The sequence below is a fragment of the Clostridium budayi genome (genome assembly GCF_055396605.1).
Genome location: NZ_AP042456.1, coordinates 1,681,443 through 1,796,785 on the forward strand (window position 1 = coordinate 1,681,443; position 115,343 = coordinate 1,796,785).

At 27.5% G+C, this 115,343-nt stretch carries 117 protein-coding genes, 1 pseudogene, 2 riboswitches and 1 other annotated feature (2 of these 121 cut by a window edge); of the genes and pseudogenes, 12 read left to right on the plus strand and 106 right to left on the minus strand.

Annotated features, from left to right (window positions below):
* The 39 genes from phoU to ACZ5TJ_RS08165 all read right to left on the minus strand — a co-directional run.
* Positions 1–89: the 5' portion of a phosphate signaling complex protein PhoU gene (phoU, locus tag ACZ5TJ_RS07975; protein ID WP_045726371.1), read on the minus strand. It extends 568 nt beyond the left edge of the window; the window shows 89 of its 657 coding nt (coding positions 1–89); its start codon is at positions 87–89; its stop codon lies beyond the left edge, outside the window.
* A gap of 20 nt (positions 90–109) precedes the next feature.
* Positions 110–859 (minus strand): phosphate ABC transporter ATP-binding protein PstB, encoded by a 750-nt coding sequence (gene pstB / locus ACZ5TJ_RS07980; protein ID WP_464198583.1) that lies wholly within the window; start codon positions 857–859, stop codon positions 110–112.
* A gap of 13 nt (positions 860–872) precedes the next feature.
* Positions 873–1,757, minus strand: coding sequence for a phosphate ABC transporter permease PstA (pstA, locus tag ACZ5TJ_RS07985; protein WP_464198585.1), 885 nt, complete (start codon positions 1,755–1,757; stop codon positions 873–875).
* Between the two features lies 1 nt (position 1,758).
* Positions 1,759–2,646, minus strand: a complete 888-nt coding sequence (gene pstC / locus ACZ5TJ_RS07990) for a phosphate ABC transporter permease subunit PstC (RefSeq protein ID WP_464198587.1) — start codon at positions 2,644–2,646, stop codon at positions 1,759–1,761.
* Positions 2,647–2,671: 25 nt separating this feature from the next.
* A complete protein-coding gene (locus ACZ5TJ_RS07995) occupies positions 2,672–3,553 on the minus strand; it encodes a phosphate ABC transporter substrate-binding protein (protein WP_464198589.1) in 882 nt (293 codons plus the stop codon).
* Positions 3,554–3,754: 201 nt separating this feature from the next.
* On the minus strand, positions 3,755–5,431 hold the full coding sequence (locus ACZ5TJ_RS08000; RefSeq protein WP_464198591.1) for an ATP-binding protein: 1,677 nt from the start codon (positions 5,429–5,431) through the stop codon (positions 3,755–3,757).
* A 5-nt stretch (positions 5,432–5,436) separates the two neighbouring features.
* A complete protein-coding gene (locus tag ACZ5TJ_RS08005) occupies positions 5,437–6,135 on the minus strand; it encodes a response regulator (RefSeq protein WP_464198593.1) in 699 nt (232 codons plus the stop codon).
* Positions 6,136–6,148: 13 nt separating this feature from the next.
* Positions 6,149–6,883, minus strand: a complete 735-nt coding sequence (gene pgeF, locus ACZ5TJ_RS08010; protein ID WP_464198595.1) for a peptidoglycan editing factor PgeF — start codon at positions 6,881–6,883, stop codon at positions 6,149–6,151.
* A gap of 150 nt (positions 6,884–7,033) precedes the next feature.
* Complete coding sequence (gene nrdR / locus ACZ5TJ_RS08015; RefSeq protein WP_045726377.1) at positions 7,034–7,483, minus strand: transcriptional regulator NrdR; 450 nt, start codon at positions 7,481–7,483, stop codon at positions 7,034–7,036.
* Between the two features lie 79 nt (positions 7,484–7,562).
* Positions 7,563–7,841 (minus strand): YlmC/YmxH family sporulation protein, encoded by a 279-nt coding sequence (locus ACZ5TJ_RS08020; RefSeq protein ID WP_464198598.1) that lies wholly within the window; start codon positions 7,839–7,841, stop codon positions 7,563–7,565.
* Between the two features lie 66 nt (positions 7,842–7,907).
* Positions 7,908–8,681 (minus strand): RNA polymerase sporulation sigma factor SigG, encoded by a 774-nt coding sequence (gene sigG / locus ACZ5TJ_RS08025; RefSeq protein WP_464198600.1) that lies wholly within the window; start codon positions 8,679–8,681, stop codon positions 7,908–7,910.
* An 80-nt stretch (positions 8,682–8,761) separates the two neighbouring features.
* The gene (sigE, locus tag ACZ5TJ_RS08030; protein ID WP_464198602.1) at positions 8,762–9,469 is read right to left on the minus strand and encodes an RNA polymerase sporulation sigma factor SigE; all 708 of its coding nucleotides are present in this window, start codon (positions 9,467–9,469) and stop codon (positions 8,762–8,764) included.
* A 10-nt stretch (positions 9,470–9,479) separates the two neighbouring features.
* A complete protein-coding gene (locus tag ACZ5TJ_RS08035; protein WP_464198604.1) occupies positions 9,480–10,292 on the minus strand; it encodes a sigma-E processing peptidase SpoIIGA in 813 nt (270 codons plus the stop codon).
* A gap of 226 nt (positions 10,293–10,518) precedes the next feature.
* A complete protein-coding gene (locus tag ACZ5TJ_RS08040; protein ID WP_464198606.1) occupies positions 10,519–13,095 on the minus strand; it encodes an SH3 domain-containing protein in 2,577 nt (858 codons plus the stop codon).
* A 203-nt stretch (positions 13,096–13,298) separates the two neighbouring features.
* The gene (gene ftsZ, locus ACZ5TJ_RS08045) at positions 13,299–14,453 is read right to left on the minus strand and encodes a cell division protein FtsZ (RefSeq protein ID WP_464198608.1); all 1,155 of its coding nucleotides are present in this window, start codon (positions 14,451–14,453) and stop codon (positions 13,299–13,301) included.
* 13 nt (positions 14,454–14,466) lie between these two features.
* A complete protein-coding gene (locus ACZ5TJ_RS08050; RefSeq protein ID WP_464198610.1) occupies positions 14,467–15,750 on the minus strand; it encodes a cell division FtsA domain-containing protein in 1,284 nt (427 codons plus the stop codon).
* Positions 15,751–15,938: 188 nt separating this feature from the next.
* On the minus strand, positions 15,939–16,994 hold the full coding sequence (locus tag ACZ5TJ_RS08055) for a type IV pilus twitching motility protein PilT (protein ID WP_464198612.1): 1,056 nt from the start codon (positions 16,992–16,994) through the stop codon (positions 15,939–15,941).
* 97 nt (positions 16,995–17,091) lie between these two features.
* Complete coding sequence (gene sigK, locus ACZ5TJ_RS08060) at positions 17,092–17,751, minus strand: RNA polymerase sporulation sigma factor SigK (protein WP_464202299.1); 660 nt, start codon at positions 17,749–17,751, stop codon at positions 17,092–17,094.
* 195 nt (positions 17,752–17,946) lie between these two features.
* Positions 17,947–19,536: a penicillin-binding transpeptidase domain-containing protein gene (locus ACZ5TJ_RS08065; RefSeq protein WP_464198614.1), complete on the minus strand. Its 1,590-nt coding sequence runs from the start codon at positions 19,534–19,536 to the stop codon at positions 17,947–17,949.
* A 173-nt stretch (positions 19,537–19,709) separates the two neighbouring features.
* Positions 19,710–20,327 (minus strand): uridine kinase, encoded by a 618-nt coding sequence (gene udk / locus ACZ5TJ_RS08070; RefSeq protein ID WP_039315676.1) that lies wholly within the window; start codon positions 20,325–20,327, stop codon positions 19,710–19,712.
* Positions 20,327–21,553, minus strand: a complete 1,227-nt coding sequence (locus ACZ5TJ_RS08075; RefSeq protein ID WP_464198618.1) for a peptidase U32 family protein — start codon at positions 21,551–21,553, stop codon at positions 20,327–20,329. The genes udk and ACZ5TJ_RS08075 overlap by 1 nt, the downstream gene beginning before the upstream one ends.
* 7 nt (positions 21,554–21,560) lie before the next feature.
* Positions 21,561–22,205: an O-methyltransferase gene (locus tag ACZ5TJ_RS08080; protein ID WP_464198620.1), complete on the minus strand. Its 645-nt coding sequence runs from the start codon at positions 22,203–22,205 to the stop codon at positions 21,561–21,563.
* Between the two features lie 16 nt (positions 22,206–22,221).
* The gene (gene mltG / locus ACZ5TJ_RS08085) at positions 22,222–23,235 is read right to left on the minus strand and encodes an endolytic transglycosylase MltG (protein WP_464198622.1); all 1,014 of its coding nucleotides are present in this window, start codon (positions 23,233–23,235) and stop codon (positions 22,222–22,224) included.
* A gap of 100 nt (positions 23,236–23,335) precedes the next feature.
* Complete coding sequence (gene typA / locus ACZ5TJ_RS08090; RefSeq protein ID WP_039315665.1) at positions 23,336–25,162, minus strand: translational GTPase TypA; 1,827 nt, start codon at positions 25,160–25,162, stop codon at positions 23,336–23,338.
* A 174-nt stretch (positions 25,163–25,336) separates the two neighbouring features.
* Positions 25,337–27,004, minus strand: coding sequence for a ribonuclease J (locus ACZ5TJ_RS08095; RefSeq protein WP_464198625.1), 1,668 nt, complete (start codon positions 27,002–27,004; stop codon positions 25,337–25,339).
* Between the two features lie 69 nt (positions 27,005–27,073).
* Positions 27,074–27,535: a Fur family transcriptional regulator gene (locus ACZ5TJ_RS08100; RefSeq protein WP_054199797.1), complete on the minus strand. Its 462-nt coding sequence runs from the start codon at positions 27,533–27,535 to the stop codon at positions 27,074–27,076.
* A gap of 22 nt (positions 27,536–27,557) precedes the next feature.
* Complete coding sequence (locus tag ACZ5TJ_RS08105) at positions 27,558–27,818, minus strand: DUF1292 domain-containing protein (protein WP_039315656.1); 261 nt, start codon at positions 27,816–27,818, stop codon at positions 27,558–27,560.
* A gap of 74 nt (positions 27,819–27,892) precedes the next feature.
* A complete protein-coding gene (gene ruvX, locus ACZ5TJ_RS08110; protein WP_039315653.1) occupies positions 27,893–28,312 on the minus strand; it encodes a Holliday junction resolvase RuvX in 420 nt (139 codons plus the stop codon).
* Positions 28,313–28,359: 47 nt separating this feature from the next.
* The gene (locus ACZ5TJ_RS08115; protein WP_039315650.1) at positions 28,360–28,617 is read right to left on the minus strand and encodes an IreB family regulatory phosphoprotein; all 258 of its coding nucleotides are present in this window, start codon (positions 28,615–28,617) and stop codon (positions 28,360–28,362) included.
* A 157-nt stretch (positions 28,618–28,774) separates the two neighbouring features.
* Positions 28,775–31,420: an alanine--tRNA ligase gene (gene alaS / locus ACZ5TJ_RS08120; protein WP_464198631.1), complete on the minus strand. Its 2,646-nt coding sequence runs from the start codon at positions 31,418–31,420 to the stop codon at positions 28,775–28,777.
* Positions 31,421–31,468: 48 nt separating this feature from the next.
* Positions 31,469–31,647, minus strand: a binding site (T-box leader).
* 51 nt (positions 31,648–31,698) lie between these two features.
* On the minus strand, positions 31,699–32,733 hold the full coding sequence (locus ACZ5TJ_RS08125) for an AI-2E family transporter (protein WP_464198633.1): 1,035 nt from the start codon (positions 32,731–32,733) through the stop codon (positions 31,699–31,701).
* Positions 32,730–33,212: a PRC-barrel domain-containing protein gene (locus ACZ5TJ_RS08130; RefSeq protein ID WP_464198635.1), complete on the minus strand. Its 483-nt coding sequence runs from the start codon at positions 33,210–33,212 to the stop codon at positions 32,730–32,732. The genes ACZ5TJ_RS08125 and ACZ5TJ_RS08130 overlap by 4 nt, the downstream gene beginning before the upstream one ends.
* 134 nt (positions 33,213–33,346) lie before the next feature.
* Complete coding sequence (mnmA, locus tag ACZ5TJ_RS08135) at positions 33,347–34,426, minus strand: tRNA 2-thiouridine(34) synthase MnmA (RefSeq protein ID WP_464198637.1); 1,080 nt, start codon at positions 34,424–34,426, stop codon at positions 33,347–33,349.
* 9 nt (positions 34,427–34,435) lie between these two features.
* Positions 34,436–34,870 (minus strand): Fe-S cluster assembly scaffold protein NifU, encoded by a 435-nt coding sequence (gene nifU / locus ACZ5TJ_RS08140; RefSeq protein ID WP_464198638.1) that lies wholly within the window; start codon positions 34,868–34,870, stop codon positions 34,436–34,438.
* A 2-nt stretch (positions 34,871–34,872) separates the two neighbouring features.
* A complete protein-coding gene (gene nifS / locus ACZ5TJ_RS08145; RefSeq protein WP_464198640.1) occupies positions 34,873–36,054 on the minus strand; it encodes a cysteine desulfurase NifS in 1,182 nt (393 codons plus the stop codon).
* A gap of 2 nt (positions 36,055–36,056) precedes the next feature.
* Entirely contained in the window at positions 36,057–36,509 is a 453-nt protein-coding gene (locus tag ACZ5TJ_RS08150) for an RrF2 family transcriptional regulator (protein WP_464198642.1), read from the minus strand.
* Positions 36,510–36,619: 110 nt separating this feature from the next.
* Positions 36,620–37,888 (minus strand): replication-associated recombination protein A, encoded by a 1,269-nt coding sequence (locus ACZ5TJ_RS08155; RefSeq protein ID WP_464198644.1) that lies wholly within the window; start codon positions 37,886–37,888, stop codon positions 36,620–36,622.
* A gap of 95 nt (positions 37,889–37,983) precedes the next feature.
* The gene (locus tag ACZ5TJ_RS08160) at positions 37,984–38,583 is read right to left on the minus strand and encodes a sugar O-acetyltransferase (protein WP_464198646.1); all 600 of its coding nucleotides are present in this window, start codon (positions 38,581–38,583) and stop codon (positions 37,984–37,986) included.
* 132 nt (positions 38,584–38,715) lie between these two features.
* Positions 38,716–39,012 carry a hypothetical protein gene (locus ACZ5TJ_RS08165; protein WP_464198648.1) on the minus strand — a complete coding sequence of 99 codons (297 nt, stop codon included), beginning with the start codon at positions 39,010–39,012 and terminating at the stop codon, positions 38,716–38,718.
* Between the two features lie 126 nt (positions 39,013–39,138).
* On the opposite strand from ACZ5TJ_RS08165, the gene ACZ5TJ_RS08170 reads away from it, so the two are divergent.
* A complete protein-coding gene (locus tag ACZ5TJ_RS08170; protein WP_464198650.1) occupies positions 39,139–39,465 on the plus strand; it encodes a thioredoxin family protein in 327 nt (108 codons plus the stop codon).
* A gap of 236 nt (positions 39,466–39,701) precedes the next feature.
* Positions 39,702–40,259 carry a hypothetical protein gene (locus tag ACZ5TJ_RS08175; RefSeq protein ID WP_464198652.1) on the plus strand — a complete coding sequence of 186 codons (558 nt, stop codon included), beginning with the start codon at positions 39,702–39,704 and terminating at the stop codon, positions 40,257–40,259.
* A gap of 158 nt (positions 40,260–40,417) precedes the next feature.
* On the opposite strand, the gene ACZ5TJ_RS08180 is transcribed toward ACZ5TJ_RS08175, so the two are convergent.
* From ACZ5TJ_RS08180 to ACZ5TJ_RS08280, 21 genes are all read right to left on the minus strand, one after another.
* A complete protein-coding gene (locus tag ACZ5TJ_RS08180) occupies positions 40,418–40,828 on the minus strand; it encodes a hypothetical protein (RefSeq protein ID WP_464198654.1) in 411 nt (136 codons plus the stop codon).
* Positions 40,829–40,986: 158 nt separating this feature from the next.
* Positions 40,987–41,400, minus strand: coding sequence for a HutP family protein (locus ACZ5TJ_RS08185; RefSeq protein ID WP_039315610.1), 414 nt, complete (start codon positions 41,398–41,400; stop codon positions 40,987–40,989).
* Between the two features lie 27 nt (positions 41,401–41,427).
* Positions 41,428–42,387: a DUF4003 family protein gene (locus ACZ5TJ_RS08190; RefSeq protein WP_464198657.1), complete on the minus strand. Its 960-nt coding sequence runs from the start codon at positions 42,385–42,387 to the stop codon at positions 41,428–41,430.
* 129 nt (positions 42,388–42,516) lie between these two features.
* Positions 42,517–43,332, minus strand: coding sequence for an acetyl-CoA carboxylase carboxyltransferase subunit alpha (locus ACZ5TJ_RS08195; RefSeq protein ID WP_464198659.1), 816 nt, complete (start codon positions 43,330–43,332; stop codon positions 42,517–42,519).
* Between the two features lies 1 nt (position 43,333).
* On the minus strand, positions 43,334–44,188 hold the full coding sequence (gene accD, locus ACZ5TJ_RS08200; protein ID WP_464198661.1) for an acetyl-CoA carboxylase, carboxyltransferase subunit beta: 855 nt from the start codon (positions 44,186–44,188) through the stop codon (positions 43,334–43,336).
* Complete coding sequence (locus ACZ5TJ_RS08205) at positions 44,181–45,533, minus strand: acetyl-CoA carboxylase biotin carboxylase subunit (RefSeq protein ID WP_464198663.1); 1,353 nt, start codon at positions 45,531–45,533, stop codon at positions 44,181–44,183. The genes accD and ACZ5TJ_RS08205 overlap by 8 nt, the downstream gene beginning before the upstream one ends.
* Before the next feature lie 9 nt (positions 45,534–45,542).
* Positions 45,543–45,965, minus strand: coding sequence for a 3-hydroxyacyl-ACP dehydratase FabZ (fabZ, locus tag ACZ5TJ_RS08210; protein WP_464198665.1), 423 nt, complete (start codon positions 45,963–45,965; stop codon positions 45,543–45,545).
* A 1-nt stretch (position 45,966) separates the two neighbouring features.
* Positions 45,967–46,473, minus strand: a complete 507-nt coding sequence (accB, locus tag ACZ5TJ_RS08215) for an acetyl-CoA carboxylase biotin carboxyl carrier protein (protein WP_464198667.1) — start codon at positions 46,471–46,473, stop codon at positions 45,967–45,969.
* Between the two features lie 11 nt (positions 46,474–46,484).
* Positions 46,485–47,723: a beta-ketoacyl-ACP synthase II gene (gene fabF / locus ACZ5TJ_RS08220; RefSeq protein WP_464198669.1), complete on the minus strand. Its 1,239-nt coding sequence runs from the start codon at positions 47,721–47,723 to the stop codon at positions 46,485–46,487.
* A gap of 15 nt (positions 47,724–47,738) precedes the next feature.
* The gene (gene fabG / locus ACZ5TJ_RS08225; protein ID WP_464198671.1) at positions 47,739–48,479 is read right to left on the minus strand and encodes a 3-oxoacyl-[acyl-carrier-protein] reductase; all 741 of its coding nucleotides are present in this window, start codon (positions 48,477–48,479) and stop codon (positions 47,739–47,741) included.
* A gap of 17 nt (positions 48,480–48,496) precedes the next feature.
* Positions 48,497–49,432, minus strand: a complete 936-nt coding sequence (fabD, locus tag ACZ5TJ_RS08230; protein WP_464198673.1) for an ACP S-malonyltransferase — start codon at positions 49,430–49,432, stop codon at positions 48,497–48,499.
* Complete coding sequence (fabK, locus tag ACZ5TJ_RS08235; RefSeq protein ID WP_464198675.1) at positions 49,425–50,363, minus strand: enoyl-[acyl-carrier-protein] reductase FabK; 939 nt, start codon at positions 50,361–50,363, stop codon at positions 49,425–49,427. The genes fabD and fabK overlap by 8 nt, the downstream gene beginning before the upstream one ends.
* Positions 50,364–50,504: 141 nt before the next feature.
* Positions 50,505–50,726 (minus strand): acyl carrier protein, encoded by a 222-nt coding sequence (locus ACZ5TJ_RS08240; RefSeq protein ID WP_055206773.1) that lies wholly within the window; start codon positions 50,724–50,726, stop codon positions 50,505–50,507.
* A 42-nt stretch (positions 50,727–50,768) separates the two neighbouring features.
* Positions 50,769–51,752 (minus strand): beta-ketoacyl-ACP synthase III, encoded by a 984-nt coding sequence (locus ACZ5TJ_RS08245; RefSeq protein ID WP_464198678.1) that lies wholly within the window; start codon positions 51,750–51,752, stop codon positions 50,769–50,771.
* 10 nt (positions 51,753–51,762) lie between these two features.
* Positions 51,763–52,212, minus strand: coding sequence for a MarR family winged helix-turn-helix transcriptional regulator (locus ACZ5TJ_RS08250; RefSeq protein ID WP_055206775.1), 450 nt, complete (start codon positions 52,210–52,212; stop codon positions 51,763–51,765).
* Positions 52,213–52,413: 201 nt separating this feature from the next.
* Positions 52,414–53,247, minus strand: a complete 834-nt coding sequence (locus tag ACZ5TJ_RS08255; protein WP_464198681.1) for an MBL fold metallo-hydrolase — start codon at positions 53,245–53,247, stop codon at positions 52,414–52,416.
* A 121-nt stretch (positions 53,248–53,368) separates the two neighbouring features.
* A complete protein-coding gene (locus tag ACZ5TJ_RS08260) occupies positions 53,369–54,763 on the minus strand; it encodes an NCS2 family permease (RefSeq protein ID WP_464198683.1) in 1,395 nt (464 codons plus the stop codon).
* 77 nt (positions 54,764–54,840) lie between these two features.
* Positions 54,841–54,942, minus strand: a riboswitch (purine riboswitch).
* Between the two features lie 61 nt (positions 54,943–55,003).
* The gene (locus tag ACZ5TJ_RS08265; protein WP_464198685.1) at positions 55,004–55,420 is read right to left on the minus strand and encodes a DUF3592 domain-containing protein; all 417 of its coding nucleotides are present in this window, start codon (positions 55,418–55,420) and stop codon (positions 55,004–55,006) included.
* A 183-nt stretch (positions 55,421–55,603) separates the two neighbouring features.
* Entirely contained in the window at positions 55,604–56,104 is a 501-nt protein-coding gene (locus ACZ5TJ_RS08270) for a flavin reductase family protein (RefSeq protein WP_464198687.1), read from the minus strand.
* A 24-nt stretch (positions 56,105–56,128) separates the two neighbouring features.
* Positions 56,129–57,010: an NAD-dependent epimerase/dehydratase family protein gene (locus ACZ5TJ_RS08275; protein WP_464198689.1), complete on the minus strand. Its 882-nt coding sequence runs from the start codon at positions 57,008–57,010 to the stop codon at positions 56,129–56,131.
* Positions 57,011–57,147: 137 nt separating this feature from the next.
* Entirely contained in the window at positions 57,148–57,369 is a 222-nt protein-coding gene (locus ACZ5TJ_RS08280) for a hypothetical protein (protein WP_464198691.1), read from the minus strand.
* Positions 57,370–57,528: 159 nt separating this feature from the next.
* Between ACZ5TJ_RS08280 and ACZ5TJ_RS08285 the strand changes: the two genes are divergently transcribed.
* Entirely contained in the window at positions 57,529–57,660 is a 132-nt protein-coding gene (locus ACZ5TJ_RS08285) for a hypothetical protein (RefSeq protein WP_464198693.1), read from the plus strand.
* Positions 57,661–57,713: 53 nt separating this feature from the next.
* Here the strand turns inward: ACZ5TJ_RS08285 and ACZ5TJ_RS08290 are convergent, their stop codons facing one another.
* Positions 57,714–57,929 (minus strand): hypothetical protein, encoded by a 216-nt coding sequence (locus ACZ5TJ_RS08290; RefSeq protein ID WP_039315560.1) that lies wholly within the window; start codon positions 57,927–57,929, stop codon positions 57,714–57,716.
* A gap of 91 nt (positions 57,930–58,020) precedes the next feature.
* A complete protein-coding gene (gene yaaA, locus ACZ5TJ_RS08295) occupies positions 58,021–58,785 on the minus strand; it encodes a peroxide stress protein YaaA (RefSeq protein WP_464198695.1) in 765 nt (254 codons plus the stop codon).
* 100 nt (positions 58,786–58,885) lie between these two features.
* Here yaaA and ACZ5TJ_RS08300 point away from each other — a divergent pair, with 100 nt between their 5' ends.
* Positions 58,886–59,314, plus strand: a complete 429-nt coding sequence (locus tag ACZ5TJ_RS08300; protein WP_464198697.1) for a hypothetical protein — start codon at positions 58,886–58,888, stop codon at positions 59,312–59,314.
* A gap of 28 nt (positions 59,315–59,342) precedes the next feature.
* Here the strand turns inward: ACZ5TJ_RS08300 and ACZ5TJ_RS08305 are convergent, their stop codons facing one another.
* A complete protein-coding gene (locus ACZ5TJ_RS08305; RefSeq protein WP_464198699.1) occupies positions 59,343–60,116 on the minus strand; it encodes a nitroreductase family protein in 774 nt (257 codons plus the stop codon).
* Positions 60,117–60,439: 323 nt separating this feature from the next.
* On the opposite strand from ACZ5TJ_RS08305, the gene ACZ5TJ_RS08310 reads away from it, so the two are divergent.
* On the plus strand, positions 60,440–61,735 hold the full coding sequence (locus ACZ5TJ_RS08310; RefSeq protein ID WP_464198701.1) for an acetyl-CoA hydrolase/transferase family protein: 1,296 nt from the start codon (positions 60,440–60,442) through the stop codon (positions 61,733–61,735).
* Between the two features lie 15 nt (positions 61,736–61,750).
* Positions 61,751–61,939, plus strand: a complete 189-nt coding sequence (locus ACZ5TJ_RS08315) for a hypothetical protein (RefSeq protein WP_464198703.1) — start codon at positions 61,751–61,753, stop codon at positions 61,937–61,939.
* A gap of 117 nt (positions 61,940–62,056) precedes the next feature.
* Here the strand turns inward: ACZ5TJ_RS08315 and ACZ5TJ_RS08320 are convergent, their stop codons facing one another.
* From ACZ5TJ_RS08320 to ACZ5TJ_RS08445, 26 genes are all read right to left on the minus strand, one after another.
* On the minus strand, positions 62,057–63,370 hold the full coding sequence (locus ACZ5TJ_RS08320) for a voltage-gated chloride channel family protein (protein WP_464198705.1): 1,314 nt from the start codon (positions 63,368–63,370) through the stop codon (positions 62,057–62,059).
* Positions 63,371–63,437: 67 nt separating this feature from the next.
* Positions 63,438–63,501, minus strand: a riboswitch (Fluoride riboswitch).
* 53 nt (positions 63,502–63,554) lie between these two features.
* Positions 63,555–64,757, minus strand: a complete 1,203-nt coding sequence (gene trpB, locus ACZ5TJ_RS08325) for a tryptophan synthase subunit beta (RefSeq protein WP_464198707.1) — start codon at positions 64,755–64,757, stop codon at positions 63,555–63,557.
* A 512-nt stretch (positions 64,758–65,269) separates the two neighbouring features.
* Positions 65,270–66,673 carry an MFS transporter gene (locus tag ACZ5TJ_RS08330; protein WP_464198709.1) on the minus strand — a complete coding sequence of 468 codons (1,404 nt, stop codon included), beginning with the start codon at positions 66,671–66,673 and terminating at the stop codon, positions 65,270–65,272.
* A gap of 3 nt (positions 66,674–66,676) precedes the next feature.
* Complete coding sequence (gene uxaC, locus ACZ5TJ_RS08335) at positions 66,677–68,080, minus strand: glucuronate isomerase (RefSeq protein WP_464198711.1); 1,404 nt, start codon at positions 68,078–68,080, stop codon at positions 66,677–66,679.
* 20 nt (positions 68,081–68,100) lie between these two features.
* Entirely contained in the window at positions 68,101–69,150 is a 1,050-nt protein-coding gene (uxuA, locus tag ACZ5TJ_RS08340; RefSeq protein ID WP_464198713.1) for a mannonate dehydratase, read from the minus strand.
* Positions 69,151–69,164: 14 nt separating this feature from the next.
* Positions 69,165–69,773, minus strand: coding sequence for a bifunctional 4-hydroxy-2-oxoglutarate aldolase/2-dehydro-3-deoxy-phosphogluconate aldolase (locus tag ACZ5TJ_RS08345; protein WP_464198715.1), 609 nt, complete (start codon positions 69,771–69,773; stop codon positions 69,165–69,167).
* An 11-nt stretch (positions 69,774–69,784) separates the two neighbouring features.
* Positions 69,785–70,636 (minus strand): SDR family oxidoreductase, encoded by an 852-nt coding sequence (locus ACZ5TJ_RS08350; protein ID WP_464198717.1) that lies wholly within the window; start codon positions 70,634–70,636, stop codon positions 69,785–69,787.
* Positions 70,637–70,788: 152 nt separating this feature from the next.
* The gene (locus tag ACZ5TJ_RS08355; protein ID WP_464198719.1) at positions 70,789–71,484 is read right to left on the minus strand and encodes a GntR family transcriptional regulator; all 696 of its coding nucleotides are present in this window, start codon (positions 71,482–71,484) and stop codon (positions 70,789–70,791) included.
* A 129-nt stretch (positions 71,485–71,613) separates the two neighbouring features.
* Positions 71,614–73,416: a beta-glucuronidase gene (uidA, locus tag ACZ5TJ_RS08360; RefSeq protein WP_464198721.1), complete on the minus strand. Its 1,803-nt coding sequence runs from the start codon at positions 73,414–73,416 to the stop codon at positions 71,614–71,616.
* Between the two features lie 41 nt (positions 73,417–73,457).
* On the minus strand, positions 73,458–75,212 hold the full coding sequence (locus tag ACZ5TJ_RS08365) for a glycoside hydrolase family 3 protein (protein ID WP_464198723.1): 1,755 nt from the start codon (positions 75,210–75,212) through the stop codon (positions 73,458–73,460).
* A 60-nt stretch (positions 75,213–75,272) separates the two neighbouring features.
* Entirely contained in the window at positions 75,273–76,295 is a 1,023-nt protein-coding gene (locus ACZ5TJ_RS08370) for a PfkB family carbohydrate kinase (protein ID WP_464198725.1), read from the minus strand.
* A 37-nt stretch (positions 76,296–76,332) separates the two neighbouring features.
* Entirely contained in the window at positions 76,333–77,184 is an 852-nt protein-coding gene (locus ACZ5TJ_RS08375) for an HAD family hydrolase (RefSeq protein ID WP_464198727.1), read from the minus strand.
* A 369-nt stretch (positions 77,185–77,553) separates the two neighbouring features.
* Positions 77,554–77,844, minus strand: coding sequence for a hypothetical protein (locus ACZ5TJ_RS08380; RefSeq protein WP_464198729.1), 291 nt, complete (start codon positions 77,842–77,844; stop codon positions 77,554–77,556).
* Positions 77,845–78,032: 188 nt separating this feature from the next.
* Positions 78,033–79,124, minus strand: coding sequence for a type II toxin-antitoxin system HicA family toxin (locus ACZ5TJ_RS08385; protein ID WP_464198731.1), 1,092 nt, complete (start codon positions 79,122–79,124; stop codon positions 78,033–78,035).
* 60 nt (positions 79,125–79,184) lie between these two features.
* A complete protein-coding gene (locus tag ACZ5TJ_RS08390; protein WP_464198733.1) occupies positions 79,185–81,296 on the minus strand; it encodes a nuclease-related domain-containing DEAD/DEAH box helicase in 2,112 nt (703 codons plus the stop codon).
* 239 nt (positions 81,297–81,535) lie between these two features.
* Positions 81,536–82,264: a helix-turn-helix domain-containing protein gene (locus ACZ5TJ_RS08395; RefSeq protein ID WP_464198735.1), complete on the minus strand. Its 729-nt coding sequence runs from the start codon at positions 82,262–82,264 to the stop codon at positions 81,536–81,538.
* Positions 82,265–82,276: 12 nt separating this feature from the next.
* A complete protein-coding gene (locus ACZ5TJ_RS08400) occupies positions 82,277–83,095 on the minus strand; it encodes a hypothetical protein (RefSeq protein WP_464198737.1) in 819 nt (272 codons plus the stop codon).
* A 33-nt stretch (positions 83,096–83,128) separates the two neighbouring features.
* Positions 83,129–84,040, minus strand: coding sequence for a hypothetical protein (locus tag ACZ5TJ_RS08405; RefSeq protein ID WP_464198739.1), 912 nt, complete (start codon positions 84,038–84,040; stop codon positions 83,129–83,131).
* Between the two features lie 284 nt (positions 84,041–84,324).
* On the minus strand, positions 84,325–86,496 hold the full coding sequence (locus tag ACZ5TJ_RS08410; protein ID WP_464198741.1) for a DNA topoisomerase III: 2,172 nt from the start codon (positions 86,494–86,496) through the stop codon (positions 84,325–84,327).
* A 115-nt stretch (positions 86,497–86,611) separates the two neighbouring features.
* A complete protein-coding gene (locus tag ACZ5TJ_RS08415) occupies positions 86,612–88,276 on the minus strand; it encodes an NEAT domain-containing protein (RefSeq protein ID WP_464198743.1) in 1,665 nt (554 codons plus the stop codon).
* 13 nt (positions 88,277–88,289) lie between these two features.
* Entirely contained in the window at positions 88,290–88,595 is a 306-nt protein-coding gene (locus tag ACZ5TJ_RS08420) for a nitrous oxide-stimulated promoter family protein (protein WP_039315507.1), read from the minus strand.
* 3 nt (positions 88,596–88,598) lie between these two features.
* Positions 88,599–88,997 (minus strand): YbaN family protein, encoded by a 399-nt coding sequence (locus ACZ5TJ_RS08425; protein WP_464198746.1) that lies wholly within the window; start codon positions 88,995–88,997, stop codon positions 88,599–88,601.
* 18 nt (positions 88,998–89,015) lie between these two features.
* Positions 89,016–90,683 (minus strand): ABC transporter ATP-binding protein, encoded by a 1,668-nt coding sequence (locus ACZ5TJ_RS08430; protein WP_464198748.1) that lies wholly within the window; start codon positions 90,681–90,683, stop codon positions 89,016–89,018.
* Positions 90,684–92,453 (minus strand): ABC transporter ATP-binding protein/permease, encoded by a 1,770-nt coding sequence (locus ACZ5TJ_RS08435; RefSeq protein ID WP_464198750.1) that lies wholly within the window; start codon positions 92,451–92,453, stop codon positions 90,684–90,686.
* A 131-nt stretch (positions 92,454–92,584) separates the two neighbouring features.
* Positions 92,585–92,806 carry a DUF454 family protein gene (locus ACZ5TJ_RS08440; protein ID WP_464198752.1) on the minus strand — a complete coding sequence of 74 codons (222 nt, stop codon included), beginning with the start codon at positions 92,804–92,806 and terminating at the stop codon, positions 92,585–92,587.
* Positions 92,807–92,834: 28 nt separating this feature from the next.
* Positions 92,835–93,746 carry a tetratricopeptide repeat protein gene (locus tag ACZ5TJ_RS08445; RefSeq protein ID WP_464198754.1) on the minus strand — a complete coding sequence of 304 codons (912 nt, stop codon included), beginning with the start codon at positions 93,744–93,746 and terminating at the stop codon, positions 92,835–92,837.
* Positions 93,747–93,928: 182 nt separating this feature from the next.
* Here ACZ5TJ_RS08445 and ACZ5TJ_RS08450 point away from each other — a divergent pair, with 182 nt between their 5' ends.
* Positions 93,929–94,144, plus strand: coding sequence for a hypothetical protein (locus ACZ5TJ_RS08450; protein WP_464198756.1), 216 nt, complete (start codon positions 93,929–93,931; stop codon positions 94,142–94,144).
* A gap of 49 nt (positions 94,145–94,193) precedes the next feature.
* On the opposite strand, the gene ACZ5TJ_RS08455 is transcribed toward ACZ5TJ_RS08450, so the two are convergent.
* The 9 genes and pseudogenes from ACZ5TJ_RS08455 to ACZ5TJ_RS08495 all read right to left on the minus strand — a co-directional run bounded on the left by ACZ5TJ_RS08455 (position 94,194) and on the right by ACZ5TJ_RS08495 (position 104,015).
* Positions 94,194–94,349 carry a zinc-ribbon domain-containing protein gene (locus ACZ5TJ_RS08455; protein WP_039315495.1) on the minus strand — a complete coding sequence of 52 codons (156 nt, stop codon included), beginning with the start codon at positions 94,347–94,349 and terminating at the stop codon, positions 94,194–94,196.
* A gap of 194 nt (positions 94,350–94,543) precedes the next feature.
* Positions 94,544–95,437 (minus strand): hypothetical protein, encoded by an 894-nt coding sequence (locus ACZ5TJ_RS08460; RefSeq protein ID WP_464198759.1) that lies wholly within the window; start codon positions 95,435–95,437, stop codon positions 94,544–94,546.
* A gap of 24 nt (positions 95,438–95,461) precedes the next feature.
* Positions 95,462–95,743, minus strand: coding sequence for an ArsR/SmtB family transcription factor (locus ACZ5TJ_RS08465; protein WP_464198761.1), 282 nt, complete (start codon positions 95,741–95,743; stop codon positions 95,462–95,464).
* Between the two features lies 1 nt (position 95,744).
* Entirely contained in the window at positions 95,745–98,060 is a 2,316-nt protein-coding gene (gene gshAB / locus ACZ5TJ_RS08470) for a bifunctional glutamate--cysteine ligase GshA/glutathione synthetase GshB (protein ID WP_464198763.1), read from the minus strand.
* A 1-nt stretch (position 98,061) separates the two neighbouring features.
* Complete coding sequence (locus ACZ5TJ_RS08475; RefSeq protein ID WP_464198765.1) at positions 98,062–99,417, minus strand: MATE family efflux transporter; 1,356 nt, start codon at positions 99,415–99,417, stop codon at positions 98,062–98,064.
* Between the two features lie 82 nt (positions 99,418–99,499).
* Positions 99,500–99,679 (minus strand): hypothetical protein, encoded by a 180-nt coding sequence (locus ACZ5TJ_RS08480; protein WP_464198767.1) that lies wholly within the window; start codon positions 99,677–99,679, stop codon positions 99,500–99,502.
* A gap of 124 nt (positions 99,680–99,803) precedes the next feature.
* Positions 99,804–102,878, minus strand: coding sequence for a ligand-binding sensor domain-containing protein (locus ACZ5TJ_RS08485; RefSeq protein ID WP_464198769.1), 3,075 nt, complete (start codon positions 102,876–102,878; stop codon positions 99,804–99,806).
* Between the two features lie 12 nt (positions 102,879–102,890).
* Positions 102,891–103,073: pseudogene (locus ACZ5TJ_RS08490) on the minus strand (hypothetical protein); the annotation flags it as partial.
* Positions 103,074–103,325: 252 nt separating this feature from the next.
* Entirely contained in the window at positions 103,326–104,015 is a 690-nt protein-coding gene (locus tag ACZ5TJ_RS08495; protein ID WP_464198771.1) for a hypothetical protein, read from the minus strand.
* Positions 104,016–104,168: 153 nt separating this feature from the next.
* Between ACZ5TJ_RS08495 and ACZ5TJ_RS08500 the strand changes: the two genes are divergently transcribed.
* Entirely contained in the window at positions 104,169–104,681 is a 513-nt protein-coding gene (locus tag ACZ5TJ_RS08500; RefSeq protein ID WP_464198773.1) for a hypothetical protein, read from the plus strand.
* 83 nt (positions 104,682–104,764) lie between these two features.
* On the plus strand, positions 104,765–105,415 hold the full coding sequence (locus ACZ5TJ_RS08505) for a PspA/IM30 family protein (RefSeq protein WP_464198775.1): 651 nt from the start codon (positions 104,765–104,767) through the stop codon (positions 105,413–105,415).
* Between the two features lie 64 nt (positions 105,416–105,479).
* Here ACZ5TJ_RS08505 and ACZ5TJ_RS08510 read toward each other — a convergent pair whose 3' ends face one another.
* The 3 genes from ACZ5TJ_RS08510 to ACZ5TJ_RS08520 form a co-directional block, all read right to left on the minus strand.
* A complete protein-coding gene (locus tag ACZ5TJ_RS08510; protein ID WP_464198777.1) occupies positions 105,480–106,268 on the minus strand; it encodes an ABC transporter ATP-binding protein in 789 nt (262 codons plus the stop codon).
* The gene (locus ACZ5TJ_RS08515; RefSeq protein WP_464198779.1) at positions 106,269–107,561 is read right to left on the minus strand and encodes an FtsX-like permease family protein; all 1,293 of its coding nucleotides are present in this window, start codon (positions 107,559–107,561) and stop codon (positions 106,269–106,271) included.
* 132 nt (positions 107,562–107,693) lie between these two features.
* Positions 107,694–108,269 carry a DUF5105 domain-containing protein gene (locus ACZ5TJ_RS08520; RefSeq protein WP_464198781.1) on the minus strand — a complete coding sequence of 192 codons (576 nt, stop codon included), beginning with the start codon at positions 108,267–108,269 and terminating at the stop codon, positions 107,694–107,696.
* Positions 108,270–108,729: 460 nt separating this feature from the next.
* Here ACZ5TJ_RS08520 and ACZ5TJ_RS08525 point away from each other — a divergent pair, with 460 nt between their 5' ends.
* Positions 108,730–109,920 carry a class I SAM-dependent methyltransferase gene (locus ACZ5TJ_RS08525; protein ID WP_464198783.1) on the plus strand — a complete coding sequence of 397 codons (1,191 nt, stop codon included), beginning with the start codon at positions 108,730–108,732 and terminating at the stop codon, positions 109,918–109,920.
* A 35-nt stretch (positions 109,921–109,955) separates the two neighbouring features.
* Here the strand turns inward: ACZ5TJ_RS08525 and truA are convergent, their stop codons facing one another.
* Positions 109,956–110,702, minus strand: a complete 747-nt coding sequence (gene truA, locus ACZ5TJ_RS08530; protein WP_464198785.1) for a tRNA pseudouridine(38-40) synthase TruA — start codon at positions 110,700–110,702, stop codon at positions 109,956–109,958.
* A gap of 158 nt (positions 110,703–110,860) precedes the next feature.
* On the opposite strand from truA, the gene ACZ5TJ_RS08535 reads away from it, so the two are divergent.
* A complete protein-coding gene (locus ACZ5TJ_RS08535; RefSeq protein ID WP_055206813.1) occupies positions 110,861–111,106 on the plus strand; it encodes a hypothetical protein in 246 nt (81 codons plus the stop codon).
* A 57-nt stretch (positions 111,107–111,163) separates the two neighbouring features.
* Here ACZ5TJ_RS08535 and bioD read toward each other — a convergent pair whose 3' ends face one another.
* Together bioD and ACZ5TJ_RS08545 are read right to left on the minus strand one after the other, a co-directional pair.
* Complete coding sequence (bioD, locus tag ACZ5TJ_RS08540; protein WP_464198789.1) at positions 111,164–111,868, minus strand: dethiobiotin synthase; 705 nt, start codon at positions 111,866–111,868, stop codon at positions 111,164–111,166.
* Positions 111,869–112,065: 197 nt separating this feature from the next.
* Positions 112,066–112,572 carry a hypothetical protein gene (locus ACZ5TJ_RS08545; RefSeq protein ID WP_464198791.1) on the minus strand — a complete coding sequence of 169 codons (507 nt, stop codon included), beginning with the start codon at positions 112,570–112,572 and terminating at the stop codon, positions 112,066–112,068.
* A 191-nt stretch (positions 112,573–112,763) separates the two neighbouring features.
* Here ACZ5TJ_RS08545 and ACZ5TJ_RS08550 point away from each other — a divergent pair, with 191 nt between their 5' ends.
* Entirely contained in the window at positions 112,764–113,021 is a 258-nt protein-coding gene (locus ACZ5TJ_RS08550) for a hypothetical protein (RefSeq protein ID WP_464198793.1), read from the plus strand.
* 38 nt (positions 113,022–113,059) lie between these two features.
* Here ACZ5TJ_RS08550 and ACZ5TJ_RS08555 read toward each other — a convergent pair whose 3' ends face one another.
* Together ACZ5TJ_RS08555 and ACZ5TJ_RS08560 are read right to left on the minus strand one after the other, a co-directional pair.
* Positions 113,060–113,875, minus strand: a complete 816-nt coding sequence (locus ACZ5TJ_RS08555) for a hypothetical protein (RefSeq protein ID WP_464198795.1) — start codon at positions 113,873–113,875, stop codon at positions 113,060–113,062.
* A 100-nt stretch (positions 113,876–113,975) separates the two neighbouring features.
* Positions 113,976–115,343, minus strand: the 3' portion of a protein-coding gene (locus ACZ5TJ_RS08560) for a YgiQ family radical SAM protein (RefSeq protein WP_464202300.1). 648 nt of this gene lie beyond the right edge of the window; 1,368 of the gene's 2,016 nt are visible here — the last part of the coding sequence; its start codon lies off the right edge, out of view; its stop codon occupies positions 113,976–113,978.

Here is a 115,343-nt window from a genome sequence, read left to right on the forward strand (position 1 = left end):
TCTTTCAATTGTTCTTTAACAAGGTTTGCCATATTTATTAAGTTATGTTGTATAGCATCCGTCCTATATTTTTGCGATTCTCTTATCATATAATCACCCCTAAAATCTATTAACCAAATCTTCCTGTAATATAATCTTCTGTTCTTTTATCTTTTGGTCTATAGAATATATCTTCCGTTTTCCCATATTCTATAACTTCTCCATTTAAGAAAAATGCAGTTTTATCTGCTATTCTTCCTGCTTGTTGCATATTATGAGTTACTATTATAACTGTATAATCTTTTTTTAATTCATCTATTAATTCTTCAACTTTATTTGTTGAAATTGGATCAAGTGCTGATGTTGGTTCATCCATTAATATAACTTCTGGAGAAACTGCAAGAGTTCTTGCAATGCAAAGTCTTTGTTGTTGTCCCCCTGATAATCCCATAGCACTTTTTTTAAGTCTATCTTTTGTTTCTTCCCAAAGTGCTGCACCTTTTAAACTTTTTTCTACTATTTGATCTAATGTTTTCTTGTCTTTTATTCCATGTATTCTTGGCCCATAAGCTACATTATCATATATAGACATTGGAAATGGATTTGGTTTTTGAAATACCATTCCTATTCTTTTTCTAAGCATTATTTCATCATAATCATCAAATATGTCATTTCCTTCAAATAATACTTTTCCTTCTATTTTTACACTATCTATAAGATCATTCATCCTATTTATTGTTCTTAAAAATGTTGATTTTCCACATCCAGATGGTCCTATTAATGCTGTAACTTCATTTTTATTAAATTTCATATTTATATTTTTAAGTGCTTTATTAGTTCCGTAATAAAGATTTAAATTTTTAGTTTCTATAATACTCATATCTATCTTCCTCCTACTCACCACTATATGACTTTAACATTCTATTTCCAATTACTTTTGCAATCACATTAAAAAGTAATACCATTATTATAAGTACAGCTGCTGTTCCATTTGCTATTGCTGAAGCATCTGGCACAATACCTTCAGAATTTAACTTCCATATATGAACAGCTAAAGTTTCAGCTGGTCTAAATAAAGAAAATGCTGATGCCTTTCCTGTAATACTTATTTGATTGAAATTTAATGCACCTGAACTTAGTCCAGCTGTGTATAAGAATGCTGCTGCTTCTCCAAATATTCTTCCTGATGCTAATATTATTCCAGTTAATATGTCTCTCATAGCTGTAGGAAGAGTTACCTTTCTTATAGTTTGCCATTTACTAGCTCCAAGTCCTAATGATGCTTCTTTAACTCTTAAAGATGCAGATCTTATTGCATTTTCAGATATTCTAGTCATTGATGGTATATTTAATATACTTACAGATAATGCTCCTGCAATTATTGAATAACCAAACCCTGCCATATTTACAAATACTAATAGTCCAAACATACCTATTACTATTGAAGGAAGTGATGACGTTGTTTCTAATGAAAGTCTTATTATTCTAAGTACTAATCCTTCTTTTGCATATTCAGCTAAATATATACCAGCTCCTATACCAATAGGTACAGTTATTATAAGAGATACTATTAACATATATAATGAGTTAAATATTTGAGGCCCAATACCTCCACCTGCACTTGTCATACTTGGTTTTCCAAAGATAAATGAAGGAGTTATTATTCCTATTCCTTTATAAAAGATATATAAAATAAATGCTCCAAGTATACCTACAACTAAGAAGCTTATTATATATAAAATGACTGTAGCTATCTTATCAACTTTTTTTGCATCCATTTTAAATTCCTCCTTTTTCTATCTTTCTAACTATTAAAATAAATATAAATGATATAATTAATAATATTAATGCAAGTGTCCATAATGCATCATTCCATGCTGAACCTGTTACTGTATTTGCCATATCCATTGTTAATATACTAGTTAATGTCGCTGCTGATGAATTTAATCCATCTGGTATTTTAACTGCATTACCTATAACCATTTGCACGGCTAACGCTTCTCCAAAAGCTCTTGCAACTCCAAGTACAACTCCTGTAAGTATCCCTGATTTTGCTCCAGGTGTTATTACATTTTTAATTGTTTGCCATCTAGTAGCTCCAAGTCCATAAGATGCTTCTATATGCTCATTTGGAATGCCCTTAATCGCATCTATAGAAAGTGTTGCTATAGTTGGTAATATCATAAGTGCTAAAACTAACACTCCTGCTAAAAGCGAGAATCCTGCTCCACCAAAATGATCTTTTATAAATGGTACTAGTACTGAAACCCCAACCCATCCATATACTACAGATGGTATGCCAACTAATATTTCTAATGCAGGCTTTATTAATTTCTCTCCTAATCTCTTAGAAATAACATTAACAAATATACCAAGCGCAATAGCAACCGGAGCACTTAAAACTACTGCTCCAAGTGATACTAAGATTGAACCTAATATGAAGGCAAAAGCTCCAAATGATCCCGGGCTTCCAGATGGATTCCAGTTGTTAGTAAATAAAAATTCAACTAATCCATATTCTCCTTTAGTAAAAATTTGGATTCCTTTTGATCCTATAAAAAATATTATTGCTAATGTTATTATTATTATTAAAATTCCACAAAAACTAGAAAACCCTTTTCCTAAATATTCATTTAAAAACCTTTCTTTGAAACTTCTTTTCTTCATATTACTCATTCCTATCCATTACTATTTATGAATTTTCTTTTATTTCGCTCCCTTGAATTAATCCAAGATTTTCTATTGATTCCTTATTGTCTGAACTTCCTACAAAATCAATAAATTCTTTTGCTAATCCATTAGCTTCTCCTTTAGTGTACATATGTCCCCATGACCAGAAATCATATTTTCCATCTTTAATATTTTGAACTGTTGCTTCCTTTCCATCTATTGAAACTAAGCTTAATGTATTTTTAGCTTCTTCATTATTCATATATGAAAGTGCTACATAACTTATTGCTCCGCCATTTTTCTTCATAGCAGTTAAAACTGCCCCATTACTATCTTGAGTTGCTCCAATTGAATCATTTTCTAATTCTTTCTTTCCATCTAATACTTTTTCTACAAAAGTTGCTCTTGTTCCTGATGATGCTGGTCTATGAATAACTAGTATTTCCATATCCTTTCCACCAACTTCTTTCCAGTTTTTAACCTTACCTGAAAAAATATCTTTTATTTGTGCCTTAGTAAGGTTTGTTATTCCTGATTCTTTATTTACTACTATTCCAAATCCTTGTGCTATTACTTTATGGTCAACTAACTCTTTTGCTTGCTCTGCTGTTAACTTATCTTTTGCATATACATCCGAATTTCCTATATTTACAGTTCCATCTAACACTTGTGTTAATCCAGTTCCAGATCCTCCAGCTTGGGCATTTATTGTGTTTCCTGGTTTCATTTCATTAAATTTCTCTATTGATTGTTCCATTAAAGGAAGCATGGCTGATGATCCACTTATAGTTATTGTGCTTCCAGCTTCTGATCCTTGATTAGAGTTTCCACAACCTACAAATACTCCTCCTACCATAGTTACCATTAAAGCACTAATTAACATTTTAAAACTTTTCTTCTTCATAAATTTAATAACCTCCACATATTTATTAATTGACTATGATTCTATAATATCTTTTGAAGGTTAAGTGATTATTATACTAAAGTTAATCTATATTATTATATTGTTAAATAAATTTAACACTGATTGTACAGATTTATTATTGTGTATGTAACCTATATATTAATTAGGAATAAAAAAGAAGCACTAATTTGTGCTTCTTTTTTATAGATGTTTTATTTTAAAAACAAATTCACTACCTTTATTAAGTTCTGATTTAACTTCTATATCTCCACCAAAACTCTTAACTATATGTTTAACTATAGCAAGCCCAAGACCTGTTCCCCCTGATTTTCTTGCCTTATCAACTCTATAGAATCTTTCAAAAATTCTTGGAAGATCTTCTTCTGGAATTCCTATACCAGTATCTTTTACTTTTAATATATAATTTTCATCATCATTATAGCTAGTAACAATTACACTATCGCCTTCATTTGAATATTTTATTCCATTTTCAATTATATTAAGTGCTACTTGGAAGAACTTATCTCTTTGACCTAATATATAACTTTTGCTATTACTTTTAAACGTTAAATTAATTGATTTTTTTATAGCTTGGTTTTGTAATATATTTATTACTTCACAAACTATATCATCCGGCACAAATTCTTCAAGTTTTTCTATATTGTTACTTTCTAAATTTGATAATACTAATATATCATTAATAAGTCTTGTAAGACGTTCTGATTCCTTATCAATTATATCTAAAAAATTATTTTTAGTTTTTTCATCATCTACATATCTTAAAGTTTCAGCAAAACCTTTTATTGATGTAAGAGGTGTTTTTAACTCATGAGATACATTTGCAACAAATTGACTTCTTATATTTTCAAGCCTTTTCATTTCTGTTATGTCTTGAATTGCAATAACTTTGCCTATTTGTTTATACCCATTTATAGCAGTAGCTTTTTTTATTTTTAAAAATCTTCTCATAGGTTTTTTTATTTTTACTTCAACTTCATTTTCATCATCATTTTCAAAAATATCATAAACATTTTTATCTTCTATACAATTTTTGAGTTTTTCTCCTGTAACATCTCTTGTTATTCCAAAAATTCTTTTAGCATATGGATTTATAGTTATAATCTCTTCATTATTATCTACTGCTATAACTCCACTTTGCATACTTTTTAAAATAGCTTCTAATCTATTTTGTTTATCTACAACTTCATTTATTTTGCTTTGAAGCTGATCTGTCATATTATTAAAAGTCTTTCCGAGCTGACCTAGTTCATCATTTGAATTCATGTTTACCCTAGTTTGAAGATTTCCATTTGCAATTTTTGATGTTACATATTGAAGATGCTTTACTGGATCCACTATTATTCTTACAAGCTTAAGTGCTAATGCTATTGATAATAATAATACAATTATCATAGCACCTACATAAAACTTTACATTGTTTCCATAAAATATTTTTATGCTTGGTTCTGGCACTCCTGTTCTTATTATTGTACCATCTTTTAATTTAGTCGCACAATATATCATATCACTTTTTAGGGCATTACTTTTTCTATTTACATAACCAATATCATTTTCTCTAGCTAGTTTTATTTCATCTTTATTTGAATAATCTATACCTTTTTCATCTGCAGTATCATATATAACTTTATTATATTTATTTATAATAGTTACTCTAACTTCTGTATTATTAATTTTAAAATCTTTAAAATCATAGTCATTATTGATTATAAGTTTAGATATTATTTCATTATAATGTTTTAAGATTCCCTTAGTATTTTCTACTTCTTGAATACTAGAAAGTGCCATAAAAGATGTTGTTATTATAACTAAAGCAAAAATTACGGTAATAATTACGGATGTTACTATTTTCTTTTTCATATTTTTTACCCATTAAACCTATAGCCAACACCTCTTATAGTTTCTATAAGTTTTGGTGATTTATCATCTTCTTCAATCTTTTTTCTTAAATATCTTATATGGACATCTACAGTTCTAGTTTCGCCAATATATTCATATCCCCAAATTTTATCTAGAAGAACCTCTCTTTTTAGAATTTTACCTTTATTTTTTATAAGTATTTCTAAAAGCTCAAATTCTTTAAGCGTCATATCTATTCTTTCATTATTTATTAAAACTTCATGTCTTTCAAAGTCTACTTTAAGTCTATTATTATCATACTGTTCTTCCTCTTTTTCATGCTCATTTATAGAGCTTCGTCTAAGTACAGCTTTCACTCTAGCAAGGAGTTCTCTTACTGAGAAAGGCTTTGTTATATAATCATCAGCTCCAAGTTCTAGACCTAATATTTTATCAAGTTCTTCCCCTTTTGCTGTAAGCATTATTATTGATGTATTTTTTGTTTCTTTATCTCTTTTTATTTCTTTACATACATCATATCCATCCATTCCTGGAAGCATTAAATCTAAAAGCACAAGAGATGGTTTTTCAGACTTTACAAATTTTACAGCCTCAATACCATTATTTGCAGTTATAACATCATATCCCGCATTTTTTACGTTGAACTTTAAAAGTTCTAATATATGTTCTTCATCATCAACTATTAATATTTTTTCTTCGGCCAAAATTATTCCTCCCCTATTTAAGTATGGCAAATGAAAATAATCTTCCATATGATCCTTCTGATTTTCTATATGAATGTAATTTGATATTAGTGCTACAATATGTACATTCATTTAAAGTAAATATGTTTTCACCTAGAACCCCTGAATCTATAGCATTTTTTTCTATACATGCTTCTAAATTTAAATTCCTACCAGTAAATAAAATGTCTTCTTTTATATTCATCTTTTCTAAAAACTTAGTTTTAAGATCTTCTGATACTTCATAACAGCATTTTCTTATATGAGCTCCAATATATATTTTTGTATATTTATGATCTACTCCATATTCTTTTTTCATTTTATCTAAAGCAATTTTAGTGATTGTATTAAATGTTCCTTTCCAGCCACTATGTACGGCTCCAATCACCCCATTAACTTCATTAACTATAATAACCGGAACACAATCGGCAGTAAAAACTCCAATTGCTACATTTCTTTCATTCGTAATTATTCCATCTCCATCATTTTCTATGAAATTATCTTCATTTTTGTAAGCATATACTTTATCTGAATGAACTTGATTTAAATATAAGACTTTTTTCACATTAAAATCGTCTATTATACTATTTAATGCTTCCTTTCCATCATCAGTATTTCTATTAAAGCTTCTATTATCTAATGCAGTTGAAAAAATAACTTTTGATTTATCATTATCTAAAACTAAAAAATCTTTTTTTGAATTTAAGCTTTCCTTTATTATTACGTTCATTTAATTCCCTCCATCCTTATTTAATACTATTTTAACATTTAGAATACGTTTTATCTATTAAACTATAATTTTTTTACCTAAGTTTAACTTAAGTTTTATATATACAAAAAAAGTATTTTAAGGCTTTATTTTGCCTTAAAATACTTTATCTTATCTCATTAATCTATTTATTTCTTCCATGAAAGTGTTTATATCTTTAAATTGCCTATATACTGACGCAAATCTTACATAGGAAACTTCATCTATTTCTTTAAGCCTTTCCATGACCATTTCACCTATATAATTAGATTGAACTTCTGTCATCATTTTATTTGATATTGTTTTTTCTATATCTTCTGCAATTCCTTCAATCTGCTTTCTTGATATAGGTCTTTTTTGACATGCGATAATAAGGCCATTTATTATCTTTTCTTTATTAAAGTTCTCTCTAGTTGAATCTTTTTTTATAACTAAAATTGGAATATCTTCTACTTTTTCATAAGTAGTATACCTTTTATTGCAATTTAAGCATTCTCTTCTTCTTCTAATTGTAGTATTATCATCTGTTGATCTTGAGTCAACTACTTTGCTTTCCTCAAATGAGCAAAATGGGCATTTCATAGATATCTCCCACCTTTCTGTACATTATTCACTTGTCTTATAAGGTTATTATACATATTTTTCTCATTTCTGACTACTATTATCTATAAATATTCTTATCTTCACTACATATATTTATGTTTTCTGCTGAAACTAGTATAACATCTATACCAATTTTTTCAACATCTTCCCAAGGTATCTCTATATCTTCTGTTTTTCCAAACCATCCCTTACTTTCTCCTGGAACTATTAACGCTAGCACCTTGTCCTCTTCACAATCTAACTTAATATCACTTATATAACCAAGCTTCTTACCTGTCTTTATATCTACTACATCCATATTTCTCATGGAATTTATTGAGTGTAAGTTTTCTTCCATATTTCCTTCCCCCTTTTAATATTTATATATTTTAAGGAAAAGAACTCAAAATTGAGTTCCTTTCCTTTATACATACTTTCTCATATGTTTAAGTGCAGTTTTTTCAAGTCTTGAAACTTGAGCTTGAGATATTCCTATCTCATCTGCAACTTCCATTTGTGTTCTACCTCTGAAAAATCTAAGATTTAATATTAATTTCTCTCTATCACTTAATTTTTTCATAGCTTCATTAATACATATATTTTCAAGCCAATTTTCATCAGTATTTTTAGAATCGCTTATTTGATCCATTACATAAATTGCATCTCCACCATCGTGATAAATTGGTTCAAATAATGATACAGGATCTTGTATTGCATCTAATGCAAAAACAACATCTTCTCTTGGTATATTAAGTTCTTTTGCAATTTGTGATATATTTGGTTCTTTATTATTTTCTTTAACAAGTTTATCCCTCACAAGTAATGCTTTATACGCAATATCTCTTAATGATCTACTAACTCTTATTGAATTGTTATCTCTTAAATACCTTCTTATTTCACCTATAATCATAGGTACAGCATAAGTTGAGAATTTAACATTTTGTGATAAATCAAAGTTGTCTATAGCCTTCATAAGCCCTATACATCCAACTTGGAATAAGTCATCAACATTTTCTCCCCTATTATTAAATCTTTGTATTACACTTAAAACTAATCTTAAATTTCCTTTTATAAATGATTCTCTTGCGCTGTTGTCGCCATTTTGCATCTTAATTAGTAATTCTCTCTTTTCCTTTTCTTTAAGTATAGGAAGTTTCGCAGTATTTACTCCGCATATTTCAACCTTATTTATGATCAAAGTTCTCAGCTCCTTCGGAAGTAATATCATTTCTAATAAACAGTATTTCCTCAAGGCTACACTTTTATACTACAGACAACCTAAACCATTTTGCTTATTTCTTTTTTTAATCTATTTATTATTTTTTTCTCAAGTCTTGAAATATAAGATTGTGATATGCCAAGTATGTCAGCTACTTCTTTTTGAGTCTTTTCATTACATCCATTTAGTCCAAATCTTAACTCAACAATTTCTTTTTCCCTATCATTTAAATTTTTAAGTGCTATACATAAAAGTTGCTTATCAACTTCATCTTCGATTAAATTGTACACAGTATCATTTTCAGTTCCTAATATATCTGATAAAAGGAGTTCATTCCCATCCCAATCTATATTAAGTGGTTCATAAAATGATATTTCTGCTTTTATTTTATTATTTCTTCTTAAATACATTAAAATTTCATTTTCTATACATCTTGACGCATAAGTTGCAAGTTTTATTTGCTTTTCAGGATTAAATGTATTTACAGCTTTTATAAGACCTATTGTTCCAACAGATATTAAATCCTCTACATAAACTCCTGTATTTTCAAACTTTCTTGCTATATATACAACTAACCTTAAATTTCTTTCTATTAAAGTACTTCTTACTTTTTCATCACCATTTCTTAATTTATTTACTAAAGCTTCTTCTTCATCTTTTGCAAGTGGTGGTGGAAGTGTATCACTTCCTCCTACATAATGAAGTTTCTTTCTAAACAATCCTAGTTTTTCTAATATACTATTTAATAATACCTGTATTTTTAACATAATACCCTCCTTACATTACCCCTCTTGATAATAGTGCATTAAATTCATTATCCCGACTTAAAGTATCTTTGCATGGACAAATTATTGCATTAATCTCTTTAAAAATTTTACCTTCTTTTTTAAGTTTTATATTGTTTACTCTAATACCTTTTAAGCTACCGTTATATCCAATAGCACTATATGGTATAGAAAATGGATTTAATTTATAAATATTAATAGAACTTAAATAATTCTCTTCAATTAATATGCACGGTAAATTTGTAACTGGCTCTCTAAGTTCATTTCCAGAGTCTAAGAATCCTTTAACATTTATAATATTATTTTCAAAGTTTATCTCTATATCATAAAAGAAATTATTTATAATATTCTTTTCTCTTATATAAGTTGTGATTCTATCAACTGTAATAAAAATTATTATTATACATAGAATTAAATATTTAAGTTTAAAATTATCTATTAAAATACCTTTCTTTATTGAATACGGATTTGTTTCATATGCAATTTTAAAGCATATTCCACTTAATATACATGAACATAAAATGAAGGTAGCTGAAGTCTTTAATACATTGCTTATCTTTTTATTTTTAATAGGAATGTAAACTAGTATAATTGCAACTAATACTTGAAATATATTATTCGATAAAAACTCACTCCATTTAAATAGCATAGTCAAAACATATATTCCTCCTATAAGTGCTGATATAATTGCTTTTTTAAAAGAATACGATTCTCTTAAAATTTTAAAAGTTACTGTAAGTAAAAATAAATTTACAATACAATTTTCTAAAATTAAAACATCAACATATATTTCCACTTTACTCATACCTCCTAGATAAATTATATAACTTACCTTCTTAAAATTTTGTCATATTAAATATCAAAGTTTTAATTTTTTAACTTATTTTTTTTACATTAACTTACAGTATGCTTTATTTTAATTTTTAAACTGTCTTTTAATAAGATATATTAATAAATTTAATTTGTTTTCTTATAATTTTATGAAAAAAAGACTCATATAATCTCTTATATGAGTCTTTAAATATTTATAATTACATATCATCTATAGAAACGTGTGAATTATTTTGTGATACTTTTTCTTCTCCTCCTGGTATAGCTATAAAACTTCTTGGAATTACTTTTTTAACTGAATTAAATTTTGGTTTTTCATATGAGAATGAAGTCCCAGGTACATATAATTCTTTCATTTCTTCCATTTGCATTCCTATATTTTCAGCATACCATGGTGTCGTTGCATATTGGTGCCACATATTACTTTGAATTTGATTAAATCTCATCTTATATAAAGTATTCTGATTAAATTTAGAACTATTAACATAATTATCAGATACAAATTTTGCCGCTCCTGATATAGCTTTATCTACACTTGTCCATCCTTTATTATATGCGTAAGTTGTTCCAAGTATTAAAGCTCTGTTTTTAAATGTAGGTAAATTATCATAAGCACCTATTCCAAATAAATTATATACTGTAACTGGCTTACTTAGCTTAATCATTTCATAACCGATTAACTCTCCATCTTTGTTTCTTATCTCTTTATTTGGATTTGCAATTTCTGTTATTTTAACCCCTGATGCTAATCTACTTTTACCATATCCAGTTTCATGGATTGATTGTGCAACAAAATATAATGGATCTATATTATAACTTTTTGCTGCATTTACAAAACTTTGTGCTTGACCTTTTAATACTCCAGCATCTTTCTTGCTTAAATATGAATTTAATCCACTTACACTAATATTTCTAAATTTATCTAACCTTAAGAATTGCATTTGATTAGTTGCTTTGTCTGGATTTATATATTTTTCAAGATAATTATAATCGTATCTTCCATTTAAAGCATCTACTTGAGCCTTTATATATGAATCCATTGACATATTATAATTAGTATAAGAAACATTTGCATCACTTGGTAGTTTATTTTCATTTTCTGCTTCTTCTTTTGAAATTTCTTTAATATAATCTTTTGAAGAGTATCCAATTATATTACCACTTTTAATTTTATAGAAATTATTTTCTTGTCCTAATATCTCAACTATTTCTCTATTTCTTAAGTTCCCAATAATCTTAGAATTAATATCAGCTTTTTCCCTTATTCTAAGTTCGCTTGATACTTCTACTCTTCCATATTTTTTTGATATTTCAGGATTAGTTTCTGGTTTTGTTTCGGGTTTTGTATCTGGCTTAGTCTCAGGTTTTGTATCTGGCTTAGTTTCTGGTTTACTTTCTAATTTAGGATAAAATTTAACATAATCCTGACTTATGTATCCATTTAAATTTCCTTTTTTTATTTTATACCATGAACCTTCTTTTCCTAAAACTTCAAAAGTATCTCCATTTAATAAATATCCAACGACGCCATGATTAGTTCCAGGACCTTTTCTTACTCTTAAATTGCTAGTAATATTTATTACTTTACCAGTTCCTTCAACTTTATTACTTGTATTATTATTTGTATTATTATTTGTATTATTATTGCTATTATTATTTGTATTATTATTGCTATTATTATTTGTGCTTGTTATTTTTACATAATCTCCATGAACATAGCCATATCCATTTTTATATTTTATTTTATACCATGCACCTGACTTTGATACTATATTTAACTTGTCCCCATTTCTTAAGTATCCAAGTGTTGATGAGTTTGTTGATGCACCACTTCTTACTCTTAAGTTTGAAGTTATATTAACAACTACTCCTGTTTGATTCTTTGATGTTGATGAATTATTATTTGTATTATTATTATTTGTATTATTACTATTATTATTTGTGTTTGTTATTTTTACATAATCTCCATGAACATAACCATATCCATTTTTATATTTTATTTTATACCATGCACCTGACTTTGATACTATGTTTAGCTTGTCCCCCTTTCTTAAGTATCCAAGTGTTGATGAACTTGTTGATGCACCACTTCTTACTCTTAAGTTTGAAGTTATATTAACAACTACTCCTGTTTGATTCTTTGATGCTGATGAATTATTATTTGTATTATTATTTGTATTATTATTTGTATTATTATTTGTATTATTATTTGCATTATTACTATTATTATTTGTGTTTGTTATTTTTACATAATCTCCATGAACATAACCATATCCATTTTTATATTTTATTTTATACCATGCACCTGACTTTGATACTATATTTAGCTTGTCCCCATTTCTTAAGTATCCAAGTGTTGACGAATTTGTTGATGCACCACTTCTTACTCTTAAGTTTGAAGTTATGTTAACGACTACTCCTGTTTGTGCTGATCTTGCATTGTTGTTTTCTTCGATAACTTGTACATATTCTTTAAATACATATCCTATTTTCCCATTATTATTAATTTTATACCAAGACCCTTCTTTTGCTATTATGTCAAATGTTTGGCCTTCCATTAAATATCCAATAACTTCACTGTTAGTACTCTTATATTTTCTTATTCTTAAGTTAGTTGTAACATTAATAACTTTCCCTTTTTCATGTCCACCATTTCTAGCTTTAAGAACGCTTATATTTTTATTATCAGTTGCATTTGCATAAGTGGTATCTAGTACAACTGAACTTGCCGTTGCTGTTACTAGTAGTAGCATTGATGCTATCTTTTTCTTATTCATTTTACCCTCTCCAAACATAATACTATTTTAAATATTATTTTTCATTTTAATTTTACCACAAAACCCATATTAATAAAATATTTAACAATCCTTTTCTTGGAAATTATTGATATTATCTTAAATTTTCATATATTTTTGCATAAAGAAAGTCTCTTTACAGAATATAAATCTTTGTAAAGAGACTTTTTAATTGCTTTATTTTTTTAATTTGATCTTCTAGGTCTTCTTAAAAATGTTGGTATTGATAAATCTTCTTCAGTAAATGCTGGAACTTCTTCTTTAACTTCTACTTCAGTTGCAGCAACTTCTTCCTTAGGAGATTCATTAACTTCTTCAACTTTTTGTTTTATTTGAGTTTTCACTTCAATTTTATTAGCTTCTTTAGTTTCAGATGAAACTAATCCTTCTTCTTCAAAACCTGTAGCTATAACTGTAATTCTAATTTCATCTTGTAAAGTTTCATCTATTACAGCCCCAAAGATTATATTAGCATCTGGATCTGCTGCTTCTCTTACAACATCTGCTGCTTCATAAACTTCTAATGCTCCAAGATCTGCGCCACCTGTGAAGTTAAGGATAACACCTGTAGCTCCTTCTATTGAAGTTTCAAGTAATGGAGATGCTATTGCTTCATGTACAGCATCTGCAGCTCTATTATCTCCTTTACCATGTCCAACTCCCATATGAGCTAATCCTTTATCTAACATTACTGCTTTTATATCAGCAAAGTCGGCATTAACAACCCCTGGAATAGTTATAAGGTCAGATATAGCTTGAACACCTTGTCTTAATACATCATCTGCTAATTTGAATGAATCAAGTAAAGTTGTCTTTTTATCAGCCATTAATAGTAATCTTTCATTTGGAATTATTACTAATGTATCAACTTTTTCTTTTAATCTTTCTATACCCATTTCAGCATGTCTCATTCTTCTCTTTCCTTCAAATGGGAAAGGTTTAGTAACAACACCTACTGTAAGTATATCTAAAGATTTTGCAATTTCTGCAACTACTGGTGCAGCACCTGTTCCTGTTCCACCACCCATTCCGGCAGTGATGAACACCATGTTCGCTCCCTTAATTGAAGCTGTTATTTCTTCTCTACTTTCTTCTGCAGCCTTTTGTCCTATTTCTGGATTAGCACCCGCTCCTAATCCTTTAGTAAGCTTTTCTCCAATTTGGATTTTTTGATTTGCATGTGATAACATAAGTGCTTGTTTATCTGTATTGATTGCTATAAATTCAACATTTTTTAAACCTTCAACTATCATTCTATTAACAGCGTTACTTCCTCCGCCACCACAACCTATTACCTTTATATTAGTTAATTCTTGCATATCTACTTCAAAATCTAACAAAACAATTCCTCCTTTAGAAAATATCCTCTAGCAAACTTCTTAATTTTCCCTTAATGCTCTCATTTCTTTTTTTCTTTTTCTTATCTTTTAAGTTTAGCGTTTTTTTTGGGTCTCTATTTATATCACCTGATTTTTCAAGTACTAAAGTATCACCTTTAACTTCTTTTGTAAAATCCTCATATACTAATTCTAACCTATCATGGACCTCTTTAACAATAGCTAATGAGGTAATATTTGAAAAATTTTGCATACCAAACTCATTTTTTGTAATTATACGCACATTATTATGTATGATATTTTGTACAATTTCGCTTATGTTTTCAAAATTAGTTAAAGAATCACTACATAAAATTATACTACATATATCATTAATATTACTAGTATTTTTTAACTCATTATTTACATAATTAAGAATTTCTTCAATTCTTGCCTCACATACTTTATAAAATAGCTCTTTATGTATATTTTTTTCTCCAATTTTAATTTCTTTATCTTTTAAATCTTCACTTTCACTTTTATACTTATGACTATAATTATATTTCAAAATTTCTGCTTCATCATATGAAAGTCCTGCACATATAGATAAATCACTTGTTATATTGTCTCCACCAAGTGGTATACTGTATCCATCTTTAAAAATACCATCTTTAAAAATACCTATTTCTGTTATTCCTGCACCGCATTCTAATATAACTTTATAATCTAATCTATCATTAAATAAAAATATTTTTCTAAGAGACATTATGTTAACTACAAAACCTTTAATATTATAGTTTGTTCCTTTGCATAAACCTCTATATTTATTAAGTATCTCTCTTTTACAAACTATAACTGTAGCATTTACTTCTAACTTTTCTCCTTGCCATCCTATTACAGATTCTTCACTAATTTTCTCGTCTACCTTGTAATAGTTTACTAAAATATCGCAAATTTCCTCATCATTATTTAAATATATACTTTTCTTTAAATTTTCAAAAGCTTCATTTAAATCCCTATTGGTTATTTCTCCATATATGTTATCTTCAAAGCTTCGTTCTATAACTCTTATATGTGATGAAGGTATTCCTATATATATATCATTTATCTCTTTACCTACGCTTTCTTCTAGATCATTAAGCACTTTGATAAATTGTTCTCTACATTTATATAAATCTACTAATTCACCTTTTTCAACTCCATTTGAACTAACACAAGAACTTCCGAGTATTTCAACTTCTTTATCTTTAGAAGATATTCCACATGAAGCTGAAATTTTTCTAGTTCCTATATCTACTGCTGTAATTAAAAATTCTTGCATTTTTTCATTTTACCTCCTGTCTCTATTATTAAATATTATATATTCAACACATTATATATTCAACATTCCTTTTAAAATTCCTTCTTTATTTTGACTAATATGACCTTCTTAATAAATTCTTTATTTTTATTATTCTTTTATACAAAAATAGTTCTAATTACCATCTTTAGTAATTAGAACTATACTTATTACATCATTAACATTCTTTTAATCATTTCTTTATCAACTGAATAAGTTAATGCAGTTTCTTTAGATATACTTCCATTTCTAACCAAATCAACTAATGACATATCCATAGTTTTCATTCCATACTTACTTCCTGTTTGTATTGCAGATTCTATTTGATGAGTCTTACCTTCTCTTATTTGATTTTGTATACCTGGTGTAATTGTCATAGTTTCTAATGCGGCAACCCTACCTTTCCCATCAACTGTTGGAACAAGTTGCTGTGAAATTATCCCTTGAAGCACTGCTGCAAGCTGGATTCTTATTTGTTGCTGCTGATGCGGTGGGAAAACGTCAATAATTCTATCTATAGTTTTAGCAGCACCAATTGTATGAAGAGTTGAGAAAACTAAGTGACCTGTTTCTGCTGCTGTTATAGCTATAGCTATAGTTTCAAGGTCTCTCATCTCCCCTACAAGTATTACATCAGGGTCTTCTCTTAGTATTGCTCTTAATGCATTTTGATAACTTTTACTATCTTTTCCTATCTCTCTTTGGTTTATAATACATTTTTTATGCTTGTGTAAATATTCTATAGGATCTTCTAGTGTTATAATATGTTCACTTCTTGTTGAATTTATTTCATTTATCATAGCTGCAAGAGTTGTACTTTTACCACTTCCAGTAGGTCCTGTAACTAGTACAAGTCCCCTTTGTTTGTCTACAAGATCTTTAACTACATTTGGATGTTTAAGTTGTTCTAGTGTTGGTATTTTTAAACTAATAGCTCTTAATGCTATTGCGTCACTATTCCTTTGTTTAAATACATTAACTCTGAATCTACCTGTTCCTGGTAATGAATATGAAGTATCAGCTTCACCAACTTCAGTGTATGTATCAAATTTATTTCCTAATATTTCTTTTGCATATCCTTCTATACACTCTTGAGTTAAACTTACTTCCGCAAGAGGAGTTAACTTACCATTTAATCTTACTGTCGGTGGTATACCAACTGTAAGATGTAAATCCGAAGCACCTAGTTCTGTTGTCTTTCCTAATAATTCTTTTAATGTATACATTGTTAGACCTCCACAATTAATTTTCTTCCCATCATTTGTATAATTTCTATAAAAAAATCTAAATTCCTCTATTTTATAAAGGAATTTAGATTAAATTTTAATTTTTTCTTCCATATAGTACTTTTTGTAATTTTTTTAATGCTTTTTTTTCTATCCTAGATACATACGACCTTGATATATCTAGTTTTGCTGCTATCTCTCTTTGGGTTTTGCTTTTCCCATCTTGTAATCCATATCTCATAACAATTATATCTCTTTCTCTTTTACTTAATATCTCTTCCATCTTTTTATATAACGCCCTAACTTCAAGATTACTTTCAACCTTTTCTAATACAGAATCCTTTTCATTACTAAGTACATCAATTAGGCATATTTCATTTCCTTCTTTGTCTACTCCTATTGGATCTTGAAGGTATACTTCACCCTTTTGCTTTTTATTATTTCTAAATAGCATAAGTATTTCGTTTTCTATACAGCGTGAGGCATATGTGGCAAGTCTTGTCCCCTTATCCACATCAAAAGAATCTATTGCCTTTATAAGGCCTACTGTACCTATAGATATTAATTCATCTACATCCTTATTTGGGAAAGAATACTTTTTAACTATGTGTGCGACTAATCGTAAATTTCTTTCAATTAATATCCCTTTTGCTGCTTTATCCCCCTCCTTAAGTTTCCTTAAATACATTTCCTCTTCATTTTCATCAAGAGGTGCAGGGAAAGTGTTATTATTTGAGACATATCCAGTAAAAAACATAGTATTACACAACAAATTTATAAAATTAGCTACTACTAACACTTTCTTCCTCCTTATAGTGCTTACTATTATAATATGTATTAAGTAGCAAAAACTTGCTTTATCTTATAAAAAATATACATTTTATTTTAAATTCGCTCATATTTTTTGTTCTGTAAAACGAAAAACTCCATAAAAATATGGAGTTTTTCTATATTATTTATTAAGTTCTAATACTATATCTTTAAATATTGGAGTTGCTGTGTTGCCGCCACCTAGACTCTCATTCTTTTTAGAAACTAAATCTGGAACAAATACTATCATAGTATACTCTTTATTTTTTATTTTAAAATATCCAACAAACCATCCATGAGTAGTTTTATTGCTAGTTGTTGCAGAACCTGTTTTACCACCAATTTCTACACCATTTACATTAGCACTTTGACCAGTACCATTTAAAACTACTTCTCTCATTCCATTTTTAACTATTTTACTCGTTGTTTCTGTAAATATTTTTTCTTTAGTTGTACTATAAGTTTTAATAGTTTGATCTTCACTATTTTGTACTTCTTCTAATATATATGGCTTTACATATACTCCATTGTTTACAAAAGTATTAACTGCACCAAGCATTTGAATTGGTGATGTATTCATTGACTGCCCTATTGATATTAAGGACATTGATTGATCTTCTGTAGGCTTAACACCTTCTGTTTCATTTCTTCCTTCACCTTGCATATTTAAAACTCTTTTAAAAAGTCCCATTTTCTCTGAATATTCCATAAGATCATTATACCCAACTTTTGATCCTATAACTCCAAATACTTCATTACAAGACTTTACAAGACCATCTCTTACTGTAATAGTTCCATGACTTCCCCTTTCGCACATCTTACCTGTACATGTAACTGTATTGTATTCAGTTGTACATGCCTTTTCTAATGCTGCTCCATATGTTATAAGCTTATAAATAGATCCTGGCTCATAGCCTAATCCTTCTATCCCCAAATTAATATTAGCAGTACTTTCATCTTTTTGTACCATCGCTCTTATTTTCCCTGTATTACTCTCCATTATAGTAACTCCAACGTTATTATAATTTAAATATTCTTCTTTAGATAATACTTTTCTTATTTTATTTTCTATTTCTTTATCCACCGTCAGTTTAATATTTTTATTATTTTTATTTACATCAAGTTCTTCAAAAGAATATACTGCTTTATCATCTAAATAAAAGTTTTTCTTAGGAATCTCATTATCTTTAATATTGTTATAAATTTCTTCTTGTAATGATCCTTTAACAAGATTTTTATCATCTATACTAGAAAACATTCCATTTACTGACCACGCTTCTTTTCTGTCAGTTTTGTCACTTGAAAATGTATAAATACCTTTTATATTATTAAGTTTTTTAACTTTGTTATATGTCTCTTCAGATATATTATAATAAAGCTTTCCTTGATTTTTTATTACATCTGTATAATTAAAGTCTTCATCTTCACCTTTCATAATAAAATTTAATGCCATAAGGTCTTCTAATGTCTCTTCATAGTTATTTAGCTTAAAAGGTTTAGTATCTATTACTAAGATGTATTTCTTTTTATATTCCATTAAATCCTTACCATTTGTATCTAAAATCATATATTTATTATCACTTATACTTTCTGTCTGGTGATTTTTATATTGAGCTTCAACTCTTTCTGTTGGATATACTTGCAGAAAATATAGTCTAATTGATAATGCACAAAATATAGAAACTAATACTACTCTTAATGCATTAATTCTTTTCTTATCAATCTTCATCATAAAAAAGAAAACACCTCCCATTAGCTAATTGTTGACTAATAAAAATTTTAATATACATATTTTTCTAATTATTTAACTATATTTTCTATATATTTTAATAGGTAGAAATAAAGAATATCCTTCTTAACTTTAATTTAAAGCAATAAAAAAGCACCTAAAATAGGTGCTTTTTATTATTTTAATATATCTTTTATTTTTGAAACTAATATATCTATTGCAACTTTATTTCTTCCACCTTCTGGAACAATTATGTCTGCATATCTTTTTGTTGGTTCTGTAAATTGCATGTGCATTGGTCTAACAACTGAAAGATATTGTTCTATAACTGATTCAACAGTTCTTCCTCTTTCATCTATGTCTCTTACCATTCTTCTTAATATTCTTATATCAGCATCAGTGTCTACATATACTTTTATATCTAATAATTCTCTTATTCTTGGATCTTCTAAAATAAGTATTCCCTCTACTATTATAATGTCTCTTGGGTTAACAGTTGTTGTTTCATCTGCTCTTGTATGAACTGTGAAATCGTATATTGGTTTTTCTATACTTTCGCCATTCATTAAAGCTTTAAGGTGTTCTATTAATAAATCATTATCAAATGCTCTTGGATGATCATAGTTAGTTTTAACTCTTTCTTCCATTGTAAGATGTTTTTGATCTTTATAGTATGCATCTTGTTGTATCATTGCAATACAATCTTCATTAAAACTATTAAATATCTCATCTGCAATAGTACTCTTTCCTGAGCCAGTTCCCCCAGTTATTCCAATAAGTATAGGTTTTTTCATTAGTTTTCCTCCTTGCTCTTTATAAGCATATCATTTACTTTTACCGCTTTTTCAAGCTTAGCTTCAAAAATCATTTGAGCTCTTGGTGCTGATTCTATTTTTTCACCATTTTGATCTTTTAATTCATTTAAAGTTACAGTATAAACTTCTCCAACAGGGCTAAGTACTTGAACTGTATCCCCTTCTAAAACTTTATTTCTTTGTTCTATGGTTGCTATTTTAGTATCTTCATCATAAGCTTTAACAACACCAACTATATCAGCATTTCTTATATATGAAGAATTTTCATATATCTGCTTATTATCTTCTCCAAAGTAGAATCCAGTTGAGTATTGTCTATGACTAACTTGCATTAGGATATCCATCCACTCTTCTTTAAATTCATAATTTTCTTTGTCAGCTAAATAAGCATCAACCGCTTGTCTATAAGCTTTAACAATAGCTGCAACATAGTAACTACTCTTCATTCTTCCTTCGATTTTAAGTGAATGAACACCAGCTTCAATAACTTCTGGTATATGGTTTATCATACATAAGTCTTTTGAATTCATTATGTATGTTCCTTTTTCATCTTCAACTACTGGGAAGTATTCTCCAGGTCTTTTTTCTTCCATTAGATAATATTTATATCTACATGGTTGAGCACAGGCACCTCTATTTGAATCTCTTCCTGTCATATAGTTAGAAAGGAGGCATCTTCCTGAATAACTCATACACATTGAACCGTGTACAAAAGCTTCTAAATCACAGTCTTCTGGTAGGTTAGCTCTTATAGTCTTTATTTCTTCTAATGAAAGTTCTCTTGCAAGTACTATTCTTTGAACTCCTTGATTGTACCAGAACTTTGCAGCTTTCCAGTTTACATTATTAGCTTGTGTACTTAAATGTATCTCTAAATCTGGAGCAACTTCTTTTGCTGTAACTATTATAGATGGATCTGAAACTATTATAGCATCTATTCCAGTATCAGCTAAGTCTCTAATATATTCTTCCATACCATCTAAGTCAGTATTATGTGGGAATACATTCATTGTTACATAAACTTTTCTTCCACGAGAATGAGCATATTCAACCCCTTCTCTTATTTGTTCATTTGTAAAATTATCTGCAAAAGCTCTTAAGTTAAGCTTACTTCCGCCTAGATAAACTGCATCAGCACCATAATCTATAGCTGTCTTTAATTTTTCCAAATTCCCTGCTGGTGCAAGTATTTCTGGTTTTTTCATATTTTTATTACCTCCTTTTTGTAATTGCAATTCCATCTCCCATAGGAATTACAGATGTAATTAAATTTTCATCATTAGATACCATATCTAAATATGTTCTCATTCTTTTTACTATTGTTATTTTTCTTCTTTTTACTAAGTCGTCAGATGGAACCATTCCTCTAAATAATACATTATCTGCTATAATAATTCCATCTTGTTTTAGAAGTCTTAAACAATGTGGAAGGAAATGATTATAATGACCTTTTCCTGCATCCATGAAAATAAGATCGAACTCTTCATCTAAATTTTCTAACATTTCAAGACAATCTCCTTCTTTTATTGTTATTTTATCTTCTAGATTAAACTTTTTTAAATTTTCTTTTGCAAGTTTAATCATTTCTTGACTTCTTTCTATAGTTACAATATCAGGATTAGTCTTTGCTGCATTATACATAAGTATTGATGAGTATCCTATTGCAGTACCAAGTTCTAATATTTTTAAAGGTCTTTTCATACTAACCATAAATTCTAAAAACTTTCCTGCTTCTTTTTGAACTATAGGCACACCATTTTCTTTAGCAAAGTCTTCAAGTTCTTTAAGAACACCTTTATTTTCTCCAATTAGGCCTCTTAAATATTCTTCCATGTAATCATAAGTGATTCCGCTCATATATTCCTCCAAAAGCTTATTTATTATATCCGTACTTTTCTCTTAATTTATTAAATTCTTCTCCACTTGCTGTAAAATCGTGTTTGTCTGTATTTGGAACTAATAAATAAAATAAATAATCTGTTTTTTCTGGTTTTATAGCTGCAATTAATGATGGCTTACCTGGGCTACAAATTGGTCCTATTGGTAATCCCTTGTGCTTATAAGTATTATAAGGAGAATCTACCTTTAAATCTTTTAATGAAACTACATCAACATGTTTTCCTAATGCATATATAACTGTCGCATCAATTTGAAGTGGCATCCCCTTTTGTAATCTGTTATCTATTACAGAAGATATAATAGGTCTATCTTCATCTATTCTAGCTTCTTTTTCTATTACTGAAGCTTTTGTAACTACTTCATAAATTTTATCTTCTGGAATTTTAACTCCAGTTTCTTTTTCTACTTCTTTCATTACAACTTCAAATTGATTTAGCATAGTTTTTATAACTTCATCAGGTGTTACACCTTCTTTGAAGTTATAAGTGTCTGGGAATAAAAATCCTTCAAGTGGATTTCTTACTTTATCATTTTTCTTTATAAAACTTGGAAGCTTATAGTCTTTTGTAGCATTTATAAAAGCTTCTTTAGTAAATAGTCCGCTCTTTTCTAAAACGTCTCCAATTTGAGATACATTATATCCTTCTGGTATAACAACCTTTATAGAATTTTCTTTTTCTAACGTTTTTATTAAATTATTAAGGTCTGTATCGCTATTTACTTTATATGTACCTTCTGAAATTTTTGGTGTTATATTATTTATCTTTAAATACATCTTTATAAAGAATTCATTTTTTATAACATTTTGTGTCTTTAGTTCATTAAGTAGGGAATAAAATCCTTCTCCTTCTTTTACATTAATAGTTATTGTCTCATCATCACTTTTTATTGGGTGATTTACAGTTTTATTGTACATAAAGAATGTACCACCAATTATAACAATTAATACCACTATTAAAATTACCCAAAAATTTTTTGCTCTACCCATAAAATCCTCCTTATATAAAAGTAAATAGCCAAAATCAATGGCTATTTACTTTTATTATAATGCTTTTGTTCCTTTTTATAAAGATAAACTCTAAAGCAAATTATTTTTTACTTCTGCTTGCTCTTCTTCTTCTTTCAGCACTATCTAGTATAGTTTTTCTCATTCTTATATTTTGTGGAGTAACTTCTACTAATTCATCGCTATTTATGAATTCTAAAGCTTTTTCTAAAGTCATCTTTATTGGTGGTACTAATTTAACTGCTTCATCAGCTCCTGATGATCTAGTGTTAGTAAGTTTTTTACCCTTACATACATTTATATCTATATCTTCAGCTCTTCCGCAAACACCAACTATCATACCTTGATATACAGGTACACCAGCATCTATGAATAATGATCCTCTTTCTTGAGCATTGAATAATCCGTATGCAATAGCATCTCCTTGTTCAAATGATACTATTGATCCTCTACTTCTTCCTGGAATTTCACCCTTAAATGGTTCATATCCGTGGAATACGTGGTTCATTATACCATTACCCTTTGTATCAGTCATGAATTCATTTCTAAATCCAATAAGTCCTCTAGCTGGTATAACGAATTCTAATCTTGTATATCCGTTAACTGCTGAAGTCATATTAACCATTTCACCTTTTCTAGGTCCTAGTTTTTCCATAACTGGTCCCATGAATTCTTCTGGTACATCTATAGTTAAGTATTCCATTGGTTCTAACTTTTTACCGTCTTCTTCTTTAAAGATAACGCTAGCTTTTGAAACTTGAAGTTCGTATCCTTCTCTTCTCATTGTTTCTATTAATACAGAAAGGTGTAATTCTCCTCTACCTGATACTTCGAAACAATCTGGAGTTATTTCTCTAACTCTTAAACTTACGTTAGTTTCAAGTTCTTTCATTAATCTATCTCTTAAATGTCTTGAAGTTATAAAGTCTCCTTCTTGACCTGCAAATGGTGAATCATTTACCATGAAGTTCATGCTAAGTGTTGGTTCATCAATTTCAACAAATGGTAGTGCTTCTGGATTTTGTGCATCCGCTATTGTTTCACCAATGTTTGCATCTGCTACACCACTTAAAGCTACTATATCACCGATTGAAGCTGATTCTACTTCTTCTCTCTTTAATCCATTATATCCAAATAATGAAGTTATTTTGTAGTTTGAAGTGCTTCCATCTTTTCTTACTAAAACAACTGGTTGGTTCTTTTTAACTGTTCCTCTGTGTATCTTACCAATTGCTATTCTTCCAACGAATGCATTTGAATCAAGTGTTGTAACTAACATTTGAAGTGGTCCATCTGCATATCCTTCTGGACATGGTACATTCTTTATTATTGTTTCAAATAAAGGTTTCATACCAGTGTTTGTATCTTCTACATCATATCTTGCAAATCCATCTCTTGCTGAAGCATAGATTATTGGGAAATCTAATTGTTCATCTGTAGCACCTAGTTCTAAGAATAGTTCAAATACTTCATCTATTACAGCTTCCGGTCTTGCATCTGGTTTGTCGATCTTATTTATTACAACGATTGGGTTTAATCCTAATTCTAAAGCTTTTTTAAGAACGAATTTAGTTTGTGGCATAGGTCCTTCGTATGAGTCAACAACTAATAATACTGAATCAACCATTTTAAGTACACGTTCAACTTCTCCACCAAAGTCAGCATGTCCCGGAGTATCTACTATATTAATTTTAACTCCATCATAGTGCACTGCAGTATTCTTTGAAAGAATTGTAATTCCTCTTTCTTTTTCTAAATCATTTGAGTCCATTACTCTTTCTTGTACTTTTTCATTTGTTCTAAAAGTATGGCTATCTTTTAATAGTGCATCAACTAAAGTTGTTTTACCATGGTCAACGTGCGCTATAATAGCTATATTTCTAATATCTTCTCTTTTAATTAGCTCCATTTTTTTCCTCCATTTTTAGCTTTACTTTTGTATAAATTTTCTATGTAAACCTATAATATTTTACTTCAAAAAGAAAATTGGATACATTTGTACCCAATTCTCACACTATTTTATATTCTAATCTTTATATATTAAAAAGTCAATACAAATGATTTGTAATTAAATCATTTATTTTTATATTTCCATAATTATTGGAAGAATCATAGGTTTTCTCTTAGTCTTTTCATATAAGAAGTTTCTAAGTTCATCTCTGATTCTGCTCTTTATTGTTGCCCAATCAGTAATCTTTGATCTTTCACATTCACTTAAAACTGTCTTTACTATATCTCTAGCTTCATCCATTAATCCTTCTGATTCTCTAACATATACAAAGCCTCTTGAAATGATATCCGGTCCTGCAATAACTGATGCACTTTCTCTATCTAAAGTAACAACAACAGTTAATATACCATCTTGAGATAAATGCTTTCTATCTCTTAATACTATATGACCAACATCCCCAACTCCTAAACCATCAACAAGAACTTGACCTGAAGTAACTGATCCATTTTTCTTAATTGAATTACGAGTTATTTCGATTAAGTCTCCTGTTTCAGGTAATACATAGTTTCTAGGATTTAATCCAACACTTACAGCTAATTCAGCATGTTGTTTTAAATGTCTATACTCACCATGTACTGGTATAAAGAATTTTGGTCTAACTATTGTTTGCATAAGTTTTAATTCTTCTTGACAAGCATGCCCAGAAACGTGAACAATTTCATCAGAACCATATATTACTTCTGCACCTTTTTTAAATAGTTGATTTATAACCTTTGATACTAATTTTTCATTACCTGGTATTGGAGTTGCTGAAATAATAACAGTATCCCCTTCAACTATTGTAATCTTTCTATGTTCTGAAGCTGCCATTCTAGCAAGGGCTGACATTGGTTCCCCTTGGCTACCCGTAGTTATAATAACAACCTCTTCATTTTTATACTTTGCTACAGCATCGATTGTAATTAAAGTATCTTTTTGTAATTTTAAATATCCAAGATCTATTGCTACTTGGACTATATTTTCCATACTTCTACCAGATACCGCTACTTTCTTATCATACATTTCTGCTGCAGTTATTATTTGTTGAATTCTATGAATATTTGATGCAAAAGTAGCTACAAGTATTCTTCCTTTTGCTTTTCCAAATAATTTCTTTAAGTTTTCACCAACTACACTTTCTGACTTTGTATAACCTGGTTTTTCTACATTAGTAGAGTCTGCCATCATTACAAGAACACCTTTTCTTCCAAGTTCTGCAAATCTTGCAAAATCAGTTCTCATACCATCTATTGGAGTATGATCAATTTTAAAGTCTCCTGTGTGAAGTACTACTCCAAGTGGAGTGTGTATTGCAATAGCTACTGAATCAGCTATTGAGTGATTTGTTTTAACAAATTCAACGGTTACATTTTGTAATTTAATTTTATCTTTAGGTTTAACTCTGAATAGTTTTGTAGTAGCTAATAAACCGTGTTCTCTAAGCTTTGATTCTACAATTCCTAAAGTTAATTTTGTTCCATATACAGGTACATCTAATTGTTTTAAAACATATGGTAATGCACCAATATGGTCCTCATGTCCGTGAGTTAAAAATATTCCTCTTATCTTTTCTTTATTTTTTTCTAAATAAGATATATCCGGTATAACGATATCTATTCCATACATATCAACGTCTGGAAACTTTAAACCACAGTCTATTATTACAATATCATCTTTATATTCAACGACTGTAAGATTTTTACCGATTTCATCTATTCCACCTAAAGGAATAATTTTAACCTTAGCTCTTTCATTCTTCATAATTCCCCTCCTTATTAAAAGTATATATAAACAAAGGATGTCATCTCTTAAGTAAGAGGTTTCCTTTAATTATTCTTCGTTTTTCTTCATGCACTCATCACATAACCCAAAAAACTTTACGCTGTGATCGTGTATTTTAAATTTATATTTTGTTTCTATTCTGTGTTCAAGTTCTTCTAGTAGATCTTCTTCTACTTCTATAACCTTGTTACATTGATCGCATATTAAATGGTGATGTCTATGTTCCTCATCTTTGTGAATAATTTCATATCTACTACATCCGTCGCTTAAATCCAATCTTGATAATAATTTTACTTCCTCAAGTAGTAAAACAGTTCTATATACTGTAGCTAAACCAATTTCAGGACAATCTTTTTTGACCTCATCATATATTTCTTCTGCAGTCATATGTTTTCCTTCATTTTTTATTATAGTATCTACAATAGCCCTTCTTTGAGGAGTTAATTTATATCCTTTTTTCTTTAAATCTTCTTTAAGTTCTTGCATATCCACTGAAACTATGTGATCCACTTACAACACCTCTTTCTATAAGTTATTCTTCTTGCATTAGAAGATTGTATGCTTCTTCTACCATTGCAAATTCTGCTTCATCTTCTATATTAATTAAATTATCATTTCCATCTTCGTCTTTAACTACCTTAAGAACGATTGCTTCTTCTGATTCTTCCTCAGCTGGAGTTAAAACAACGTATTCACTATTTAAATCATCTATTTTAAAGAAGCTTAAAACCTCGTAAGATGCTTCATTTCCTTCCTCATCTAATAAATCAATGTATTGTATATCCTTTTCCATTTCTAAATCTCTCCTTTTTTTCTATTTTAATTATTTTACTAAAGTGTTGTCAATAATTATTTTCAATTAATAATTTATATACTATTTGAAATTCTGTCTAAATATCCTTGTAATATATAAGTTGCTGCAACTTTATCTACTATCTTTTTTCTCTTTCCTCTTGAAAGATCTGCTTCAAGCATAGCTCTATGAGCTGCAACAGTTGTAAGTCTTTCATCCCAAAAAATTATTTCTAACTTAATCTCTTCTTCTAAAAGTTTACTAAACTCTTGGATTTTTTCTCCTGCAAAACCGATTGATCCATCCATATTTTTAGGTAAACCAACAACGATTTTCTCTACTGAATATTCATCACATATTTTTTTAACGTCTAAGACATCTTGAGCTTTTTTAGTCCTTCTTATTGTAGTGATTCCTTGAGCTGTAAAACCTAAAGGATCTGAAATAGCTACTCCTATTGTCTTTTGTCCAACGTCTAATCCTAATATTCTCATTTCGTCTCCTCTTAAAACAAAAAGTGCCCTTCAACAGGGCACTTTTTTTATTTTATCTCTAAATAAGATTTTATAACTTCTTCAAGAATTTCATCTCTTTCAAGTTTTCTTACTAAAGCTCTTGCTCCGTTGTAATTTGTGATGTAAGTAGGGTCTCCTGATATTAGGTAACCAACAAGCTGATTAATAGGATTATACCCCTTCTCTTGAAGTGAATTATAAACCTCAGTTAAAATTGCTTTTGTTAGCACTTCTTTATTCTTTGACAAATCAAATTGCATTGTATGTTCTAAATTGTTACTCATCCTTCTGCTGCTAATTAGCAGCTCACCCCCTTACCATTTTATTTAAGGAAATTTATTTATACTAATATATCTTATACAGTAATAGTATTCTCCATATATTTTATTTTGTATACAAATCTTATAAATTAATTATACATTAAAAAATTTTAAAAGTACACTATTTTACCAAACTTTCAACAACTGAATAAGTTTTCTCTACTGCTTCATTTACTTTTTCAGGTAGTTTACCACCAGCTTGTGCCATGTCTGGTCTTCCACCACCACCACCGCCAACAACTTGAGCGACTTCTTTAATTATTTTACCACAATGAATTCCAGAAGATACAGCATCTTTTGTTGCCATTGCTACTAAATTAACTTTATCATTAGTTTTGCTTATTAAGACTACTACTGATTTATCTGCTTTATTTCTGATCTTATCTCCTAAATCTCTTAAAGCATTTCCATCAACATCTTCAAGTGCATATGCTATTACATTAATTCCATTAATTTCTTTAGCTGAGTTTAATATATCATCTTCTGCACCACTTGTAAGTTTAGCCTTTAATTCAGAAATTTCTTTTTCTTTTTCTTTAATTTCTGATGCTTGTGAAGAGATTTTATTTAATATATCTTTTTCATTACATTTTAATGAAGCACATGCTTTCTTTAATGTATTTTGTTTATCTTCAACATATTTAATAGCTGTAAATCCTGTTACTGCTTCCATTCTTCTAATACCAGCTGCAACACCTGATTCTCCGATTATTTTAAATAATCCAATTTGTCCTGAATTTTTAACGTGTGTACCACCACATAATTCTTTTGAGTAGTCAGCTACTTCAACAACTCTAACCTTATCACCATATTTATCATCGAATAATGCCATAGCACCTTTTGCTTTAGCTTCTTCTAATGTCATAAGGTTTGTTTCAACATTAAATGTTTCCATTATTTTTTCATTTACTAAATCTTCAGTTTTTTGAATCTCTTCCTCTGTTAAACCTTGGAAGTGAGTAAAGTCAAATCTTAATCTTTCATCATCTACATATGATCCAGCTTGATTTACGTGTTCTCCTACAACTTCTTTTAAAGCTTCGTGTAACATGTGAGTTGCTGTATGGTTTTTACAAATATTATTTCTTCTCTTTGTATCAAGTTTTAATTCTACTTCTTCTCCTACTTTAGCTACTCCACTATTTACTTTTACATAATGAATAGTTTTTCCAGCTACATTTTTCTTTGTATCATATACATAAGCTTCAAAGCTATGACCTTTTATTATACCTTTATCTCCAACTTGACCACCCATTTCAGCATAGAATGGTGTTGTATCAGTTACAATATATCCTTTTTGACCTTCTTTTAATTCTTCTAAAACTGATTCATCTGAAGCTAAGAATACTATTTTACCAATACATTCTGTTTTATCATATCCAACGAATTCAACTTCTAAATCTTTATCTACTAAATTTATTGGTGATTCTTCACTTCCCATGTAAGTGAATTCTCCTCTAGCACTTCTAGCTCTTTCTCTTTGAGCTTGCATTTCTTTATCGAAAGCTTCTCTGTCAATTGTCATGTTCTTTTCTTCTAATATTTCTTCAGTTAATTCATATGGGAATCCATAAGTGTCATAAAGCTTGAATGCTCTTTCTCCACTTAATACAGTTTTGTTTTCTTTATTTAAATCTTCAATGTATCCTAAAAGTATTCCCATTCCTGAATCTATAGTTTCATTGAATCTTTCTTCTTCTAATGTAACTATTTTTTCAATATAATCTTTTTTAGCTATTAACTCTTCATATTCTCCACCATAGTTTTCAACTACTGAATCTACGATATCTTTTAAGAATAATCCTTTTATCCCAAGAACTCTACCATGTCTTGCAGCTCTTCTTAAAAGTCTTCTAAGTACATATCCTCTACCTTCGTTACTTGGTTGAACACCATCTGATATCATCATAGTAACTGATTTAACGTGGTCTGTTATTATTCTAAGTGATATATCTTTTGTAGCATCTTCTCCATATTTAACACCTGAAAGTTCTGATACTTTACCTAATATATTTTTAACAGTATCTATTTCAAATATGTTATCAACACCTTGCATTAATGTAGCAAGTCTTTCAAGACCCATTCCTGTATCTATGTTAGGATTTTGAAGTCTTTCATAATTTCCTTTTCCATCTCCATCAAATTGAGTAAATACTAAATTCCAGAATTCTATTATTCTATCTTCATCACTAGCTTTTACAAATTCTTCAGCAGTTTTAACTGGTTCTACATCTACTCCTCTTTCAAAGTGAATTTCAGTACATGGACCACATGGACCTGCACCATGTTCCCAGAAGTTATCTTCTTTTCCAAGTCTGAATATTCTGCTTGTATCTATATCAGTTTTGTTTTTCCATATTTCAAATGCTTCATCATCGTCTAAGTATATTGTTACATATAACTTATCCTTTGGCATTTTTAATACTTCTGTTATGAATTCCCATGCCCAAGGAATTACTTCTTCTTTAAAATAATCTCCAAATGAGAAGTTTCCAAGCATTTCAAAGAATGTACCATGTCTTGATGTCTTACCTACATTTTCAATATCACCAGTTCTTATACATTTTTGACATGTAGTTATTCTTTTCTTTGGTGGTTCTTGTAAACCTGTAAAATATGGCTTAAGTGGTGCCATACCTGCATTAATTAATAGTAAACTCTTATCATTTTTTGGTACTAAAGAAAAACTCTTTAATCTTAAATGTTCTTTTCCTTCAAAAAAATTTAAATAAGCTTCTCTTAGCTCATTAGTTCCCATGTACTTCATTTCTTTACCTCCAATTTTATACAATAAAAGCCCTTCATCCCTAAATATACAAGGGACGAAAGGCTAGCTCTTCCGCGGTACCACCCTAATTATGTAAATTAAATTACATCACTCTAAATGGTTATAGCTCATAGGTAGCTTCAATAAAATCAATTTAGAAGTTTTCACCAGCCACTTCCTCTCTGAAAAATCAATATATATTTACTCATCCTAATCATAGCTACATATTAAATTTTATAAGCAAATTATATTTTATATACTTAAATATGTCAATATTTTTAGAATAAATAATAATTTAAATCATCATAAATAACTTTAATTATTACTCCAAGTGGCACTGCCATTATCATTCCAAAGACTCCAAACATTCTTTCTCCTATAAGTAAAAGTATTATTATTACTAACGGATGTATATTTGTACTATCTGCTGTAACCTTTGGTGCTAATATATTCCCCTCAATTTGCTGAATTATAAGTATACCAACAAATACCCAAATAGCTTTAGTCGGCGAGTCTATAAAGCCAACTATAACAGCTGGAATTCCTCCAAAAAATGCTCCAAAGTATGGAACAATATTAAATATTGCATTTATTATAGATAATAATATTGCAAACCTTAAATCTATTCCAATAAATAGTATTAAGCACATAACGCCAGTTGCAATAGATAGTAAAATTTGACTTACAATATATCTTTCAAGTAAAAGATTTATATCTTCTATTATTCTCTTTGTTACTATTCTTTTCTCTTTTGGAATTAAAAGATACATTTTATTTGATATTTTTTCTCCATCTGAAAGAAAGTAATATGATATTATTGGAATTATGGCTATTGCTATTAAATTATTTGCAAACTCTATAATCCAATTTATTGAATTTCTTGAAAGTTCCATAATATATCCCCAAAACTTAACTTCAATATCATCATATATAGTTGATGCAATTGGGGATTTATCTAAAAATTTCATACTATTTTTAAAATCTTTAATATAATTTGAAAATTCTTCTATTATATATACTGAATTACCCATCTCTCTAACTAACTTTGGAATTAAAATAATAAATATTAGTGCTATTATTATACATATAGATAACATTACTATTAGTGTTGCTTTTCTTCTTGTTATTTTAAATTTTCTAATTATGCTATCCCTTAAAGGTTTTAAAACGTAAGCTAATATTGCTGATATTAAAATGAGATTTATTATTTCTCTAAATATACTTGAGTTTAAGTACGCTATAAATAAAATAATAAAAATCAATGCTATAATAAGTTTTATAATTAATTCTCTAGTTAAAATTTTTAATTTCATAATCTTTCAACCTTTCCAGGCATTGCTTTTAAAGTAACTTTCTGACTGCCTAAGTAAAGAATATATTCCTCCGCTAAAATACATTCACTTATTAATAAAATCTCCTTACCTTTAAGCATTCTCTCTATAAGACCTGTGCTTACTACTAATCCTTTTATAGAAAAGCTTTCTTCGTCAATTATAATATCTTCTAAAACACCTATTATTACTCCATATTTATCTTTAATATCAATTCCTTTTAAGCTTTTAAATTCAACCCCTGTTTCATCAAGGCTTTTGCTTACTATAATAACTTTATCTATAGCTATTATATCTTTAACATCTATATAATTTTTCTTAGAAAACAAAGAATAATTTGATATCTTAAGTCCAATCACCTTACCTTCAAAGAAATTTATAAATAAATCTTCAACTATACCAAGCTTCTTTCCTAGGGAATTGTATACGCCTTTCATATAAAAATCTTTACTTCTGATCATATAGCTCCTCCTAAATTCAATATACATAGTTTACCCATAAATACCACTTTTAAACTAATTTAATGTAGTTTTTTATTTTAAAATAAAAAAGCCTAATAAATAGTTAAAATTAACTATTTATTAGGCTTTATATTCTAGGCTAAACCTTCTATTATTCCGCCGCCTACAACAATCTCACCATCATAAAATACTACTGATTGACCTTTTGTTATAGCTCTTTGTTTTTCATTAAAGCTTACCTTTACTTTTCCACCTGGAAGTGGTTTAATTACTGCATCGGCTGGCTTTGCTGCATATCTAACCTTTGCTTGAACTTTCATTTCACCTTTTAATTCATCAAAAGGTATGAAATTTACATCTTTTGCAACTAAATCAGTTCTAAATATATTATCTTCAGAACCTATAACAACTTCATTAGTTTTCGGTCTAATATCTATTACAAAAACAGGCTTTCCAAGAGCTAATCCAAGCCCTTTTCTTTGACCTATAGTGTAATATACTATTCCTTTGTGCTGTCCTAATACATTCCCTTTAGCATCTACAAAGTTACCAGGTTTAACATCATCTGGTCTTGCTTCTTTTATGTATCTACCATGATCATTATCTGGAATAAAGCATATTTCTTCACTATCTTTTTTATTGTGAACAGCTAATCCAATCTCTTTTGCTATTTCTCTTATTTTATCTTTTGTATACTCTCCACAAGGCATTAAAGTGTGAGCTAGTTGATCCTGAGTGAAGTTATAAAGAGCATATGTTTGGTCTTTTCTATCGTCATCTGATCTAATTAAAAGATATCTTCCATCTCTTTCTTCAATCTTTGCATAGTGACCGGTTGCCACATACTCTGCACCAATTCCTCTAGCTTTTCTTAAAAGTTCATCAAATTTTAAATGTTTATTACAAGCTATACAAGGATTTGGAGTTTTTCCATCAATATATTCTTGAACGAAATATTTTATTACATTCTTTTTAAAAGAATCTCTAAAATTCATTACGTAAAAAGGAATATCTAATTTTTCACAAACTCTTCTTGCATCATCAACAGCTGAAAGTGAACAACATCCACCTTCTCTTTCTTCATATTCCTTATCTTCTTGCCAAATTTGCATTGTAACGCCAATTACGTCATATCCTTGTTTTTTTAAAAGGTAAGCAGCGACGGAGCTATCAACTCCGCCGCTCATACCTACAACAACCTTCTTCTTTTCCATAGAATTCTCCTATTCTTCTCCGTGAATGTGATCGTGTAAGTCATCTCCATGTTCTTCAAAATCCCAAGCTTCTAAACCTTCTTTTTTTCTATAATCGTTTATAGCTTTATGGATAGCTTCTTCTGCTAAAACTGAACAGTGCATTTTTACTGGTGGAAGCCCATCAAGTGCTTCAGCAACTGCTTTATTACTTAATTCCCAAGCTTCTTCAACAGTTTTTCCAATTATCATTTCTGTTGCCATTGATGATGAAGCAATAGCTGATCCACAACCAAATGTTTCAAATTTAGCATCTTTTACTATATTATCTTCTATTTTAAGGTATACTCTCATGATGTCTCCGCATTTAGCGTTACCAACTTCCCCTATACCATTTGCGTCTTCTATAACTCCTACATTTCTTGGATTTCTAAAATGATCCATAACCTTTTCTGTATATATCATAATTATCTTTCTCCTCTCTTAACAAAGTCAGTCCAAAGTGGTGACATTTTTCTAAGTCTTTCTATAATTGGTGGTACAACTTCTAATACGTAATCTACATCTTCTTCAGTTGATCCATCTCCTAATGTTAATCTTAATGATCCATGAGCTTTTTCATGTGGAAGTCCTATTGCTAGTAATACGTGAGATGGATCTAATGACCCTGATGTACAAGCACTACCACTTGAAGCACATACTCCTTCAAAATCTAATGAAAGAAGTATTGATTCTCCTTCGATAAATTCAAATGAAACATTAACGTTACCTGGAAGTCTCTTATCTCCTCTAGGTCCATTTAATCTTGTATAAGGAATTTTTAATAATCCTTCTATTAATCTATCTCTTAATACAACCATATTTTTAGCATGTTCTTCTAAGTTTTGTGAAGCAAGTTCTATTGCTTTTCCAAGACCAACTATACCTGCTATATTTTCTGTTCCTGCTCTTCTATTTCTTTCTTGACCACCACCGTGAATTAGGTTGTGTATTCTAATTCCTTTTCTTACGTAAAGTGCTCCGATTCCTTTTGGTCCATATATTTTGTGACCTGCAAGTGATAATAAGTCAATATTCATATCTTTAACATCGATTTTAACATTTCCAACTGCTTGAACAGCATCTGTATGGAATAATACTTTTCTTTCTCTACAAATCTTACCTATTTCTTTTACTGGTTCGATTGTTCCTATTTCATTGTTTGCAAACATTATTGATACTAATATTGTCTTATCTGTAATTGCATTTTTTAATTCTTCTAAATTAATAAAACCTTCTTCATCAACATCTAAGTATGTAACTTCAAATCCTTGTTTCTCAAGATATTGACAAGTGTGTAAAACTGCATGATGTTCAATTTTTGTTGTTATTATATGGTTTCCTTTATTTTTATAAGCTGATGCTATTCCTTTTATAGCCCAGTTATCAGCTTCTGATCCGCCACCTGTGAAATATATTTCATTTAAGTCAGCATTTAAAGCTTGTGCAACTTGACCTCTTGCTTTATCTACTGCCATCTTTGTTTCTCTTGATATCCCATAAAATGATGATGGGTTCCCGAATTTGTTTGTGAAATAAGGAAGCATTTCTTCTAATACTTCTGGTTTAACATATGTTGTTGCAGAATAATCCATGTATACTGATCTCATTTCTATTCACCTCTGTCTACTATATTAATCTCTTCATTTTTTCTTTTTATTGAGTAATAATCATTAACTATATCTTCAAGCGTTATACCTTCCATAACACTGTCAATACTATCTTTTATTTTCTGCCAAAGTATCCTAGTTGCGCAACAATCTACATTATTGCATTTAGCACCTTCTATACAATCTGCTATTTCAATAGGTCCTTCTAGTACATACATAATATCAGAAACTTTTATATCTTTAGGTTCCCTATTAAGTACATATCCTCCTTGAGCTCCTCTTATACTCTTTATAAGCTTTGCTTTTCTAAGGGGGCTAAAAAGTTGTTCTAAATAATATTCAGATATATTCTGTCTTTTTGAAATTGTTTTTATAGATACTGGAGCTTCTCCATAATTTATTGCTAAATCAACCATAGCCTTAACTCCATATCTACCCTTTGTAGATAGTTTCATTTTTTCACCCCTCCATAGTAGAGTAACTTACTACGATTTCTGTTTATATCTTACCAAACCACTCGGTTATTGTCAATAAAGTTATGTGAATAAATTTAAAATTATTAATTTTATTTTTTTATCTTATTCCAATAATCATAAATAGCTTTCTCAAACTTGTTATTTCCTTCAATATAATATTTTTTATTCTTTATATTATTTGGTAAATATTGTTGTTTTACATATGAGTTTTCAAAATCATGAGGATATTTATAAGTTGCTCCTCTTCCTAAGTTTTTAGCTCCAGCATAATGTGCATCTTTTAACGAATCTGGTATATCGTCGATTTTTAATGTATCTAAATCCATTAATGCACTATCAATTGCTTTATATGCACTATTTGACTTTGGACTTGTAGCTAATAGTACTGTAGCTTCTGCAAGAGGTATTCTAGCTTCTGGAAATCCAAGTTCTCTTGCAGAGTCAACCAGTGCTTTAACTATAGGTGCAGCTTGAGGATATGCAAGACCTATATCTTCACTTGCAATAACTTGAAGTCTTCTACATATGGATATTAAATCTCCAGCCTTTATAAGTCGTGCTAAATAATGAACTGAAGCATCAGGATCACTCCCCCTAATAGATTTTTGAAATGCACTTAAAATATCATAGTGACTATCTCCATTCATATCATAAGCTACAACTTTTGTTTGAGTACTATCTTTTGCAACTTCCATATCAATTATTATGTAACCTTCTTCATTTGGATTAGTTGAGTTTATTGAAACTTCAAGTCCATTTATAGCTTTTCTTACATCACCATTAGAAGCTTTTGCAAAGTAATCATATGCTTCATCAGTTATTGATAATTTTAAATTTTCATATTCACTTTCTTGAATTTCTTTTGCTCTTTTTAAGGCACATATAATATCTTCTTCATCTAAAGATTTAAATTCAAATATAGTTGATCTACTTAAAATGGCTTTAAATATATAATGATATGGATTTTCTGTAGTTGATGCAATTAATGTTATTCTTCCATCTTCTATATATTCTAAAAGAGATTGTTGTTGCTTTTTATTGAAATTTTGAATCTCATCTAAATATAAAACCACTCCATCTCTGCCCATAAAAGTATCAAGTTCACGGCCTATATCTTGTATATCCTTTAATGATGCTGTTGTTGCATTTAACTTATAAAACTTTTTATTTATTTTATTTGCTATTATATTTGCAACTGTTGTTTTTCCAACGCCTGGTGGTCCATAAAAAATCATATTATTTATAGCACCACTTTTTACTATTCTGTTTAATATTTTATTTTCACCTAATATATGTTTTTGACCAAAAACTTCATTTAAATTCTGTGGTCTAACTTTTTCAGCTAATGGTTTATACATTATAATTAACTCCTACTTTTTAAAAACTTAATCATTAGATAATTATACCACAATTAATAAAAAGCTACTTCTATAAATACGAAGTAGCTTAAATACTATTTTATATATTTACCTTTAAAATATCTTTTCTTATCTTCATCTGTAATTTTTCTGATTACTTTACATGGATTACCAAAGGCAATTACATTGCTTGGAATATCTTTAGTTACTACACTTCCTGAACCAATTATACTGTTTTCCCCTATTGTAACACCTGGATTAACTATTGTTCCTCCACCAATCCATACATTATCACAAATTTTTATTGGAAATGCATATTCATATCCTTTATTTCTAAGTTCTACATCAATAGGATGGCCTGCCGTGAATAAGCTTACATTAGGTCCAATTAAAACATCTTTCCCAATAAATACTTCTGCACAATCTAAAATTACAAGGTTATAATTTGCATAAGCCCATTCTCCAAAGTAAATATTATATCCATAATCACAACGAAATGGTGGCTCAATATAAAAATTTTTCGGCTTGTTTTTAAATAACTCTCTTAAAAGCTCATTTCTTTTTTCAATTTCTCTTGGAGGAAGATTATTAAATTCAAAAACAACATCTTTAGCATGCATTCTTTCTTCTTTAAGTTCATCCCCAAATGATAAATATAGATCACCATTTAGCATCTTTTCTTTTTCACTTCTCATAAAACGCTCCCTAACTTAATATAAAATTCATATCTTAATATGTCATTTCTATACCATAAAATAAATTTATATGAATAATATATAATCTTATGAATTTATTTACAAGGATTTTATGTGGCAAAAATAAATTTCTTAACTTTTAGGATATCTACTTTCATAATCTAATAAATTATAAACATTGTTAGAATTAATATCCCTATAAATATTATTAAGAATTTCATCATCAGTATGTTCTAGTACTTCATATGCAAAACCTAAATATAATAGTCCCAAAATAGGAAATCCTTTAAGTTTTACATCCCCTAAATATATAATCATTATTCCGCCACTTATTAATGAATATACTAATATTCTTTCTTTAGTGAACTTATCTTTTAAATACATTTTTATCCTTCTTGGAGTTGGAACTGTTACTGCTTTTATAAACATATTAACCTTAAATAAAAGTGATTTCGTACTATATATATTAAGATTTTCTCTTTTTATTCTGTAAATATTTACCAGGAAATATTATTGACATCTATGTTACTATTAAATTAAAAGGAGATGTTTATTATGGAAATATTAAATGATAAAAATTTAGTATATGAAAAAATTAAAGAAAATAAACTTACACTTTTATACTTTTCATCACCAACTTGTAGCGCTTGCATGGCTATTAAAGAAAAACTACTATTTGAACTAAAAAAATACCCTAAAATAAAAGCTTTTGAAATTCCACCTTTTAATAACGAGGAAATACTTGCACATTTTAATATATTTACATTTCCAGCAATACTTCTTTATATAGATGGTAAAGAATATATAAGAGAAGCTAGATATGTTAGTATTGAGAAATTAATAAATGATATAGATAGGTTGTACAATCTTTCTTTAAATTAAATAAACAGAAGATATATTTTAAATATAATATGAAATATGTGGAATAGATAGTATAATATAAACATTAATTCTATATCTTTTTATAATATAAATAAAATGTATTCAATAGAGTATTATGGTATAATTAAACATATAAGCTAAGTTATAATTATGTTAACGTATATAAGATAACTTAATTACAATAGATAATAAGTGTTATTAATTTAATTTTATGTTAAATATGAGGTAAAATATTAATGAATATATGTATTAATAATAAAAAGTTAAAATTTACATTAATAGTATTTATATTATTTAGGATATTAGTATTTATACTTAATAAAAAGTTCGATTTATATATAATGATTTTTGGAGTTAATCAATGGGTCATTAATTTATTAATAGATATTTTAATCATTATAATTGTTGATAGGTTGATTTTAAATTATAATACAAAAAAAATAATAAAATATATAGTAAATTTTTTAGCAGTAATATTTATACTGTTCATTTTATTTATAAACTTAATGGGAAATAGCTCTAAAAGTTATTTTTATTTTAAATCACCTAACAAGTCTCACACGTTAGTTGTAGAAGAAGATTCTTTTTTACTTGGTGGATGGAGTAACTTTTATGAAAGAAAAGGGCTGATATTTATAAAGGATTTGAAACAGCAAATAATTACCGATGATGGTTATAAACCTTTTTCTTATAATGATTATAAATTAAAATGGTTAGATAATAACTCTGTAGAAATAATTTATGGTTTTGGATCAGAAGATATACATAAAAAAGAAATTATAAAATTTGATTAGTTCTAAAAAATAAAATAAATAATCTTAATATACACCAATAAAAGTCCAGCAAATATTGCTGGACTTTGTTATTAAAACATACTATATAATATATTTTTTTAGTGTCTTAAGAATTTTTAAAAATTTACCATTTATAAATTATTTATCCTCTTTATTTACTACTCTACTTGTGTTAAAAGTCTTCTTAACACGTCTGACATTTTAACATCTGAGATTTCTTCATTTCCTATAACTATAATTCCTTTAATATCATTATCTGAAAGATCCCATTTATAAGTTACAAATCTTACTTTACTTTCATCTGGTAAATATTCTTCTATTTCCATGGCAGCTTCTTCTGAAACTGCTATATACTCATCAAAAAGAGTATCTTCATCTAATCCTTCTATATCAAATCCTTCTAATTCTTCTTTTAAAACTTCAATATTGATACTTAAGTTAAAAGCACAAACATCTTCCCTTTTTGTTCCTTTACTCATATCTTTTATTACTTTAAATGCTGTATTTTCTTCAATACAGTTTTTCATATCTGCTGTATCCATTATTTTATTTCCAAATACTATATACATAAATAAATCACTTCTTTCATTAAATATATCATCACTTTATCAAATCTTAATATAAATATCAACATATATATTTATAAGTTTAATATACTAAAATTCATAAAAAATAAAAAACCTAGTTAATTTTTATGACTAGGTTTTTATAATACTTGTTTTTGATTTTAAATTGGGATTGCTCTATGTCCAATTCCAATTACTATTTCATCTAAATGCAAAAGACCTATACTTAGGAAAATGCATACTGAAATATGTTCTCCTCTTCTTGCAATTCCAATCTTCCCACCAACATTTTGACCACTTGCTCTGTTTTGTACTTGCATAAGTGCATCTCTTGTTGCTCCAATTATTGCACCTTCATGTAAATGTTCTTCTCTTATAAGACCATTTCTCTTTGATGCAACTAATGAACGTTCTAAAATCTTATGTATAGAATCATTTATATTTCCACCAATGTTTACAGCCGTAACGGTAAACTCTGAATCTCTATACTTTTCTTTTAAAACTTCTTCTTCCTCCCTTGTTGATATAGCCATTTTTGTTGCAACTTTAGCAACTTCTACACTATTGTTTCGCATATTTTATTCTCCAATTCATAGTTGTATTTAAAAAATAATAGCAAAAGCAATATACTCCTCTATAAGATATATAACTTCTCTCTCTCCCTCAGTGTCTAAATCTATTATGTCTCCATAGATATATTCTATATATCTCATTAAAACTATACATAGTGATATTTTAAATAAAATTTTATCACTAAGCCCCTTACTATTAAAATGTCCTTTATCCCTAAGCATATTATAGATGTCTAATACTCCTTTAGAATATATTTCTTCATCTTTGACAAAGTTTGATGCAAGTCCAATTAGTGGATAGACATCATAATCTAAAAGATTAATATTATCTACTAAATAACATCTTATATTCAATGCTCTTTCTATTTTTTCGTCTATTTCTAAATTAGAATTTAATAAAGAGATATAAAAAGCACTCGGCTCTTTAAACTCTTTAAGATTTATCTCTTTAAACTTTAAATCTATATCCTTTATAATTTCTAAAATCTCATCAAATTCTCTACCCATAATCGTAAGATATACGTACATAATATAGTCATTCTTCTTAAAGAAATCATATGAATATTTATCTATATTTTCTTTAATATTTAACAATTCATTTAGTTTATCTTCAAGTTCTTTCCCCGAAAATCTTTTAGCTAATAAAAATGCTGCATATAAAGCTTCTTTACACTTGATAAAATCCCTCTCCATAAATACAGAGTATACATATTTAGTATTTTCAAAAACTTCCTTATAATCTTTTCTAAGATTCATTAAAATAGAAAATACTTTTAAAAATTCTCCTCTATATTCTGAATTAAATTTTGTATTTTTCCTAATAAATTTTCTTATAGCTTTCATGTTTTTTTCATCAAAGCCTTCTAGTGAACTACCTGTAATTAAAGATGCTAAACAGTTAATTTCTTTTCCATCCCATCTAAAATTCTTTCTAAAATCATTATTAACATCACTAAATATTCTTACTTTCTCTTTCAGCTCAATATCCATTTCATCATCCTCATAAAATTATTGTAAAATATATAATATACTTATATATTATTTCTATTATATTATACCTGTCAATAACATAAAAAAAAAGAACTAGAATAAAAATACTTTATTCTAGTTCTTTTTAGACTAAAGGTCACTTCCAAAACTTCTGAATTTTTTATATCTTCTATCTAAAAGTTCTTCTATATTAATATCTTTTAAAGCTTCTAATTCATTTATTATACTTTTTTTCAAACTATTAGCTGTACGTGTTTTATTTTTATGAGCTCCACCATTTGGTTCTCTAACTATAAAATCTATAATTTTATAGTTTTTTAAATCTTCAGCTGTAATTTTCATAACTTCTGAAGCCTCTTTTGCCCTATTACTATCCTTCCAAAGTATTGATGCAAACCCTTCTGGTGATAATATAGAGTATATAGAATGTTCAAGCATTCCAACAGAATCACCAACTGCAAGGGCAAGGGCACCACCACTTCCACCTTCTCCAGTTATTATTGATATTATAGGTGTTTTAAGTCTACTCATTTCAAATAAATTATTAGCTATAGCTTCTCCCTGACCTCTTTCTTCTGCTAAAACCCCACAAAACGCACCTGGAGTGTCAATGAGACATATTACCGGTCTTTTGAATTTCTCAGCTTGTTTCATAAGTCTTAAAGCCTTTCTATAACCTTCAGGACTTGGCATACCAAAATTTCTCTTTATATTTTCTTTAGTATTCTCCCCTTTAGTTATAGCAATTACTGTTACAGGCGTACCTAAAAGTTCACCTATACCGCCAATTATAGAAGCATCATCTCCAAATTTTCTATCTCCATGAAATTCAATAAAATTATCAAATATATTTTCTATATAAAACTTAGAAGTAGGTCTATCTTTATGCCTTGCAATAGATACTTTATCCCATGGGCTAATTGCTTTTACAAGTCTTCTATTCATATTATTTCACCTCATGTAATTTAAGTATTTTGTATATATATGTGCGTAAGTCTTTTCTCTCTACTATTTTATCTACAAAACCTTTTTCAAGTAAAAACTCTGCTTTTTGAAATCCTTCAGGTAATGTTTCTTTTATTGTATTTTCAATAACTCTTCTTCCTGCAAATCCTACTAAAGCATCAGGTTCACTTAATATAATATCTCCTTCCATTGCAAAGCTTGCAGTTACTCCTCCTGTTGTTGGATCAGTTAAAACTGTAATATAAAGTAATCCTTCTTCACTATGCTTTGAAAGTGCTAAGCTTATTTTTGCCATTTGCATTAAAGAAAATATTCCTTCTTGCATTCTAGCACCACCTGATGCTGTAAAAATTATTACAGGCAATTTGTTTGCTGTAGCGTATTCAATCATTCTAGTTAACTTTTCTCCAACTACAGTTCCCATACTTCCCATCATAAAAAAGCTATCCATAATACCAACACAAGTATCAATACCATTAACTTTTCCACGACCTGTAATTACAGCCTCAAGACTATCTGTTTTAGCTTCTTCCTTTTTTAATTTCTTCTCATAATCTTTAAAATTAAGTGGATTTTTTGATTTTAATCCTCTGTCAAATTCAACAAAGGAATCTTTATCAAAAAACATATTAACTCTTTCTCTTCCTTTTAATCTAAAATGATTATTGCACTTAGTACAAACATGCTTATTTTCTATTAAATCTTCATAATAAATTATTGAATGGCATTTATCGCATTTAGTCCACATTCCTGATGGAATATTAGGTTTTACATCTGTATCTTTTTTCTTTACTGTACCATAATTATTTTTCTTACTAAATAAATCCTTAAGCATACTTATTCACCATCTTCTCACCTAAAAATGCTGTATCATAATCACCTTTTAAAAATTCTTCTGTTTCTAAAATTGAATATTGGAATTCTATATTTGTTTTAACTCCACCTACTCCAAATTCACTTAAAGCTCTTTTCATTCTAATTATAGCTTCATCTCTATCATTACCATAAGCTATAAGTTTTGCAAGCATTGAGTCATAGCAGTGAGGAATTTTATATCCACAATAGATTGCTGAATCTAGTCTAACGCCAAGTCCACCTGGCATATATAATTCATTAATAATCCCAGGACATGGTCTAAAATCATTTTTAGGGTCTTCTGCATTGATTCTACATTCAATTGCATGGCCTTTTATTTTTATATCTTCTTGTTTATATGATAATTTTTCTCCACTTGCTATTAATAACTGTTCTTTTAATAAATCTACACCTGTTACCATCTCTGTAATTGGATGTTCTACTTGAATTCGCGTATTCATCTCCATAAAATAATAATTATTATCTTTATCTAATAAAAATTCAACAGTTCCTGCATTTTTATAATTACATGCTTTAGCTGCTCTTTTAGAAACTTCACCCATTTCTTTTCTAAGCTTATTACTTAATGCAGATGATGGAGCTTCTTCTAATACCTTTTGGTTTTTTCTTTGCATAGAACATTCTCTTTCACCTAAATGAATTACATTTCCATGTTCATCTGCAAGTACTTGAAATTCAATATGCTTTGGTTTTTCAATAAATTTTTCTATATATAAAGTATCATCACCAAAACATGCTAAAGCTTCTGATTTTGCAGTATTATATCCTTTTTTAAATTCTTCGTCGTCTCTAGCAATTCTAATCCCTTTTCCACCACCACCAGCTGATGCTTTTATCATAACTGGATATCCAATACCTTTAGCTATATTAAGTGCATGTTCTTCATTTTCTATAGTTCCTTCAAATCCTGGAACTACTGGAACATCTGCATTTTTCATAACTTCTCTAGCTTTGCTTTTCTTTCCCATAAGTTCTATAGATTCATAATCTGGACCTATAAATTTTATATTGCACTCTTTGCACATCTTTGCAAACTTTGCATTTTCTGATAAAAATCCAAAGCCAGGATGTATAGCATCTGCACCTGTCAAAACACAAGCACTTAAAATATTTTTAATGTTTAAATAACTATCTTTTGCCATATACGAGCCAATACATACCGCTTCATCTGCAAGTTGAGTATGTAAAGCTTCTTTATCTATATCAGAATATACTGCAACTGTTGAAATACCAAGCTCTTTACAAGCTCTAATAATTCTTACTGCTATTTCTCCCCTATTTGCAATTAATACTTTCTTAAACATATAATTCACCTATCCTATAGCAAACATTATTTCTGCTTCACATACTTTCTTTCCATCTACCTTAGCTATTCCTTTTCCAATTCCAACAGGTCCTCTTAATTTAACAATTTCACAACTCAGTTCTAATCTATCTCCAGGCACAACCTTTTGTCTAAATCTTACTTTATCTGCTCCTGCAAAAAGTGGAATCTTTCCTTTAAATTCTTCTTTTGAAAGTATTGCTATCGCTCCAACTTGTGCAATAGCTTCAAGAATTAAAACTCCTGGCATAACAGGTTCCTTAGGAAAATGTCCATTGAAAAATTCTTCATTTATAGTAACATTTTTATAACCAGTAATGCTCTTTCCTTCTTCCATTTCAGTAACTCTATCAACTAATAAAAATGGATATCTATGAGGTAATATTTCCTTTATTTCTTTAATTCCCATCATATTAATTTCCCTCCTTTATTTTAAATAATGGAGTTCCATACTCAACCATTTCTCCATCTTTAACTAATATATCCACTACTGTTCCATTTACTTCACTTTCAATTTCATTCATGAGCTTCATTGCTTCAATTATACAAAGTACACTTCCAGCATTTACTTTCTCACCTATACTTACGAATGAATCACTATCAGGGGATGGTGCACTATAAAATGTTCCAACCATTGGTGAACTAATAATAGTTACATTTTCTAAGTCTTCTTTTTCTTCTTTTTTGTAGCCTTTGATTTCTTCCCTAGCGTTCTCTTCTTTAACAATTTCTTTTTTAGCTTTTTCTGTAGAAGGTGTTTTTTTAGTGGACTCTTCTTTTATTACTTCTTTATCTTGCACTAAACCTCTAGTTAAAGATTTATCCATTTTTATACGTGAGTCTTCACATTCATATTCAAAATATGCAAGATCTGATGAATTTATAAGCTCTATAAGCTCTTTAATTTCATTAATATTCATTTTAAATCCTCCTATTTTTCATTCCATTTCTTAAATAATAACGTAGCATTATGTCCACCAAATCCTAAAGAATTAGTTAATGCATAATTAACTTCATGATTTCTTCCTACATTCGGTACGTAATCTAAATCACAATCTTCATCTTTATTTCTATATCCAATAGTTGGAGGAATGAAATTATCTCTTAAAGCTTCAATACAAATTATAGCTTCTATTGCACCAGCTGCTCCTAAAAGGTGTCCTGTCATTGATTTAGTTGATGATACTGGAATCTTATATGCATAATCTCCAAAAGTTCTTTTTATAGCTATAGTTTCAAATTTATCATTTAATTTAGTTGATGTTCCATGTGCATTTATATATGAAACTTCTTCTTTATTTATTTTTGCTTCTTCTATAGCTTCAAGCATAGCACGTGATGCACCTTCTCCATCTGGGTCTGGTGATGTTATATGATAAGCATCACAAGTGCTACCATATCCAACTATTTCAGCTAATATATTAGCATTTCTCTTTTTAGCAGATTCTAAACTTTCTAAAACTAATATTCCTGCACCCTCGCCCATTACGAATCCACTTCTTTCACTATCAAAAGGTATTGCTGCAACTTTAGGATCATTGCTTGTATTTAATGCTTTTAAACTATTAAATCCTTCTATTCCAATTTTAGTTATAGGTGCTTCAACACCACCCGCAAGCATTATATCTGCATATCCATGCTTTATTTGTCTAAAAGCTTCTCCTATACCATTTGTTCCTGTAGCACACGCTGTAACTACAGCTGTTGATGGTCCTTTTAAACCATATTTAATTGATATATTACCAGCTGCCATATTACTTATTGCCATTGGTATAAAAAATGGTGATACTCTTTTTGAACCTGTAGCCATCTTTGTTATTTCAGTTTCAATAGTACTAAAACCTCCGATTCCTGAACCTACAAGTACCCCTATTCTATTCTTATCAACATCATCTAAATCTAAACCTGATGATTTAATAGCTTCATCTGCACACGCTAATGCAAATTGTGAAAATCTATCTAATCTCTTACTTTCTTTTTTACCTACAGCTTCTGCTGCATCAAAATTTTTAACTTCTCCTACAACCTTTACGCTAACTTCATCTTTATTAACTAAAGTTACATAATCTATTCCAAGCTTTCCTTCTTTAGCATTATTCCAAAATTCATTAACATTATTTCCAATTGGAGTTAAAGCTCCCATTCCTGTAATTACTACTCTTCTTTCCATAAAAAAATCCTCCGATTACATTACCATTCCGCCATCAACATTTAAAACTTGACCAGTTATATATGAAGCTTCATTTCCAACTAAATAAGCAACAGCTCCTGCAACATCTTCTGGTTTCCCAAGTCTTTTAAGTGGAATACTCTTTTTAGCTTCTTCTTTAAATTTTTCACCTAAAACTTCTGTCATATCAGTATCAATAAATCCTGGTGCTACAGCATTTACAGTTATTCCTCTACTACCAACTTCTTTAGCTAATGATTTAGTCATTCCTATTACACCAGCTTTTGAAGCTGCATAATTTACTTGCCCTGCATTTCCAACTAAACCAACTACTGATGAAATGTTAACTATTTTCCCAAACTTTTGTCTTACCATAACTGGAGTTATTGCCTTTAAGCAGTTAAATACTCCTTTTAAATTAACTTCTATAACTTTATCAAAGTCCTCTTCTTTCATTCTTAATAGAAGAGTGTCTTTCGTTATTCCTGCATTATTTATCATTATATCTACTTTTCCAAACTTCTCTTTTGAAGCTTTAATCATTTCTTCTACTGCATTAAAATCACTTATATCACATTTATATAAAAATACATCTACACCATAACTTAATAGTTCTTCTTTAACTTTTAGTGCTTCTTCATCATTACTTCTATAATTTAAAACAATGTTTGCTCCAAGACTTGCAAGCTTTTTAGCTATTGCTCTTCCAATTCCTCTTGATGCACCTGTAACTATTGCACATTTATCTTTTAACATAAATTCCTCCTATACCTTTATTTTAAATTTGTTATAACTTTATTTAATGATTCCATATCACAAACATTATAAACATTTGCTTTTCTATCTATTTTCTTTATAAATCCACTTAATGTTTTTCCAGGACCTACTTCTATAAAAGTATTAACGCCTCTAGATAACATATCTTTAATTATTTTTTCAAATAATACCGCTGATCTTATATGTTTACTTAATGCTTCTCTTAAATCAGTGCCTTCTTTATAAGGCGCTCCAGTCACATTTGAGTAAACAATTTTATTAGATTCTTTAAATTCTACATCTTTTAATACTTCTAAAAAATCTAAACTAGCTTCTTTTAATAGTGAACTATGGAAAGGACCACTTACATTTAAAGCCACTCCCATTCCACCAAGTTCTTTAGCTATCTTTATACTTTCATCTATTGCTTTATTGTCACCAGATACAACAACTTGACCTGGACAATTATAGTTTGCACCTTCAATTACTCCAAACTTAGATGCTCTTTTAATAAGTTCTCCTAATTTTTCATCATTTAATTTTAATATAGCAGCCATTTTTCCAAGACCTTCTGGAAGAGAGCTTCCCATAATTTTTCCTCTTTCTTTTACAAGTCTTAATCCATCATCAAAATTAAGTGCGCCACCATATATTAAAGCACCATATTCTCCAAGAGAAAGTCCTGATGTATAATCTCCTTCTATACCATTTACTTCTAAAGCTTTTACACAGGCAAGAGAAGTTAATAAAATTGCTGGTTGTGCATTTTCTGTAAGTTTAAGTTCTTCTTCATCACCATTAAATATTAATTCTTTAATGTTCATGTTTAAAACTTCTTCACCTTTATCAAATATTTCTCTGCACTCTTTTATATTTTCGTATAATTCTTTTCCCATTCCTACTTTTTGAGCTCCTTGCCCAGCAAATAGTATGGCAATATTTTTACTACTCATATATTCCTCCTACCTTTTCAATTGCTTCTTTTGCACCATTCATTAAATCTTCTATTATTTCTTTTGAAGTTTCTTCTTTTTTTATAAGACCACTTATTTGACCTGCCATTACTGATCCATTTATAATATCCCCGTCTCTTGCAGCTTTTGCTAAAGTACCAGTACCTAATTCTTCAAGTTCTTCTACTGATGCATTTCCTTTTTCAAGCATTGTAAACTTTCTTGAAAGCTTATTTCTAATTACTCTAACTGGATGTCCTGTGCTTCTTCCTGTTACATCAGTATCTATATCTTTAGCTCCAAGAACTTTATCTTTATAATTTTGATGTACTGTACATTCTTTAGCAACTAAAAATCTTGTTCCAAGTTGAACTCCAGATGCACCAAGCATAAATGATGCTGCAACACCTCTTCCATCACCGATTCCACCTGCTGCAATAACTGGTATGTTAACTCTATCTACTACTTGAGGAATTAATGCCATTGTAGTTAATTGACCAACATGACCTCCTGATTCTGTTCCTTCTGCAATAACTGCATCAGCACCCATTTTTTCAACTCTCTTAGCTAATGCTACTGATGGCACAACAGGTATAACTTTTATACCATGTTCTTTCCACATTTCCATGTACTTTCCTGGGCTTCCTGCACCAGTTGTAACTACAGCTACCTTTTCGTCACAAACTAATTTAGCAACTTCATCTACATGCTCTGACATAAGCATTATATTAACTCCAAAAGGCTTATCAGTTAATTCTTTTGCCTTTCTAATTTCTTCTCTTATCCACTCTACTGGAGCTGTTCCTGTTATAAGTCCAAGTCCACCTGCTTCACTTACAGAGGCAGCTAGTGATGCATCTGCAATCCATGCCATTCCCCCTTGAAATATTGGATATTTAATTCCAAGCATTTCACAAATTTTATTATCCATAAAAAAGCTCCTCCTAAAAATCATAAAAACTTTAAAACCGATTATTATATAAGTAGAATCGGGTTTATCCTTGTAAAATCCCGATTCTTTGTTATCTAGTTTCTTAAATGTGTACTTATTGAGTACTTTAATAATTTTTAATTATTGTTTATTCTTTTCAACATATTCTACTGCATCTTTAATGCTTTTAATGCTTTCTGCATCTTCTAATTGTATTCCAAATTTTTCTTCAATTTCTATTACAACTTGGAAAAGATCTAATGAATCTGCTCCTAACTCTTCAAATGTAGTTTCAAGCTTTACTTCACTTTCATCTACTCCTAATTGTTCACATACTACTTCTCTTATTTGTTCAAATATCATATTTAATACCTCCATGAATTTCAAATTTATTTTTAATTTAAATTACCATTTTATAAGTGTTGCTCCGCAAGTTAATCCTCCACCGAAGCCAACTAAAATGATAATATTTCCTTTTTTTATTTTTCCTTCTTTATATGCTCCATCTAAAGCTATAGGGATACATGCTGATGATGTATTCCCATACTTCTCTAGATTTATATAAAACTTTGATAATGGAATGTTAAGTTTTTTAGCTGCATAATCTATAATTCTTAAATTAGCTTGATGCGGAATTATATAATCTACATCACCTAATGAATATGATGTATCCTTTAATACTTCATATACTGAATTTACCATCGCCTTTGTTGCAAACTTAAATACTTCTCTTCCATTCATACTAACGAATTTATTTCTCTCTTCAATATCACCTAAAAGGAAAGGATTTATAACATCATTTGCATAAGCTTTTAAAGCATCTCCCTTTTCTCCTTCTGATATTGAGTAAGTTTTTATAATTCCCAAATTTTCTTTGTCTTCTTCAGCGCTTAATACTGCAGCTCCTCCACCATCACCAAATAGTACACAAGTACTTCTATCTTTCCAATCGACTATTTTTGAAAGTGTTTCTGCTCCAACTATTAAAGCGTTTTTGTACCTATTAGATCTTAGTAAGCTTTCGCCAACTTCCAATGCATATATAAATCCAGTACATGCTGCATTAATATCAAATGCAGTTGCATTTTTAGCTCCTAGCATCTTCTGAAGATTACATGCAACAGATGGAGTAAATGAATCCGGAGTTATAGTTGCAACTATTATTAAATCTATTTCTTCTTTAGAAATATTTGAATCATTTATAGCTTGCTCTGCTGCTTTAAAAGCTATAGATGATGTATCTTCTCCTTCTGTAATTCTTCTCTCTATAATACCTGTTCTTTCAACAATCCACTCATTGCTAGTATCAACTAAATTACTTAAATCATAATTAGTAACTACTCTACTAGGTACATAAGAGCCTACCCCTTTTATTTTTATATTTTTCATGACTTTCTCCTTAATCACAGTCATACTCCTTCTTAAAGAACATGTTTAGTCTGTCTAATGAAGATATTAGTACCTCTTCCTCTTCTTCTGATAAGCCTTCAATAGTCTTCTTAATCATATCAGAATGGAACTTCTCATGAAGCCTATATGCAAGTTTACCTTTTTTAGTTAACTTAATTAAAACAACTCTTCTATCTTCTTCTATTCTCTTTCTTTCTACATATCCTTTTTTTATTAATTTGTTTATAGCTGTTGTTAAAGTACCTACAGTAATTTTTAAATCTTGCGCAACTTCTGACATTGTTCTTTCTGTGTACATTCCAATAGCTTCTATAGTATGAATCTCAGTAACTGAAAGATCATTTATAACACCTTGTTTAAGTGCACGTTCTTCAATTTGAAGTATGTCATTAAAAATTTCTACTAGTAATTCATTTAATATTTTTTTATTCTTATCCATTAATTAATCCTCCGTTAAATAGCTTATACATATAACTATAAATTCTTTTTCAAAATAAATCAACGGATATCAAACATTTTTTATATCAAATGTTTTGATAATCAAACTATAATATAATCAAACCTTTTTGTCAACAAAATATGGATAAATTTTTATGAAGATTTTAGTAATAATTTATTTACAATTTTGTTTTTAATGTCATTAATATTCACTTATTGTTCCTGTAATCCCTCTTATTATCTCTATTTTCTCAGATTTAAGCTTTTCAATAATTTTATGTCCACTACAATGACAAAGAGAAACTTTTTTAATATTTAATTTTTTTAAATTATCTATTACTTCGTTAATTTCTTTATCTGTTGCATTACTTAAATGAACTCCACCTATTATAATTAGATTATTTTTATTAAACTTATTTTTAATATATTTAGCTATATAGTGTATTTTATTATGTGCACATCCAGTTATTAATATAATACTGTCATTTCTTTCTATAGCAATAACTAATTCTTCTCTAAAATCATCTTTAATTAAAGAGTTATTACATTTTACTGCAAGTACATCTTCATCTTCTAATATATTTCTTTCCTTGACACCATTTAAATTGCTTATTAAATTTATTTTGTCTGTAAGTTTAATACTCTCTTTAACTTCAATAATATCTAAATCTTTTTCTTTTAAATATTCAAGATTAAAATCTATACCAATATACTTTTTATCATTCTCTTTTAAGTGATACTTATCTCCACTCCTAAAAAACTCATTTCCCACTATTATCTTAGGTTTGCATTTTATATTTTCTAAGAATGCTTTAAGTCCTCCTGTATGATCATAATGTCCGTGACTTAGTATTATATAATCTACTTTCTTATTATCTAACCCTAATTTTTTAAAGTTTTCATATGCTTTATAAGACTGTCCTGTATCAAATAATATATTTAATCCATCTATCTCAATAAAATAACATAATCCATGTTCATTATAGAGATTATTCACTTCCATACATTCATTTTCTATAATAGTTGTTATTTTCATATATCCTCCTAGAATAATTAGTTATTTTAATTATATCACTAATAATAATTCATAAAAAAATAGACTAAAATTCCTTAGAAATTTTAGTCTATTTTATATTCTATATTTAATTACTTTTTAATTAATCTGGCATAAGTATAAATCTTAAAATAAATAAGATTGCAAATATATATAAAATCTTATCTACTTCTTTTCCCTTTCCAGTTACTATTTTAACTATAGGATAGAATATCATACCTACTGCTATACCATTTGCAATAGAATATGTAAATGGCATCATTGCAATTGTAAAAAATGCAGGTACTGCTTCTGTGAAATCACTAAAATCAATTTCTGTAACAGCACTCATCATTAATATGCCAACAATTATAAGAGCTGGTGAAGTTGCACTTTGAGGAACTATTCCAACTAGTCCACTAAAGAATAATGAAAGTACTAACATAATACTTACAATTACATTTGAAAGACCTGTTCTTGCTCCTGCTGCAATTCCTGATGCTGATTCAACTGTTGTTGCAAGAGTTGTTGTACCTAATACTGCACCACAAGTTGTCCCAATTGCATCTGAAGCTAATGCTTTTCTTAAATTTCTAACTTCCCCATCTGCTTCAACCATACCTGAACTTTGAGCAGTTCCAAGTAAAGTTCCAATTGTATCAAATAAATCAACTAAACTTAATGTAATTACTACCATAAACACAGTAAGAAGAGCACCTAAAACACTGTCTCCATTACTAGTTAAAAGTCCTTTTAAATCCATTGCAAAGAATGTATTACCTATAGTTGGCATTGAAAATAATTTTATTCCGCTTAAATTAGTAACTCCCATTGGGATACCTATTATTGTTGTAATTATTATTGAAATTAACATTGCGCCTGTAACTTTTCTAGCCATAAGTATAACACCTAAAACTATACCTATTATAGTTAATATAACAGCTTTATCTCTAAAGTCACCAAATGCCACTAAAGTTCCTGGATTTGCAACAATAATTCCACCACTTTTTAATCCAATTAAAGCTATAAAAAGTCCAATCCCTGCTGTTATTGCAAACTTTAAATTTTTAGGAATAGCTTTAACTATTTTTTCTCTAATTGAAGTTAAAGTAATAATTATAAATAAAATACCTGAAATAAATACAGCAGCTAATCCTTGTTGCCATGTAAAGTTAAGTTTTATACATATGTTATATGCAAAAAATGATACTAATCCAAGTCCTGGTGCTAAAACAAATGGTAAGTTAGCATGAAATGCCATTATTAAAGTACCAACAGCAGCTGCTATACAAACTGATGCGAATGCTGATGCTATTATTGGATCTTGAGCCATTGTTATATTTGCTGCAGCATCCCCTTTTATTCCTAATGAATTCATTCCGCCCATCTTAAGTATATTAGGAATAACTAATAGAGCATAAGCAAATGTTACAAACGTTGTAAGTCCCCCTATTATTTCAGTTTTAACATTTGTCTTATTTTCTTTAAGCTTAAATACTTTTTCTAAAAAGTTTTTCATTTGTTTTCCTCCATTATTTAAATTTTAAAATAAAAAAACTAGCAGGTTTTTAGGTAAACCAATGCTAGTTAATAAAATCTTTTGTGTGATTTACCCATAGCGAGAAAATTTATGGTTTTCTCGTAGAAACATCTGAACCTTATTATCAGAAATATATGGACACTATATTTATTTTTACGTAATTATACATCACTATCTATAATATTTCAATGCAGAAAACTACATATATTCCTATATTTTCTACATTAAGAATAATGTAAAGGAAAACACTAAAAATAAAATTGCAGTTATAATTAATGTTATTGGTAATCTAAAAACTTCTACTTTATCATCTACATAAAATTCGTCGCTATTTTTTTCATTGTATATTATAGTAATTTCATCCCCTACTTTTAAGTTATTATATTTTGACCCACTATCGTGAATAAAAACTATTTTTTCATTTTCCTTTGTTTTAAATTCAATAACTTGTTTATATAAAGTTAGAAAGATTACTTGATTAAAATCATCTAATATTGCTTCATCAGACTTTTTAAGTTCTAAAACTGTTCCTTTAACTCTAATCCCATTTTTATAAACATTATTTTTTATGAAGAAAGTAACTATTGCGATTAAAATTAAAGCTAAACCTATAGCTAAGAGTATATATCCTTCCATATAATACCTCCAATATTTTAAATCTTTACTATCCCTTACTTTATTTTATGAGATCGTTTTTCATATTGTGATTATATTAGAAAATATATTTTTTTATCTTAACTATAGTAACTTTTATTATTTATAAAACAATTAAACTTATTAAAACAAAAATACTGCATTTATAAATGCAGTATTTTTATTTTAGTATTCTGAAACTATTTCTCCAAAATAAAGAACATGTTCCTTATTATTTTCACCTTTATAGAATGTATCAGCTAAATCTTTATCAAAATCATTTAAATCCATTTTATTTTTATAAAGTATTTTACATTCATAATATTTATCGCATCCTTCTATAACAGGGGTACTTACAGATTTAGATTTAATAAATTTAATATTAGCCTCTTCTTCTTTATTTATATCTCTTCCTGATTTTGTTCCGCATATTTTTAATGCTTCCTTCATCTTTCCATCGTAAGGAATACTTATAGTAAAGCTTTCGCTATTCTTTAAAAATTCATTTGTATATCTATTAGTTCTAACAAGTGCCATAAACACTGGCTTTCTCCACATAAACCCAATACTTCCCCAACTTATTGTCATAGTATTGCTTTTATTTTCATCTCCAGCTGTTAAAAATGCTCCATTTATATGAAGGTTATCTAATGCACCTTCTAAGTCTTTAGTAAATTTATTTTCCATTTACTCTCCTCCTAAAGTTAGTATTTATATATTTAAATTTTTATAATATTTAACTATTTCACAAAGCTCATCTTTAATATCTTTAAATCTATATGCGCCAAGCTCCATTATATTCATAATATCAATTGTAAGTCCTAAATAATCATTATATGGTGATGATTCATTATTATCTTCCTTCTCATTAATTATTCCTTCTATATGGTATTCCTTTTCGATAATTTTTACAATATCTCTTAAAGAAATTTCTCCAATACATGATGCATTTACAGGTGCATTTATATCTTTATTTAAAAGCCATGCTAAAAAAATACCAGCTTCACTTTGAGTTATTAAGTTCATCTTTTCATCTAATTTTGTTGATGAAATAACTTGTCTATTTCTAATTCTATCTACATATGTTAAAAGTCTTTTTGTGTAGTCATCTTTTCCTATTACAACTGGAAACCTAACTGCAATTACTTTAAAAGTAGCATTTTTATAAAGTGTTGCTTCCATAAGCCTCTTACCTTCTCCATATGAGAATTCTTCTTTTTCACCCATAATAATATTGTATTTATTTGGATTAAAGTCAGTTTCTTTTAAATTATAACCTTTATCATATATAGAAACTGAAGATACTACTATATATTTTTTAGTTTTACCATTTAAAACTTTGCACATTCTAGCTGCATCTTTTGAACTATAACATATAGTATCATATACTACATCATATTCTTTTCCATCTAAAGCTTTAATTAAAGCGTTTTCATCTCTTTTATCAGCACGTATACGTTTAATACTATTTCCAAAATCATCTTTAGCATTACCCCTAGTTAATATAGTTATGTCATGTCCATTAATTATAAGTTCTTTTATAAGTTCTTTTCCAAAAAATCTTGTTCCCCCAAAAACTAATATTTTACTCATCTAGGCATTATCCTTTCAAAATTACTTAAATGTTAAATTGTTATAACCCCTCAAGTTATATAATATCATATTTAGAATTTTTATCCAATATTTATAAAAAAAAATAAAACAACCCATAATTTGAGTTGCTTTATTTTTTATATGCCTATGAACATCTTTGCCATAATTCTAAAAGCTATTAAAAGTGCAATAGGTATTAAAATTACAGCTATTATCATATATCTACTACCTTTTTTATTCATTTCCTTTAAACTTTCGTCATCATCTTCTTTTATATTTCTAAAAGTTTCTAATGCCTTACCAAAGAAAATTATTACAAGTATAATTACAATTATCTCTAAAATACTTAAAGCTACCATAACCAAACTTCCTCCTATATTCCTAATGTATTACTTACATATTAACATATTTTTATAAATATTATAAATTAATATGGTATGTATTTTCTTTAATATAGATTATTTTCTTTAAATGTTTTAGAATATATTATATTAAACTTAAGGTAGGAGGGATTTACTTTGAACATATTATTTTATATAGCTATTGCGCTACCTTTAATATTAGTTATAGGATTAATTGCATATAATGTATCTAAATTAAAGAAATCTCGTGATAATACACTTAAAAGACGAGAAAATTTAAAAAAATAAAGTAAAGCTCTATTAAATGAGTAATAAGTTCATTTAATAGAGCTTTACTTATATTATTTTGCCATTGCTAAAAAGAACATACCTAATGTAAGTAATAAGCTTATTGGAACTAATATAACTGAAGCTATCATATATTTTTTAGCTTTCTTACCTTCAACTTCTAAGTTTCCCTTATTTTCATTAATCTTTTTAAATATACTTGTTGCTTTAAAAAATAATATAAGCATTAAAATTACAATAAAGATATTAACAAAAACTAAATATATCATATTATTTTATGCCTCCTTACTTCTAGCTAATCTTTTTCACATAACTATATTAACATAATTATGCAGAAAACTTATATTAATATAATAGAAATTATTCTAATATAAATACAAATTCCTGATTATTACTTAAATCTTCTCTAAATTTATACCCTTCTTCACTAAATTTTTTTAGTTCATCAGTAGTATTAACTCTATTTTTTATAATATATGTTGCCATAAGCCCTCTAGCCCTCTTTGCATGAACAGTTACTATTTTGTATTTTCCGTTTTTAAGTTCCTTAAATACAGGTGTTATAACTTTTATTTTATCCATATATTTAATCTTTGCTGACTTAGAGTATTCATTAGATGCTAAATTAACTAATATATCACTGTCACTTTCTTTTATATCTTTAATTAGCATATTATTTATTTTATTATCCCAAAATGAATATAAGTTATCATTTTCACCTATATTTAATTTAGTACCCATTTCTAATCTATAACTATGTATTAAGTCTAAAGGTCTTAATACTCCATAAAGACCTGATAATATTCTAAGACTTTTATTTGCATAATCTAAATCTTCTTTAGTATAGCTTTCTATATTTAATCCTCTAAAGGCTTCTCCATTAAATCCTAATATACAAGGAAATGTTTCTATAAAATCTTCACTCCACTTATGGATTTTAAAAAATGTATCATCTCTTAATTTTTCTCCAATTTTCATAATAGATGCTAATTCATCTGGATTTAACTCTTTAAGTCTATTGTTAAGTTCCTTAGCTTCTTTCATAAATCTTGGTTTAGTTGTATCTATATTATAATTTAATTTTTTCTTTTCTATTTTCTTAGCTGGTGATAATATAACTATCATTTATTCTTCCCCCTTTATTTATATTTTTTATTATATCATCTTTGTAAATACATAAAAAATACTATATACTAAAATTAAAATTATTTAAGGAGATTATGTTATGGTAAATTTAAATGATATATTAGGTATAAATTTAAATGAAGTACCTTTAAGTGATATAAATGAAGAAATATTAATTAAACTAAAAGAAGCAAATTTTAATATTCAAAATGATTTTTATTTCTTTTTAATAAATAAGATTAATGAACTAGAAAATGGTGATAGTACGCTATTAGCTCATCTTCATTTTTTAATGTCTTATTTTTTATATATAATCTTTACTCCACTTAATCATGAATCTTTAGCATTCTTTCATGCTAAAAAAGCTAATACTCTAGTAAATTCAATTAAATATAAAGAATGGCTTTTATTCTTTTCATTAAATTCAAATAATCTTTTTAATACATATGATCTTTTAAATCTTTGCGAAGAAGTTTTAGATATTAATCCATCTAGTGAGATAGCAAATATGATTAAGTCTTTATATTAAAAATAAGTGGAGATAAAATACACTCCACTTATTTTTCTTTAAAATTTTTTAAGATTTCTCTTGCAGATCTACCCATTTCAAAAGAAAAATCGCTACCAGTTTTTCTTGCATAATTAAACTGTCCAAAATTTTTTGCTCCATATACATTCTTTAAGCTAAGCTTTTCTTCCTTCTCTTTAAACATTTCTTTTAGTTCCTCTTTTGAAAGTTCTCTATACTTTTCATTGAATACTATATATTCTTTTTTGAATCTTTTATTTATTATTCTATCTCTTCCTTCTTCATACCTACCCATACAAAGCATACATGCTGGATAAACATATTCTTTTAAATTAAACATTTCTTTGTGGATTTCGTAATGTTCTATTATATCCCCAATATAACATGAACCAATTCCAATACTTTCTGCACTTATAACAGCTGTTTGCGCTGCAATTATTGCATCTTGCATAGATAAAAATAAATCTCCTTCATCTGGCTTTCTAAATTTTCTACCAGTATCTTTGCAAAATTCTTTTACATCACATAAGTTATAATAATCTTGCCACCTTGAAAGATCCCCTAAAAAAATTAAAATAACATCTGAATTTTCTATAAATGGCTGATTATCACAAGTTTTAGATAACTTTTTCATTGTTTCTTTATCTTTTATAACTAAAATTGAATATAACATCATATTTCCAGCTGTGGGAGCTCTCATTGCTGAATTTAATATAATATTTAGTTCCTCATCAGTTATACTATTTTTGCTATACTTTCTAAGAGACATTCTATTATTAATTATATTTATAGTATCATTCATTTTTGCCCCTCCCCCTTTACATATAATGGTATATCATCAATATCTTTATGTAAATATTTTACTATAACTTGCTTTAAAATTTTTCTTATATGTAAAAATATATAAACATTTCTATAATTAAAGATTTTTTGTAAACATTATCATATTGTATGGACTTTTCAGAAAATTCGGCATATAATGTAATTAAGTTAATACATAAAGGGTGTTAGAGAGTAAGAGTTATACACTGATTTTAAAATATTTATAGTATTTTTAAATTGTTGTGTATCTTTTTTTTACCCTCTTTGTTAAATATTTAACCATTCTTTGAAGGAGGATTTATTATGGATTATTTAAAAGAATATAAAGAAAAACTAATTACAACTGAAAAAGCTTTAAATTTGGTTAAATCTGGAGATGAAATAGTGTGTTCTCTTGGACCTTGTGAGCCTCAAGGCTTTTTAAGTAAGCTTCATACTATTAAAGACAGGGTTGAGAATGTTAATGTTGTAACAATGTTAAGCTTAAATGAGTATAAATACGATACATTAGATGATATGAAAGGACATTTCTTTAACGAATCACTATTTATGGGAGCCCCAGATAGAAATGCCACAAAACATGGATTAAATTCATATATACCAACACATTTAAGATATTCTGCAACAAAGAGACTTAAATATAGAAAACCTAACATATTTATAGGTGCAGTAACTCCAATGGACAAGCATGGATTTTTCTCATTATCACTTTCACTAGTTTATGAAAGAGAAAATATTGATAATGCAGACATAGTAATATTTGAAGTTAATGAAAATTTACCTAGAGTACATGGAGACACACAAGTTCATATAAGTGAGGTTGATTATATATTAGAAAATACAACAAAAGTAAATGAGCTTATTTCTTCTAAACCATCTGAAAAGGATTTAGTAATTGGAGAATATATTTCTTCATTAGTAGAAGATGGTTCAACTATCCAACTTGGTATCGGTAGTATTCCAAATGCAGTTGCAGAATCACTTTCTAACAAAAAAGATTTAGGTGTTCATACTGAAATGATTACTGAAGGTATAGTAGATTTATTTAATAAAGGAGTAATTACAAATAGTAAAAAAACTATTCACCCTCACAAAATTATAGGTGCATTTGCTCTTGGTAGCCAAAAACTTTATGACTTCTTAGATGATAACCCTTGCGTTGAATTAAAAAGATGCTCATATGTAAACGATCCATACGTAATAAGTAAAAATAATAAGATGATATCTATAAATACTGCTCTTGCTGTTGATTTAACTGGTCAGTGTGCATCAGAAAGTATCGGCCTTAATCAATATAGTGGAACAGGTGGACAAACTGATACAGGAGTAGGTGCCGGACTTTGTACTAATGGTAAATCAATTATTGCACTTCATTCAACTGCAAAAAACGATACTATTTCAACAATAACTCCATCACATTACTTAGGATCTGCTATTTCTTATTCTAGAAATGATGTAGATTATATTGTTACTGAATATGGAATTGCAAGCTTATGTGGTAAAAGCATAAAGGAAAGGGCTGAAAGCTTAATAAAAATAGCTCACCCTAAATTTAGAGAAGAACTTAAAGAATTTGCTATAAAAAATAATATTTTATAAAGGATGTGTGTATTTATGAATCAAAAAGAATCAAACAAAAATATGGCTCTTAAAATAGACAATTTAACTCATCACATTCAAATGCTAGAATTAATGCTTAAAAGTTCATCATGCGAAGATGATGCAATGTTATACTTTGGAGAAGGCACTTGTGATTATTTAGATCATATAATAGATAACGCATCACAAGTAATAGGTGAATAATAAATTAAAGAAAAATGCAGACTTAGTTATTCCCTCTAAGTCTGCATTTTATTTTTATATGTATTTATATTTTAAGATCCAATAACAATTACCAGTAATCTATTAGTTTATTTTCATTTACAAATCAATACTTAAATTTTCTTTACTTTTATTTAAAGTTGTCTTTCTTTTAAATACTATTATATTACTTTTACTTACGCCTATATTTTGTGATGTATATATTCCAGTATGACCTGAGAAAATATAACTTATGCTACATGCCATAAACATATATATTGCATTTTCAGCACCAAACATTTCTATTCCTAATATAAATGAAGCTATTGGCGTGTTTGTTGCACCAGCAAAGACTCCAATTAATCCAAGAGATGCTAAGAAAGATGGTGATATATTAAGTATTGTAGATAATGTATTTCCAAGAGTTGATCCTATAACAAAAAGTGGTGTAACTTCTCCACCTTGATAACCTGCACCTAAAGTTAATGATGTAAATATTAATTTACCTAAAAAATCTAATGGATATACTATTTTATTAAAAGAATCTGATATTAAAGGTAAACTTAATCCTAAATATTTATCGCTTCCTACTATAAATACTAATAAAATTACAAGTATTCCACCAACAAAAGATTTTAATGGTGCATTTTTAAAAGTTTTTGAAAATATAGCTTTTAATTTATGAGTTAATACACTAAATAACTTACTTGTTAATCCAAATAAAATAGATGCAACTATAACTTTTAATACTATAGGTAGTGTAATAACATCTATTGTACTTGCACTATAATGGGCATGAGTTACTCCCATCTTTAAAACAACAAAATTTCCAACAATACTTGAAATAAAGCTTGGAATTATTGCTTCATAACTCATCTTACCTATAACAGCTACTTCAAGTCCAAATACAGTACCTGCAAGTGGTGTTCCAAAAATTGCTGCAAATCCTCCACTTACTCCTGTCATAAGTAAAATTTTATTTTCTTCTTTAGTTACCTTAAATAATTTCCCTACATTTTCAGCAATACTTGCTCCTATTTGTACCCCAGTTCCTTCTCTACCTGCTGAACCACCAAAAAGATGAGTTACAACAGTACCAAAATACACTAGTGGAACCATTCTAAGTGGTACATTATCACAACTTTCATTTATTTTTTCAATTATTAAATTATTTCCTTTTGACGCATTTTTACCGTACTTTGAATATAAGAAACCAACTAATGCTCCTCCAAATGGAAGTAAGAAAACCATCCAAAAATTATTTGTTCTAAATTCTGTAGCTTTCTCTAAAGAAATTAAAAACGTTCCAATTACGCCTCCAATAATTGCTCCTATTAAAGTACCCATTATTATCCACTTAAAACAAGTGAATGCTAAAACCATAGTGCTACTTCTTTTTAGTTTTTCTTTAAAATTCGTTTTTGTAATTTCCATCTGCTGTCTCCTTTATAAAATTTTTAGAAAAATAAAAAAACTCCTACAAATAAGGATATACCTATCCCCATTTGTAGGAGTCATTAGCTTATTAAAAGCAGTTAATGGCGAACTCCATCGCCTAAAAAAACACTTTGCTATATTATCATAAATTTTTGAGCTTGTCTACTTATAAATATAATATTTATAAGTTTGGATTATCATTTAAATACTTATTTATATTGTCCATATCCTTATCTCCTCTTCCAGATAAGTTAACTATTATAATATCGTCTTCTTTAACCTTTCCTTTTAACTTTTTAAGATATGCAACTGCATGAGCTGATTCTAATGCTGGTATTATTCCTTCCTTTTTAGTTAAATATAAAACCCCATCTCTTATTGCTTCTTTATCCGTAATACTATAATAATTTACTCTTTTAATATTTGATAAATAAGCATGTTCTGGGCCTACTGCTGGATAATCGAGACCTGCTGATATAGAATACGCTTCACTAGTATTTCCATCATCATCTTTTAATACATAAGTTAACATACCATGTACTATTCCTTTTTCACCAAGTGCTATAGTTGCTGCATTATATTTAGTATTAAGTCCAAGTCCTGCACCTTCAATACCAATTAAATTTACATCCTTATCATTTAAAAAGTCATTAAATATACCTATTGCATTACTACCTCCTCCAACTGCTGCTATTATAGTATTTGGTAATCGTCCTTCCTTTTCTATTATTTGTCTTTTTGCTTCTTCTCCTATTATTTTTTGAAAATCCCTAACGATACTAGGATATGGACTTGGTCCAACAGCAGAACCTATTAAATAATAACACTCATCCGAATGTTTAGATAAATATTCAAAAGCTTCATTTACTGCATCATTTAATGTTTTAGTTCCACTTTCAGCACTTATAACATTTGCTCCAAGTAGTTTCATTTTTCTAACATTAAGTGCCTGTCTTTCTATATCACAAGCTCCCATAAATATAGTGCACTCCATATTAAATTTTGCACAAACTGTAGCTGTTGCAACACCATGTTGTCCTGCACCGGTTTCTGCTATTATTTTCTTTTTACCCATCTTTTTAGCTAAAAGAATTTGTCCTATTGTATTATTTATTTTATGTGCTCCTGTATGATTTAAATCTTCTCTTTTAAGATAGATTTTACATCCAATATCTTCACTAATATTTTCTGCATAGTAAAGAGGAGTTGGTCTTCCAGAATACTCTTTTAAATAATATAAATATTCCTTCTTAAATTCTTCATCATTAATATATTTTTTATAACTTTCTTCTATTTCTTCTAATGCCTTCTTTATATTATCTGTTACAAATTGTCCTCCAAACTCGCCAAACATTCCTTTTCTTTCTTCAAATAAATTTTTCATAATAAATACCTCCAAACAAATTATTTTATAAAAGTAAACGAGCTACCTCGTCTTAAAATGAGACGAAGTAGCTCGTGCCACTCATTTTTTGTATGTAAAAATAAAAGCACTTCATCCTAACTCTAGGACGAAATGCTAAAATTTCGTTATACCACCTATGTGTACATACATTAATAAGATACGGAAATTAATCGATATCCTGTCCTTTTAACGGTAGACTTTCCGTATAGCCCTACTATCATTTTCGTAAGTTCAAGCTATCCTCTATAAGACCCATTCAGTAATATCTTAAAGTATTTAGTTCTCACCACACTAAATTCTCTGTAACTTCAGTTTTATTACCTACTCTTTCTTTTTAAAGCGAGTTTTTATATTTGTTTTATTATATGAATTTATTTAGAAAAAATGATTAAAATTCAAATTAAATTTTACGCAAAAAAGGCATCCTCTTTTAAGAGTGATGCCTTTTTTATAATTGTAATTTTAGAGTTATTTATTATTTAAGGTATATACTATTCTGCACATGCTTCCCTTCTCTTTTTATTTAATTCCTCATTTACTTCTGAAAGCTTATTTTTAGAAAGGTTGTACACAAAAGTTAATATTATTACTGTAAGTGCTAGTCCAACAAAATTTGCTCCACAAATTATATTTTTAATTCCAACACCAACTGCCTCAACTTGAGTAGCTGCTCCTGATTCATATCCTAAGAATCCTAGAGCAAACCCTCCAACACCACCAGCGATTGCTTGAGATAACTTTCTACATAATGAGTAAGAAGAATATACTATTCCTTCATTTCTATCTCCACTTAAATATTCTTGATAGTCAATAACATCTGCAACTAATGCCCATATTAATGCATTTACAAGTCCTGTACCTAATCCAGCTACCATAGTTAATCCAATATATACATAAGGATTAGTTATTGGCATAATAAATAGTACTAAATAAACTAACATTGCTAAAATTGAACCACCAATTGTTGCTTCTTTCTTACCGAATCTTTTTACTATAATCCCTACGAAAGGTAATATAGCAAATGTAGGTATTATAGTTGCTATTCCACCTAAAGAAATAAGATTTGCATTATTGAAATATTCTTTATATAAGTATGCATTTAGTGAAGCTCCTGTAAACATAGCTGCTAGCATAGCAAATGATGCTAAAGTTACTCCTATAAATGCTCTATTTTTTATTAATATTTTTAGTGTATTTCCTACACTCACTTTCTTTTTAGCGTCTGCTTTATAAACTATTCTTTCTGTTGTTAATCTAAACGTTATCACATAGCTTATAGAAGATATTATTGCAAAGATTACTGCACATTTAAAGAATCCTCCAGCTGTTACTACTCCATTTGTAAATACAATTTTAGGAACTATTAACATTACTAATAAGTTTGCTCCAATTGAACCTATATTTCTAAATGTTGAAAGTGCTGTTCTTTCATTTGGATCTGATGTCATAACTGAAGCTAAAGAACCATATGGTATATTAACTGCTGTGTATAGCATACCAAAAGCAATATATGTTACATAAGCATAAGGTACTTTCATATTATCTGGAAGTCCTGGAATAGCTGTAAATGCTAAAATTCCAACTAATGTCATAGGTATTCCATACTTAATTATATATGGTTTAAACTTTCCATGTTCTGTGTGCTTATTTTTGTCAACAATAATTCCCATTATAGGGTCATTTATAGCATCCCATATTCTAGCTACTATAAATAAAGTACCTACAGCAGTTGCACTTATTCCTAATATATCAGTATAAAATAGCATTAAGTAACTACTAACAAACATGAAGAATGCTCCACAACCTAAGTCTCCAAAAGCATATCCAATTTTATCTCCATTATTAAATTCCTTTGTTTTATTTCCTTTTGCACTAATAATATCTAAAACGCTCATATGTTAACCCCTTTCAAAATACTTTTTAGCATTTTTATAACAAATATTTTCTACAATTTCACCTAATATTTCTTCATCATAAGGATATTGTCCACTTTCAACTAATGATCCAAAGTAGTTACATAGTATCCTTCTAAAATATTCGTGTCTTGTATAAGATAAAAAGCTTCTTGAGTCTGTAACCATCCCCACAAATTGACTAATAAGACCTAGTTGTGATAATGCTGTCATTTGTCTTTCCATACCATCTTTTTGGTCGTTAAACCACCATCCAGATCCAAATTGTATCTTTCCTTTTATATTTCCACCTTGGAAATTACCAATCATAGTTCCTATAACTTCATTGTCTTTAGGATTTAAACAATAAAGAATTGTTTTTGGCAGATTATTTTCCTTATCTAGTGCATCTAATATTTTTGAAAGTGAATATGCTATTTCACCATCATCAATACTATCAAAGCCAGCATCTGCTCCAACTTTATTAAACATTCTAGTATTATTATTTCTTAATGCACCTATATGTAATTGCATTATCATATTTCTCTTTGAGTACATTTTTCCTAAAGAAATTAATACTGCTATAGAATATATTGCTGCTTCTTTTTCTGAAATTTCCTCACCATTTAATGCTCTTACAAATATATTGTTAACTTCTTCACATGAAAAATTAACAAAATTTACTCTCTCTAAGCTATGATCTGTAATCATACATCCATTTTCATAAAAATAATCTAATCTTGTTTCTAATGCTTTCTCTAAATCAGCAAAAGATTTTATTTTACAATTACTTACCTCTGATAATAACTTTATATATTCTATAAAGCCTTCATTTTTAATCTTCATAGCTTTCTCAGGTCTAAATGTTGGTGCAACAATACATTTAAAGTTACTATCTTCTTTAATTTGCTTATGATATTTTAAATCATCTACAGGATCATCTGTAGTTCCTATATATTCTACATTAGCCATTTCAATAAGTTTTTTGGCTGTTAATTTATTTTCCTTTATTTCTTTATTACATTTTTCCCATATAACTTTTGCTGTCTTTTCACTTAAAGTTTCCTCTACTTTAAAGAATCTTTTAAGTTCTAAATGAGACCAGTGATAAATTGGATTTCCAATTAAATATGGCATCATTTTTGCGAATTCATAAAACTTCTCATAGTCACTAGCATCACCAGTTATATACTTTTCATCTATACAATAGCTTCTCATAGCCCTCCACTTATAGTGATCATGGTATAACCACATTTCAGTAATATTTTTAAATTCATGATCTGTAGCTATTTCCATTGGGACTAGGTGACAGTGATAATCAAACACTGGCACCTTTGAAGCATAATTATGGTACAAAACTTTTGCTACTTCACTTTCTAGTAAAAAGTCTTTATCCATAAATTTCTTCATTTTTAAACTCCCCTTATATATTAATTTTTCCCTTTGTTAATTGCTTCTACTAACCCATTAATATAGACTGCACCTAAAGCTCTATCATATAATCCATACCCAGGTCTTCCAGTTTCTCCCCATATCATTCTACCATGATCTGGTCTGTATGGACCATCAAAATCATAATCACAGTAAGCTTTTACAATTTCGTAAAAATCTAATGAACCTGATTCTGATAAATGAGCAACTTCATTAAAACTACTATCTCCTGTTATTTTAACATTTCTAAGATGTGCAAAATGTATTCTATTTCTTTCTTTACCAAAATAGTTTATCATCTTAACAATATCATTAACCTTTGTACATCCTAAAGAGCCTGTACATAAAGTTACTCCATGATATGGACTATCATATAAATCTATAAATCTCTTTAAATTTTCAAAATTTGTTATTATTCTTGGAAGTCCAAATATACCCCATGGTGGATCATCCGGATGTATAGCCATCTTCATTCTAACTTCGTCTGCTACTTTCATTATTCTTTGTATAAAGTAATTTAAATTATTCCATAATGTTTCTTCATCTATATCTTTGTATTGATCTAATAATGCTTTAAGTCCACCTTCTCCATAAGATGTATCCCATCCTGGTAATTCTAATTCTCCTAAAGCTGGATCCATTTTTTTAACTTGATCTTCGTCATATATTAAACATGTTGAACCATCTTCTAATTCGTAATTTAAATCAGATCTTGTCCAATCAAAAACTGGCATAAAATTATAACATATTGTATCTATACCTGCTTTAGCTAAATTTCTAATAGTTTGTATATAGTTGTCTATATACTTATCTCTTGTAGGTAATCCAAGTTTTATATCTTCATGAACTGGTACACTCTCAATTACTGAAAGTTCTAATCCATGACTTTCAACTTCTCTTTTTAATTCTAAAATTCTCTCTAATGGCCATACTTCACCAACTGGTATATCATATATAGCTGTTACTATCCCTTTCATTCCTGGTATTTGCTTTATATATTCAATCTTTACAGGATCGTCTTTCCCATACCATCTAAATGTCATCTTCATAATTTTGTCACCTCTTACCCTTTAATTTTTTCAAATTTACTAATAAATTCTTTTGCTTTATTTTCTATATCTTTAAGTGATCCTTTAATTAATGAACTACCAACACCCACACAGGCAACTCCGTTTTCAAACCACTCTTCAATGTTATCTACTGAAACTCCTCCTGTTGGCATTACTTCAACATTTGGAATTGGTGCCTTTATAGCTTTTACAAACTTTGCTCCAAATAAATCCCCTGGGAATAATTTAATCATCTTATTTCCTGCATCCATTGCTTTCATTATTTCTCCTACAGTCATGCAGCCTGGTAAGTACAATACATTCATAGCCTTACAAACTGTATTTATTTCTTCACTATACCCTGGACTTACAACATATTTTGCACCTGCTTCAATTGCATCAGAAGCCATTTTCCCATTTAAAACACTTCCAACTCCAATTAAAGCCTCTTCATTTGAACTATATTCCCTTATAAGTTCAACTACATTTGGTATAGTGTAAGTAAGCTCTAATGATTTAATTCCTCCTCTTAAGCATGCTTCCATATATCCCTTTGCTTCTTCATGATTTTTACCTCTAATTACGGCTACAATCCCATTACCCTTTAATTTTTCTAAAATCATTAATATTCCTCCTATACACCTGAATAAGCTGAGAATGCTCCATCAACTGGAATAACAACTCCATTTACAAATCCTGATGCCTCTTCAGATACTAGATATAATAATGTTCCTATTAATTCATCTGCTTCCCCGAATCTTTTCATTGGTGTGCTATTAAGTATTTTTTCAGTTCTTGCAGTTGGTGTTCCATCTTCATTAAATAATAATTTTTCATTTTGAGCTGTTACAAAGAATCCTGGTGCTATTGCATTTACTCTAACTCCAACCTTTGACATATGAACTGCAAGCCATTGAGTAAAGTTACTTACTGCAGCTTTTGCTCCTGAATATGCTGGTATTTTTGTTAAAGGTGTAAATGCATTCATTGATGATATGTTAATTATTGTTGCACCTTTTCTATTTATCATATCTTTACTAAATTCTTGTGATGGAAGTAATGTTCCTAAGAAATTTAGATTAAATACAAATTCTACTCCTTTAGGATCTAAATCAAAGAATGTTGTTAATTCTTCATTGCCTATATCTTCTGCATCTAAGTATTCCTTAGTTGTAGTTCCCTTTGGATGATTTCCTCCAGCACCATTTATTAAAATATCTACTGGTCCAAATTCATTAAGTATAATTTCATGAGCTTTTCTTAAGCTTTCTTTATCTAAAACATTAGTTTCAATTCCTATTGCTGTTCCGCCTTTTTCGTTTATCTCTTTTGCTTTGTTATCGCAAGCTTCTTGTCCTAATGCTAGTATCGCAACTTTTGCACCACACTTTGCTAATGCATCAGCCATTGCACCACAAAGAACTCCTGTCCCACCTGTTACAACGCAAACTTTATCTTTTAATTCAATATTAAATGGTAATTTCATTTTTATTCCTCCTCACATCTGTTATACTTGTATACTAGCATATTAATATATAAATTTCAATACTTTTTGTATACATTTTCATAAAAATTTTTATAAAATAAAAAAACACTTAAAATTATCTTATAAATTAATAATTTCAAGTGTTAAGTAATCTACTCTCTATTCTTTATATAACATGCTATATCGCTGTTTTCTTCTATTAATTTGTCCCATTCTTTAACTGGCGCCTTTATATGATTAAATACAAATTCCTCAATAATACCTTTATCTTTATTTTTTATTATATCTAAATATGTCATATGTTGATCTACTAAAAACTCCTTATTAAGTTTCATTTCAGCTAATAATCTCATTCTATTATAATGAGTACTTATATTGCTTATAGATTCCCATACATTATTTTTTTCTATTCCTTCAAAAAGTAACTTATGAAATTCTTTATCTAAATTATGAAATTCTAATAAATTATCGGCTCTATTTTTAATTAATTTTTGAGCAAATAAACATTTTTCTAATTCCATTAATGTATCTTCTGAAAAATTATCACATGCCTCTTTTAATGCTTCTTTTTCTAAGTTATATCTCATAAAAATAGCTTCTTTTATTATTTTCCAATCTATTAATGATACATATGTACCAGCTTGTGGTTTAACCTCTATTAGTTTTTCTCCTTTTAATTTTATTAAAACTTCTCTTATAGGAGTTCTTGAAACGTTTAACTTTTTGGCTAAATCTGATTCGCTTATTAATTCTCCTGGCTTTAATTCTAAGCACATAATATTATCTTTTAATACTCGATATACATATTCCTTTCCAGTCTCTTTATCTAATTTATCATAAAGAATCACTTATAATACCTCCTGCTCATCGCATTTAAATTTTTTAATACACTTTTTAGTATACTAGTATGATATGTATTATATCATAAAAAATTAGGCATACATAGTATGCCTAATTTTAATATTATTATTTTAGATTTATTTTTTATATCCAAAATTAGGTATATTAGTCCATCTTTCACGTAATGAATGAGCAATCATCTTAGGCTTTCTTTCTCTTGTAAATATACCTTTTTTATTCCCTTGAACTCTTATAATTCCTTGACTTGTAGCAAAATCAGCAAAATTCCATACTTGTTCTCCTACGAAGTTTTTGCACTTATCCACTGCTTCATGGTTTGCCTTATAATACTCAACTTGATACTCTTCAGTAAACATAACCGGAACTGTATCATGCATTCCAGCAACAGTATCAGCTCCATATTCTGTGAACATAATAGGCTTATTTGGACATCTTTTTTCCCATCCATTTAATTCTTCTTGAAGCATTCTCTTAGCTTCTTCTAAATCCCCACCTGCAATATACCATCCATAATATCTATTAAGGCATAATACATCTACAATATCTCCAACTTTACATTTATCTGGAGTAGACATTAAATAAGTTACTACTGTAACAGGTCTCTTTTGCGGATCTAATTCCTTTGTTAATTTTATTAATGGTTCGAAGTATTCTTTTGCACCTTCTGCATCTGAATCTGGTTCATTTGCAACAGACCACATTACTACAGATGGATGATTTTTATCTCTTTCAACTAACTCTTTTAATATTTGTTCATGTGCTTCTTTAGTTCCAATTTCTTTCCAAGTATCTCTTCTAACTCCACCACCAAATAGGCCTCCTGTAGCCATGAAGTTTAAATGTAATCCAACTGCTGGAGTTTCATCTATTATAACTATACCTTCTCTATCTGCAAGTCTCATTATTTCTTCTGAATATGGATAATGTGCTGTTCTAAATGAGTTTGCACCAATCCATTTCATTAAATTAAAGTCTTTTACATTAATAGCCTCATTAAATCCTCTTCCATTAACATGTGAATCTTCATGTTTACCAAACCCTTTGAAGTAGAAAGGCTTATTATTAATTAAGAACTTACCATCTTTAACTTCTACTGTTCTTACTCCAAACTCTTCTATATAAGTATCAACTAAAGCACCATCTTTAACTAAATCTATTTTTAACTTATATAAATAAGCATTCATTGGCTCCCATAACTTAACGTCTTTTATAGTAACTTTTCCATTTGATCCATTAGAAGTTGCTACTACATTATTGTCTTCATCAATTATTGATATATTAACGTCTGCTTCTCCTACAAATTTTACATCATAATCTACATAACCATTTGTATCTTCAAAATTAGTTACGATAGTTACATCTTTTACATAAGTTTTTGGTGTTGTGTAAATCTTAACTGGTCTATGAATCCCTGCATAGTTAAAGAAGTCAAAATTAACAAGATTTTTCATAACCTTCTTACCGTTAACTTCAGTTTCTTTTAACAATCCTACTGGTAGAGTAGTTTCATCAATTATATTATTTACAGCAACAGTTAATCTGTTTTCTCCTGATACTAATAATTCATTTATTTCAGCTTCAAAAGGAGTAAATCCACCTTTATGCTCAACTAAGAATTTTCCATTTAAATATACTTTTGCTTCATGAGTTGCTGATCCAAATCTTAATACTATTCTTTCATCTAATAAGTTTTTATGAATAGTAAAGTTTCTTTCATACCAAACCCAGCCCACATGATCTCTTATCTCTTCAGCTTCAACTAAATCATTATATGATGATGGTACAGCCATCTCTATTGTATCTTTTAGATTTGATTCATACCATTTTTCTGAAAAACCATTTCCCTTATCTAATTTAAATCTCCATATACCATTTAAGTCTATAACATTTCTTGATTCTGTCATTATTGGATATAACATAATAAAAACCTCCCAAACTTTCTTTATTTATATATAATTTATTATAATCTTGTTTCCCATCTTCCACAGAATACAGTTTCATTGTATTCTCCTTCAAACTCTTCTTCACCTTTTATTTTCTTTATAGTTTCTTTTATTACAGTTCTTGTTGAACCATATGCATTTATAAATGTCTTCATCATAGGTAAATCAAATAAATTAGTAGTTTGACTTAATGATACACATATTGTTGGAATTTCTCTAACATACCAAGGTATCTCATTACTATGTCCTATTGACCATTGAACTCTAACAACATTTTCTTGACAGTATCCTTTCATATTTACAAACATAAGAACTGCATCATAATTATCAGTCATTTCTTTTACACTTTCACTAAACATTGAATTCATTACATTTTTAATGTTATGACCATCCTTAGCTGCTAAATCATGATAAGATTCATGCATATCTACTTCAAATCCAGCTTCTTCAAGTTCTTCTTTTATTGAATCCTTTGTAGAACTATTTCCCATAATCATATCAAGTGGTTGAGGATTAGTTATATAATAAACTTTTAATCTCTTATGAGTCTCTGGTGTTAAAGGAAGATTATTTTCTGTATCTTTAACTAAAGTTATACTTCTTTTTGCTGCATCAACTGCCAAGTTTTTATGTTCTTCACAACCTAATAAATTTAAATCTTCCTTAGGAGGCATCATTTCTCCTAATTCTTTTTCTTTGTGTAGTCCTATTGATGCTTTTAATCCTAAGATTCTCTTTAGAGCATTTTCAAGTCTTTCTTCTGTAATTATTCCTTCTTTATATCCATTCATCATATATTCAAAATCTTCTTCTGGATGATGGAAGAATAAGAACATATCACAACCTGCAGCTATTGCTCTTGGCACTTGCTCTTTTCTTGGCATAGCACTTGTTAAACCTAACATATGAGATGCATCAGTTACTATTAATCCATTAAATCCTAATTGATCTCTTAATAGATTTTGTAATATTTCTGGTGCTAATGTTGCTGGCTTTATTTCAGCATCAGTCATCCCTTTAACAAACTTTTTTGAATATGAAGGTAGTGCTATATGGCCTATCATCATACTTTTTAGTCCATCTTCTATTAATCCTTTATAAACCTTTCCGAAAGTATTATCCCATTCTTCACAAGTTTGATCATTTACTCCCATAAGTAAATGTTGATCTCTTTCTTCAACTCCGTCTCCTGGGAAATGCTTAGTGCAAGCTATCATTTTACTTTCTTCAAGTCCTTTTATATATGCTCTTGAATATTCTAATACTCTTTCTGGATCATCTCCATAAGATCTAGTATTTATTATTGTATTTCTCCAATTTAAGAATATATCAGATACTGGTCCAAATGCCCAATTACATCCTATTGCAGCAGACTCTTTTCCTGAAACATACCCTACATTATAAGCTACTTTATCATCTTTAACTGCACCTGCAGCTGCTTGAGTTGCTATATAAGTTCCGCCTTGAGCTGCTCCATCTCCACCTGATTCACAATTACAAGCTACTAATAAAGGTAATTTAGATGCTTCTTTATACTTCTTTATTTGTTCATATACCTGATCTGCTTTTCCTCCCATATATCTTGCTGCACCAGGTTGATACTTCTTAATTGTCTCTACAGCTGTTTTACCTCCATCTGGAGTTTTATCCATTATAACAAATAGCTGTCCTATTTTTTCTTCAATAGTCATTCCTTTTATAGTATCTTCTACCCATTTTATATCTTCATCTGATAAATAAAACGGTTTTCCTTTTAAATCTACTTCTCTCATATAGTCATCCCTTTCTTTATTTTACAATTCATTTGTATACTTTAAATAAAAATTTTTAAGTTACCTTTTTATATTGCATAGACCACTATCTATTAGTGAATCTACTGTATCTTCATCAATAAGATTTATATCCCCTATTATTGAATGTTTTAATGCGCTTGAACATATTCCAAATTCAATAACTCTTGTCTCTTCCATATCTTTTAAAATCCCATGAAGTATTCCTGCTGTAAAAGCATCCCCTCCACCAACTCTGTCTAAAATATCAAATGTGTATTCATTAGATTTAAAAAGTTTCTCTCCATTAAATAGATATCCTTTTAATGTATTATTATTTATTGAATTTACTGTTCTTCTAGTACATGCAGTATATTTTAAATTTGGATATTTTTTAAATAATTCTTTATAAAGTTCTTCTAAATTTTCTTCAAATTCTAAATTTTTATCTTCAAATTTTAATATATTAATCATATCTAAGTGACCTAAAAAGACAAAATCAATATACGGTAGTATCTCATTAAAGAATCTTCCAGCTTCTTCAAGAGACCATAATTTATTTCTGTAATTAGAATCGTAGGATACTAGTATACCTTTATCTTTGCAAGCCTTTATAAACTTAATTAAAAAGTCATATAATTCATTGCTTAAAGCTGGAGTTATACCAGATAAATGAACAATTCCTACGTCCTCTAAAATTTTATCTATATCAAACTCTTCCTTAGAAGCCATAGATATAGCTGAATACTTTCTATCATATATAACTTCTGTACTTCTTAATCCATGTCCTATTTCTGAATAATATATTCCTAGTCTACCTTCTCCTAAAATAATATCTTTAACATCAACATTGTATCCTCTAAATTTATTTATAACCTTTTGTCCTAAATAATTATCTGGTAGTTTTGTTACAAATTTAGTGTTATGACCAAACATAGCAAGACTAGCTATTACATTGGCTTCCCCCCCTGAATAAACTGCATCAAAAGAATTTGCTTGAATTATCTTTTGATTATTTGGAGGTGTAAGTCTTAGCATTATTTCTCCAAATCCTAAAATCTTTTTATTTTTAAATGATAATTCCATATTATTCCCTTCCTATAATTTTCTCTATTGTGCTAATTTAATTATCTTTTGATAAATTTTTCTCAAATTCGTTTACAACTTGCTCTTGATATTTATCCATGTATGTATTATTAATAAATTTATCTAATACTTCACTTAAAAATCTTTCCCATGACTCTTTTTCTTTTTTAACTAATATAGGATAATAAAGTACCTCATTAACTTTTGCTGCCTCATAATCACCTAACGCATCTCCAACCATTAGGATGTTGTCTCTTTTATATCCCTTTTCAATAAGCTTGCTTATACAATAAGACTTTGATCCAATATTTTGAGTTAATACTATATCAACATGTTCTAAAAGACCATGTTCTTTCCATTCATCTAAAACAGCTTGTTCATTTGCAGAAGACACTATTGCTATGTCTGCAATTTTTTTAGCTTCTTTTATTCCTTCAGCGACTCCTTCAAATGGACGTTTTTCGTTATCACTTAATAAATTAATTGATGCATTAACTGCCTTAGACCAAGCTAGAGCTTTCTTTAAACAAATACTATCATTTTTTTCTATTATATTTTCTAAAGATTCGTTTGAAAGTTCTTTAGTTTTATTTGTCCATTTTACAAATTCATCTATACCATCTATCTTTTTATATTTTTCATTAATTTCTATAAGAGCTAAAGCTAGTCCCTTAAATCTATTTATGCCCCTAGTAATAGTGTATAGATTGACTTCATTCCATCTATTTAATATTTGGCTTTCCCATTCCTCAAGATTCCACTCTTTTACCATACATGGTCCAAAACATTTAATATGCTTAATATCCATTGTATCTATTGCACATCCATCAGAATCTATACAAATAAGAAAATTCTTTTTCTTATTAAAATTATCTAAAGCATTGCCCATACCTTCACCTACTCCTATATTTTCTAATACAAATTTACTTTTTATTTATTATAATTTAATTGCTATACTTGTATACTAGCATATTAATATAAATATTTCAACTATTTTTTGAATACCTTTTCATGAAAAATAAATATTTTAGATTGATTTTTGAAAATATATATGAAATAAGAAGGATAAGAAAAAATGTATTCTAACCTGCTTATTATTTTTTACACAGCATTTGTAATGTTCGTAAAGTATAAGTTAAATGGAAAAAGACTGTCTATTTTGAGACAGCCCCTTTTAAAAATTATTTTTCTATACTCTTCTGCATTTTCATAACTATTATTTTTATTTTTAGGAATATGGTGATGTAAATTCTACCTTTTAATTTAAAAATATTTCACCCATTAATTTAATTTTTTCTGTTATCTCTTTACATTTCTTATGTTCACTTTTATACAACTGAACTTTTTCTTTTAATGTGAATTCTCTTTCTTCCCAAGTTGATTCACAATTTTTACATTTACGATTTGGTTCATCCCCCTCAAATATACATCCACCAAGTTCTATATTCCCTTTTTTATACTCTTTTATTGCTTCTTCAGTTGGATCTCCATATACTATTTTTATTACTTCACTTGATCCACAAACTGGGCATCTATTATATTTATTCATTTAAATCACACTTTCTCTTTTAGTATTTTCTATAAAATCTTATACAATTTTATACTTTAAATTCCAATTAGTCTAAATTCAATTATTATATCAACAAAATCACTAGCTTTAAAAGAGTTAGTGGTCTTAAATATTATTTTACATATTTTTTTAATTTTGCTTTACTTAATATTAAGCTATATTACTTTTTACGTATTTAACAGTTGTTTTTGTATAACAATTGAAAGCCCCTTTCCTATTTTTCTTCCCTGCGGTATTACTACTGTCTTTTTTAATTTTTTATGCTTAAAAATACCATGACCTCCATTACTTCTTATTAATTTATATCCTTTACGTATTGCTAATTTTGAAAGTTCTGAATATTTATCAATATACCTATATATATTTTTTTTATTATTTTGTGATTTATTTATTAGTATTGATTCAATTTTATTGATATTTTCTGTTAATTGAGTTTTTTGATTTTTACACTCTAATATAACTTTTTCAAGTTCATTTGAATGTTTATTATATTCAATCAATTCTTCTCCATATTCTTCTTCTAATTCATATATAAATATATTTTCAATACTATTATATATAAATTTACCACTTTTTGAATCAACTACTCCACTAAGAATTAAATAATTAATATTATCCTCATATAATTTAATCATTATATTATTATTAATATTATAAGAAATATTAATTAAATTATTAATTTCCCTTCCTATATACGAATCTTCAACATATTCTTCTAAAGACATTGATTTCATTATCTCTTCTTCAATATCCATTACACAACAACAATTTAAGCATATATTATTTTCTTGAATAAAATTGCAGCTCTGTTCAATAATTTCATCTTCTACATAATCCTTTATACTATTAAACAACATTTGTATTTCTTTTTGTATCATTCCTAGACAATAATTCTTTAAATAAAATACTTCAGATGTCAATTCCATAGATCTTGCCATTTCTGTTAAATCTTCTATGACTAAGTTATTCATAATAGAATTTGCTAGTTCTTCTATATTGCAACTAATTAAATCTGAATAAAGTAATATATTTTCTCTGACAATTGCTAACAAATCTATATATGAAATTTCAATATTTTCTTTTAATTTTTCCGAAATATTATCCTTAATTATATTTTTGCTATTATCAGCAAATTCTAAAATATAATCAACTAATGCTGTATTTTTGATTAATTCTACATATTCATCAATTTGTTTTTCTATTATTTTAATAAATAATTGTTCTTTTGTTTTTATTATTTCTTTATTTTTATTAGTCATAATTGTTCTCCCATAATTATTGTTGTTTTAACTTTTTAACTATCTCTATTATAAATATTTTTAAAACATACTTCCGTCATACATCCAAGCTTCTTCTGCATCATGATAGCTACCATCTTCTGAACAATAAATCTCTCCATCATCAACATAATCAGAATAATAGATTGTATTTCCAGACTTATTTTTTATTGGCTCACCACTCATTATATTTGCATGATTTTTAAAAAATTTATGATATTTTTCTTTTCCTCTATTATATATTAAAAGGTTTTTCTTGCATCTTGTTATTGCTGTATATATTAATTCATCACTAATCTTTTCATCATTTTTATCTATTATAATAACTAATGTATCTATTTCCCAACCTTTAAAACTATGTATTGTACAAAGTTTTAATTTTCCACTATTATTATTAAAACCAAATTTTTTCATTCTTCTTATTTTCTCTAACTCATTTTTTTCTGATTTATTTAATGCTTCTTTATTTTTATTATTATTTTTAAAATGTTTATTATGAATAGCATCAAATTCTTCTTTTGTTTCAAACATTATTTCACTATTTATATTATATTTTTTTCTTATATAATACTCTAATTCTCTTATATGTTTTATTTCTCCAGATAATAAGCAAATATCATTAAAATGTATTTTTTCACTATCTGCATATTCTTTTAATTCTTCAAATATTTCTTTATAGCTAATTTTTTCATTATATTTATATATAATCTGTTGATCTGTTTCCTCATAATTCTTGAAATTAGAATCTATTATTTGTTTAATATAAGGATTAGTAATTGCTCTTTGAACCATTAAAGGCATATTTCTCATTTTCTTAGATAATTCTTTATTAGATTTAACCCAATTTTCAAAATCAAAATCTATTTTTTCATTATTATCTTTATCTAATTCATATCTCCCACTAAAAAACTCTTTTTGAAATCCTAAGGACATATAACTTATTCTACCATATAGTCTGTGGGATTTATTTAAAATATTCCAAGCTCCTTTTATATTTGTCACAACATTTTTATTACTGTCTAATTCATTATTATATATATTTTGTTTTTCATCAGCCATTATAAAGAATTCACCATCATCTTTTAAAAATTCCTTTAATATATAAAACCACTCTTTTTGAAAATCTTGTCCCTCATCAATTAATATTGCATCATATTTATTTTCTTCTGAAATTTTCCCCTTAAAATCTTCTACCTTTAGTTGTTTAAAAAAATCTTTTTCATTATATTCTGATACATGTATATTAATATTCTCTACTGCAATAGCTTGCATTATAAATGAAGCAAAATGAATAATATTAAAGTTATTCCAAGAAAAATTTTCTCTTATTGCACTTATTTTATCTCTTATATAATTTTTTAAAGTAATATTATAGCTTAATACTAATACTCGAGATCTAGCACCTTTTCTTCTTACAACATTTACTGCCTTATGTGCCAAAGTAGTAGTCTTTCCACAACCTGCTATACCTTTAACCTTTCTTTCTAAATTAGGTTTACTTTCAATTAAACTTAGTTGTTTATCGTTTAATTTAATATTTTTCCCCTCATTAGCCTTATGATATATTGGCGTTAACAATATACGTAATCTATCATATATATTTTTATCTAATTTACTCTTGTTTTTTAATGCATCTTTTATAACTTCTATTATATTCGAATCATTTCCCAATATGGAAATAAACTTTATCTTATCTTTATTGAAAAAACTGCCTATTTTTTCACTTGTCGCCTCATGAAAATAAACTCCAACTTTAACTATTCCATAAACTTTATCACTTTTTATATTTTCTATAGCTAATTCAGGTAAATATAATTGATATAAACTATTTTTATACGCCATAACTTGATCAAACGGATTCTTTACTTTAGCATTGTTCTTTTTCAAAAACATTTTTCCATATCTATTATTATTATCTACTTGTCCATATTTATAGTTCTCTAGATCCCAATCTTTAACTTCTATTATAAATACACCATATCCATCTCTTAGAATTACTATATCAGGATGTAATCCATTTAAATAAGACTGAAAATATATTTCATAAGAATCATCCAAATTTCTATACAAACTTTCAATTAATGCTAATTCTCCCTTTTCCGGATAAGGTTTACTATTTTTTATTTCTTCTATACTTGGAACTAATTTTGCCATTATGATTCCCCCAAAATTAATTTATAAAATTTTTATATAATAACTTAACTAAAATATATTTGTTTAAAGCGCATTCCACTTATTGGTTACTTTTTAAAATAACCACATATTAATTATAAATAATTCAAACTAATAATTAATGATATTACTACCAATTTTAAAATTTATTTACATATTAGGTGTGTAAAATATAAATTCTCCCATATGCCTAATACAATGATATATCATATTTCTAAAACTTAACTATTAAATTTAGGCTCCTCTGGTTCTGGTATCTCATATTCTTCTTCCTCTTGTTCATCCTTTTCCGTATTACAACTAGTTATATTTTCATAACTAGAAGTTGTAGGAAATACATCCCACATAGTTCCAAAGAACTTTAAATCTTCTACTGCTTTTAATATTTTATAAGTTATTATTCCTGAAAAATCATCATATCCATTTTTTATAATATCTTCTATTGGAATTTCTATATTCACAGTAGGTATTTCCCCTGATGATTTTTTACATTCTTTTATATATTCAAATCCATTAAGTTTTTCAATAATTTCTATAAATTGTTTCTTTGCATCTTCATATTCCATTACACCTTTTCTGTATTTTCCTAAATCCTTAAATACATTCAAATCATTTAAATTTAAATATTGTATTGTTTTAGCTTCATATTCAACATCTTTATTATCCTTTGTATAATCATATACTTTCTTTAACTCATCATATTTACAACTTAATACTAATCTTCCAAAATCACTATTATAATTTTTAAAATCAATCTTTCCATTTTTAATAGCATCTGTATCTGCAATAGCTCTTGCAATATTTAACATTGTTTCATAAGATGTATTTACTATTGATCCACTCTCTATTCTTGAAAGATAACTTGAGCTTTTACCTACTAATTCACTTAATTCTTTAAGTCCCATTCCAGTTGCTTTTCTTAATTCTTTCATTCCTAAATCTGTTCCCATTTTATTCTCTCCTTAAATCTTATATATTTTTTCAAAATTAAAATCTGTAACAGTAATTGCATTTAATTTATTTTTTTCAAATTTTACACGTTCTAATCTTATATAATTATAACTTTTATTATCATTTCTAATTTCAACAATAAATTCAATTAGAGTACTTTCATCATTTAATTTATATACTGTTGGATTTTTTATTTTATTTTTATCTGGTGTTAAAATATTTCTTTTACACAATATAGGATTATCATTATATATTGATTCTACAGAATTTATTTCTCTAATTAATAAAATAAATTCCATATAATTTTCTACATCAAATTTATATTCAATAATATCTTCCATTCTTATATCACTATCTATTTTTATTCCTGCATAATGTGTATCTATAAAAATCTCTTCATTTATTTTTAGTTTTTTATCTATTTCAAATGGAATAATCCTATATTCTTCTCCTAATTTATATGTTAATTTCAAAACTTCAAAATCAAATTTATTTTTTATTTTTAATCCACTTTTCTTTTCTATATAGGATTTTAAATCTATATCTATTCTTTCAACCTTTATATTAAAAATACCGAATTCCTTTTCTCTAGACTCAACATTAAAATTACCTATATATATTTTTTCACCTATCTCTAATAAACTTTTTAGATTGTATTGATTATTTTTTATTTCTTTAAATTCTAATACCTTTGTCATTTCTCCATAATTTATTGCTAAAATTTCCTCATCTCTTTTTAATGCTATATCTAAATCTTCATAATTCTTTATTCTATGACCTCTTGATATTGCATCTATGCTTTTGCAATATTTTATTTCACTATACTCCATATTAACCACCTTATTTTCTAATAAATTCTAACTTTAGAATCTAAAGAACATTAAATTAGTAAAATCTCTAAATATTTTTATATTAAAATCAGATTTATTAAATATGACTGTTTCAATATAAACTCTAATATTGTCTTCAAGTTCACTATTGTCTAATATCATATATCTGAATATAAGTTTACCATTTAATTTATATATTCTTGGATATCTATAGTGTGATCCGAGTATTTCCTTTAAATTAATAGCATATTTATATATAGCTCCTATTTGTATAAATTTTATTTCATTAAAAAGTTGAACAGCTTCTAAATAAGCATTTATATTACATTCACCATCTATTACTTCCATTAATGTTTCAGTATCCCCTATTATCTTTATCCCATCATAATAAGTATCTATCAAATTTTTACTCGTTACCTTGAAGTTACTTTTATTTAAAGTTGTTACAAATCTGTATTCCTCTCTATTATCTCCATCTATTTCATATGATAATTTATAAACATTTATTTTATATGCTTTTTTAACTTTTAAACTACTTTTTTCTAGAATAATTTTTTCAACATCAACTTTTAATTTATAAACCTTAACTAAAATTTCTTTTGCACTATCTAAATGCTCTTTTACTATAACCTCATCTTCATATTCTATTTCAGCATTTTTAATCATATCTATGAATCCAAATAATTTATAATCTAAGTTTTCTATATTTTTTACTACTTCTAAACTCTCTTCATCTATTTTATTTATTTCTTCTTTTTCTTTTAATATAGAATTTAATTCAAATTGATTTTTTATCGAAAATCCATATTGATTTAATTCACAAATTTCATTATACACATACTCTTCAAATGATAATGGTTCATATTGCTTATCAATTGATAAATGTAAATTATCATCCTTAACATCTTCTAAATAATCTTTATAATTCTCAACAACTTTACTCATATGTAAATCTCCTTTGCAAAAATATTTTCATATTTGATAATTATATAATACATCAGATTTCCATATTTGTAAAGATTAAATTTAAATAAAAGTAAATTTATTTTTCATTTTAATTTTCATATAATTAAATAAGATGAGTACGATTTATTTTTTAATATATGTATTATTCCAATTTATTACCAATATTAACTTTTAACATAATTATCTTTCAGTTATATATACCAATATTTAAATTTACTAAATTAAAAAGCAGAGTAATTATTTAATTACTCTGCTAAAATAGTTTATTTAAAATCTTTTAAAAGTGCTGCAAATGGATTGTTCATTTCTTCTTCAGCTTCCTTTTGCATCTTTTTCATTATTTTATTTACTTCTCTCTTATTTACCTTAGAATTTTTATCAAATCTCTTCTTAAATTGAGATTCCTTTTCTCTAAAGCTACAGTTAGTTCCCGGACAAACATATATCTTACCTTCTCCTGATCCCCTAAGTTCTAATCTCTTCTTACATTCAGGACATCTTGCATTAGTAAGTCTTGCTACATTTTCTCTATGACCACATTCCCTATCTTGACATACATTCATAGTTCCATTTTTACCTTTAACTTCAAGCATGTACTTACCACATACAGGACACTTTTTACCTGTTAAGTTATCATGGTGGAACTTAGCATTTTCTTGCTTTACAGCTTCAACTAAAGCTGTTGCATAGTTTCTCATTTCTTTAGTGAATTTTCTTGGATCTTCTTTACCTTTTGATATTTTATCAAGTTCCCCTTCCCACTTAGCAGTTAGTAAAGGTGATTTTAATTCTTTAGGTACAAGGTCAATTAATTGTTTTCCTTTTGAAGTTGGTATTATATCCTTCCCCTTCTTTTCTATTACAAATGAATTAAATAACTTATCTATAATATCAGCTCTAGTTGCAACAGTTCCAAGTCCTCCTGTTTCCCCTAAAGTTTTAGCTGATTCTTTATCAACATTTATATACTTATGAGGATTTTCCATTGCAGATAAAAGTGTTCCTTCATTAAATCTTGCAGGTGGTTTTGTTTCACCTTTCTTTTCTATTACTTCTTTTACTGTAAACTTATCACCTTTATTAAGCTTTGGAAGTTCTTGTTCTTTTATATCTGATTCTTCATCTTCTTCCCTATCAAATACTTTTTTCCATCCTTTTGCTTTAACTACTTTTCCTTTAGCAATGAATCTTTCTCCATTTACTTTTCCTTCTAAAGTAGTTTGAACATATTCAAATGGAGGAAGCATAACTGATAGGAATCTCTTAACTACTAAATCATATACTTTTCTTTCTTCTGAACTTAAGTTAGCTAAATTTCCTCTTTCTTCTGTTGGAATTATAGCGTGGTGATCTGATACTTTTGAATCATCAACAAAACTTTTATTTCCTTTTATATCTTTATTTAAAAGTTCATTTGCTAAAATTCTGTATTCTCCTATAGCAATAGCTTTTAATCTATCTTTAATTGTTCCTACAATATCTTTAGTTAAATATCTTGAATCTGTTCTTGGATAAGTAAGTAATTTATGATTCTCATAAAGTCTTTGCATTATATTTAATGTTTGTTTTGCTGAATATCCAAACATCTTATTACAATCTCTTTGAAGTTCTGTTAAATCATAAAGTGCTGGAGAGTATTTTTTCTTATTACTTTCTGTAACATTTATAATTTCCCCATCTTTTCCTTTAAGTTTTGATACTAACTTTTCTGAAAACTCTCTATTAAATATTCTTGAGTTATTATCTTTATTTACCCAAGTAAAATTACACTTATCTGTCTTTATATCAACAGTATAATATTCTTTTGGCTTAAAGTTTTTAATATCCTCTTCTCTTTGTACTATCATAGCTAAAGTAGGTGATTGTACTCTACCTGCTGAAAGCTGTGCATTATGCTTACAAGTAAGTGCTCTTGTTACATTAAGTCCTACAATCCAGTCAGCTTCTGCTCTACATTCTGCTGCATGATATAAATTATCATAAGCTCTTCCATCTTTTAAATTATTAAATCCATCTCTTATTGCTTTATCTGTTTGAGATGATATCCAAAGTCTTTTAATTGGCTTTTTAACATGTGATTTATCTATAATCCATCTTGCAACAAGTTCTCCTTCTCTTCCTGCATCTGTTGCAATTATTATTTCATTTACATCTTTTCTATACATTTGTTCTTTAACTATTTTAAATTGTTTTCCACTACCTTTAATTACTGAAAGCTTCATATGTTTTGGAAGCATAGGTAGTGTTTCCATAGTCCACTTTTTCCATTCTGGGTTATATCCTTCTGGTGCATCTAAAGTTACTAGATGTCCAAGTGCCCAAGTTACTATATATTTATCTCCTTCTAAAAATCCATTTCCTTTTTTATTACATTTTAAAACTCTTCCAAGTTCTCTACCAACTGAAGGCTTTTCTGCTAAAACTAATGATTTCATAAATCTATGTTTCCTTCCTTATTTCATTTTAATATAAATATTATACTACATTATTCCTTATTTTTATGTAAATTTAAAAAGAGTTACGAAATAATCTATTTCATAACTCTTTAAATTATTTTTCTTTCTTTTTAATTCTCTTAACTACTTTAGAAGTAATAGCACTTGCTCCTACTCCAAGTAAAAACATTCCACCACCAAAACTTGCAGCTAAAGTTGTTTTAAGTTTCTTTCCGTCAATTACTACATCTTCTGGAGTATATTCAGTTACAAGTTCTAAAGTATCTTCTAAAAGTTTTACTCCAAAAGCAATATCCATATTCATAGGAATTATATGTGCATAAACCTTTATATCATCATTTATATTATTTATTTTGAATCTATAAGCTTTTATATTATTTGTAGCATCTTCATCTACTAATTCCATCTCTACGTCTTCATTATTAACTTTAATTTTTATGTCATTCATAAGATCCATTCCAGAAAATCTTAAAGTTATATATTTCACTCCATCAACTTCTTCAATTAAAGCAGTTTCATTTAAGTATTTTCTTGCCATCTTACGTCCAACTGAACTGTCACTTATAATTTCATTTTTTATAGTGTACTCTTTATAACTTTCTTTAGCTACATTTTTCTTACTAGTTTTTTCATTGACTTTATTGTCTTTTTCTTCATTCTTTTCTTTGCTTTCATCTTCTGTTTTTTCAGCTACCGCTAAAAGTGTTTCAGCATTTGGTATTGATAAACTAGTGCTTGGTTTTGACTCTGGAACAAATCCAATTTGAGTTACAGTGTCTTTTAAAAACTTAACTCCAAAATCTATATCTTCTCCAAGGACATTTATATGCATTTTAAATTTAACATTATCATCTAATGAATTTACTAGAAATTCTATATCCATTAAATTATTCGTTTTATCATTTTTTAATATATTATAGCTAACTTGTTTACCATTTACTAAAACCCTTATATTAGACATTAAATCTGTTCCTGAAATACTCATAGTTATATATTTTTTACCATTTCTAACTTCCATATAGTTAGTTTTAGCTATAGCACCTCTTGCTGCTCCATAGCCTATCTCACTATCTGTTATTATTTCATTTTGCATTTTATATAACTCTTTATTTTGAGTTACAGTATTGTTATTTTCTATATTATTATTGGGCTTACTTGTTTGGTTTTCTTCAGGTTTATTAGTTTCTGGTTTTACTTGTGGCTTTTCCTCTTCAGGCTTAGTTTCTGGTTTTTCTGTTTCTGGTTTATTAGTTTCTGGCTTCTCTTCCTTATCTTCTTCAGAAGTTTCTTCTTTTTTTAATGTGTCTTCTTTTAAAACTAACCTAAAATCAACTTTCATACCTGGAAAAGGAGTTGCACTTACTATAAGTTTATCTTTTATAGAATTTATTTTAAATTCATATGTAATTGTAGTATCAGTTTCATCTATTACTTTAGTTTCTGTAGCTTTATCATTTACTGTTACTTTAACATTTTTCATCATAGATTTATTTGAAAATATTATTTGTAATAATGTTTCTCCATTTTTAACAGTTATATTACTTTCTTTATCAAGGAATTTTCTAGCCATAGACTCTTTGTCTTCTGTTATATGAAGAGCATCATTTTCTACTTTATAAACTCCATCTTCTAAAGCTTTATTTTCTTCATTTGAAACTTCATTTTTTATACTTTCATTTAAAACTATTGCATATGCAGGACTTGTTATAGACATAGTTAAAGATCCTGCAATTAACATACATATTATTTTCTTTTTCATACCATATCTCCTTTTACTTAAATATATGTCTTACAAATTCATAAGGCTTGTATACTATAAGTCTCCAGCCTGAAAATCTCATAACTTCTTTTATTTTCATTTTCATATCTTTCTTATAGCAATGAATAGGACATTTGCTACATGAACTTTTTTCATTACCAAATTTGCAGTAACTTAATCTTTTATGAGCATATTCTAATAATTCTTCACATTCACTACATAGCTTTTTATCATTTGTCTTATGATTTTTAGAGCAGTAGATTTCAATCATTAATTTAACTATTTCTTTTTCTTTTTCGATTCTATTTTTCTTTTTCATAATCTATACTCCGTCCTTTATTAAATCTTCCTTTTTCACAGTTTTTATTCTAAAAATAAAGTACCAATACTTAGTTAGCATAACTAACAGGATTAATCCTTTTACCATAAGTGAATCTAGTATGATAAGTGGGAACATTAACATAAAATCTGCAAATAGTAATATAGTTATCTTTTGCTTTAAAGTCATTTGTCTATTGTTTACAAAGCTTTCTAAATGCTTTTTATAAAGTTTTGTTCCTCTAAACCATTTATCGAATCTTTCTGATCCTCTAACAAAACAGAATGATGAAAGGAGTAAAAATGGGGTAGTTGGTAGTACTGGTAGTACTACCCCTATAGCTCCTAATCCAAATGAAATAATTCCAATTGTTACATATAAAAACTTTTTTATTTTCTCCATCTTTAATCCTCTCCTAAACTATTCTCTTACTAAATTTTTATTAGAAACTTTAAATACTTTCTCACAAATTGATGATGTTGATTTTCTATGTGTTATTAATATTATTGTTTTATCTTTTTTGTTCTCTTTTATAGAATTTAAAATTACCCCTTCATTTAGTGTATCTAAATTACTAGTAGGCTCGTCTAATATTAGAACTTCTCCTTTGCTTAAAAATGCTCTAGCAAGTCCAATTCTTTGTTTCTCTCCTGATGAAAGATTAGATCCAAGTTCTCCAACTTTTGTTTTATATCCATTAGGAAGACTTTCTATGAAATCATGAATTGCTGCCTTTTTTGAAGCTTCTTTTACTTCCTCAAAGCTTGCATTTAAATTACTAAGTTTTATATTATCTTCTATAGTTTCATTAAAAAGATATGTTTCTTGACTCATAAGTACTTGGTGGTTTCTAAGCGCTTTAGTTTCTAAAGTCTTTACATTCTCTCCACCAAAATTAACTTTTCCTTCTTTAACATCCCAAAATCTCATAAGTAATTTTACAAATGTACTCTTACCACTTCCACTTTCACCTATAATTGAAATACTTTCACCTTTTTTAATTTTCATATTAATATTTTTTAATACGTCTTCTCTTCCTTTGTAGGCAAACGTTACATTATCATAATTTATATCTGTATTTTCTAAATGTCTTTCACCTTCATTTTCTACAACTTCTGGTGTTTCATCTAAAAGATTAAATATTCTAGTTGCTGATGCAAATGTTTGTAATAAGTTATTTGATAAGTTACTTAATGCTACAACTGGTCCAAAGGATGATGCTAATATAACTATAGCTAAAATCATACTATTAAAATCAATTGCGCCATCTAAGTAAAGATATATTCCAAGTAATACAAATCCCATCATTCCAATCATTATTGTAAAATCTGTTGTAGCTCTTATAATTCCTTCATGTAACTTAATTTTCTTTTGCTTTTCATTTAAGCTAATTGAGTAATTATGAATATTTTCTTTTCTCTTTTCTCCATTTTTAAATATTAGTATTTCTTTAAGCCCTCTTAAAGAATCTAAAAGATAAGAGTTTGTTTCTCCAAATTTATTTCTATATTCTATACCTGACTTCTTACCTATTTTTGATGTAAAGTATGGAATAAATAATCCAATAGTTAAATATAAGATAGCTGATGCTAAACCGTAATATGGATTAATAGTATACAGTATTATTGCGATAATACTATTTGTTAATATTGCAATAGAAATTGGTGCAATTGTATGTGCATAAAATACTTCTAAAAGCTCTATATCAGATGTAATTAGTGAAACTAAATTTCCTTTTTCTTTACTTTCTAACTTTGATGGAGCAAGTTTTCTAAGGGCAGTAAAAACTTTATCTCTTAATATAACTAATATTTTAAAAGCTATATAGTGACCTGAAAGCTGCTCTGCATATCTTAAAGGCCCTCTTAAAAGGGCACATACTGCCATAATAATTAAAGAAGTAGTAAATGTAATTTTAAATCCGTTATCAATTAAACTAATTATAGATACAGCTCCAAAAGAAGTTATTGAAATAGATGCTAAAAATCCTAAGACACCCATAGATACAGTTATAAACATAACAGGTATTAAAGGCTTTAATTCTATAATTAGCCTTTTCATAATATAAAATCCTGATTTTCTCTCCATTTATACTACCTCTCTTCTTTCTAAAAATTCTTGTTCTTTTATCATGTTAAAGTAATGATTTTCCTTCTTTATAAGCTCTATATGATTTCCGCTTTCAACGATTTTTCCGTTATCTAAAACGTATATAACATCTGCATTTTTTACATTAGCTAATCTATGTGATATTACAATTACAGTTTTTTCTTTTGCTAATTTGTTTATTGCATCTAATATTATTTCTTCAGACTCAACGTCTACATTAGAAGTTGCTTCATCAAATATATAAATATCTCTGTCTGAAAGTACCGCTCTTGCAAGAGCTAATCTTTGCTTTTGACCACCAGATAAAAGTGATCCACCTTCACCAACTTTAGTATTAATTCCATCTTTAAGTCCATCTACAAAAGATTTTAAATTCGAAAGTTCTAATGCATATTGAATTTCATTATCAGTTAAATTTTCTTTTGCAATCTTTAAATTATCTAAAATAGTTCCGTTGAAAATGTAACTATTAGTATTTATAAGCATTATCTTTTCGTAAATATCATCAAATGAAATATTATTTAAATTAGTATTATTAAACATTATTTCACCTTTATTTACTTCATATGTGTTTAATAAAAGGTTTGCTATAGTACTTTTACCACTACCACTTCTTCCAACGATTGCTGTAAAACCTTTATTTTTTATATTTAAAGATACATTTTTAAGTACATCTCTTTTACTGTCATATGAGAATGTTACATCATTTAAATTTATATTGATTTTATCTAAATCACTTATATCTTCTATAATGTTCTTTTCTCTTTCTTTACTATCTAATAATTCAAATATTTTATCAGATGCTGCAACACCATTCATAGCTACGTGGAAGAATGATCCAAGAAGTCTAAGTGGTATAAAAAACTCTGATGATAATAAAATGATTATTATAGTTTGTCCAAGATTAATTTGACTATTTTTAAATGCTATTAAAGAAACTATTGAACCAAGTGCTGCTCCACCAAAAGCAATTAAGTCCATAACTGTAATTGAATTTAGCTGCATACTTAAAACTTTCATTGTTATTTTTCTAAAGCTTTCTGCTTCTTTATTCATTTTTTCATGTCTTATTTCATCAATATTAAATACTTTTAAAGTTGTTAATCCTTGAAGATTTTCTAAGAATGTTTCACCAAGATTTGAATAATTATTCCAATAATTCTTTAGAAGTCTTTTTGCAAATTTCATTATGGCAATTATTGATATCGGTATTAAAGGCACACAAAGTATAAATACTACTGCTGCTTTAAAAGATATAAATGAAATTACAAAAAATAAAGTTATTGGTGCAAGTAATGCGTAGAATAATTGAGATAAATATTTTCCAAAGTATATTTCTAAAGCTTCTACTCCTTCTATAGCACTTTGAACGATAGATGATGTTGATAAATTTTTATTATAATCTAATCCTAAGTTTAATAACTTTTCATAAATCATATCCCTTAATTTTACTTTTACAACATCTGAAGATTTGTTTGAAAAGTATCCGTATAATACGTTAAATGTAAATCTAACTATTAATAATCCTAAAAATATTAATAAATATGTTCCTATATCATTTCTTATAAATTCTTTAAATCCTACCCCTTTTAAGGCTTCTATATTGTAATATACTTTATTAATTATTTTACCAATTAATAAAATCATAATTAAATTGCATAATAAAACAACCCAATTAGAAAATACCGTAAGTCCTATGTATTTTTTTGATTCTTTGCAAAGATTTATTAATCTTTTATTAATCATCATAATATTTCTCTCCCTTCCATTTGTTACTATATGAATATATCATATATGATAATGATTATCAATACCATTTTAACATTTTATTAATAGTTTATTAAAAAACAAGAGGTAGAAGAATATGTTCTCCTACCTCTTTACTTATTTATAAAATCTTTCATATACTTTTCTAAATATTTCTTATAAAACTTTTTAGTTACTAGCCATTTTTTAAACCTTCTAGAGCCTTTAGCAAAGCAAGCTCCAGCAAAGCCAATTATAACAAAACCAGGCACTAAGGGAATTAATGATGCAATAGCTCCAACTATAATACATAAAAAACCTAATATCATATAGAATGCTTTTTTTATAATTCCCATTTATCTTCACCTTATCCTAATAGATTTACTATAGAAATCTTTCTTTATATCTAGGTAAACTACGTATAGGATCTAGTTCTTTATCTTTTTTCATATATTCTATAAAAAAGTCATCTAGTTCTATAGCTTTTAAAACACCATCTAAAGCCTTTTCATATTCTCCAACTAAAGAATAAAAACAGGCTCTATTATAATATAAAAATCCAACCTCTGGATTTTCATAAATTCCATTTGTTATAATTTCTATAGCCTTATTATAATTCCCCTTTTCTCTATAAATTACTCCTAAATTTAAATGACTAAAAGGAAATTTCGGATTACTTTCTATAGATTTTTCATAATACTCTTTTGCTTTAGAAAAATCTCCTAATCTCTTTTTAATAACCCCCATATTAAATAATATTCTAAAATGATTAGGTTCTATTTCTAAAGCTTTTTTATTATACTCTTCTGCTTCTTCAAGTCTTACAGTCTCCTCCATAATACAAGCTAAATTAGCATTAGCCCAAAGGTCTTTTGGATTTATTTCTAGTACCTTTTTATAATAATTTATAGCTTTTTCTTTATCGCCTTCTTCATCATAAATATTTGCTAAGAAAAAGTATGCTTTATCATAATTTTTATTAATGCTTATTGCTTTTTCATAATATTCTTTTGCTTCATCAAAAAATCCATCATCATCATAAAGAGTACCAAGACCATAATAAGCTCTTTCTTCATTATTATCTATTTCTAAAACTTCCCTATATTTTTCTTCTGCTAAATCCATTTGTTCTAATTCATGGTATAAAAGTGCCATATCTAAAAGAAGTTCTATATCCTTTTTTCCTTCTTCAAAGTTATACGCCTTTTTATAAAATTGTAATGCTTTAAGTTTATTTCCTTCTTCTTTAAAACTTCTAGCTACATTTATATGGTTATTAAATAAATAATTACTCATTTTCTTTTGTAAAACCTTTCTAAATTGAATTTATTTTTTATTATATCATATTTTTTTCTTTATTTTTCAAAGTTATTACTATGTGAAATTCAAGTATTTGTCTTTACCTCCAAGGGATCTGTTGGAAATTGTTGTAATTCACTATATAATATTATATATAGTTTTATAAGGAGGTGATACAAATGAAAGATCCAAGTAAATATACTTGCTTTGCATTATTTTTTAATGCGATTGCACTTTGTTTAAATTGTTTTAATCTTATACCGGATGTTCTTGGTCATTTCCTAATTGGAATGGGCTTTACTTTAATGTTATTTTCAGCTTTTGTGGAAACTCACTCTATGGAAAAACTTAAAAGTTACAAAAGAAACTTATTTAAAAAGGTACTATCAAGATAATATAAAAAAGCCATAGAACTTAAAGTTCTATGGCTATAATAAACTAAGATTATCTATTGTTGAATCTTTGTTTTCTTGCTTTTCTACATTCAGCACATCTTTGAGGTTCGTTATCGAATCCTTTTTCTTTGTAGAATTCTTGTTCTCCTACAGTGAAAACAAATTCCTTTCCACAATCTTTACATACAATAGTCTTATCTTCCATTTTTTCATTCCTCCAAAACATATAAAGTATTCTAACAATTAATCTTTTCTATACTTTTGGAGAAATCTCAAAAAAACAGAAAACGCTTAACTATCCGAAACCTTTATTTAATTTACAATAATAGTATATCATACATATTTTTCTATTACAAGCAAATTTTCAAAATATTCTTTAATTTATACTATATTAACAATTTAATTATTTTCAATTACAAAAGGTTGTAGCCAAGCTCTAGCACCATCTTCTCTGTAAACTTCAACTCTTACGTAACCTTCGTTTCCTTTAACTTCATAAGTACCTTTATTACCCTTCTCTTCTTTTAAGGTAATACCATCTTTACCTATAAATTTAAAGAACACATATGGAACTCTAGCATCCCCATTTTCTACTGATATTATATTGTCTTTAAGCTCTATATTTTTAACTTTAATTCCAAAGCTTGCATAAAAGCTTCCTCTTCTTATTGCATTTAATATACTATCTATAGTCTTTTCTTCTGAGAGAACCATATTATATCCTCCCCCAACTCTTGAAAATAAATGCATATCATCATTTGCAAAACCAAATACTATTTTTCCATTACTTAAAAGCTTATCCCAAACATCTGTTGCAACTGCTCTTCCTTTGCAGTCCATTCTAACGTTATTATTAAAAACTTCTATACCAGTATATCCATCAAGCTTTAATAATTCTTCAAAAGTCCAATAATCTTCTTTTCCCATATGAGGATGACAAATAATATTTATTCCACCTTGATCATTTATTTTTTTAAATAATTCATTATGATTATTATCATCATCTTCGTCATCATCATATTTTGAAATATTAATACCTAATGTTTGATGATCACATTTTTTATGTTCAACACCTTGCAACAATAATATATCTTCTCTATCATTATATTTACTTAAATCTGTTAACTTATAATGGTCTGTGATTGCTAAAAAATCATATTCCATTTTGTACGAAGTGTACATCTTTATTACTTCTTTTAAACTATAGTGTCCACATGGGCTATTTTCAGTATGTGTATGTAAATTTCCTTTATAAAATTCACCTTTATAATCATATGGGTTTATAATTTTCATCTTTATTGTATTCCTTCTATTAATTTATCTTATTTTACTATTTTTAACTACTTCTTCAGCTAAATGTATTATTTCTTTAATTTTTTCATCTGTAAGGCTGTAATATTGATACATTCCTTCTTTTGTTGATTTTACTATATGAGCATTTTTTAAAATTTTAAGATGTTTTGATATGTTTGCTTGTGAATAATCTATATTTTCATTTATATGACAGACACAAGTAGGTCCGTCATATAATTGTTTTAATATTTGTATTCGTACAGGATGGGCTAATGCCTTTAATACATCACTCGTATTTTCAATCATCTTATATTTCTCCAAATAAAAGCTTTAATACTTTCTCAGCTACTTTTCTATTTAAGCCTTTATATGGATATGAATGAATGTGTATTGCAGGATTAAAGTTTATTTCAATAATTCCATAATTATTAGAATTTGCTTTTTCCTTTATATCACTTATCATCATATCAACACCTGTGATTTTCGCATTAACAGACCTTGCAGCTTTAATTGCTATTTCTTTATAGCTATCATCAATATCATCTGTAAAGTCTATACTATCTCCACCTGTACTTATATTTGAATTTTCTCTTAAATAAACTGTTTCATTTTCTAATGGAACATAATCAAAATCTTTATTACTTTCTCTTAAAAACATCTCTTCAGCTTCTCCTAAGGATATCTTTTCAAGAGGTGTCTTATATCCTTTTCCTCTTAAAGGATTTTTATTTTTCTCTTCTACAAGCTCTCTAATTGTGCTCTTTCCATCTCCAACAACATTAGCAGGAACTCTGTGAAGTATTCCACATACTTCATCATTTATTACAAGGAATCTATATTCTTTTCCTTTTATAAACTCTTCTATTAATATTTCATTATCATTTTCAAAGCCTATTTCAACTGCTCTATTATATTCTTCTTTAGTAAAATCACCTTTAAATATTGTAATTCCAATACCAAAGTTTGTTGACTTTGGTTTAACTACAATTTGATTTCCTTTATATTTATAATAATCTCCTAAAGCATCTTCGATATTTTCGTAATATCCGCCCTTTGGGACTTTTATATTATTTTTTTCAAGTACCTTTTTAGTAACAAGTTTATTTTCCATAATTAAAGCTGTAATATAAGCATCTTTTGATGTTTTTGTAGCTTGTTTTACATACTCAACATGATCTCCCTTTGTAAGTGATATAAAGTTATCTCTTCTATCTAACACTTCATATTCTATTCCATGCTTCATACTATCTAATATTAATATTTGTGTTGATAGTTCTAAATCTTCATATCCTTTTAGTTTAAATACATTTTTCTCACTATATTTTAAGTATTCTTTAGCTAAGCCCATGAAATAATCAATATAGTCTGATTCTCTAATTCCTTCTATAATATTGCTTGCAATTGTTTCTTTATAATTTTCAAATCTCTTTTTTGATATATTTATAGCTCTTTTTATATCTTCATTATCTTTAAATAACTTGTTAGCCAAAACTTCCATTTCTTCTAATACTTCAAGACCTTTTTTTCTAAGTCCTACTTCTTTTCCATCAATGTTTATTAAATTAAATTCTTTATTTTCAATTGCTCTATTTTCATTTAATACATATTCATCATGGAATGCTGGTGTATACTTAAAGTCTTCTGTAAATAAAGTAAATAATATAAATATAAATATTAAGTTTAACGTGTCTTTACTTACTCCAATAGGACATAATGGATCTAAATCTAAAAGTCTTATTTCAATATATTTAACTCCATCATTTAAAAGATTATTTAGCATATCGCCTTGTTCTTTTGTCTTAAATCTAATTGGACTATAGTATTCTCTAGCACCTTGTATACATTTATCATTAATTAAATTTCTTATATCATTTACATATTCATTAACATTATTATATGATACATAAAAATCTTCTAAATTTTTATAACCACATTCACTATTTCTAAGTGAGTTGACCCCTTTAAAATAGTAATCATCTCTTCCAATCTTTTTAACAGCCTTTTTACACGCTCCCTTATAACTTTTATGGAATACTGGACTTGCACCAGTTAAGTAAATTAAAAGCCATTTATACTTTAAAAGATTTCTTCCTATTTTAAAATATATTTCATCTTTAAACTTTTTAAAATCCATATTAGGACTTAAAAGAGAATAAAGTTCTTTTAATAAGTCTTCATCAAAAGAAAAGTTATAATGAACTCCACTTACAAGCTGTCTTTTTGCGCCATACTTTTTAACAAGGCCTTCTCTATATGATACTTCTTCCTCTTTATAAAGCTTTGCAACTGGAATCTCATCGTCTTTTGGTATTATTGGAGGATTACTTTGTGGCCAAAGGTATTCATCCTTTAATGATGTTGTAACTATGTTGTGTAGGTTTTCCATAAAATCATATGCTTCATCTACTGATTTACAAGCTGGCGTTACCATCTCAACTTGGCTTTCTGAAAAATCTCTTTTTATATATGGATTATCTTCTTTAAAAATTTCAGGATGTTTTGTAAGGGCAAGTTTTCCCTCTCTATCTACTCTTAAATTTTCTTTTTCTAACCCAAAATTACTTCTTATAAGTTTTCTATCTAAATTATTTTCTACAATTAAATCCAGTAATTTTTTATACATATTAAATTCCTGCCTCTCCTATATCTCTAAAATTTAACTTTTTAAGTCCTATTAAGAACAATATAACTAAAATAACACCTTTAAATAAACTACTAACACTTATACTCATCCAAATTCCATTTAGTCCAAACAAATTAGGATTTGATAAAATTATTGCACATGGAATTCTTAAAGATGTAAAAGTAATACTTATAACCGGTGCTATATAAGTTTTTCCAATACCATTAAAAGCTCCAACTGTTAAAAGCTCAGCGCACATAAATATTTGAGAAAACGCAAGTATCCTAATATAAGTAATTCCCATATCTAAAGCTTCTTTTTCAGATAAAAATATACTAAAAATTTGCTTTGGGAATATTAAAAATATTAGCGTTATAAAGCTTCCAAATATTATTGTAAGCTTTAATGATTTGTAATATCCAAGTTTTATTCTATCTTTGTTTTTTGCTCCAAAGTTTTGACCCATAAATGCTGCAATTGCACCTTGAAGTCCTCCTATTGTTATATACGATATTGATTCAATTTGAACTCCTACCTTTTGAACTGCAATAGCAGTTGCACCAAAGTCTGAAACTATTTTTGCAACCATAATAGATATAAGAGTAAAAATAACTCTTTGCATTGTTATTGGCAGTCCAAGTTTTATAACACTTATACCTTTAGTATAATTTAAGTTTATTCCTTTTGTTAAAAAAGATAATCTTTTTCTAGAAAAAACTATAAAAATTATAAATACAATAATTCTAGAAATTAAAGTTGCAATAGCAGCTCCAATTACTCCACTTGGCTTTATTATGCTAGTCCCAAAGATTAAAATAGGGTCTAATATTATATTGAATAAAAAACCAACAGTATTTGCTAAAAACGGCATCTTGCTTTCACCATAACTATTAAATATAGTAGTTAAAAGTGAATTTAAATACATAAATATAATTCCTACTGCTGATATTTCTAAGTAGTCTACTGCCATATTAAAAACATCTTTTTGAAGATCATAAAATTCAATTAGATTAGTTTTAAATATGAAAATAAATAAAGTATATAAAGAGGCTAAAATAATACTTAAAATTATGCCGTTTTTTATGTATACTTTTGCTTCTTCACTATCTCCTCTTCCTATTGCATGAGATATTTTAACTCCAGTACCTATTACAATTAAGGTAGATAAGGCCATTGCAAGATTTATAAAAAATGTTGCAGTACCAATTGCTGCAACAGCTGAACTTCCAAGCCTTCCAATCCATATCATATCAATCATGCCGTAGGCCGTTTGTATAAAGTTTGTCCCTATTATAGGAAGAGATAATTTAAGTAAGGATTTTGTGATATCTCCTTCAGTTAATCTTACATCCTTCATTAATACGCTCACCCCACTATATAACTATATAAGAATATAGTTATATAGTAAAGAAAAATTTTATTAATTTTTATAAATCATACTAACAATTTCTTTGAATAAAATCATAAAAATCTTCCATTAATGTTCCGTTATTTTGATAGTAATCTGAAACTGCCTTCTCCATTTCTTCAATTGAAGTTCCCTCTTCTTCTTTTTCAAGTTTTTTATACTCTTTTCTTATCTTTTCTTCTATCTCTTTTGTTCTTTCTTTAATTTTCATAAAAATACCTCCTTAATTTATATAACTTATAGTAGTACAATATTATTATGTTAGTTTTAAGAATTTTTTAACATATAAAAAACTTGCCTTACCCATTTAATTGTGGATAAGACAAGTAATTAAACTAATCTTTTTTTATATATTTTACAGGAAGGGTTATTCTAAACTCACTTCCTTTATTAACTTCACTAACTAGAGAAATCTTACCATTATGAAGTTCAACTAAGTTTTTAACTAATGTAAGTCCTATTCCACTACTACAGTGTTTACTTGAAACTTGTGTCTCAAGATTTTTAAATCTATCAAATATAATATCTTGCTTCTCTTTTGGAATACCGACTCCATTATCCCTAACTATTATATCAACAGTATCTATCTCTTCATGTTCCTCTATTCCAACAAAGATAGTACCATTTTCTTTAGTGAATTTTACTGCATTTGAAATTAAGTTTATAACACATCTTTCAATATTAGTTTTATCACATTCTATCATTTTCTCTTCTATTTCAGGGTCTATTATAAGCTCTATACCATTGCTCTCTATATAAGTTTTCATAGATAAAGCAACTTCTTCAACTAAATAAACTATATCAGTTTCTTCTATTTTAAGTGTATATGCTCCTGCTTGAATTTTTGAGTTATCTATTAAATCATTTATAACCTTTAAAAGAGTTTTTGAATTTTTCTTTATTATAGACATATACTTTCTTAAATCTTTTTTCTCAATTCCTTCTTCGTTTTCATTTAATGCTCTTATAAGTTGTTCACTAGATAATATTACATTAAGTGGTGTTCTAAGTTCATGAGATAAATTAACTAAATAAGTATTTCTAAGTTTTTCATGTTTTAAAAGTTTATTATATATTTCTTCCTTTTCAACTAACTCTTTATTAAGCTGATCCGTTCTTTGATTTACAAGTCCATTTAATATTTTTACATAATTTAACACAAAATAAACTATACTTAAAAGAATTAATATATATATAATATAAGCTAATGTTGAATTATACCAAGCTTTCTTTATTTTAAGTTTAACCTCTGTAACTTCACTTATTTCTCCATTTCTATTTCTACTTCTAACTTTAAAAGTGTAATTACCAGGTTCTATATTTGTATAATTCACATAATTTCTCTCACCTGAAAAGTTCCATTTATCTTCAAAACCTTCAAGCATATATTCATATGTTGAATCACCAAGTCTTCTATAATCAGGAAGGAAAAATTGGAATGAAAAAGTATTTTCATTATTCTTTAACTCTACATTATCGCTTAAAGATATATTATTGTTATTATAAACTTTAAAATCTTCTATAGTTACTTTATGATTTCCACTCTTGCTTTCACTAATATCTTTTGGATAAAATGCTGTAATACCATTTGTTCCACCAAAGAACATTTCACCACTTTTACTTTTGAATTCTGATGTTCCATTAAATTCATTACTTTGTAGTCCATCTACAAAAGTAAAGTTTTCAAATCTATTAGTTTTTGGATTGTATCTTGATAATCCTCCATTTGTACTAACCCAAATATTATCAGAGTCATCAATTAAAATACCATAAACATAATTATTAGCTAGTCCATCTTCTTCAGTAAAAACTGTAAATTTTCCTGTATTAACATCTAATTTATCTATCCCAACAGATGTAGTTACCCATATGTTACCTTCCTTATCTTCATTTATACCTTTTATAGCATTATTACTTATTGTGTTTTCTCCTAGATCTTCTGATTTATAATTAATAACCTGTTTTTTATCTTTATCAAATTTTATTAATCCACCATTCCAACCCGTTGCAATCCAATAATTTCCTTTAGAATCTTGAAATATTCTTCTTATAAATGTTTCTTCAATATTATTTTTTAAAAGTATATAATCTAAGTTATAAAATTTTTCTTTTTTACTATCAAAAACATCTAAACCATCACGGGTTCCAATCCATATAAACCCACCTTTATCTATAAATACTTCCTTAACATCATTATTAGTTAAAGAATTCTCTCCTTCTTTATGTTTATATACCTTTACTTTATCAGTTTTATTATCGATTTTACATAAACCTTCTTTTGTACCAACCCATACAGTTCCATTCCCATCACCTGTAACTTGAAATATTGTATTACTCGGAATACTATTTTTATCATTTTCATCAAATTTAAAATGTTTTATCTCTCCAGTTTTTCTATTAAATTTATTTAATCCGTCATTTGTAGTTCCAATCCAAAGTATTCCATTTTCATCTTCATATATACCAGCCATAGAATTACTACTTAAAGAATTTTTAGAACCTAAATCTTTTTTATAATGTATAAATTTTTGTACTGGATCTAATATACTAATACCACTATAAGTCCCAATCCATATAAGCCCATCATCATCTCTATAAACACTTTGAATACTATTGTTTACAAGACTATCTGGATCATAAGGCTTATTTTTATAGCTAGTTATTTCTCCATTATCTAAAGAATACTTTATAAGTCCACCTTTACTTCCAAGCCATACATTATTATTTTGATCTTCATACATACTATTAATTGCATATTTTTCTGAGCCATATAGTTTATTTACTTTATCTAAAGGATCTATCTTTTTATTGTTTAAATCATACTTAATAACACCTTTTTCTTGGGTACTTACCCACATATTATTTTTAGAGTCTTTATATAGCTTAAGTATATTATCACTTGGAAGATTTTTATCTATTCTTCTAGATATCCTAGTAAATGTGTCAGTCTTTACATCTAATATACTTAGACCATCTTTTGTTCCAAACCACATATTGCCATCTGTGCCTTCCATAATAGAAGTTATATAATTTCCACTTAGTGTATTTGTTTTATCTTTTTCACTAAAATATTTTTTAAATTCCCCTGTTTTAAAATCATATTTGTTTAATCCATTTTCTGTTCCAACCCATAGGTTTTTATTACTGTCTATATACAAATCCCATATATGTTTACTAGAAGTCTTTTTAGGGTCATTAATGTCTGCACCAATTCTTTCAACTTTTAGAGTTTTTTTATTTAATCTACTTAATCCTGAACTTGTCCCAATCCATAAATAACCATAATCATCTTCGACTATAGAACCTATGATACCTGGATGCAAAGTATTTTCATCTTTGTCAGATGATTTTATGATTTCATATTCATAGCCATCGAACCTATTTAAGCCATCATTAGTTCCAAACCACATGTAACCTTCTTTATCTTTAAGTATTGAATATACTGATCCTTGAGATAATCCATCTTTTACTGTTATATTTGTAAATCTAAAAAATTTATCGCCTTCTTTTGCACTTGCTTTAACACAAAAAATATTGCTAACAACTAAATTACTTATTAAAAATATGCTTAATATAACTAAAATTAATGATCGTTTCTTCTTTATGACCCCTCAACTCCTAACCATTCGACATTTTTAACCAATAATACCTTTATTTTTACATATTCCAAATTTGTTGTCAATCAGTTAATATTATGAACTAAATATTAATTTATATTACTAAATAAAATTTATTAGTATATTTATTATTTTCGAACTAAATTTTAAAAAATATATATTATCTATTAATCTTTCAGCTTAGATTTAAATAATTTATAAAAAAAGATACTATACTTAATTTAAGTATAGTATCTTTTTTTATATTAGATTTTGTACATTTTTTTCATAAAGATTTGCTATAATATTAAATACATCTTTATCATCTACAGAACCATATGAATCTCCCTTTAAAGGATCGTGAGTATAAGTTAATATTAAATACTCTCCATTTGAATCAATAACTCTATATACTGTATCTTTTTCTAATATATCAATTTCACAAAGGATCTTTACTTCATCATAAGAATTAGTTTCTGAATTATATAAATTAGTTAAGAAATTATTAAACATTATCACATTATATTTATCATAATTACATTCGGTAACTTTTCCACTTTTATCACATGAATTACATGAATCATATCTACATTTTTTAATGCATTTTAAACATTGACATTTAGCACAATATTTTAATTTATATAATACTTCTTTATATCTATCTTTATATTCCATAAGCTCGCTTATAATATCGCTAGCTTCGCTACTGCTTGTCTTATTAACTTCAAAAAATAAAACTTTTTTCTTAACATTAAGCTTAGAACTTGCTTTATCTAACATTCTCATATATTTATCTAAAATATTTATATTTTTCACAAAGTATCTATTCTTTATATCCGTTTCCTCTTCAAACTCCATAATATCATTTATAGAAAAAGTTATATTAGTATAATCTTCTCCCCACACGTTTTTTTCATCTTGAATCCATTCTTTTGCTACATCAATATTCATAAAAGCATCACCTCAAACATATTTTAATATATTTTCAAAATGTAATATATTCTTTTATGAAAATGATACAAAATATTAATGCTTTATTTTTATTTAACTATTATTTTTATAGTAAATTTAATATAAGTACAGTTTAAAGGAGCGTATTTATATATGAAGCATAAGAAAAAGCCTATAATAAAACTACTTGTAATTTTAACTATATTAATTACTAATATATTATCCATTTCTCTTCCTACATATGCATTCAGTTTCAGAACGTCATCTTCTCATAGTACATATAGTAGTAGTCCAAGAGAAAGTACTCAGTCTTATAGTTCTTCGAAGTGGAACTCAAGATTTAATACTTCTGATAAATATAGTAGTCCAAATAGTAACTCTGGTTCTAGATTTAAAACTTCAGATAAGTATAATAATCAATCTCCTAACAATAACAAGAGTAATAGCAATAATAGCACAAATAATAATAGTAATACGAATGATACTTTTAATAATGATACATCTAAAGCAGAAACTCCAAACTATAATAGAAGGTCATCATTTTTTATTCCAAGTTTTTCTCCTTTTGGATTCTTACATGGTTCATCATTTATATTTAAAGCAGTTTTAGTTCTAGCTGTGGTTGTAATTGTAATATTTTTAATTTATTATTTCTTCTTTAATTAATAAATTGTAAATTATACTTAATTTTAGTTGTATTAAATTAATTCGGTATTATAATTAACTAAAAACAAAGGAGGATATAGTAAATGGGTGTATTTAACAGAATATCAAATATGTTTAAAGCAAAGGCAAATTCAGCACTTGATGATCTTGAAAATCCAATTGAATTATTAGATCAAAAAATAAGAGATATGGAAGAGAGTTTAAATAAAGCAAAAATTTCATCAGCACAAATCTTTGGTAATTTAAAAAATACTGAAAAAGCAATGGAAAAGTCTAAAGAATTATCTAAAGACTATGATGAAAAAGTAAGACTTGCTATGAGTAAGAATAATGAAGAACTTGCTAAAAAAGCTTTAAAGCTTAAATTAGATGAAGATAAAAAATATGAATCATTAAAGAAATCTTATGAAGAACAAAGTGTAAAAGCAAAAGCACTTAAAGATAATTTAATTAAACTTCAAGAAGAAATTGATAAAACAAGAAGTTATAGAGATGAAGCTAGTGCAAGACTTAATAATGCTAATGCTTCAAAGCAAATAAATGAAATAATGGCTAATGTTCAAACAAAGAAAAACTCAATTAACTTAGATGATATTGAGAGAAAGATTTCAAAAGAAGAAAGTTATGCAGAAGGTTTATCTGATCTAAAAACTCCTTCTTTAGATGATGAGTTTGAAGCTTTAAATGAAACAAACCTAGATGATGAATTAGAAAAATACAGAAATAATAAATAAAAGAACTGCCTTTTAAGGCAGTCTTTTTATTTATTATAAACTATACTATAATATTTATATTTATTTAATCTTCAAAAACTATTTCTTCAGAAGATATTTTTAAAATATCTTCAAAAAACTCTTTTTGCTTCTTTCCTTTTCTTTCTATAGTATTTTCAATTATACCATCTTTAATATATAGTACTTTATGTGCAAAACTTGCAGTTAATGAATCATGAGTTACCATTAAAACTGTAATTCCATCTCTTTCATTTAATTCTTTAAATAGTTTCATAACTTCATTAGAATTTTTACTATCTAAATTACCTGTAGGTTCATCTGCAATAATTATTTTAGGTTTTGCAACTAATGCCCTACTTATTGCAACTCTTTGTATTTGACCTCCTGAACATTGTGATGGATACTTATTTAATAATTCATCAATTGAAAGTCTTTTTGCTACTTCTTCTACCCTTTTATCTATCTCTTCTAATGGAACATTTTTAAGTGTAAGAGGAACCGCTATATTTTCTCTTACAGTTAATCCATCTATTAAATTAAATTCTTGAAAAACGAATCCTATTTTTTCATATCTTAACTTACCAAGTTTTCTCTCCGTAAGTTCTTTAACGTTTTCACCATCAATTATAACAGTTCCCTTAGATGGTGTATCTATTGTAGATATTAAATTCATAAATGTTGACTTACCAGCTCCTGAAGGTCCCATTATAGATATAAATTCTCCCTCTTTAATAGTAAAATCAATTCCTTTTAATACAACTATTTTATCAGAAGTCAATTTTCCCATCATATCATACTTAATATTTATTAAGTATTCTTTATACAAATTTTTAGTTACAATTATATCCTTCATTTACCTTCCCCCTAAAGCTTCATTTGAATTTAATATTATCTTTTTATAATAAATATAACTTATAAAGAAAGTTACTATAGCAAGTAATATAAGTATTAACGCTAATATAAGTAGCATTTTTGCTTCAATTGCTCCGCCTTTTACGTATCCATAGAAGATGCATATGCTCTGTATAAGCGGCATTATAAAAACAATAAAATAATACGTAGAAACTTCTTTACTTATTATTTCAATTATTTTATCTTTAGTATATCCTAATAAAAATATTTGTTTAAATGAATTCACTCTATTTAAAGCTTCAATAATAATTTTATATATTATAGTAATTGAAAGTAAAAATGTTGTTGCAACTAATCCAATTGTACTAACTATTGAAAATTTTATATCATAGTTAACACCACCAATAATAATAGTTATAGCAATTATTATTACGCTAAAGCAAATCATTATAACAGCACTCTTTTCCATTACATATTTAAGATTTCTTAAATACATTACTTTTATTGGATCTTTTCTTCCACTTTTATTTAAATAAACTTCAATAATGTATGGTATACCATCTCTAATAAATAAAGCGAGTCCTGCTCCACCTATTATTGCAGTTATTTGTATAATAACTTCATATCCACCACTATTATAATTAATAAAGAATAGTCCTATTATAGGTACAATAAACATAATAAAATATGTAATAGTTTTAAAAGATGACAATTCCTTTTTCTTTGGTTTATATCCCTTATTTTTACTCTTTATCAAATCACATATTTCTGACCTATGTCCATATCCAACATCAAAGGCTGCAACAAAAAATATTTGAATTATTATTACCATTACAGTACATATAATTCCATCTTTAGTTATAGCAAATACCTCTCCAGAAATTCCTATTAATTTAAATGCTAAAGTATTAAAAATAGGTGATAATAAAATTCCGCCTATAACCCCTATTAAAGTTGCAAATCCACTTAAAATAGCATTTTGTACAATAAAGCTTACTGATAAATCTACTAAGCTAAGACCACTCATAAGCTCTACCCCAACTTCTCTCCCTCTTCTACTTAAGAAAAATGAATTAGAATAGTATCCTAAAAGTAATATTATTGCTGTTATAATAAGTACCATTCCACCAAAAAATATTCTGTCATCTCCATTTTCTGCTTTTATCTCTTCTAAGAAAAATAGATTAAAAACATTAAAAAGAATAACAAAACCAATTGATAAAGATAAAACATAAGCAATACATGTTTTTATATCTAGTTTAAGCATTTTTACAAAAAAATTTATTTTTCCCATATAACCCCTCCACATATTAATTTTATCATAAATAAATATGTTATTTATAAATTAATAAAATAAAAAGACTAAAGTAAATAAATAATTTCACTTTAGCCTTATATGTAAGTTATTTATGATATATTTTTTGTATTATTTCTTTCCAAAAAAGCTTGAAAAGTTTGTAAATCCATTTAAATTAAAAGTCTTTACAATTATGTCTTCTATATTTGTTATTTTCCATTCTTTATCTTTTTTAGTTAATTTGATTGTGAAGGTTTGTGTTGACTTTTTAGCATCTTTGTCTTCAATAGAATTTAATAAAAATTTAGTTACTTCTTCATCGCTTTGTTTAGCATCTATTTCAGAATCACCATTTAAAACTTTTGATAGTTCTTGTCTTATGTACTTTCTCATAATTTCATCACCATCAATTGCAGTAACTTTTACTTCTACTTCAGCATTATCTCCATCTACCTTTGTATTAATAACTTTTTCTTCAACAGATTCACATGCTTTTTTTATTAAAGCGACTTCTTCTTCAGTTTGTGTCTTAGTTGGATCTTCATTTTCTTCGCTTTGCTCTACCATTTTTTTAATTTCTTCTACATTATAGTTTTTTAATGAGTTATAAAAGTTATTTACTACTTCATCAGGTTTTTTCCCACTACAAGAAACTAATGTAAATAAAAATACACTAGTAAGCATTAACGCTAGTATTTTCTTCATATTTTTCCCCCTTAGTTAATTAATATACATTCATATATTAATATATTTAATTAACTTTATGCATAAATTCATGATTATATTTAATTTTTATTTACTTTATTCATTGAATTTTAATAAAAATCCCTTATATTCTTTACTTTAATTACTATTATTTCTATATATGTAGTAATATTTAATTAAAATTTTCTCAAAATATTAATATAAATTTATTATATGTATTTTTTAAAAATACAAAATTTTCAATACCTTTTTAAAGCCACTATTTTTCTAACATTTCACTCGTTTAAATTTTATTCAAAATTAGTAATCATAAGAAAACCTAAGATTTTATACGTTTTGGCCAAATTAAACAAGCTATATTAAATTAAACACCAAATTCAGAATAAATATAGGAATTAAGTCAAGAATATTTACCGTATATAATTTTAGTTGTATTGCATAAATAAATGAGGTGTAAATTATGGAAATGAATAAAAGCATAGTTAAAGCTTTTGCTAATCATTTAGCAGATGAAACTTTTAACTTAAAGTTATGGGATGGAGAAGTTGTTAAAGTTGGTGAAGGAGAACCTAAATTCACTATTGTAATAAATAAATTCCCAAGTAAAAAAGAATTATTATCAGATGCAAGCGTTGCTTTAGGTGAAGCTTACATGGATGGAGATATAGACTTTGAAGGAGATCCACAAGAAATATTTGAAAGTATGATGAGAAATAAAGATAGTTTCTTAAATGATAGCATTCTTTTAAAACTTGCTGGAAAGATTAAAGCTCCTTCACTTTTAAAATCAAAGAAGGATATAGCACATCACTACGATATCGGAAATGATTTCTACAGCCTATGGCTTGATAAAACAATGAGTTATTCATGTGGATATTTTAAAAGTGAAAATGATACACTTTATGATGCTCAGATGAATAAAATCAAACATATATTAAAGAAATTAAACTTAAAAGAAGGTCAAACACTTCTAGATATCGGATGTGGTTGGGGATACTTAATAATCGAAGCTGCTAAGCTTTATAAAGTTAAAGCAATGGGAATCACTTTAAGTGAAGAACAATATGCAAAAGCTACACAAAGAATTAAAGAAGAAGGTCTAGAAGACTTAGTTACAGTTAAATTAATGGACTACAGAGATCTTGCAAAATCAGGATTAAAATTCGATAGAGTTGTAAGTGTTGGTATGGTTGAACACGTAGGCCATGCAAATATTCCTCTATTCTTTAAAAATGTAGACGGAGTACTTGAAGAAAGTGGATTATTCTTACTTCATAATATTACAAACTTAGTTGAAACTGAAGGTAACAAATGGATTACTAAATACATATTCCCAGGTGGATACTTACCAACATTAAGAGAAGAAATACACATTGCAAGTGAATTAAACTTCCACGTATTAGATGTTGAAAGTTTAAGACTTCACTACATGAAGACATTACAAGAATGGGTTAAAAACTTCGAAGAACATTTAAATGAAGAAAGAGAAATGTTTGATGAAAGATTCTTAAGAATGTGGCATATTTACTTATGTTCATGTGCTGCTGCATTCCACTACTGGACTATAGACATTCACCAAACTTTATACTCAAAAGGTATAAACAATACTTTACCATTAACTAGAGAATACTTATATAGTGATGATAAATAATTTTAAAGGGATACTTTTAAAGTATCCCTTTTATTTTAATAATTAAGTTCTTTTAAACATAATCCATTAGCTGGTGCTCTATGACCTGAAAGACTTCTATCTTTTCCTTCTAATATTTTTTCAATATCTTTAGCCTCTATTTTAGAAAGGCCAACTTCAACTAAAGTACCAACTATTATTCTAACCATATTAAGCATAAAACTATTTCCGTTTACTTCTATTTTAATTATGTTTGAATCTTCTTTTATATCTATGTAATTAATTGTTCTTATAGTTGATTTTTTCTTATTTTTAAGGCTTGTAAAGCTTTCAAAATCATGTGTTCCAACAAGCAATTTACTAGCTTCTATCATTTTTTCTAAATCAAGCTTTTCTTCTACATGATAAGCATATTTTTTTAAGAATACATCCCTATAACTATTATTATCTATTGTATAAACATATGTTTTATTTAAAACATTATATCTTGCATGGAATCTATCACTAACATCTTTAATATTTTTTATAACTATATCTTCTGGTAAATATTCATTTAAATATTTTAAAATATCTTCCCTTGTTAAAGTACTATTTGTCTTAAAATTAGCTATATAATTATCTGCATGAACACCACTATCAGTTCTTCCACAACCAATTACTTGTATATCTTCTGATGTCATTTTACTTAGTACATTTTCAAGTTTACCTTGGATTGTAGCTATATTGCTTCCTTTTTGATTTTGTTTTTGGAATCCCTTATATCTTGTTCCATCATATTGTAATGTAAGTTTTAAATTTCTCATCTTTTTATATACTCCTTATAAAAATACTAAAAATATTATATCATATAATGTTTTTAATATTGTAAATTTAAACATTATTAAATTATAGTAAAGCTTTTCTTATTTTTAATAAATTTCAGTAATTTGTGATAAAATATATTTAAAGAGAGGTGATTTTAATGAAAGATATAAAAGATTTTTTTGATATTGATAAAAGCGATGAAAAGTTCCATAGACTCACTTTAAAAAATGATAAAGAAAAGCTTCTTGGTGAAAAGAAAGCTTCTGAAATAAAAGATTATTTTCATAATTTAAAGGATAAAAATGAAGAAAAAGATAAGGATGGTATTAGAGTTTTAGTTCCTAAAGATGCTTACAAATTAAAAGCATTAATTGATGACTTAAATACTATATTAAATAGTTAATAAAAATGCACTATAAATTATACTAAATGTATATTTTATAGTGCATTTTTTTAAAACTTATGAAAAGCTTGTACTACAAAACTTAACAAGTTCTCTAATCTTTTCTTCTGGCATATAGCTAATATCTATAGATGGTATTGTACAAATATTATTTATTCCAGTTAAAAGCTTAATTACATCTTTATTATTTTTATGCATAAGGTTATTATCATCATACTCATTTAATATAATTCCTTTAACTTCAATTCCAGCATCTTCTAAATATTTTACTGTTAAAGTAGTATGATTTATAGTTCCAAGACCTGATCTTGCAACGAGTATTGTACATAGTCCTAAATTCTTTATAATATCTTCAAGAAGAATTATTTCATCTCCTTCAATCTTAATAGGACAAATAGCTCCACCATTTCCTTCAACAATTAAAAACTCATATTTGTCTCTCATCCTTGTAAAGTCACTAAAAATCTTTTGAAGATTTATGTTTACTGATTCAACATGAGCAGCTAAATGAGGAGAATAATTATTGCTTAATGCATAAGACCCCATATTACTATAATCTTCATCAAGATCTGTAACATTTTTAACTTCTACAGCATCATCTGGTATAACATTACCACAGTCCCCTAAACAACCACCGTTAAATACTCCTTTAAAATATCCAGCATCAATTCCATCTTCTCTTAAAGTCTTAACGATTAATGAGGAAATAAATGTTTTACCAACTGACGTATCAGTTCCAGTTACAAAAATTCCACTTGCCATATACTTCACCTTCTGTACTACTATATTATTTTCTTATTTTGTAATTTATAGAAATTGAACTTATATTAAAAAGGTTCTACTTATCCTTCACTCAAAATACCCTACTCCTGTACCTTATTTAATAAAAATTCTAATTAAATTTCTACAATTTACCCATATAGTCTAACATCTTTTTTACAAATTTCCAAATTAAATTTTTAAGCTTCGTTAATCATCTCATTGTAAAGCTTTGCAAGTTCTACCATAGCCATATCTAATTCATTTATACTGACATAAGATGAATGAATTTTCTTTACTATTTCCCTATACCACTTCATTGCCATATCTTTATTTCTGTAATAGCATTTCTTTATTTTTAACTTTTTCTTTTTTTCACTTTCTGTAAGCTTTAATAAATAATATATATACTCATGTGCTTCACTTTTAAAGTATTCCATTCTTTTTTTACTATTTTCTCTTTCTAAACATTCGCTGCAACTACATTTTAAATCTTTAACTTCCCTATTTATACTACATACTAATCTTCTTAAAAATTCTATTTTATTATAAAGTTCATGCCAGCTAGAGCTATTTATATTAATATAATTTTTTATATCATTTTTAAATGTAATTTCCTTAATGTCATCTTCGATCATCTTTTTAACATCTAAAAATTTACCTAATTCCTTTAGTTCCTCTTCAGAACCTACTTTTAACCATTCCATATACCTTCCCCCTTCTTTAAAATATTTATATTGCTTTATTCTATGTATTATTAGTAATTTATTGAATAAAACTATAAAAAAATATAAATTTAAATGATACTATATTATATTGAAATTTATAGTATTAATGTTATAATTAATTTAAGTAAACATTTACATAAAGCAATATTTTATTTAAGGAGTGATTAATTATGGAAAACTTCCATTCATTAGCTGAGGATATAAACCTATTTCTTTTATCTAATAAAGGACAATATTTCACTTCAGAAGAAATTGATTCTTTAATCAATTCAGTACCTTATAATAATTTAAAATCTGCTTTGTCTTCTTGTAATAAGAGCGAATTTACTAATCCAATTCATCATATTGATAGTATCTGTTCTTATTTATCCAAAAGAAGACTACTTAAAAAAACAAAGAAAAATTCATTAGATGCGTTTTCAATATAATAAAATCCTATGTAAGATATTTATCTTACATAGGATTTTTAAGCATTTAAAGTTAATATTTTAGATATTATAAGAGCAATAATTGAAAATAATAATCCAATTGATAAAAAACTTATAAGTATAATATTAAATTTTAAAATTCCATGCATTAAGCTAACATAAGGTATTCCAAATATTATTAATATAAAACTTAATAATAAACTTAATCCATATATAAATACTATTCCATCAAAAGAATTAATTAAATCAGCTCTACTTAATGACATATGTGTACTGATTGAAAGAGCGATTAATATAAATATATAAAATCTTATGATTAAAAAGTTTTTTAATATAAAAAGCTCTTTTAAAATTAATAATAGTGAATCTAAAAGTGTACTTAAAAATACCTTCAAACTAAAATTATCAGCCACATTTAAATATGTATTGAAGTTTGTATTTTTTATTATTTCATTAAATGAATTTGGAAGTAATAACTTAAAACTTATTATAAGCATTAATGTTCCAACTATTACGGGAGCTACTCCTATAAAAAAGTTTCCTATCCTTTGATATATGCTTCTCTCTTCATAAGAATGTCTAACATGACCTAGTTCTCCTGATATTCCAACTCTAGTTGAAAACCACTTAACATCTATTATTTTATGCCTAAATAATATGCACATAATATAATGTCCAAATTCATGTACTGTAGTTCCTATAATTCCTGTAAATATTATTCCTTTATCTTTAAACCTTCTATATATACAACCATTCGTTACTCTTTCTATTTGTCCTATTACTAGTCCAAAAATAACAATAGATAAAATAACCCCTAAGGTAAATATTATACTAAGATTAAATATTTCTGTCATAATATATTCCTCCAAAAAGCAAATTAACATTTTAAATTAGCTAAAGACCACTAAAACTTTAGCCTAAACTTATTTTAGTGGTCTTTTAATTATATTAATTTTACTTCTTTTTTAGTCTTAATCTTGCAGGACCTCTGCTCTTTTTACCTTTGTATCTCGGAGCATCATCTTGTCTTCTTGATTTCTTTCCTCTAGGATCAGTATCTTTAAACTTTTCTCTGTTTCCTGCTTTACCTCTTCCTTTATTTTGGCTATTTTTATTAGAAGTTCTTTCGTTTGACTTCTTCTTTCCTTTATAGCCACCATTACCTTTGTTGTTATTTCCTTTATTATGAAGACTTGCTAAATATCTAGTTTCTTGTGATTGAATAAGACATTTAGGACCATTTCCTATTAAATCTTCTCTTCCAGCTTGCATTAGGGCATCATAAACTAATTTATAGTTCTTTGGCTTCTTAAATTGAAGAAGTGCTCTTTGCATTGCTTTTTCTTCTTTAGTCTTTGGAACATATACTTCTTCCATTGTAATTGGGTCAAGTCCTGTATAGAACATTGTAGTTGAAAGTGTTCCTGGTGTTGGGTAGAAGTCTTGAACTTGTTCTGGTTGATATTTTGTATCCCTTAAATATTCTGCAAGCTCTATTGCTTCTTTAAGTCCACTACCTGGATGACTTGACATTAAGTATGGAATTATATATTGTTCTTTTCCAAGTTGTTTATTAATTTTAAAGAACTTTTCTCTAAATCTATCATAAGTTTTACCTGATGGCTTACCCATATACTTTAATGCATTAGGTGCTACGTGTTCTGGTGCAACTTTAAGCTGTCCACTTACGTGATGTTCTACAAGTTCTCTGAAGAATGTATCATCTTTATCTGCCATAATATAATCATATCTAAGACCTGAACGTACAAATGCCTTTTTAACTTTAGGAAGTTTTCTTATACTTCTAAGTAAGTGTAAGTACTCTGTATGATCTACTTCCATGTTCTTGCATGGTCTTGGTGTTAAACATTGCTTGTTTTTACATGCACCTATTGTAAGTTGATGTTTACAAGCTGGCTTTCTAAAGTTAGCAGTTGGACCTCCAACATCATGTATATATCCTTTAAAGTCTTTAAGTTCTGTAATTTCTCTAGCTTCTTGTAATATTGATTCTTCACTTCTACTTTGTACAGCTCTTCCTTGGTGGAATGTAATTGCACAGAAGTTACAGTTACCAAAACATCCTCTTGAACTTACTATTGAGAATTTAACTTCTTCTATTGCTGGAATTCCTCCATCTTTTTCATATATAGGATGATAATTTTTTGCATATGGAAGTGCATAAACTTCATCAAGCTCTTCTCTTGTAAGTGGCATTTCTGGCTTATTTATAACAACATATTTATTTCCATGTTTTTGGATAAGCATTTTACCACGTACTGGATCTTGTTCATCATTTTGAATTTTAAATGCTTTAGCATA

What these genes read in the sequence shown, in the direction of transcription:
- pstB (WP_464198583.1), bottom strand. Translation starts at nt 859, where the DNA reads ATGAGTATTATAGAAACTAAAAATTTAAATCTTTATTACGGAACTAAT.
- pstA (WP_464198585.1), bottom strand. Translation starts at nt 1,757, where the DNA reads ATGGATGCAAAAAAAGTTGATAAGATAGCTACAGTCATTTTATATATA.
- pstC (WP_464198587.1), bottom strand. Translation starts at nt 2,646, where the DNA reads ATGAAGAAAAGAAGTTTCAAAGAAAGGTTTTTAAATGAATATTTAGGA.
- ACZ5TJ_RS07995 (WP_464198589.1), bottom strand. Translation starts at nt 3,553, where the DNA reads ATGAAGAAGAAAAGTTTTAAAATGTTAATTAGTGCTTTAATGGTAACT.
- ACZ5TJ_RS08000 (WP_464198591.1), bottom strand. Translation starts at nt 5,431, where the DNA reads ATGAAAAAGAAAATAGTAACATCCGTAATTATTACCGTAATTTTTGCT.
- pgeF (WP_464198595.1), bottom strand. Translation starts at nt 6,883, where the DNA reads ATGAACGTAATAATAAAGGAAAGCTTAAATTCAAAAAAAGATTTTTTA.
- nrdR (WP_045726377.1), bottom strand. Translation starts at nt 7,483, where the DNA reads ATGAAATGCCCATTTTGCTCATTTGAGGAAAGCAAAGTAGTTGACTCA.
- ACZ5TJ_RS08020 (WP_464198598.1), bottom strand. Translation starts at nt 7,841, where the DNA reads ATGGAAGAAAACTTACACTCAATAAATTCCATGAGAAATATGGATGTA.
- sigE (WP_464198602.1), bottom strand. Translation starts at nt 9,469, where the DNA reads ATGTTAAAAATACAGGTATTATTAAATAGTATATTAGAAAAACTAGGA.
- ACZ5TJ_RS08035 (WP_464198604.1), bottom strand. Translation starts at nt 10,292, where the DNA reads ATGAGTAAAGTGGAAATATATGTTGATGTTTTAATTTTAGAAAATTGT.
- ACZ5TJ_RS08040 (WP_464198606.1), bottom strand. Translation starts at nt 13,095, where the DNA reads ATGAATAAGAAAAAGATAGCATCAATGCTACTACTAGTAACAGCAACG.
- ACZ5TJ_RS08050 (WP_464198610.1), bottom strand. Translation starts at nt 15,750, where the DNA reads ATGCAAGAATTTTTAATTACAGCAGTAGATATAGGAACTAGAAAAATT.
- ACZ5TJ_RS08055 (WP_464198612.1), bottom strand. Translation starts at nt 16,994, where the DNA reads ATGTATACATTAAAAGAATTATTAGGAAAGACAACAGAACTAGGTGCT.
- sigK (WP_464202299.1), bottom strand. Translation starts at nt 17,751, where the DNA reads ATGTTTTTTACTGGATATGTCTCAAATAATAACACTTTCCCTGCACCT.
- ACZ5TJ_RS08065 (WP_464198614.1), bottom strand. Translation starts at nt 19,536, where the DNA reads ATGATGAAGATTGATAAGAAAAGAATTAATGCATTAAGAGTAGTATTA.
- udk (WP_039315676.1), bottom strand. Translation starts at nt 20,327, where the DNA reads ATGAAAAAACCTATACTTATTGGAATAACTGGGGGAACTGGCTCAGGA.
- ACZ5TJ_RS08075 (WP_464198618.1), bottom strand. Translation starts at nt 21,553, where the DNA reads ATGAAAAAACCAGAAATACTTGCACCAGCAGGGAATTTGGAAAAATTA.
- ACZ5TJ_RS08080 (WP_464198620.1), bottom strand. Translation starts at nt 22,205, where the DNA reads ATGAGCGGAATCACTTATGATTACATGGAAGAATATTTAAGAGGCCTA.
- mltG (WP_464198622.1), bottom strand. Translation starts at nt 23,235, where the DNA reads ATGGGTAGAGCAAAAAATTTTTGGGTAATTTTAATAGTGGTATTAATT.
- typA (WP_039315665.1), bottom strand. Translation starts at nt 25,162, where the DNA reads ATGGAGCTAATTAAAAGAGAAGATATTAGAAATATAGCTATTATAGCG.
- ACZ5TJ_RS08095 (WP_464198625.1), bottom strand. Translation starts at nt 27,004, where the DNA reads ATGAAGAATGAAAGAGCTAAGGTTAAAATTATTCCTTTAGGTGGAATA.
- ACZ5TJ_RS08105 (WP_039315656.1), bottom strand. Translation starts at nt 27,818, where the DNA reads ATGGAAAAGGATATACAATACATTGATTTATTAGATGAGGAAGGAAAT.
- ruvX (WP_039315653.1), bottom strand. Translation starts at nt 28,312, where the DNA reads ATGAGAATATTAGGATTAGACGTTGGACAAAAGACAATAGGAGTAGCT.
- ACZ5TJ_RS08115 (WP_039315650.1), bottom strand. Translation starts at nt 28,617, where the DNA reads ATGAGTAACAATTTAGAACATACAATGCAATTTGATTTGTCAAAGAAT.
- alaS (WP_464198631.1), bottom strand. Translation starts at nt 31,420, where the DNA reads ATGAAGTACATGGGAACTAATGAGCTAAGAGAAGCTTATTTAAATTTT.
- ACZ5TJ_RS08125 (WP_464198633.1), bottom strand. Translation starts at nt 32,733, where the DNA reads ATGAAATTAAAAATTTTAACTAGAGAATTAATTATAAAACTTATTATA.
- ACZ5TJ_RS08130 (WP_464198635.1), bottom strand. Translation starts at nt 33,212, where the DNA reads ATGATCAGAAGTAAAGATTTTTATATGAAAGGCGTATACAATTCCCTA.
- mnmA (WP_464198637.1), bottom strand. Translation starts at nt 34,426, where the DNA reads ATGGAAAAGAAGAAGGTTGTTGTAGGTATGAGCGGCGGAGTTGATAGC.
- nifU (WP_464198638.1), bottom strand. Translation starts at nt 34,870, where the DNA reads ATGATATATACAGAAAAGGTTATGGATCATTTTAGAAATCCAAGAAAT.
- nifS (WP_464198640.1), bottom strand. Translation starts at nt 36,054, where the DNA reads ATGAGATCAGTATACATGGATTATTCTGCAACAACATATGTTAAACCA.
- ACZ5TJ_RS08150 (WP_464198642.1), bottom strand. Translation starts at nt 36,509, where the DNA reads ATGAAACTATCTACAAAGGGTAGATATGGAGTTAAGGCTATGGTTGAT.
- ACZ5TJ_RS08155 (WP_464198644.1), bottom strand. Translation starts at nt 37,888, where the DNA reads ATGTATAAACCATTAGCTGAAAAAGTTAGACCACAGAATTTAAATGAA.
- ACZ5TJ_RS08160 (WP_464198646.1), bottom strand. Translation starts at nt 38,583, where the DNA reads ATGAGAAGTGAAAAAGAAAAGATGCTAAATGGTGATCTATATTTATCA.
- ACZ5TJ_RS08165 (WP_464198648.1), bottom strand. Translation starts at nt 39,012, where the DNA reads ATGTTTATAAAAGCAGTAACAGTTCCAACTCCAAGAAGGATAAAAATG.
- ACZ5TJ_RS08170 (WP_464198650.1), top strand. Translation starts at nt 39,139, where the DNA reads ATGGAAATATTAAATGATAAAAATTTAGTATATGAAAAAATTAAAGAA.
- ACZ5TJ_RS08175 (WP_464198652.1), top strand. Translation starts at nt 39,702, where the DNA reads ATGAATATATGTATTAATAATAAAAAGTTAAAATTTACATTAATAGTA.
- ACZ5TJ_RS08180 (WP_464198654.1), bottom strand. Translation starts at nt 40,828, where the DNA reads ATGTATATAGTATTTGGAAATAAAATAATGGATACAGCAGATATGAAA.
- ACZ5TJ_RS08185 (WP_039315610.1), bottom strand. Translation starts at nt 41,400, where the DNA reads ATGCGAAACAATAGTGTAGAAGTTGCTAAAGTTGCAACAAAAATGGCT.
- ACZ5TJ_RS08190 (WP_464198657.1), bottom strand. Translation starts at nt 42,387, where the DNA reads ATGGATATTGAGCTGAAAGAGAAAGTAAGAATATTTAGTGATGTTAAT.
- ACZ5TJ_RS08195 (WP_464198659.1), bottom strand. Translation starts at nt 43,332, where the DNA reads ATGAATAGAAGACTTGTAAAAGCAATTAGCCCATGGGATAAAGTATCT.
- accD (WP_464198661.1), bottom strand. Translation starts at nt 44,188, where the DNA reads ATGCTTAAGGATTTATTTAGTAAGAAAAATAATTATGGTACAGTAAAG.
- ACZ5TJ_RS08205 (WP_464198663.1), bottom strand. Translation starts at nt 45,533, where the DNA reads ATGTTTAAGAAAGTATTAATTGCAAATAGGGGAGAAATAGCAGTAAGA.
- fabZ (WP_464198665.1), bottom strand. Translation starts at nt 45,965, where the DNA reads ATGATGGGAATTAAAGAAATAAAGGAAATATTACCTCATAGATATCCA.
- accB (WP_464198667.1), bottom strand. Translation starts at nt 46,473, where the DNA reads ATGAATATTAATGAAATTAAAGAGCTTATAGAGCTTATAAATTCATCA.
- fabF (WP_464198669.1), bottom strand. Translation starts at nt 47,723, where the DNA reads ATGGAAAGAAGAGTAGTAATTACAGGAATGGGAGCTTTAACTCCAATT.
- fabG (WP_464198671.1), bottom strand. Translation starts at nt 48,479, where the DNA reads ATGTTAAAAGATAAATGTGCAATAGTTACAGGTGCATCAAGAGGAATT.
- fabD (WP_464198673.1), bottom strand. Translation starts at nt 49,432, where the DNA reads ATGAGTAGTAAAAATATTGCCATACTATTTGCTGGGCAAGGAGCTCAA.
- fabK (WP_464198675.1), bottom strand. Translation starts at nt 50,363, where the DNA reads ATGGATAATAAAATTTGTGAAATGCTTGGAATTAAATATCCAATATTT.
- ACZ5TJ_RS08240 (WP_055206773.1), bottom strand. Translation starts at nt 50,726, where the DNA reads ATGATATTTGAACAAATAAGAGAAGTAGTATGTGAACAATTAGGAGTA.
- ACZ5TJ_RS08245 (WP_464198678.1), bottom strand. Translation starts at nt 51,752, where the DNA reads ATGAAAAATATAAAAATAAAAGGGGTAGGCTCTTATGTACCTAGTAGA.
- ACZ5TJ_RS08250 (WP_055206775.1), bottom strand. Translation starts at nt 52,212, where the DNA reads ATGGATAAGAATAAAAAAATATTAAATGAATTACTAGTAGAAATTTTT.
- ACZ5TJ_RS08255 (WP_464198681.1), bottom strand. Translation starts at nt 53,247, where the DNA reads ATGAAAATAACAACTATTATAGAAAATGAATGTATGGAAGTGAATAAT.
- ACZ5TJ_RS08260 (WP_464198683.1), bottom strand. Translation starts at nt 54,763, where the DNA reads ATGAAAAACTTTTTAGAAAAAGTATTTAAGCTTAAAGAAAATAAGACA.
- ACZ5TJ_RS08265 (WP_464198685.1), bottom strand. Translation starts at nt 55,420, where the DNA reads ATGGAAGGATATATACTCTTAGCTATAGGTTTAGCTTTAATTTTAATC.
- ACZ5TJ_RS08270 (WP_464198687.1), bottom strand. Translation starts at nt 56,104, where the DNA reads ATGGAAAATAAATTTACTAAAGACTTAGAAGGTGCATTAGATAACCTT.
- ACZ5TJ_RS08275 (WP_464198689.1), bottom strand. Translation starts at nt 57,010, where the DNA reads ATGAGTAAAATATTAGTTTTTGGGGGAACAAGATTTTTTGGAAAAGAA.
- ACZ5TJ_RS08280 (WP_464198691.1), bottom strand. Translation starts at nt 57,369, where the DNA reads ATGGTAGCTTTAAGTATTTTAGAGATAATTGTAATTATACTTGTAATA.
- ACZ5TJ_RS08290 (WP_039315560.1), bottom strand. Translation starts at nt 57,929, where the DNA reads ATGATATATTTAGTTTTTGTTAATATCTTTATTGTAATTTTAATGCTT.
- yaaA (WP_464198695.1), bottom strand. Translation starts at nt 58,785, where the DNA reads ATGATAGTTATATTATCACCAGCTAAGAAAATAGAAAAGAAAAAATTA.
- ACZ5TJ_RS08300 (WP_464198697.1), top strand. Translation starts at nt 58,886, where the DNA reads ATGGTAAATTTAAATGATATATTAGGTATAAATTTAAATGAAGTACCT.
- ACZ5TJ_RS08305 (WP_464198699.1), bottom strand. Translation starts at nt 60,116, where the DNA reads ATGAATGATACTATAAATATAATTAATAATAGAATGTCTCTTAGAAAG.
- ACZ5TJ_RS08310 (WP_464198701.1), top strand. Translation starts at nt 60,440, where the DNA reads ATGGATTATTTAAAAGAATATAAAGAAAAACTAATTACAACTGAAAAA.
- ACZ5TJ_RS08315 (WP_464198703.1), top strand. Translation starts at nt 61,751, where the DNA reads ATGAATCAAAAAGAATCAAACAAAAATATGGCTCTTAAAATAGACAAT.
- ACZ5TJ_RS08320 (WP_464198705.1), bottom strand. Translation starts at nt 63,370, where the DNA reads ATGGAAATTACAAAAACGAATTTTAAAGAAAAACTAAAAAGAAGTAGC.
- trpB (WP_464198707.1), bottom strand. Translation starts at nt 64,757, where the DNA reads ATGAAAAATTTATTTGAAGAAAGAAAAGGAATGTTTGGCGAGTTTGGA.
- ACZ5TJ_RS08330 (WP_464198709.1), bottom strand. Translation starts at nt 66,673, where the DNA reads ATGAGCGTTTTAGATATTATTAGTGCAAAAGGAAATAAAACAAAGGAA.
- uxaC (WP_464198711.1), bottom strand. Translation starts at nt 68,080, where the DNA reads ATGAAGAAATTTATGGATAAAGACTTTTTACTAGAAAGTGAAGTAGCA.
- uxuA (WP_464198713.1), bottom strand. Translation starts at nt 69,150, where the DNA reads ATGAAGATGACATTTAGATGGTATGGGAAAGACGATCCTGTAAAGATT.
- ACZ5TJ_RS08345 (WP_464198715.1), bottom strand. Translation starts at nt 69,773, where the DNA reads ATGATTTTAGAAAAATTAAAGGGTAATGGGATTGTAGCCGTAATTAGA.
- ACZ5TJ_RS08350 (WP_464198717.1), bottom strand. Translation starts at nt 70,636, where the DNA reads ATGAAATTACCATTTAATATTGAATTAAAAGATAAAGTTTGCGTTGTA.
- uidA (WP_464198721.1), bottom strand. Translation starts at nt 73,416, where the DNA reads ATGTTATATCCAATAATGACAGAATCAAGAAATGTTATAGACTTAAAT.
- ACZ5TJ_RS08365 (WP_464198723.1), bottom strand. Translation starts at nt 75,212, where the DNA reads ATGAGAGAAGTAGATTTAAAAGGAAAACCGTTTTATTTATCAGATGAA.
- ACZ5TJ_RS08370 (WP_464198725.1), bottom strand. Translation starts at nt 76,295, where the DNA reads ATGGAATTATCATTTAAAAATAAAAAGATTTTAGGATTTGGAGAAATA.
- ACZ5TJ_RS08375 (WP_464198727.1), bottom strand. Translation starts at nt 77,184, where the DNA reads ATGGGCAATGCTTTAGATAATTTTAATAAGAAAAAGAATTTTCTTATT.
- ACZ5TJ_RS08380 (WP_464198729.1), bottom strand. Translation starts at nt 77,844, where the DNA reads ATGAATAAATATAATAGATGCCCAGTTTGTGGATCAAGTGAAGTAATA.
- ACZ5TJ_RS08385 (WP_464198731.1), bottom strand. Translation starts at nt 79,124, where the DNA reads ATGACTAATAAAAATAAAGAAATAATAAAAACAAAAGAACAATTATTT.
- ACZ5TJ_RS08390 (WP_464198733.1), bottom strand. Translation starts at nt 81,296, where the DNA reads ATGGCAAAATTAGTTCCAAGTATAGAAGAAATAAAAAATAGTAAACCT.
- ACZ5TJ_RS08395 (WP_464198735.1), bottom strand. Translation starts at nt 82,264, where the DNA reads ATGGGAACAGATTTAGGAATGAAAGAATTAAGAAAAGCAACTGGAATG.
- ACZ5TJ_RS08400 (WP_464198737.1), bottom strand. Translation starts at nt 83,095, where the DNA reads ATGGAGTATAGTGAAATAAAATATTGCAAAAGCATAGATGCAATATCA.
- ACZ5TJ_RS08405 (WP_464198739.1), bottom strand. Translation starts at nt 84,040, where the DNA reads ATGAGTAAAGTTGTTGAGAATTATAAAGATTATTTAGAAGATGTTAAG.
- ACZ5TJ_RS08410 (WP_464198741.1), bottom strand. Translation starts at nt 86,496, where the DNA reads ATGAAATCATTAGTTTTAGCAGAAAAGCCTTCAGTTGGTAGAGAACTT.
- ACZ5TJ_RS08415 (WP_464198743.1), bottom strand. Translation starts at nt 88,276, where the DNA reads ATGAAAAAGAAAATAATATGTATGTTAATTGCAGGATCTTTAACTATG.
- ACZ5TJ_RS08420 (WP_039315507.1), bottom strand. Translation starts at nt 88,595, where the DNA reads ATGAAAAAGAAAAATAGAATCGAAAAAGAAAAAGAAATAGTTAAATTA.
- ACZ5TJ_RS08425 (WP_464198746.1), bottom strand. Translation starts at nt 88,997, where the DNA reads ATGGAGAAAATAAAAAAGTTTTTATATGTAACAATTGGAATTATTTCA.
- ACZ5TJ_RS08430 (WP_464198748.1), bottom strand. Translation starts at nt 90,683, where the DNA reads ATGGAGAGAAAATCAGGATTTTATATTATGAAAAGGCTAATTATAGAA.
- ACZ5TJ_RS08435 (WP_464198750.1), bottom strand. Translation starts at nt 92,453, where the DNA reads ATGATGATTAATAAAAGATTAATAAATCTTTGCAAAGAATCAAAAAAA.
- ACZ5TJ_RS08440 (WP_464198752.1), bottom strand. Translation starts at nt 92,806, where the DNA reads ATGGGAATTATAAAAAAAGCATTCTATATGATATTAGGTTTTTTATGT.
- ACZ5TJ_RS08445 (WP_464198754.1), bottom strand. Translation starts at nt 93,746, where the DNA reads ATGAGTAATTATTTATTTAATAACCATATAAATGTAGCTAGAAGTTTT.
- ACZ5TJ_RS08450 (WP_464198756.1), top strand. Translation starts at nt 93,929, where the DNA reads ATGAAAGATCCAAGTAAATATACTTGCTTTGCATTATTTTTTAATGCG.
- ACZ5TJ_RS08455 (WP_039315495.1), bottom strand. Translation starts at nt 94,349, where the DNA reads ATGGAAGATAAGACTATTGTATGTAAAGATTGTGGAAAGGAATTTGTT.
- ACZ5TJ_RS08460 (WP_464198759.1), bottom strand. Translation starts at nt 95,437, where the DNA reads ATGAAAATTATAAACCCATATGATTATAAAGGTGAATTTTATAAAGGA.
- ACZ5TJ_RS08465 (WP_464198761.1), bottom strand. Translation starts at nt 95,743, where the DNA reads ATGATTGAAAATACGAGTGATGTATTAAAGGCATTAGCCCATCCTGTA.
- gshAB (WP_464198763.1), bottom strand. Translation starts at nt 98,060, where the DNA reads ATGTATAAAAAATTACTGGATTTAATTGTAGAAAATAATTTAGATAGA.
- ACZ5TJ_RS08475 (WP_464198765.1), bottom strand. Translation starts at nt 99,417, where the DNA reads ATGAAGGATGTAAGATTAACTGAAGGAGATATCACAAAATCCTTACTT.
- ACZ5TJ_RS08480 (WP_464198767.1), bottom strand. Translation starts at nt 99,679, where the DNA reads ATGAAAATTAAAGAAAGAACAAAAGAGATAGAAGAAAAGATAAGAAAA.
- ACZ5TJ_RS08485 (WP_464198769.1), bottom strand. Translation starts at nt 102,878, where the DNA reads ATGTGGTTTGGAACTAATGATGGCTTAAATAGGTTCGATGGCTATGAA.
- ACZ5TJ_RS08495 (WP_464198771.1), bottom strand. Translation starts at nt 104,015, where the DNA reads ATGAATATTGATGTAGCAAAAGAATGGATTCAAGATGAAAAAAACGTG.
- ACZ5TJ_RS08500 (WP_464198773.1), top strand. Translation starts at nt 104,169, where the DNA reads ATGAAGCATAAGAAAAAGCCTATAATAAAACTACTTGTAATTTTAACT.
- ACZ5TJ_RS08505 (WP_464198775.1), top strand. Translation starts at nt 104,765, where the DNA reads ATGGGTGTATTTAACAGAATATCAAATATGTTTAAAGCAAAGGCAAAT.
- ACZ5TJ_RS08510 (WP_464198777.1), bottom strand. Translation starts at nt 106,268, where the DNA reads ATGAAGGATATAATTGTAACTAAAAATTTGTATAAAGAATACTTAATA.
- ACZ5TJ_RS08515 (WP_464198779.1), bottom strand. Translation starts at nt 107,561, where the DNA reads ATGGGAAAAATAAATTTTTTTGTAAAAATGCTTAAACTAGATATAAAA.
- ACZ5TJ_RS08520 (WP_464198781.1), bottom strand. Translation starts at nt 108,269, where the DNA reads ATGAAGAAAATACTAGCGTTAATGCTTACTAGTGTATTTTTATTTACA.
- ACZ5TJ_RS08525 (WP_464198783.1), top strand. Translation starts at nt 108,730, where the DNA reads ATGGAAATGAATAAAAGCATAGTTAAAGCTTTTGCTAATCATTTAGCA.
- truA (WP_464198785.1), bottom strand. Translation starts at nt 110,702, where the DNA reads ATGAGAAATTTAAAACTTACATTACAATATGATGGAACAAGATATAAG.
- ACZ5TJ_RS08535 (WP_055206813.1), top strand. Translation starts at nt 110,861, where the DNA reads ATGAAAGATATAAAAGATTTTTTTGATATTGATAAAAGCGATGAAAAG.
- bioD (WP_464198789.1), bottom strand. Translation starts at nt 111,868, where the DNA reads ATGGCAAGTGGAATTTTTGTAACTGGAACTGATACGTCAGTTGGTAAA.
- ACZ5TJ_RS08545 (WP_464198791.1), bottom strand. Translation starts at nt 112,572, where the DNA reads ATGGAATGGTTAAAAGTAGGTTCTGAAGAGGAACTAAAGGAATTAGGT.
- ACZ5TJ_RS08550 (WP_464198793.1), top strand. Translation starts at nt 112,764, where the DNA reads ATGGAAAACTTCCATTCATTAGCTGAGGATATAAACCTATTTCTTTTA.
- ACZ5TJ_RS08555 (WP_464198795.1), bottom strand. Translation starts at nt 113,875, where the DNA reads ATGACAGAAATATTTAATCTTAGTATAATATTTACCTTAGGGGTTATT.